The sequence below is a fragment of the unidentified bacterial endosymbiont genome (assembly GCF_918320885.1).
Taxonomy (GTDB): Bacteria; Pseudomonadota; Gammaproteobacteria; order Enterobacterales.
Genome location: NZ_OU907312.1, coordinates 1,207,441 through 1,322,783, shown reverse-complemented (window position 1 = coordinate 1,322,783; position 115,343 = coordinate 1,207,441). Strand labels below are relative to the sequence as shown.

General features: G+C 47.9%; 97 protein-coding genes, 2 tRNA genes and 7 pseudogenes (2 of these 106 only partly in view). 59 read left to right on the top strand and 47 right to left on the bottom strand.

What is annotated here, in order from left to right; genetic code table 11:
- Together NL324_RS06715 and NL324_RS06705 are read right to left on the bottom strand one after the other, a co-directional pair.
- Nucleotides 1-1,149: pseudogene (locus tag NL324_RS06715) on the bottom strand (IS3 family transposase); it reaches 17 nt to the left of the window's first position.
- Nucleotides 1,150-1,176: 27 nt separating this feature from the next.
- Nucleotides 1,177-1,863 carry a DRTGG domain-containing protein gene (locus tag NL324_RS06705; protein WP_253306849.1) on the bottom strand — a complete coding sequence of 229 codons (687 nt, stop codon included), beginning with the start codon at nucleotides 1,861-1,863 and terminating at the stop codon, nucleotides 1,177-1,179.
- 153 nt (nucleotides 1,864-2,016) lie between these two features.
- Here NL324_RS06705 and trfA point away from each other — a divergent pair, with 153 nt between their 5' ends.
- Entirely contained in the window at nucleotides 2,017-2,757 is a 741-nt protein-coding gene (gene trfA, locus NL324_RS06700) for a plasmid replication initiator TrfA (RefSeq protein ID WP_253306848.1), read from the top strand.
- Nucleotides 2,758-3,704: 947 nt separating this feature from the next.
- Here trfA and NL324_RS06695 read toward each other — a convergent pair.
- From NL324_RS06695 to NL324_RS06660, 9 genes and pseudogenes are all read right to left on the bottom strand, one after another.
- A complete protein-coding gene (locus NL324_RS06695; RefSeq protein WP_253306847.1) occupies nucleotides 3,705-4,091 on the bottom strand; it encodes a type II toxin-antitoxin system VapC family toxin in 387 nt (128 codons plus the stop codon).
- An 11-nt stretch (nucleotides 4,092-4,102) separates the two neighbouring features.
- On the bottom strand, nucleotides 4,103-4,363 hold the full coding sequence (locus tag NL324_RS06690) for an antitoxin (protein ID WP_253306846.1): 261 nt from the start codon (nucleotides 4,361-4,363) through the stop codon (nucleotides 4,103-4,105).
- 136 nt (nucleotides 4,364-4,499) lie between these two features.
- A complete protein-coding gene (locus NL324_RS06685; RefSeq protein WP_253306845.1) occupies nucleotides 4,500-4,637 on the bottom strand; it encodes a helix-turn-helix domain-containing protein in 138 nt (45 codons plus the stop codon).
- A gap of 14 nt (nucleotides 4,638-4,651) precedes the next feature.
- Nucleotides 4,652-5,035 (bottom strand): annotated as a pseudogene (locus NL324_RS08425) (IS66 family transposase); the annotation flags it as partial.
- 12 nt (nucleotides 5,036-5,047) lie between these two features.
- A pseudogene (locus NL324_RS08420) lies at nucleotides 5,048-5,260 on the bottom strand (transposase domain-containing protein); the annotation flags it as partial.
- A 124-nt stretch (nucleotides 5,261-5,384) separates the two neighbouring features.
- Nucleotides 5,385-5,732 carry an IS66 family insertion sequence element accessory protein TnpB gene (gene tnpB, locus NL324_RS06675; protein ID WP_253306843.1) on the bottom strand — a complete coding sequence of 116 codons (348 nt, stop codon included), beginning with the start codon at nucleotides 5,730-5,732 and terminating at the stop codon, nucleotides 5,385-5,387.
- Nucleotides 5,725-6,015: a hypothetical protein gene (locus tag NL324_RS06670; RefSeq protein ID WP_253306842.1), complete on the bottom strand. Its 291-nt coding sequence runs from the start codon at nucleotides 6,013-6,015 to the stop codon at nucleotides 5,725-5,727. Before NL324_RS06670 ends, tnpB begins: the two co-directional genes overlap by 8 nt.
- Before the next feature lie 245 nt (nucleotides 6,016-6,260).
- Nucleotides 6,261-9,452, bottom strand: a complete 3,192-nt coding sequence (locus NL324_RS08415) for a Ulp1 family isopeptidase (protein ID WP_253306841.1) — start codon at nucleotides 9,450-9,452, stop codon at nucleotides 6,261-6,263.
- 68 nt (nucleotides 9,453-9,520) lie between these two features.
- Entirely contained in the window at nucleotides 9,521-10,750 is a 1,230-nt protein-coding gene (locus NL324_RS06660; RefSeq protein ID WP_253306840.1) for a hypothetical protein, read from the bottom strand.
- A 577-nt stretch (nucleotides 10,751-11,327) separates the two neighbouring features.
- Between NL324_RS06660 and NL324_RS06655 the strand changes: the two are divergent.
- Together NL324_RS06655 and NL324_RS06650 are read left to right on the top strand one after the other, a co-directional pair.
- Nucleotides 11,328-11,452, top strand: a pseudogene (locus NL324_RS06655) (recombinase family protein); the annotation flags it as partial.
- A 242-nt stretch (nucleotides 11,453-11,694) separates the two neighbouring features.
- Nucleotides 11,695-12,654, top strand: a complete 960-nt coding sequence (locus NL324_RS06650) for an IS110 family RNA-guided transposase (RefSeq protein WP_253305882.1) — start codon at nucleotides 11,695-11,697, stop codon at nucleotides 12,652-12,654.
- Nucleotides 12,655-12,756: 102 nt separating this feature from the next.
- On the opposite strand, the gene NL324_RS06645 is transcribed toward NL324_RS06650, so the two are convergent.
- The 3 genes from NL324_RS06645 to NL324_RS08365 all read right to left on the bottom strand — a co-directional run bounded on the left by NL324_RS06645 (nucleotide 12,757) and on the right by NL324_RS08365 (nucleotide 15,055).
- The gene (locus tag NL324_RS06645) at nucleotides 12,757-13,461 is read right to left on the bottom strand and encodes a YecA/YgfB family protein (RefSeq protein WP_253306838.1); all 705 of its coding nucleotides are present in this window, start codon (nucleotides 13,459-13,461) and stop codon (nucleotides 12,757-12,759) included.
- A 367-nt stretch (nucleotides 13,462-13,828) separates the two neighbouring features.
- Nucleotides 13,829-14,395 (bottom strand): recombinase family protein, encoded by a 567-nt coding sequence (locus NL324_RS06640; RefSeq protein WP_253306837.1) that lies wholly within the window; start codon nucleotides 14,393-14,395, stop codon nucleotides 13,829-13,831.
- A gap of 405 nt (nucleotides 14,396-14,800) precedes the next feature.
- The gene (locus NL324_RS08365) at nucleotides 14,801-15,055 is read right to left on the bottom strand and encodes an ankyrin repeat domain-containing protein (RefSeq protein WP_366516347.1); all 255 of its coding nucleotides are present in this window, start codon (nucleotides 15,053-15,055) and stop codon (nucleotides 14,801-14,803) included.
- Nucleotides 15,056-15,137: 82 nt separating this feature from the next.
- Between NL324_RS08365 and NL324_RS06630 the strand changes: the two are divergent.
- Nucleotides 15,138-16,303: pseudogene (locus NL324_RS06630) on the top strand (IS3 family transposase).
- Here NL324_RS06630 and NL324_RS06625 read toward each other — a convergent pair.
- Entirely contained in the window at nucleotides 16,300-16,707 is a 408-nt protein-coding gene (locus NL324_RS06625) for an ankyrin repeat domain-containing protein (RefSeq protein ID WP_253306836.1), read from the bottom strand. The pseudogene NL324_RS06630 and the gene NL324_RS06625 overlap by 4 nt on opposite strands.
- 589 nt (nucleotides 16,708-17,296) lie before the next feature.
- On the opposite strand from NL324_RS06625, the gene NL324_RS06620 reads away from it, so the two are divergent.
- The 3 genes from NL324_RS06620 (at nucleotide 17,297) to NL324_RS06610 (ending at nucleotide 22,081) form a co-directional block, all read left to right on the top strand.
- Nucleotides 17,297-20,269 (top strand): Tn3 family transposase, encoded by a 2,973-nt coding sequence (locus tag NL324_RS06620; RefSeq protein ID WP_253306835.1) that lies wholly within the window; start codon nucleotides 17,297-17,299, stop codon nucleotides 20,267-20,269.
- Between the two features lie 10 nt (nucleotides 20,270-20,279).
- Entirely contained in the window at nucleotides 20,280-21,329 is a 1,050-nt protein-coding gene (locus tag NL324_RS06615; protein WP_253306834.1) for a PDDEXK nuclease domain-containing protein, read from the top strand.
- Nucleotides 21,330-21,493: 164 nt separating this feature from the next.
- Nucleotides 21,494-22,081 (top strand): recombinase family protein, encoded by a 588-nt coding sequence (locus NL324_RS06610; RefSeq protein WP_253306833.1) that lies wholly within the window; start codon nucleotides 21,494-21,496, stop codon nucleotides 22,079-22,081.
- A 37-nt stretch (nucleotides 22,082-22,118) separates the two neighbouring features.
- Here NL324_RS06610 and NL324_RS06605 read toward each other — a convergent pair whose 3' ends face one another.
- The gene (locus tag NL324_RS06605) at nucleotides 22,119-22,670 is read right to left on the bottom strand and encodes an AAA family ATPase (RefSeq protein ID WP_253306832.1); all 552 of its coding nucleotides are present in this window, start codon (nucleotides 22,668-22,670) and stop codon (nucleotides 22,119-22,121) included.
- Nucleotides 22,671-22,732: 62 nt separating this feature from the next.
- A complete protein-coding gene (locus tag NL324_RS06600; protein WP_253306831.1) occupies nucleotides 22,733-23,953 on the bottom strand; it encodes an acetate kinase in 1,221 nt (406 codons plus the stop codon).
- A gap of 368 nt (nucleotides 23,954-24,321) precedes the next feature.
- On the opposite strand from NL324_RS06600, the gene NL324_RS06595 reads away from it, so the two are divergent.
- The 3 genes from NL324_RS06595 (at nucleotide 24,322) to NL324_RS06585 (ending at nucleotide 27,688) form a co-directional block, all read left to right on the top strand.
- Nucleotides 24,322-25,857 carry a hypothetical protein gene (locus tag NL324_RS06595; RefSeq protein ID WP_253306830.1) on the top strand — a complete coding sequence of 512 codons (1,536 nt, stop codon included), beginning with the start codon at nucleotides 24,322-24,324 and terminating at the stop codon, nucleotides 25,855-25,857.
- Between the two features lie 821 nt (nucleotides 25,858-26,678).
- Complete coding sequence (locus NL324_RS06590) at nucleotides 26,679-27,197, top strand: helix-turn-helix domain-containing protein (RefSeq protein ID WP_253305868.1); 519 nt, start codon at nucleotides 26,679-26,681, stop codon at nucleotides 27,195-27,197.
- On the top strand, nucleotides 27,164-27,688 hold the full coding sequence (locus tag NL324_RS06585) for an IS630 family transposase (protein WP_301282740.1): 525 nt from the start codon (nucleotides 27,164-27,166) through the stop codon (nucleotides 27,686-27,688). The genes NL324_RS06590 and NL324_RS06585 overlap by 34 nt, the downstream gene beginning before the upstream one ends.
- Nucleotides 27,689-27,842: 154 nt before the next feature.
- Here NL324_RS06585 and pta read toward each other — a convergent pair whose 3' ends face one another.
- The 10 genes from pta to leuS all read right to left on the bottom strand — a co-directional run bounded on the left by pta (nucleotide 27,843) and on the right by leuS (nucleotide 42,082).
- Nucleotides 27,843-30,026 (bottom strand): phosphate acetyltransferase, encoded by a 2,184-nt coding sequence (gene pta / locus NL324_RS06580; protein ID WP_253306829.1) that lies wholly within the window; start codon nucleotides 30,024-30,026, stop codon nucleotides 27,843-27,845.
- Between the two features lie 41 nt (nucleotides 30,027-30,067).
- Nucleotides 30,068-31,288 carry an acetate kinase gene (locus NL324_RS06575; protein ID WP_253306828.1) on the bottom strand — a complete coding sequence of 407 codons (1,221 nt, stop codon included), beginning with the start codon at nucleotides 31,286-31,288 and terminating at the stop codon, nucleotides 30,068-30,070.
- A 269-nt stretch (nucleotides 31,289-31,557) separates the two neighbouring features.
- Nucleotides 31,558-32,709 carry a hypothetical protein gene (locus tag NL324_RS06570; RefSeq protein ID WP_253306827.1) on the bottom strand — a complete coding sequence of 384 codons (1,152 nt, stop codon included), beginning with the start codon at nucleotides 32,707-32,709 and terminating at the stop codon, nucleotides 31,558-31,560.
- Between the two features lie 581 nt (nucleotides 32,710-33,290).
- Nucleotides 33,291-33,863, bottom strand: a complete 573-nt coding sequence (locus tag NL324_RS06565) for a hypothetical protein (RefSeq protein ID WP_253306826.1) — start codon at nucleotides 33,861-33,863, stop codon at nucleotides 33,291-33,293.
- A 113-nt stretch (nucleotides 33,864-33,976) separates the two neighbouring features.
- Nucleotides 33,977-35,089 (bottom strand): rod shape-determining protein RodA, encoded by a 1,113-nt coding sequence (gene rodA, locus NL324_RS06560; protein ID WP_253306825.1) that lies wholly within the window; start codon nucleotides 35,087-35,089, stop codon nucleotides 33,977-33,979.
- A gap of 3 nt (nucleotides 35,090-35,092) precedes the next feature.
- Nucleotides 35,093-37,093 carry a penicillin-binding protein 2 gene (gene mrdA / locus NL324_RS06555; protein WP_253306824.1) on the bottom strand — a complete coding sequence of 667 codons (2,001 nt, stop codon included), beginning with the start codon at nucleotides 37,091-37,093 and terminating at the stop codon, nucleotides 35,093-35,095.
- A 101-nt stretch (nucleotides 37,094-37,194) separates the two neighbouring features.
- Entirely contained in the window at nucleotides 37,195-37,827 is a 633-nt protein-coding gene (gene nadD / locus NL324_RS06550) for a nicotinate-nucleotide adenylyltransferase (protein WP_253306823.1), read from the bottom strand.
- A gap of 4 nt (nucleotides 37,828-37,831) precedes the next feature.
- A complete protein-coding gene (gene holA / locus NL324_RS06545) occupies nucleotides 37,832-38,860 on the bottom strand; it encodes a DNA polymerase III subunit delta (RefSeq protein WP_253306822.1) in 1,029 nt (342 codons plus the stop codon).
- Nucleotides 38,841-39,500 (bottom strand): LPS-assembly lipoprotein LptE, encoded by a 660-nt coding sequence (locus tag NL324_RS06540; RefSeq protein ID WP_253306821.1) that lies wholly within the window; start codon nucleotides 39,498-39,500, stop codon nucleotides 38,841-38,843. The genes holA and NL324_RS06540 overlap by 20 nt, the downstream gene beginning before the upstream one ends.
- 2 nt (nucleotides 39,501-39,502) lie before the next feature.
- Nucleotides 39,503-42,082 carry a leucine--tRNA ligase gene (gene leuS, locus NL324_RS06535; RefSeq protein WP_253306820.1) on the bottom strand — a complete coding sequence of 860 codons (2,580 nt, stop codon included), beginning with the start codon at nucleotides 42,080-42,082 and terminating at the stop codon, nucleotides 39,503-39,505.
- Between the two features lie 606 nt (nucleotides 42,083-42,688).
- Between leuS and NL324_RS06530 the strand changes: the two are divergent.
- The 5 genes and pseudogenes from NL324_RS06530 (at nucleotide 42,689) to NL324_RS06510 (ending at nucleotide 47,281) form a co-directional block, all read left to right on the top strand.
- A pseudogene (locus tag NL324_RS06530) lies at nucleotides 42,689-44,287 on the top strand (TcdA/TcdB catalytic glycosyltransferase domain-containing protein).
- Nucleotides 44,288-44,334: 47 nt separating this feature from the next.
- Nucleotides 44,335-44,493: a hypothetical protein gene (locus tag NL324_RS06525; protein ID WP_253306819.1), complete on the top strand. Its 159-nt coding sequence runs from the start codon at nucleotides 44,335-44,337 to the stop codon at nucleotides 44,491-44,493.
- Between the two features lie 69 nt (nucleotides 44,494-44,562).
- On the top strand, nucleotides 44,563-45,105 hold the full coding sequence (locus NL324_RS06520; protein WP_253306818.1) for a hypothetical protein: 543 nt from the start codon (nucleotides 44,563-44,565) through the stop codon (nucleotides 45,103-45,105).
- The gene (locus NL324_RS06515) at nucleotides 45,102-45,638 is read left to right on the top strand and encodes a hypothetical protein (RefSeq protein WP_253306817.1); all 537 of its coding nucleotides are present in this window, start codon (nucleotides 45,102-45,104) and stop codon (nucleotides 45,636-45,638) included. Before NL324_RS06520 ends, NL324_RS06515 begins: the two co-directional genes overlap by 4 nt.
- 137 nt (nucleotides 45,639-45,775) lie before the next feature.
- Nucleotides 45,776-47,281 carry an inverse autotransporter beta domain-containing protein gene (locus NL324_RS06510; protein WP_253306816.1) on the top strand — a complete coding sequence of 502 codons (1,506 nt, stop codon included), beginning with the start codon at nucleotides 45,776-45,778 and terminating at the stop codon, nucleotides 47,279-47,281.
- Between the two features lie 281 nt (nucleotides 47,282-47,562).
- Here NL324_RS06510 and NL324_RS06505 read toward each other — a convergent pair whose 3' ends face one another.
- From NL324_RS06505 to NL324_RS06495, 3 genes are read right to left on the bottom strand one after another with little or no spacing between them, the layout of a single operon-like run.
- Nucleotides 47,563-48,414, bottom strand: coding sequence for an ABC transporter permease (locus NL324_RS06505; protein ID WP_253306815.1), 852 nt, complete (start codon nucleotides 48,412-48,414; stop codon nucleotides 47,563-47,565).
- Nucleotides 48,411-49,175, bottom strand: a complete 765-nt coding sequence (locus NL324_RS06500) for an ABC transporter ATP-binding protein (protein WP_253306814.1) — start codon at nucleotides 49,173-49,175, stop codon at nucleotides 48,411-48,413. The genes NL324_RS06505 and NL324_RS06500 overlap by 4 nt, the downstream gene beginning before the upstream one ends.
- Before the next feature lie 4 nt (nucleotides 49,176-49,179).
- The gene (locus NL324_RS06495) at nucleotides 49,180-50,172 is read right to left on the bottom strand and encodes an ABC transporter substrate-binding protein (RefSeq protein WP_253306813.1); all 993 of its coding nucleotides are present in this window, start codon (nucleotides 50,170-50,172) and stop codon (nucleotides 49,180-49,182) included.
- A gap of 313 nt (nucleotides 50,173-50,485) precedes the next feature.
- On the opposite strand from NL324_RS06495, the gene NL324_RS06490 reads away from it, so the two are divergent.
- Nucleotides 50,486-50,908 (top strand): PIN domain-containing protein, encoded by a 423-nt coding sequence (locus NL324_RS06490; protein WP_253306812.1) that lies wholly within the window; start codon nucleotides 50,486-50,488, stop codon nucleotides 50,906-50,908.
- Here NL324_RS06490 and NL324_RS06485 read toward each other — a convergent pair.
- A pseudogene (locus NL324_RS06485) lies at nucleotides 50,891-51,379 on the bottom strand (IS982 family transposase); the annotation flags it as partial. The gene NL324_RS06490 and the pseudogene NL324_RS06485 sit on opposite strands and share 18 nt — an antisense overlap.
- A gap of 497 nt (nucleotides 51,380-51,876) precedes the next feature.
- On the opposite strand from NL324_RS06485, the gene NL324_RS06480 reads away from it, so the two are divergent.
- The 10 genes from NL324_RS06480 to pilM all read left to right on the top strand — a co-directional run bounded on the left by NL324_RS06480 (nucleotide 51,877) and on the right by pilM (nucleotide 61,541).
- A complete protein-coding gene (locus tag NL324_RS06480; protein WP_253307154.1) occupies nucleotides 51,877-53,088 on the top strand; it encodes a lipoprotein-releasing ABC transporter permease subunit in 1,212 nt (403 codons plus the stop codon).
- Entirely contained in the window at nucleotides 53,078-53,770 is a 693-nt protein-coding gene (locus NL324_RS06475) for an ABC transporter ATP-binding protein (protein WP_253306811.1), read from the top strand. The genes NL324_RS06480 and NL324_RS06475 overlap by 11 nt, the downstream gene beginning before the upstream one ends.
- Nucleotides 53,767-55,038, top strand: coding sequence for a lipoprotein-releasing ABC transporter permease subunit LolE (lolE, locus tag NL324_RS06470; RefSeq protein WP_253306810.1), 1,272 nt, complete (start codon nucleotides 53,767-53,769; stop codon nucleotides 55,036-55,038). Before NL324_RS06475 ends, lolE begins: the two co-directional genes overlap by 4 nt.
- A gap of 8 nt (nucleotides 55,039-55,046) precedes the next feature.
- On the top strand, nucleotides 55,047-55,835 hold the full coding sequence (truA, locus tag NL324_RS06465; protein WP_253306809.1) for a tRNA pseudouridine(38-40) synthase TruA: 789 nt from the start codon (nucleotides 55,047-55,049) through the stop codon (nucleotides 55,833-55,835).
- A 44-nt stretch (nucleotides 55,836-55,879) separates the two neighbouring features.
- Nucleotides 55,880-56,569: a VTT domain-containing protein gene (locus tag NL324_RS06460; RefSeq protein WP_253306808.1), complete on the top strand. Its 690-nt coding sequence runs from the start codon at nucleotides 55,880-55,882 to the stop codon at nucleotides 56,567-56,569.
- A complete protein-coding gene (accD, locus tag NL324_RS06455; protein WP_253306807.1) occupies nucleotides 56,566-57,456 on the top strand; it encodes an acetyl-CoA carboxylase, carboxyltransferase subunit beta in 891 nt (296 codons plus the stop codon). The genes NL324_RS06460 and accD overlap by 4 nt, the downstream gene beginning before the upstream one ends.
- A complete protein-coding gene (folC, locus tag NL324_RS06450; protein WP_253306806.1) occupies nucleotides 57,453-58,757 on the top strand; it encodes a bifunctional tetrahydrofolate synthase/dihydrofolate synthase in 1,305 nt (434 codons plus the stop codon). The genes accD and folC overlap by 4 nt, the downstream gene beginning before the upstream one ends.
- 57 nt (nucleotides 58,758-58,814) lie before the next feature.
- Complete coding sequence (locus NL324_RS06445; protein WP_253306805.1) at nucleotides 58,815-59,309, top strand: CvpA family protein; 495 nt, start codon at nucleotides 58,815-58,817, stop codon at nucleotides 59,307-59,309.
- A gap of 40 nt (nucleotides 59,310-59,349) precedes the next feature.
- The gene (purF, locus tag NL324_RS06440; protein ID WP_436298246.1) at nucleotides 59,350-60,828 is read left to right on the top strand and encodes an amidophosphoribosyltransferase; all 1,479 of its coding nucleotides are present in this window, start codon (nucleotides 59,350-59,352) and stop codon (nucleotides 60,826-60,828) included.
- Nucleotides 60,829-61,043: 215 nt separating this feature from the next.
- On the top strand, nucleotides 61,044-61,541 hold the full coding sequence (gene pilM, locus NL324_RS06435) for a type IV pilus biogenesis protein PilM (RefSeq protein ID WP_253306804.1): 498 nt from the start codon (nucleotides 61,044-61,046) through the stop codon (nucleotides 61,539-61,541).
- Nucleotides 61,542-61,594: 53 nt separating this feature from the next.
- Here pilM and NL324_RS06430 read toward each other — a convergent pair whose 3' ends face one another.
- Nucleotides 61,595-62,296, bottom strand: a complete 702-nt coding sequence (locus tag NL324_RS06430) for a YciC family protein (RefSeq protein WP_253306803.1) — start codon at nucleotides 62,294-62,296, stop codon at nucleotides 61,595-61,597.
- Between the two features lie 382 nt (nucleotides 62,297-62,678).
- On the opposite strand from NL324_RS06430, the gene NL324_RS06425 reads away from it, so the two are divergent.
- Complete coding sequence (locus tag NL324_RS06425) at nucleotides 62,679-63,698, top strand: ankyrin repeat domain-containing protein (RefSeq protein ID WP_253306802.1); 1,020 nt, start codon at nucleotides 62,679-62,681, stop codon at nucleotides 63,696-63,698.
- Nucleotides 63,699-63,802: 104 nt separating this feature from the next.
- Nucleotides 63,803-64,561, top strand: coding sequence for an ankyrin repeat domain-containing protein (locus NL324_RS06420; protein WP_253306801.1), 759 nt, complete (start codon nucleotides 63,803-63,805; stop codon nucleotides 64,559-64,561).
- Nucleotides 64,562-64,588: 27 nt separating this feature from the next.
- Here the strand turns inward: NL324_RS06420 and mfd are convergent, their stop codons facing one another.
- Nucleotides 64,589-68,050, bottom strand: coding sequence for a transcription-repair coupling factor (mfd, locus tag NL324_RS06415; RefSeq protein ID WP_436298245.1), 3,462 nt, complete (start codon nucleotides 68,048-68,050; stop codon nucleotides 64,589-64,591).
- 132 nt (nucleotides 68,051-68,182) lie between these two features.
- Here mfd and NL324_RS06410 point away from each other — a divergent pair, with 132 nt between their 5' ends.
- The 3 genes from NL324_RS06410 to NL324_RS06400 all read left to right on the top strand — a co-directional run bounded on the left by NL324_RS06410 (nucleotide 68,183) and on the right by NL324_RS06400 (nucleotide 70,784).
- A complete protein-coding gene (locus NL324_RS06410; RefSeq protein WP_253306800.1) occupies nucleotides 68,183-69,037 on the top strand; it encodes a PHP domain-containing protein in 855 nt (284 codons plus the stop codon).
- 41 nt (nucleotides 69,038-69,078) lie between these two features.
- Entirely contained in the window at nucleotides 69,079-69,915 is an 837-nt protein-coding gene (gene rluB / locus NL324_RS06405; RefSeq protein ID WP_253306799.1) for a 23S rRNA pseudouridine(2605) synthase RluB, read from the top strand.
- Between the two features lie 509 nt (nucleotides 69,916-70,424).
- Nucleotides 70,425-70,784: a hypothetical protein gene (locus NL324_RS06400; RefSeq protein ID WP_253306798.1), complete on the top strand. Its 360-nt coding sequence runs from the start codon at nucleotides 70,425-70,427 to the stop codon at nucleotides 70,782-70,784.
- 655 nt (nucleotides 70,785-71,439) lie between these two features.
- Here NL324_RS06400 and lipA read toward each other — a convergent pair.
- The 6 genes from lipA to NL324_RS06370 all read right to left on the bottom strand — a co-directional run bounded on the left by lipA (nucleotide 71,440) and on the right by NL324_RS06370 (nucleotide 77,715).
- Nucleotides 71,440-72,405: a lipoyl synthase gene (gene lipA / locus NL324_RS06395; RefSeq protein ID WP_253306797.1), complete on the bottom strand. Its 966-nt coding sequence runs from the start codon at nucleotides 72,403-72,405 to the stop codon at nucleotides 71,440-71,442.
- Between the two features lie 6 nt (nucleotides 72,406-72,411).
- On the bottom strand, nucleotides 72,412-73,068 hold the full coding sequence (gene lipB, locus NL324_RS06390) for a lipoyl(octanoyl) transferase LipB (protein WP_253306796.1): 657 nt from the start codon (nucleotides 73,066-73,068) through the stop codon (nucleotides 72,412-72,414).
- Nucleotides 73,069-73,101: 33 nt separating this feature from the next.
- A complete protein-coding gene (locus NL324_RS06385) occupies nucleotides 73,102-74,280 on the bottom strand; it encodes a serine hydrolase (RefSeq protein WP_253306795.1) in 1,179 nt (392 codons plus the stop codon).
- 173 nt (nucleotides 74,281-74,453) lie between these two features.
- Entirely contained in the window at nucleotides 74,454-74,762 is a 309-nt protein-coding gene (locus NL324_RS06380) for a hypothetical protein (RefSeq protein WP_253306794.1), read from the bottom strand.
- Between the two features lie 342 nt (nucleotides 74,763-75,104).
- Nucleotides 75,105-76,025, bottom strand: coding sequence for a hypothetical protein (locus NL324_RS06375; RefSeq protein ID WP_253306793.1), 921 nt, complete (start codon nucleotides 76,023-76,025; stop codon nucleotides 75,105-75,107).
- A gap of 742 nt (nucleotides 76,026-76,767) precedes the next feature.
- Nucleotides 76,768-77,715 carry a hypothetical protein gene (locus tag NL324_RS06370; protein ID WP_253306792.1) on the bottom strand — a complete coding sequence of 316 codons (948 nt, stop codon included), beginning with the start codon at nucleotides 77,713-77,715 and terminating at the stop codon, nucleotides 76,768-76,770.
- 873 nt (nucleotides 77,716-78,588) lie between these two features.
- On the opposite strand from NL324_RS06370, the gene hemA reads away from it, so the two are divergent.
- The 4 genes from hemA to kdsA are packed head-to-tail and all read left to right on the top strand — an operon-like array spanning nucleotide 78,589 to nucleotide 82,745.
- Nucleotides 78,589-79,908: a glutamyl-tRNA reductase gene (gene hemA / locus NL324_RS06365; RefSeq protein WP_253306791.1), complete on the top strand. Its 1,320-nt coding sequence runs from the start codon at nucleotides 78,589-78,591 to the stop codon at nucleotides 79,906-79,908.
- Nucleotides 79,905-80,990: a peptide chain release factor 1 gene (prfA, locus tag NL324_RS06360; protein WP_253306790.1), complete on the top strand. Its 1,086-nt coding sequence runs from the start codon at nucleotides 79,905-79,907 to the stop codon at nucleotides 80,988-80,990. The genes hemA and prfA overlap by 4 nt, the downstream gene beginning before the upstream one ends.
- A complete protein-coding gene (prmC, locus tag NL324_RS06355; protein WP_253306789.1) occupies nucleotides 80,987-81,838 on the top strand; it encodes a peptide chain release factor N(5)-glutamine methyltransferase in 852 nt (283 codons plus the stop codon). The genes prfA and prmC overlap by 4 nt, the downstream gene beginning before the upstream one ends.
- A 31-nt stretch (nucleotides 81,839-81,869) precedes the next feature.
- The gene (gene kdsA / locus NL324_RS06350; RefSeq protein WP_253306788.1) at nucleotides 81,870-82,745 is read left to right on the top strand and encodes a 3-deoxy-8-phosphooctulonate synthase; all 876 of its coding nucleotides are present in this window, start codon (nucleotides 81,870-81,872) and stop codon (nucleotides 82,743-82,745) included.
- 41 nt (nucleotides 82,746-82,786) lie between these two features.
- On the opposite strand, the gene argS is transcribed toward kdsA, so the two are convergent.
- From argS to NL324_RS06330, 4 genes are all read right to left on the bottom strand, one after another.
- On the bottom strand, nucleotides 82,787-84,514 hold the full coding sequence (gene argS, locus NL324_RS06345) for an arginine--tRNA ligase (protein ID WP_253306787.1): 1,728 nt from the start codon (nucleotides 84,512-84,514) through the stop codon (nucleotides 82,787-82,789).
- Nucleotides 84,515-84,678: 164 nt separating this feature from the next.
- The gene (gene cmoB / locus NL324_RS06340; RefSeq protein WP_253306786.1) at nucleotides 84,679-85,695 is read right to left on the bottom strand and encodes a tRNA 5-methoxyuridine(34)/uridine 5-oxyacetic acid(34) synthase CmoB; all 1,017 of its coding nucleotides are present in this window, start codon (nucleotides 85,693-85,695) and stop codon (nucleotides 84,679-84,681) included.
- A gap of 6 nt (nucleotides 85,696-85,701) precedes the next feature.
- Complete coding sequence (gene cmoA / locus NL324_RS06335; protein WP_253306785.1) at nucleotides 85,702-86,439, bottom strand: carboxy-S-adenosyl-L-methionine synthase CmoA; 738 nt, start codon at nucleotides 86,437-86,439, stop codon at nucleotides 85,702-85,704.
- 126 nt (nucleotides 86,440-86,565) lie between these two features.
- Nucleotides 86,566-87,498, bottom strand: coding sequence for a hypothetical protein (locus NL324_RS06330; RefSeq protein WP_253306784.1), 933 nt, complete (start codon nucleotides 87,496-87,498; stop codon nucleotides 86,566-86,568).
- Nucleotides 87,499-87,846: 348 nt separating this feature from the next.
- On the opposite strand from NL324_RS06330, the gene aspS reads away from it, so the two are divergent.
- From aspS to NL324_RS06245, 17 genes are all read left to right on the top strand, one after another.
- Nucleotides 87,847-89,649, top strand: coding sequence for an aspartate--tRNA ligase (aspS, locus tag NL324_RS06325; RefSeq protein WP_253306783.1), 1,803 nt, complete (start codon nucleotides 87,847-87,849; stop codon nucleotides 89,647-89,649).
- 30 nt (nucleotides 89,650-89,679) lie between these two features.
- Complete coding sequence (locus tag NL324_RS06320) at nucleotides 89,680-90,429, top strand: YebC/PmpR family DNA-binding transcriptional regulator (RefSeq protein WP_253306782.1); 750 nt, start codon at nucleotides 89,680-89,682, stop codon at nucleotides 90,427-90,429.
- A complete protein-coding gene (gene ruvC / locus NL324_RS06315) occupies nucleotides 90,426-90,938 on the top strand; it encodes a crossover junction endodeoxyribonuclease RuvC (RefSeq protein ID WP_253306781.1) in 513 nt (170 codons plus the stop codon). Before NL324_RS06320 ends, ruvC begins: the two co-directional genes overlap by 4 nt.
- Entirely contained in the window at nucleotides 90,938-91,552 is a 615-nt protein-coding gene (ruvA, locus tag NL324_RS06310) for a Holliday junction branch migration protein RuvA (protein WP_253306780.1), read from the top strand. The genes ruvC and ruvA overlap by 1 nt, the downstream gene beginning before the upstream one ends.
- Nucleotides 91,553-91,628: 76 nt before the next feature.
- Complete coding sequence (ruvB, locus tag NL324_RS06305; protein WP_253306779.1) at nucleotides 91,629-92,648, top strand: Holliday junction branch migration DNA helicase RuvB; 1,020 nt, start codon at nucleotides 91,629-91,631, stop codon at nucleotides 92,646-92,648.
- A gap of 82 nt (nucleotides 92,649-92,730) precedes the next feature.
- On the top strand, nucleotides 92,731-94,296 hold the full coding sequence (locus NL324_RS06300) for a cytochrome ubiquinol oxidase subunit I (protein ID WP_253306778.1): 1,566 nt from the start codon (nucleotides 92,731-92,733) through the stop codon (nucleotides 94,294-94,296).
- 20 nt (nucleotides 94,297-94,316) lie between these two features.
- Nucleotides 94,317-95,456 (top strand): cytochrome d ubiquinol oxidase subunit II, encoded by a 1,140-nt coding sequence (cydB, locus tag NL324_RS06295; protein ID WP_253306777.1) that lies wholly within the window; start codon nucleotides 94,317-94,319, stop codon nucleotides 95,454-95,456.
- Nucleotides 95,457-95,467: 11 nt separating this feature from the next.
- Nucleotides 95,468-95,578 (top strand): cytochrome bd-I oxidase subunit CydX, encoded by a 111-nt coding sequence (gene cydX / locus NL324_RS06290; protein ID WP_253306776.1) that lies wholly within the window; start codon nucleotides 95,468-95,470, stop codon nucleotides 95,576-95,578.
- Nucleotides 95,579-95,753: 175 nt separating this feature from the next.
- Complete coding sequence (tolQ, locus tag NL324_RS06285; protein WP_253306775.1) at nucleotides 95,754-96,437, top strand: protein TolQ; 684 nt, start codon at nucleotides 95,754-95,756, stop codon at nucleotides 96,435-96,437.
- A gap of 12 nt (nucleotides 96,438-96,449) precedes the next feature.
- On the top strand, nucleotides 96,450-96,878 hold the full coding sequence (locus NL324_RS06280; protein WP_253306774.1) for a biopolymer transporter ExbD: 429 nt from the start codon (nucleotides 96,450-96,452) through the stop codon (nucleotides 96,876-96,878).
- A gap of 83 nt (nucleotides 96,879-96,961) precedes the next feature.
- Nucleotides 96,962-97,726, top strand: coding sequence for a cell envelope integrity protein TolA (tolA, locus tag NL324_RS06275; RefSeq protein WP_253306773.1), 765 nt, complete (start codon nucleotides 96,962-96,964; stop codon nucleotides 97,724-97,726).
- Between the two features lie 24 nt (nucleotides 97,727-97,750).
- Entirely contained in the window at nucleotides 97,751-99,070 is a 1,320-nt protein-coding gene (tolB, locus tag NL324_RS06270; RefSeq protein WP_253306772.1) for a Tol-Pal system beta propeller repeat protein TolB, read from the top strand.
- 28 nt (nucleotides 99,071-99,098) lie between these two features.
- Nucleotides 99,099-99,617, top strand: a complete 519-nt coding sequence (gene pal, locus NL324_RS06265; protein WP_253306771.1) for a peptidoglycan-associated lipoprotein Pal — start codon at nucleotides 99,099-99,101, stop codon at nucleotides 99,615-99,617.
- Nucleotides 99,618-99,629: 12 nt separating this feature from the next.
- Nucleotides 99,630-100,385 carry a tol-pal system protein YbgF gene (gene ybgF / locus NL324_RS06260; RefSeq protein ID WP_253306770.1) on the top strand — a complete coding sequence of 252 codons (756 nt, stop codon included), beginning with the start codon at nucleotides 99,630-99,632 and terminating at the stop codon, nucleotides 100,383-100,385.
- Nucleotides 100,386-100,549: 164 nt separating this feature from the next.
- Nucleotides 100,550-100,625: transfer RNA gene (locus tag NL324_RS06255), tRNA-Lys, on the top strand.
- Nucleotides 100,626-100,649: 24 nt separating this feature from the next.
- Nucleotides 100,650-100,725 (top strand) — tRNA-Lys (locus tag NL324_RS06250).
- Between the two features lie 21 nt (nucleotides 100,726-100,746).
- Entirely contained in the window at nucleotides 100,747-102,024 is a 1,278-nt protein-coding gene (locus NL324_RS06245) for a replication-associated recombination protein A (protein ID WP_253306769.1), read from the top strand.
- A 1,059-nt stretch (nucleotides 102,025-103,083) separates the two neighbouring features.
- On the opposite strand, the gene NL324_RS06240 is transcribed toward NL324_RS06245, so the two are convergent.
- From NL324_RS06240 to NL324_RS06225, 4 genes are all read right to left on the bottom strand, one after another.
- Nucleotides 103,084-104,652 carry a type II secretion system protein gene (locus NL324_RS06240; RefSeq protein WP_253306768.1) on the bottom strand — a complete coding sequence of 523 codons (1,569 nt, stop codon included), beginning with the start codon at nucleotides 104,650-104,652 and terminating at the stop codon, nucleotides 103,084-103,086.
- Between the two features lie 329 nt (nucleotides 104,653-104,981).
- Nucleotides 104,982-106,616: a phosphohexomutase domain-containing protein gene (locus NL324_RS06235; RefSeq protein ID WP_253306767.1), complete on the bottom strand. Its 1,635-nt coding sequence runs from the start codon at nucleotides 106,614-106,616 to the stop codon at nucleotides 104,982-104,984.
- Between the two features lie 90 nt (nucleotides 106,617-106,706).
- A complete protein-coding gene (locus tag NL324_RS06230) occupies nucleotides 106,707-107,210 on the bottom strand; it encodes a replication initiation negative regulator SeqA (protein ID WP_436298260.1) in 504 nt (167 codons plus the stop codon).
- Between the two features lie 132 nt (nucleotides 107,211-107,342).
- Nucleotides 107,343-107,900 (bottom strand): DUF2062 domain-containing protein, encoded by a 558-nt coding sequence (locus NL324_RS06225; protein ID WP_253306765.1) that lies wholly within the window; start codon nucleotides 107,898-107,900, stop codon nucleotides 107,343-107,345.
- Between the two features lie 124 nt (nucleotides 107,901-108,024).
- Here NL324_RS06225 and NL324_RS06220 point away from each other — a divergent pair, with 124 nt between their 5' ends.
- From NL324_RS06220 to guaB, 7 genes are all read left to right on the top strand, one after another.
- Complete coding sequence (locus NL324_RS06220; RefSeq protein ID WP_253306764.1) at nucleotides 108,025-110,211, top strand: DNA internalization-related competence protein ComEC/Rec2; 2,187 nt, start codon at nucleotides 108,025-108,027, stop codon at nucleotides 110,209-110,211.
- 109 nt (nucleotides 110,212-110,320) lie between these two features.
- Nucleotides 110,321-112,006, top strand: a complete 1,686-nt coding sequence (gene msbA / locus NL324_RS06215; protein WP_253307152.1) for a lipid A export permease/ATP-binding protein MsbA — start codon at nucleotides 110,321-110,323, stop codon at nucleotides 112,004-112,006.
- Nucleotides 112,007-112,092: 86 nt separating this feature from the next.
- Complete coding sequence (gene lpxK / locus NL324_RS06210) at nucleotides 112,093-113,055, top strand: tetraacyldisaccharide 4'-kinase (RefSeq protein WP_253307151.1); 963 nt, start codon at nucleotides 112,093-112,095, stop codon at nucleotides 113,053-113,055.
- Nucleotides 113,036-113,230, top strand: a complete 195-nt coding sequence (locus NL324_RS06205) for a Trm112 family protein (protein WP_253306763.1) — start codon at nucleotides 113,036-113,038, stop codon at nucleotides 113,228-113,230. The genes lpxK and NL324_RS06205 overlap by 20 nt, the downstream gene beginning before the upstream one ends.
- Entirely contained in the window at nucleotides 113,227-114,081 is an 855-nt protein-coding gene (kdsB, locus tag NL324_RS06200) for a 3-deoxy-manno-octulosonate cytidylyltransferase (protein WP_253306762.1), read from the top strand. Before NL324_RS06205 ends, kdsB begins: the two co-directional genes overlap by 4 nt.
- A 39-nt stretch (nucleotides 114,082-114,120) precedes the next feature.
- A complete protein-coding gene (folE, locus tag NL324_RS06195; RefSeq protein WP_253306761.1) occupies nucleotides 114,121-114,822 on the top strand; it encodes a GTP cyclohydrolase I FolE in 702 nt (233 codons plus the stop codon).
- A gap of 94 nt (nucleotides 114,823-114,916) precedes the next feature.
- A protein-coding gene (gene guaB, locus NL324_RS06190) for an IMP dehydrogenase (RefSeq protein WP_253306760.1) crosses the window boundary here: on the top strand, nucleotides 114,917-115,343 show its 5' portion. Its footprint extends 1,043 nt past the window's final position; the window shows 427 of its 1,470 coding nt (coding positions 1-427); it begins with the start codon at nucleotides 114,917-114,919; its stop codon lies beyond the right edge, outside the window.

The window sequence follows — 115,343 nt, the reverse complement described above, 5'->3', positions numbered from 1 at the left end:
ACCAATTTTTTTCAAAATTTACAGGAGACAGATAGCCTAGCGTTGAGTGCCGTCTCTGTCGGTTATAAAACACTTCTACGTATTCAAAAATGCTCAATTTGGCTTGTTCTCTGCTCTCAAAACGTTCAAAGTGGGTGTGCTCTGTTTTTAAGGTATGGAAAAAACTCTCTGCTACTGCATTGTCATAACAATTGCCCGTACTACTCATGCTAAGCGTTATCTGGTGATGCGCCGATACAGCCTTGAATCCTTTGCTGGTATACTGGCTGCCTCGGTCGGAGTGGTGGATGAGACCTGCAGCAGGCTTCCTCCGTGTTATTGCCTGGCGTAATGCTGCGGCTACTAACTCGGTGGTCATGTGAGCTTGCATATCCATCCCCACGATACTACGAGAGAACAGGTCCAGTACGATAGCAACATACAACCATCCCTCTTGGGTCGGAATATAGGTAATATCTGCTGCCCAGTATTGATCAGGGCGAGTGGCTGTGAACTTCTGCTTGAGTAAATTAGGCGCCACTGCGGCCTTTGGATCGACTATTGTGGTTACCTTAAATCGTTTTTTCATCTTAGCCGCAATATGGGCTGCTTTCATTAGCCGACAAACCCGTTTGCGTGAACAGCGCTCACCTCTAGCTCGTAACTCAGCATGGATACGTGGGCTACCGTAAATTTGGTTGCTTATGGTATAAACCTCTTTAATTTCAGATATTAAACGCTCATCCTCACAATAGCGCTTGGATGGCTCAGCCTTGATAAACTGATAATAGCCACTGCGGGATACACCTAACACGTTGGACATCCTCTCTACGCTGAATTCCCCAGCATGCTTTTGCATAAACTGGTATTTTACTTGCGGGCCACTGAGAAGATGCCCAAGGCTTTTTTTAGGATATCCCTCTCTTCGCGTGCTATCGCCAATTCTTTCCGCAATTGACTGAGCTCAGCATCAGACGCTTTCAGGTATCCTTTGCCCGGGAAAGCCTCTGCACCATCCTTGTTATGCTGATGGACCCACCCTGCCAATGTACTCTTGGGAACTCCCAATTCCTCGCTCAATTGACAGAGCGTTTTACCAGTGCTGTGATACAGCTTTACCGCATTCAGCTTGAATTCCTTATCATAGCTCCTTGATTCCCCTTGATTCATAACTTCACCTCAAAAAGTAACAAAAAATTATACGCTTTGTTCCTCTTCGTTGTGTCCGTTAAAGGGTAGCAAGATCACGAGTTCAGTTAAGCGATAGCGGAAGGCGGGCGGTGACAAGATGGGCGGACGGGTGAGGGCGGTGGTTAAGGTAGTGATCCACGCATTGTTCAGTTGATCAGCAATATGTTCCTGAATCGCCTCAATCCGTTGCGGATCGTCGATAGGGAGTTCCAAACTAAAACGCTGTAGCGCCATAGCAGTCTGCCAAGTATTGCTCTCAACAGAAAAAACGGGCAAGCCCGCTTCGAACGCTCGGGCACAGATCTGTTTTAAATGAGCATCCAGGGCATAACCGCCTGTTAGCAGCAAAGCACCAATAGCAATGCCATTTAAGGCAGCTAGTGAAGCTGCTAACACCACATCCGCTCGATCGGCGGAGGTGACCAGCAGGGCGCCTGGTTGAAAATAGCTCAGCATATGGGGAATGCTATGCGCACAAAAAATAATGGATTTCAGTCGGCGTTGCTGCATCTCTCCAGAATTAATGATGGTCACCTGCAGATGTCGTGCGATATCACTGGCTCGACAGGCCATCGCTTCGAGATCCCAGGGCACATCACCCAGTAGTGGATAGGGGTTATCTGTCAGCAGCTGCAGCATTGCGGGATCGCTTCCTTGCGGATCGTGGTTAAGATCAAAATGCTGAGCCAGCATGGGGTAGTATGCACATAGCTGCGAAAACGGCCATCTGGTTTTTGATGAGGCTAATCTTTGAGCACGGCTCTATTTTTTCACAAAAAATTTAGATCTACCAATATTGCCACTCTAATGATAGGATGATCGCGTGTTATAAGACCTACAGTAGTGATGCAGGAGAGCGTATTTGGGGCTGTTAAAAAAGGGAAAAAATTAGCGCTAGAACGCCATCCAATTGCGGCACCAGAAGGATTAAAAATACTTTATACAGGAACCAGACTTGATCAAGGAGATCTCGATGTATGGGAATCTGTATTACATATTACTCGATTTCATGAGATGGGACAGCAATATAGATTCACAGCTTACTCCATGCTAAAAGTCCTGGGAAAAACTGATACAGGAAAAAATCGAGAAATCCTACATCGAAGGTTGTTACGACTTCGTTCCGGAACTATTGAAATAATCCAGGATAAGTTCACCTATGTCGGCGGTTTAATTGAAGAAATTTACAAAGATGAAAAAACTGTAGAATATGTTGTTATTTTAAATAAAAAATTAAGACCGTTATTTGATGCCAACAGATTTACACAGATAGATTTAAATATACGAAACGCATTATCCGGAAAGCCGTTGGCACAATGGTTACATGGGTTTTATGCTAGTCACGCCAAACCTTATGCTTACAGCGTCGCAAAGCTACATGAACTTTGTGGAAGTGAAGCAACTAGGCTTGATAACTACAGACAAGACTTACGAAAAGCTCTCAATGCGATAATCGAAGCCAGCAGAGCTAATGGCCAAAAATTTAGCTATAGCATTCAAGAAGATCTTGTGCATATTGAAAAAAAACCGAGTGATTCGCAAAAACGTCACTTACATTACAAAAAAATCAAGAACTCTGACATGTAAAAAAAATAACCACTAAACCCTGGTGCTAGAACGGTATAGGTTGTTTTTTGATCAAAAGTACCGTTCTAGCACCAGGGAGATACCGTTCTAGCACCAGGGATAAGAAAATTTAAAACCCACTTCAAAGCCTTATACGAATTGGCATTTTTGGATTTGATAAAAATCCCCTAATCTGTTCTTTAATCTGTTTATAATAAAAAAAAGCGCGAGCGCACGGCTGCCCGATCCGTTACCTGTGCTTGTGGATAACTTCCACCTGCCTGAGTCTTAACTTGGATTATGTCAGGAGCAAGCTATCCAAACTGGCCTAGTCAGAAACTGTAATAAATCACCATACCCGACACAATGCCCAAATCAGAGGATTACTCACACCAGTAGAATGCCCGTAAAAGTCGATACAAGGGCCGTGGAGATACTTTAACGACACAGGTAATGGATTTGTATAGTTCAAGAGAAAAAACGCCTTAAATTGGTTTATATTAATTGAAAGCGAAGAAAGATCTCAAACCACGTCAAAAAAAACCTAACACAAGGGGTAGTATGCCCGTAGCTGCTTCCTTGTGGAACCACAATTTGGTAAAAAAAGACATGTCTTTCTTGTTTTGATTTTTGAGGCTTTGTGAGGGTGATTCGGGTGTTGCTTAGGAACGAGGTTTTGTAGAGCTCTGAAGAGAACCTGATGAACACAAATCAGGTTAAAAACTGCTATAATCCACTAGAAAAGATTTTTAGGTGTTGGGCAATAGGGTGGTGATATTGTGTAAAAATCTAACATTATAATCGATTACAAGGCTTTTAAAGGGTTCTCCGTTTTTAAAAGAGATTAAAAATCTCCATTTATTGCCTTGGAGAGTGAGAGCAAAGGCTGTGGGCAGTCTTCTTCCCTGGTGTCGCGCAGCGACATGTCCCCTCTCTCGAGCGACCTGTCTGTTGACTTAAAACATTAATCAAACAGTCCAATCTTCTAATTTTAAATTTGGAACTTGTATAAAAGCTTTATCATTAGAAACTAAAACATATTTTACACTTATTGCATGTGCGGCTATCAGCATATCAAGAGAAGAAAGTATACTTCCATTTTTTTCCATTTGAGCACGTACAGCTGCATAAGTTTTAGAAACAGCGCTACCCCAGGGTAATATATCTACACATCTCAAAAATTCTTGAACAGCTATAAAAAGTCGTTTCGCTTCTGGTCGTTTTTCTAATCCAAAACGTAACTCCCCTTCCGTAATAGCAGAAATAAAAACAGAGCTTGGTGGAATACTTACCATATGCTGTATAATAACTGGATGATTTCTAATAATAAAGCTTACTGTATTAGTATCCAACATGTACCTATGCACTACTCAACCCAACCCTTAAAAGGGTCTCTATTCTGTGGAATCTGATTACGTTCTTCTTGACTAAGAAAATCGCTATTTACTGCCAAAATTTTTAACTTTTCTAAGAAAAAATCCCAATTCATTGGCTTGCGAGAAAGAATCACGTCTCCAGTTTCTGGATTTTTAGATAAAAAAACCCGTTCTGTATCAAAACGATAAGCAACCGGGAGTCTCACCGCCTGGCTTCTGCCGTTTTTAAATAATTTAGCCATTTGACTCATCAAAAGTCTCCAAGCAACCTTGTCCTTTAGGGAAAAATTATGTGATATACTTTAGTGTATTCCATGCTAAACGAAAAAGCAATCCTTCATTACGGCCCAGTGTGGGCGACGCTACAATTTGAGGCCATTTGCAGGATCAGGCTGCCGCTTCCTGCACTGACTGACGGGCTGCAGGTAGATAACGGTACAAAGTAGATGAGCCAACCCCCAGACGCCGGGCTACGTCTTCGACTGTGATATCAGGATCGGTTAGTAAAGCACGGGCTTCTTTCAAATCTTTTTCTGACAGTACTCTCGGGCGCCCGCCTTTAGGGGGCTTAGCAACTCACTGACCGCAGCCACCCAACGACCTAGCGTACTGCGGCTCAATTCAACCCCTTGGCGTGCATAAATCTCTGACTGCCGATAGAGCGGCGTATGTTCTGCGAATTTGGATACCACTACTCTGGCGAGTAATCCTGGCCCAGCGATCCCACGGTCGATCGGACGACTGGGGGCTGGTGCTTGTACGATGCAATCACAACGACCACAGGCCCGTTTTTGCCGAACCCAGCGGATAACCTTGAAGGCACTCTTTATCAACTCGAGTTGCTCACTGCTCTGCTCACCCAATGGCTTTAATTCACCTCCGCACTCCGGGCAAGCCGTCTCTTGTGGGGCTAGCGTCTGTATTTCTCGGGCCAATTCGGCAGGTAACGGTCTTCGAGCAGGTGATTGTCGTAAAGCAGCAACAACACCTGGGTCAACGGGGGCCAGCTTTTGGATGCAATCCTCTTCTAATTCGAAGAGCTTTTCTTCAACCTGCTGAATTTGTCGTTTGACCTTCTCAGAGTGGCAGCCAAATTGCTGACGTTTCAAAACGGCTAGCTGGCTCTTTAGCTGCTCAATTTCTGCCAATTTATCCTGCAATTCACGTTGCAAAGCAGCAATGGTAGCCTGCTGGTCAAGTAGCAGTGCTTGTAGCGCGGCGGCGTCACTCGGAGCTGGTTCATCCCATAACGTTACACTGAGGTTAATGCTTTTACAATATCGATAGCGGTTTATGACAGCGTTTAGGCTGTTTCCATTCCAACCCCTCGAGTAACATGACCAATTGGGCCTGAGTCAAGAATATCTTCCCCTCACGGGTCACTGGCCAAACGAAAAAGCCCCGCTCTAACCGCTTGGACAATAGACACAACCCATCATTAGTCGCCCACAATACCTTGAGGAGGTTGCCCCGTCTGCCCCGAAACACAAACAACTGGCCTGATAGGGCAGCCTCTTTTAGCTTACTTTCTACTTGCGCCGCCAGTCCCTGAAAGCTTTTTCGCATATCAGTGACGCCCGCCACCAACCAGATGCGAGACCCGGTAGGTAAATTAATCATCCTGGCAGCTCTTTAGAACCAGTCGTAAGGTATCGCCATCCACCAAACCCTTGATTTGGACCCGTGCCCGCTGCAAGATGATTTCAATCATACCGAGTGGCCTACTAGCCTCCTCTCCAGTCGGCAATCCCTCTGCAATGGCCTTAACAGCAGCAGGGGCCATGCAAGAAGCTGTTTCTGTTTGTTGAATAGCAATGGGAATCAAGGTAGCCGGCTTTAGCTCATCACTGTAGCTGGCTCTCTTCGTTTGGCTCCTGATAACCCCTTTAGTTTTATAACTCATCATGTTCCCCAGCGTTAGTTTTCTGGGGAATACATTGACTCTTAAACCGCTTATCGTCCAGACGTCTATAATGGGTCGCTTACTAGCAATGTGTCTCCGTTACCCGACCTTTGACGGCATCACCCATAATTTTCTACACGGTACTGGTTTGTCGCTTACCTTTCATCAAAGGGGGTGGGATTTGCTAAACTGTAGCGGCTCCTTCTACCTAGCCGGTGGCATAGCAATATGTCTCCGTTACCCGACTAAAGATTTGATCTAGGTAAGTCAGGACGATAAAGCGGTTGATCGGGTATCTGAGTTTCAGAGCTTGTCAGTGCTAGTGGATCTGAGATCCCACTCGTCTGCTGAGTTATATTCCTAATATCTACAATCTTCATTACAGTCTCTATTTCTCGGAAGAGGTTTTGTCGCTCATTATCTTCAAACAATCGTCTGCTAAGCTCTTCTCGCTTTTCCTCAAAGTATTTTTCATTCATTTGTTGAGTTGGTTTTAGTCTATTTTTAATCCCGTTCAGATCTTGATTTTCTTGTAATGTTTGATTTATAGTAATCGCATTTTCTAATGCCCACAAACCACAATTATAGCCATCTGTTTGTTGACTAACACGAAGATCGAAAATGTTATTAATAGTTTGAGCTTGATCTAGAATCGAACGAATATTATTCGGCATTTCATGGCGTTCTTCTGTAGTGTATTTTTCACTATCATATAACGAATCAGCATAATACGCATTATTTTGATAAACAACCAAAGTAACCCAATGACCTCTATTATCTAGATTAATGATCATTGTCATTATATGCTGTACGTTTTGAAGCCGTTCTAATTGTATACTTAGCTGATCTAAAGAACCTATTATTTCAAAATTAGTAGGATTAAATTGAACATCGTTACCATCCCTGTATCCTATTCTTGCTATACGGGCTATATCGTGTTGTTGCAGCCAGTAATTATAATCTCCATTATCTGTAGCAGACTCCAAAAAATTTAAATCTTCTCCTTGTATGCGCATACCTTTGCGTTTGTTCTTTATATTTTCTAATCCTATCATATGTTTTTTCTTAGCGATCATATCAATAGAGCTATGAACCACTACAGCATTAGTAAAAGACCCACTAGTGAAAATTAAAGTATCGGGATTCTCAGCATTAACATTAAGCAAAACTCCCCCAATCATTGCTTTGTCACTATCTGTCATAGCTTTTATGCCGGCGCCTTGAGCATATCTATGCTTCTGTGCTTTCGTTAGTTTTTCTACTGCTTCTTTACCTTTAGAAATAATAAGATTTGTTTTTTCTAACTCTCCCAACTCTCTTTGTTGTTTTTTACTTAATCCTATAGAATGTTTCTTAAATTCTAAGCCTATAGGAATATATTCTTTAGTTCCTTGATCTGAAGGACCAATAGCCTGAATCAACATATCAATACGACCACCTGCACCTGTTTGAAATTCAGGTATAATTACAATCTTTGTGCTCGGATCAGGTGAATTATAAGATTCTTGCAGTTTTAAATCACAGTAACTATTGGTCAAACCATTTAAAAAAGCTTGCAACCGTGCTTCATTAGTAATAGATTCATTAATAGGATAAAGTATTTTCGCTATTTCACTAAATAATTTTTCATACTGTGAATGTAATAAATTAGAAGTAAATTCAGTTTCACGCTGTGAATTTATCGTTTGATCAAATGCTATTTTTAGTTGCTTAGAGTCTGGTATTTCAATAAATTTCCCTTTAAACATAGATAATTGGTTAACGCTATTTTTATTATATTTATTTATTTTTTCTACCTTAAAACGATCATCAAAAGACATACCTGTTTCATACTTTTTTAAACTCAGATAAATTTCTATTATTTCTTCCACATTTGGTATATTTACGATTGGAATTTTTTTATCAGGACAAAATTCTTTTGTATTAGACTCTCGTATATGGAAAATAAATGCTATTTTCCCCTTCTTATTACTACCTTTAATAAAAACCAAAGTAGTAACAGGACTTTCTGATAAAGAATATTTCCCCTCATAACCTTCCAACGGTCTTTCATCATAAGAAAATAAATATTTTTTTACATCATCTTGATCAATACTATTAAGTAAAATCGACTTACCTGATATATATCTGCTAAAATAATAATGATCTTTTGTTTCTTTGGTACCAGGAAAGGAATCATACTCGTATGACAAAGCTTCTTTAATTTGTTCTTCTAAAATAGCCTTGTTTTCTTGGTTTCCATCCCAGTCACTAATATTAGTAAATATTTGTTCTATTAAAGACATTTTCGGTTTTTCAAGGGTTAATATCTTAGTATCGAAAGTTGCAGAATCTCTAAAATCTAAATTCAGTCCTACATAAAGCACTTGATCTGAGATAGTCAAAACTCGTATAGGGCCAGTAGTATACTTTCTAGCTTGATTCAGTCCAACAGTAGGAGAATTTTCTTTTGCTTTAAGTTCAATAATTATACGAACAGCATTAACTCCATGATTAGGACCACGAAATATTACAAAAATATCCGCAAAACCCGGTCCAGAAAGTTGTTCTAAGTAGATTTTACCATGATAACGATATTTGAAATTGAGTAAAACTCCTGTGACAAATCCATGATGATTAGCTTCACGAAACTCTATTTTCAATCTATTTTTGTTAAATCCAGACCCATAAGATCTGTTAGAATGATTAATATGAACCTTTGTAATATAAGCTAGTAAATTTTTGAAATTTTCCTCAACTATATTTCCATTCGGATTATCAAGATTTTCTATACAATCTTCAAAATAAATAGGATTACCTGAAGAATTTTTTATTTCTTTTATTTCTTTAAATTCAAATCCAGGAGAGGCTGTACTACTTTCTATTTTTTTATTTTCTTCTACTTCAATTTCTATACCATTTTCCTTAATATCTTTAGTAATTTTTATTAACTTAATTTTTGGAGTAATATGCTCTATTTGTGCCGGTAAATTTATTTTAGATTTGATACTGTCCCATTCACTTTGATTAAAACTAGAAGCATGATTTGTAAATACACCTCTATCTCTTTCTGAAAATATAAAAATATTTGCTTGATCAGTTTTATTTAGATTAGATGGATCTCGACCTGAGATAGCTATTATTTTTAAAGTTTGCGCGTCCTCAAAGTGATAATAAAGTCTTTTTACATTCAGTGATTTTTCTCTATTAATCTTAGTATTTAACAAAGTAGAAAAAATTCCAAAAAAAAGATGAGTAAAAAATCCTGGCTTGTCGATTGAGTGTAAGTAAGATGGAATCTGATCAATGAACGATTGAAATCTTGTAGAGAAATCTTCTAATTGTGATTTTGATTCTGGATCTATTGATACAGTTGAATTAATAGGTATTTTCTTTTTAAAAAGCAACTCTATTAATTCAAAGTCTTTCGGTTTTTCTTGTTGATCATTATCTGACATAATGGCCTCATAAATTATTTATCTGAAATATTTTTTCTTAATTTAAAGATTCATATTACATCTTTACACTAAGCCATATCTCCCGCTCCATCCTTATATAAGGATGGATTAAAAAAATTAACAGGATTATTCCCTAAAATTGGAGTAACAGCGTTGCCTTGTATTTCCATAGCGGTAATATTTTGTTTCAAAAGATTGAATTTTTCATAACTTAATGGACTATCTTTATTAATATATTCCATTTGCTCTGGATTAAGAGAATTAATAATTTTTGACAATATTTTAGTAGCCTTACTTTCTATAATAAGGTCTGTCATTAAATCCCTAGATGCGGATACTAAGTTACTTATTTTACTTAAAAAAGATTGTTGATGCATACTGAAGATGGAATGCGTCCAAATAAAATCAAGAAAACTTTCAGCAGCCGTAATTAAATTTTTATCTGCTGCTGATTTAATATTACCTAGTACACTATAAATTAAAGATGAATATTCATCATAAGAAGTAAATTCCGTTAAGGATTCAAGTAATTTTTTAGCGCTATCAAAAAAGTATTCATTTTGCAATTTACACACGGTAGAATAATACCCATTACGTTCTAAATCTCTTTTTAAAAGTTCAGGGTATTTATCAGCTCTAATATTTCTGATACAAAAATCAACCATCTCAGCATTAGCACTAACATGAATTCTTTTATAAATGGCAGCTTGCATCAGTAGATCTTCTCGTTCCTCTAAAGGTATATTAGTTAATTCTTTAAAAAAGAACTCTAAAGCCTCTACAAATTTCTCTACTATTGCGCATTCAAAACCATACTTGTAAGAGTATTTGTTTTTATCTTCTTCACTGAGGTTATCCCTATTAATATAATGCGACCAAAAAATCATTAAAGCTCCTTTGTTAAGATTCCCTACTAAATTTTCTGATAATTCAGTATCTTGTTCTAGCTTAAACTCATCAAAAATGGTTTTAATTTCTTTTTCAAAGCAACACCAACAAGCAATCTTGTATTTATCAAAACTACTCAAAAAACTTTTTTTTCCATCCTCATCCTTCAATGCTAGCAACTTCCTACCGACAGTGTATCTATTAAGTTTCGGTTTATCTAAGTCATCCCCCCAATAATCTTTATCATCAAAAACTTTTTTTAAAAATAGCGCTTTTCTCTCACCAAAACTTTGAACTAATGGCCAATACGCTATTAACCAACGCTTGATTTGCAACTGTTTTAATGATTTATGAGAATCATTATCTTCAATCGAATCTAACAACTTATTTTCTATATTAGTATAATCCATAATTTACTCCAAATGTGATATAAATATACATAAACAGTGTTGAATGAATTTTTTGAGTAAGTTTGTAGGTAACTATTGATGAGACAAAAGCTGGTATTTGGGATGGTTTTTTGTTTTTTGAGCGCCGACTTCTCTTAATCCTCTTAGGTCTTGTTCTAAGACGGGAAAATCGTGGATGTTTTTTCTTCGCCATAAAGCCTCATGACTTGAAATTTTCGATTAAAAACATCAATTAAGTTTTGGTATGTAGAAATAACATACGCTTAAAGTCCTTTAAATATTAAGGATACACTTTTTTGAAAAAAAAGATAGACACCAAGTAGTTGATTTTTTAAATAATTTTCACTAAAAATATAGATTAAATATCAAAAATATTTTGTTTCCTACAATATCGTAAAACAGTTGTTTTGCGACACCCTCCCCCACCGTCCAGATTTTATCGAAAAAACCCCTAAAAAATAGATGTAAAACTATGTTGCAAATTGATAGTGTAGGGAAATACGAATTTTATGGTTTTCCGTCTATGTTGGTTGGTTACTTACGAGTCTCATGAGAGACTGATCGCCAAAACACTGCATTGCAACGTGATGCGCTACTCGAAGCTGGCATTGACCACCGTCATTTATTTGAAGACTGCGCATCCGGTGTTAAAGACGATCGTTCTGGATTGGCCAAAGTCATGGATTTGTGCAACCAGGTGAACCGGGTAAGTCTTATATCTTGATCCTTATCCTCTAAAGGTTAATGATCCCCAACTGATCATTGGGAGGTCACCGGTGAGTTTGTGGTAAGTCTTGGGCTTAAAGCTTGTTGAGTAGATTAAACCCCGGTGACCTATTTTTATTTATTGCCCTCAAGATCGAACGGTATCTTGTGCCTCTGAGCACGTATTGATAAGGCTGGTCCGGGTAATATCGACAATTTTCTGTTTTGGGAGAGTTCTTATGGGAAACATCGCAGTAGGTATTGATATTGCTAAGTTAAAATTCGATGTCGCTGTTTGGGTTGAAAGAAAAAAGTATAAAACGAAAGTATTCCCCAATACCCCCGCTGGTTTCACCCAATTGCTGAAATGGCTGAGTTGTTATGGTAACTGTCATATCTGTTTAGAAGCAACAGGAAGTTACAGTATTACTCTTGCTACTTTTCTAGCTGACAATGGCATTACTATCAGTGTGGAAAATCCTTCCCGTATTCATGCCTTTGGCCAGAGTGAACTGAGCCGCAACAAGACGGACCAGGGAGATGCCAAGATGATAGCACGCTATTGTGCGCTGCATACGCCAGCCCTATGGTCTCCGGAACCGCTGAGTGAACGTCAGTTAACTGCCCTGGTACGACACCTCAGTTCTTTAGAGGAGATGAAACGGATGCAGGAGAACCGGCAGCTAGTCGCTGATGAGGTCATCCAGTCCTCATTAACAGCTATTATTGCTTATCTAAAGCAGCAAATCAAAGAAACCAAACAAAAGATAAAAACTCATATTGATAACGACCATAACCTAAAGAAAAACAAGCAGTTACTAGAAAGTATTCCAGGTATTGGCGAAATAGTGAGCAGCAGCTTGTTAGCCTATGTCGGTGATATGTCGAAATTCAGCAGTAGCAAGGAAGTAGTGGCTTATGCAGGGCTTAACCCGAAACTATGTGAATCAGGTTTATTTAAGGGGCGAAGCCGGATATCCAAAACAGGCCATAGTGCCCTCAGGAAAGCGTTGTATATGCCAGCCCTGGCAGCAATATCCTGTAATGCGATAGTGAAAGCTCAATGGGAACGCTTAGTATCACGCCATAAAGGTGGCAAGATTGGCATCTGTGCTGCTATGCGTAAATTACTACAACTGGCCTATGGCGTACTGAAATCTGGGATGCCATTTGATGAAAAAATAGCGCTTGCATCGTGATGTGTAAGAAGGTATCTACTCAACCAAACCCCTACAACCCCAGTTAGTCATCCACTGTCGATATTGCCAACCATCGCATTATCGATAGAAGGTGAGTTTGAATCAATGAATCGTCTGGGCTTTGACAGTACAGCAATACTTATACTTGCTCCCGCTGCCACAAGGACAGGTCTCATTCCTGCCGACTTTATGCTGATCTCTTCGCCAAGGAACTTGGCCAATTTCCACTGTATACTGGCGGTGTGGCGCAAAATAGCGATAGATATGCGCCAAACCAGCAACCATATACTGAAGCAGCTCCTCACGTCTTTCCGGGACAATCGCCGATGGACGCAAGGTTGGATTTGGATCGTGCTCGTAATACAAGATCATAATCGGCAGGATTGCCCCACCAAACTCTTCACTGTTGATCAATTCATCCCAGCTATCAGGGTGTAGTTGAACACCGCGCATGAAGCCGTGTGCCCAATCATTACCGTAGGCAACGCCATTTTCATCTTCAAATAAAATAGGAAAGTAAATTCCATTTTTCTCCAGCGTTTTCAACAATGTTGATGCAATGGTGTTCCAGTGCCGCATGACTAACCCAGTAATCTCAACAGCCTGGTCATCACTATCAAAGGTAGAATCTTCTCCCAAAATTTCCGGTAAATACTCGCTTGGAAGCACCAGGTCTGGGCCACAAATCAGCGCTGAGAAGAACCCATCGAGCATTTCTAGGTTCATTGTCGGTGAACTGGCTTTTTCAAGAAAGTCCCCTAGTCGGTCACATTCCTCGTTATTCAACGGCTTATACTGATTATTCATATCAATTGAGTTACCTCCAAGCCCGAGCTCACTATATCTGGTTTAATAGAGCTTAAGTCATTTCGAGTAGTCAAGTATCTGTTCAACTTCGGCTGCTCTACACTCTAGAAAGGACTCTAGTCTTTGTTGATAGGGGTCGTTGTCCATTGGAGAATCGATAACGTATCGATTTGCTGGCTTTGCTAAGGACTGACTGTCAGATTATCATAACTTGAAAAACCTGCCTACTTTCTGCAGGCTAGCTTTTAATCTTTTGATAAGTTACCTACAATTAAGTATTTATAAACCAACTCATTTTTATCCAGCGATGTCTCAGTGGTCTGACCTCCAAGGGTACGGAAACCTGCGTTAATCCCCAGGATACGCATTAACTTATTGATTTAACGTCGTATATTTTTAAAATTTTATAAACAGTTGATCTACCAATATTGAGCTGCTTTGCTATAGAGGTGGCACCTGTCCCACCCTGATACAGTCCCCTGACTTTTTCATAGTTAATTGAAGGCTTACGACCAAACCGAATGCCCTTGGCTTTGGCTTCAATCCGCCCTTCATTGGTTTGCTCTAATATCCGCTGGCGTTCAGCTTGAGAGACTGCTGACAGGATGGTGACAACCATCCTTCCCATTGCTCCTTCAGTACTGATCCCGTCATCTAAAAATCGAATGGCTACACCCATATTATCAAACTCTTTAATTAGTTGGATCATATTAGCGGTATCTCTTCCCAGCCGATCTAATTTTTTAACCAGCACAAGGTCGCCTTCTTCAACCTTAACACGTAACAGCTGGAGACCTTCACGAGCAGCATGACTTCCTGAAGCCTTATCAGTGAAAATTCGATTACTTTTCACCCCTTCAGCTTTCAATGCCTTGATTTGAACATCCAAAGATTGTTGGCTGGTTGATACTCGAGCATAACCAAAGAGTCGCATGGCCCAAAGTGTCTCCTAAATCGTTTAACAGACAGTATGTCTATTAAATGCTATAAAATCGATTTTATAGACATTCTATTCAGGTTATTCTTTGGTGTCTACTAACTTATAACATAATAGACTGTTAAGTATTGGTTAAAAGCCATTAAAAAATAGGGGGTTGCTGCTCGATAGTCAAATCCACATGGCCACTTTCGCAGCTATGTGCCGACTAGGCCTAATAATGAAAATAAAATCGATTGCTAGAGTCTGAGGCTCCTCTAAAAATAGGAGCAGAGGAGTAAGCGCTCTAACACGCCCAGAGGCAATTTCTGCATCAGCAACCCGCCTCATCGCCATACCCCAGATGGTGATGAGCAGGCGCCGTAAATTACTGCATTGCTAAATACAATGTTGCTACTTGTACTAAAAGCTGTTTTGCAAAAAATTGTAGCAAAGTGGAGGATGCCGCAACAGGGTCTTTATCAATAGCGGCCTATTCGAGTACTTGGCAAAAAAGAAAGCCGTACGGCCCTGGTTGTCTTCCACAGTATCATCCACCCAGGAATAACGCAACAACTCCTCCACAACATCACTTTCATCGTACAATACTGCCAACATCAAGGCAGTCCGACCACGGTTATCCCGAAGGTTGACTTCAATACCTGTCTGCTGCAGCAATCGACTGATCTTGCTACCCTTTAACGGACACAACGAAGAGGAACAAAGCGTATAATTTTTTGTTACTTTTTGAGGTGAAGTTATGAATCAAGGGGAATCAAGGAGCTATGATAAGGAATTCAAGCTGAATGCGGTAAAGCTGTATCACAGCACTGGTAAAACGCTCTGTCAATTGAGCGAGGAATTGGGAGTTCCCAAGAGTACATTGGCAGGGTGGGTCCATCAGCATAACAAGGATGGTGCAGAGGCTTTCCCGGGCAAAGGATACCTGAAAGCGTCTGATGCTGAGCTCAGTCAATTGCGGAAAGAATTGGCGATAGCACGTGAAGAGAGGGATATCCTAAAAAAAGCCTTGGGCATCTTCTCAGTGGCCCGCAAGTAAAATACCAGTTTATGCAAAAGCATGCTGGGGAATTCAGCGTAGAGAGGATGTCCAACGTGTTAGGTGTATCCCGCAGTGGCTATTATCAGTTTATCAAGGCTGAGCCATCCAAGCGCTATTGTGAGGATGAGCGTTTAATATCTGAAATTAAAGAGGTTTATACCATAAGCAACCAAATTTACGGTAGCCCACGTATCCATGCTGAGTTACGAGCTAGAGGTGAGCGCTGTTCACGCAAACGGGTTTGTCGGCTAATGAAAGCAGCCCATATTGCGGCTAAGATGAAAAAACGATTTAAGGTAACCACAATAGTCGATCCAAAGGCCGCAGTGGCGCCTAATTTACTCAAGCAGAAGTTCACAGCCACTCGCCCTGATCAATACTGGGCAGCAGATATTACCTATATTCCGACCCAAGAGGGATGGTTGTATGTTGCTATCGTACTGGACCTGTTCTCTCGTAGTATCGTGGGGATGGATATGCAAGCTCACATGACCACCGAGTTAGTAGCCGCAGCATTACGCCAGGCAATAACACGGAGGAAGCCTGCTGCAGGTCTCATCCACCACTCCGACCGAGGCAGCCAGTATACCAGCAAAGGATTCAAGGCTGTATCGGCGCATCACCAGATAACGCTTAGCATGAGTAGTACGGGCAATTGTTATGACAATGCAGTAGCAGAGAGTTTTTTCCATACCTTAAAAACAGAGCACACCCACTTTGAACGTTTTGAGAGCAGAGAACAAGCCAAATTGAGCATTTTTGAATACGTAGAAGTGTTTTATAACCGACAGAGACGGCACTCAACGCTAGGCTATCTGTCTCCTGTAAATTTTGAAAAAAATTGGTTATCCCAGGTCGCTTAAGGTTTCTCTTCTCTGTGTCTAAAAAAAGGTGGCAAGATCAGACTGACAATCCGACAAAGCCCCAAAGCCGCTGCTAACATTAAAGCAGTGCTCCCACGGGAGTCTTGCTGGTTAACCGCTATTCGATTATCACCCAACAACTCTTCCAATATCGGTAAATGCGGACTGCTCATCGCATACATCAGTGCAGTTCTTCCATGGCTATCCGGCAGATTAACATCAATCCCCGCTTGTTCTAGCAAGGCTTGAACCAGAGCGTAATCGTTTTTTAACGTGGCAGAAATTAACAACGTCTGGCCCGTGGCATCTCGGGTATTAATCTCAATACCCTGCTCAAAAACAGACTGCAGTGAACTTGTGTGAGAAAGAATCTCTTTGAAAGAAAAAGTTGATGATTGTTGCATGACAGCAAACTCCTGATGGTTTACGACTGCTGCCGCCTTGAGGTATCAAGCTCAATATTGGTGGCAGCCCAAGCAGAGTTGATACTACCGGACCATCAGTTGCCGGTCACCTAGAAGGTGCCCCGCCTGAGCCACCATGAACTGGATGGCACAAAAAAACACACCGGGATAGTGCGTTTCGGCGCTGATGGTAAACTCGGAGTATCAAATCCGGCCATAGTTTTTTGCTATGGCAAAGAGACTATACGACCCCACTCAATAATCTGCAAGTGCTTGGTGCGTATTAACATGAAGAAGATCACCTAATATCATTGAAGGAGATCACTTTTCCTATGGCGGCCTGAAGCTCGATTTTGGCGACCCCGCAGCCGAGCATACCGACTGAGCAAAATAAGCGCTGGCTTACGTAAGCTCTCATTGGGGTAGTATGCACATAGCTGCGAAAACGGCCATCTGGTTTTTGATGAGGCTAATCTTTGAGCACGGCTCTATTTTTTCACAAAAAATTTAGATCTACCAATATTGCCACTCTAATGATAGGATGATCGCGTGTTATAAGACCTACAGTAGTGATGCAGGAGAGCGAACGGTGAAATGGCAATGGAGCGAAGATGAACTGCATGCGCAGTGGTTTTTGTCATCTGATGAACAAGCCTTAATCATCAACAAAAAAAAGCCCTGCCGCCTTGGTTTTATTACTCTCCTAAAATTTTTTCAAAATCAAACATACTTCCCTGATAAAAGGGCTGCTATCCCTGGTGTAGTAGTTGATTACCTGGCGCGCCAGATCGGGGTAACCCCAGAAAGCTTAGATGACTATGATTGGACTGGTCGTACAGGTAGACGAGATCGGGCTGAAATCCTTAATTTTCTTGGCATTCGACGAGCTCATCAGCAAGATAAAGACGCATTGGTAGCCTGGTTGAGAGCTGAAGTCCTTCCCGCTGCGCCACTTTTAGAATCTTTGCTAGAGCAGGCTCACGACTGGTTTGCCCGTCAGAAAATTGAACCACCGAGTAATGCTCAGCTACAGCGTTTGCTCAATTCAACCACTCATGTATTCGAAAGTGAACTAGTCGCACTTATTTCTGCTTTGCTAACTCCTGATACTAAGGCATCTATTGACGCGTTACTTGGCAGTCAAAGTGAACTAGGTGATGTTTGTACAGATCAAAAATCAACCTCTGACGTTGAATTACGTGGGTTGACATGGATAGGGCATGATCCTGGACGAGTAAGTCTTGATACGGCACAGCAAGAACTGGCCAAGCTTATTCGTATTCGCCAAGTAGCCTTACCGACAAAGGAATTTATAGCATTACCCCCTCTCTGGTTACAAAAATATTACCGACGAGCCAGCATTGAATCCATCTGGGAGTTACACCGTCACCCAGAGGATATTCGTTACGCGCTGGTAGCTGCATTTTGCTGGCAACGACAGCAATGTATTACTGATAACTTAGTCGATTTACTGATCCAGGCGGTTCATAAGATCAGCAATCGTGCTGAAAAGAAAGTAGAAAAGCAATTACTGGATAACCTGCGTCAAGTACGTGGAAAGCCTAACCTCCTGTTTAAACTGGCTGAAGCAGCTGTAGACCAACCGGATGGCGTCATTAAAGAGGTACTTTATCCACTAGTAGGACTGCAGACACTGAAAGATCTAGTAAAAGAATTTAAAACCAGCGGTAAGAGCTATCAGAACGTGGTCCATACTGTCATCCGTGCCTCTTATAGCAACCATTACCGGCGTATGCTGCCCCCTATTGTTGATGCATTGGCGTTTTTCAGTAATAACACGGTTCATCAACCAGTCATGAAGGCATTGGAGTTACTTAAAAGTTACCGTGATAGCGGTGTGCGATACTTTGCAGCTGACGATAATGTACCCATCGATGGGGTTATTAAGCCAAAATGGCGCGATATCGTAGTGGAACAGGATAGCGATGGTAAAGAGCGGATTAATCGTATCAACTACGAGATAAGTGTCCTACAAGCGCTACGTGATCGCTTACGCAGTAAGGAAATTTGGGTTGAGGGGTCTCACCGTTACCGCAATCCAGATGAAGACCTTCCCAAGGACTTCGAGGTCAATCGTGTTGCTTACTATGATGCTCTGAAATTACCAGCCGACCCTATGTCTTTTATCAACATTCTTAAGCAACAAATGGTGGATGCCCTGTCGATACTAAATCAGGGCCTTCCTAAAAATCCCCGGGTATTCCTCCGTGAACAAGGAAAAAAACGTATCTGTTTGACGCCATTAGAAGCTCAGCCAGAGCCGGAAAACCTCAAGCACATGAAGGCTGAACTTTTCAAGCGTTGGGCGTCGACCAGCTTACTTGATATTCTTAAAGAGACAGATCTTCGCGTTGATTTTACCCGTATCTTTCAGAGCTGTCGTCAGCGAGAGACCCTTACTCATGACAAACTACAACAGCGACTATTGTTATGTTTATATGCTCTAGGGACCAATGCTGGCATAAAGCGAGTGGCTGCCGGTGGTCATCATATTACTTACCAAGAATTGCTCTATGTTCGCCACGGTTTCTTGCAGAAAAACGCGTTACGCGAAGCGATTTCAAAAATAGCCAATGCTACTTTTGCGATCCGGGTGCCCGAAATTTGGGGTGAAGGAACGACCAGTTGTGCGTCAGATGCTAAAAAATTCGGCGCCTGGGACCAGAATTTATTAACTGAATGGCATGTGCGATACGGCGGCCGTGGGGTCACTATCTATTGGCATGTTGAGAACAAATCGGTATGCATTTATTCACAATTGAAGCGTTGCTCCTCATCTGAGGTCTCTTCCATGATCGAAGGCGTATTGCGTCATGCTACCGATGCAGATGTACAGAAACAATACACTGACAGCCATGGTCAAAGTGAAGTTGGTTTCGCTTTTTGCCATTTACTGGGTTTTGACCTTCTGCCACGATTAAAAGCGATAGCATCACAAAAACTGTCTCTACCAGCAGAGGGTTCATTTGCCGACTATCCCAACCTGCAATCTATCCTAAGCCGATCGATTAAATGGGAATTAATGATCCAGCAATATGATGAGATGGTTAAGTACACCACCGCCTTGCGTCTAGGAACAGCGGATGCTGAAGCCATTCTGCGCCGGTTTACTCGTGGCAATCTACAACATCCCACCTACAAAGCACTGGCAGAATTAGGCAAAGTAATAAAAACGATTTTCTTGTGCCGGTATTTGCACTCAGAAGCATTACGACGTGAGATCCATGAAGGATTGAACGTGGTTGAGAACTGGAATAGTGCCAACGGTTTTATCTTCTACGGTGATAGCGGTGAAGTAGCAACTAATCGGCTAGAAGCTCAGGAGCTTTCTGTGTTATCGCTACACTTGCTTCAACTTTGTTTGGTCTACGTGAATACATTGATGATCCAGCAAATTCTAGCTGAACCACCCTGGAAGAAACGTATGCATGTAGTCGATTTTAGAGCGCTGTCACCGCTTATTTACGCGCACGTTAATCCCTATGGCCGTTTTGAGCTGGATATGAACGCTCGATTATCGATTGAAGCCAAGGCGGCGTAAAGGTATCTAAATGGACTCACAAGCTGTAGTGGAGCTGTTATCTTCCAAGCTTATTAGTGACATCAGTCAATTGATCGATGAAGCCAAAACCGGACTAGCTGCTACTGTCAATTCGTCTTTAACCCTGCTTTATTGGCGAATCGGACAACGGATACAGGCTGAAGTTCTCAATGGTGAACGGGCTGAATATGGTGAGCAAATCGTTATAACGGTGGCTAAACGACTGGAAATCGAACAGGGACGGGGATTTAGCACAAAAAATTTGCGGCATATGCTGCGTTTTGCTGAGATGTTTAAGGATGAAGCAATTGTCTACGCACTGAGTAGACAATTGAGTTGGACTCATTTTCGCACTCTGATCTACATTGAGGATCCGCTTAAACGCGAATTTTATCTTGAGATGTGCCGCAGTGAAGGCTGGAGCACTCGTATCTTACAAGGGCGCCTTGACTCCATGTTATTCGAGCGCACTGCGCTTTCGCGTAAGCCTGATGAACTACTGATCACTGAGCTTGCGGCATTGCGGGATAAAGGCGCTCTGAGCCATAATCTTGTACTAAAAGATCCCTATCTTCTTGATTTTCTGGGTTTAAGGGATCGTTACCTAGAAAAAGACCTTGAAGACGCTATATTGCGTGAATTGGAAAATTTTCTTCTGGAGCTAGGTGCTGGCTTTAGTTTCGTCGCCCGTCAAAAACGACTACAAATCGATAATAATGATTTTTATATCGATCTCTTATTCTACAACCGTCGTCTGAAGCGACTCGTTGCCATTGAATTAAAGCTAGGTGAATTTAAGGCGGCTGACAAAGGCCAAATGGAACTCTATTTGCGCTGGCTTGCAAAGCATGAACGAGAGCAGGATGAGTTGCCTCCTTTAGGTATCATCTTGTGCACGGGTAAAAACCATGAACAGATTGAATTACTGGAACTGGATCAAAGCGGTATTCATGTTGCCGAATACTTGACGGGCTTACCTTACAGACAACTCCTTGAGCAAAAGCTCCATGAGGCAGTGAGCTTGTCAAAGGCACGGCTTGAAAATAGAAATGATAATTAAAAGCAATCTGAGAACGAAAAGTTAACTTCATAAAAATAGAAATCTATCAATAGAGCAAGCTTTAGTGATAGGTTATGACCAGGAGGGATTAATCAATCAATAGGTATGTTTTTTATTTTTGATAGTTTAATTCTCACAGTATCTAAACATCTAGTGATAGAAAAATGATAATTGGCTATGCCCGAACCTCGACGGTTGAACAAATTGCTGGTTTTGAAGCCCAGTTAGAGGAATTGAAAGTAGCAGGCTGTGAAAAGCTGTTTAGTGAGCAGGTCTCTTCAGTTTCTAACCGCACACAACTAGAAAATGCTCTAGATTTTGTACGGGAAGGCGATGTGTTTGTAGTAACCAAGCTCGATCGGCTGGCACGTTCAATCACGGATTTGATGAAAATCATAGCAAAGCTAGACAGTAAGCTGGTTGGCTTGCGGATTCTCAATTTAGGCATGGACACAGAAACCCCAACTGGGAAGCTGATGTTAACAGTCTTGGGCGCAGTCGCACAGTTCGAAAGGGAAATGATGTTAGAGCGCCAACGCGAGGGTGTGATCAAGGCAAAATCCGCTGGTAAGTACAAGGGACGAAAACCGATTGATAAAGAACGACACAAGAAAGTTCTTGAACTAGCCAGTGAAGGGATAACGAAAGCCAATATTGCCAGACAACTAAGCATTGGCGAAGCCACTATCTACCGTATTTTAGCCGCTGAAAAGGTTTTAACAGGCAAAAAACAGGGTAAGGCTGCTAACTAGTCAAAGCCAGATGGCCGTTTTCTCAGCTATGTGCATACTACCCCAGCATAGGCTGAAAGGGCGTAGCAGCGTGCAGGGGGGCATCAAGACGATTCACAATAATGCCGGCAATCGGTTGTTGTGTGCTCTTACCGAAATGAGCAGTGGCTACTTCTAACCGCTCTCGTAGCTTAGCCAGCGTTTCCTCTCCAGGAGCGACGACCAGCACAATGTCAGCATTGAGGGCTTGGGCAATACGACCATTGAGCTCATGGGTATAGGGATGCTCCTGGGTAGGCACTAACCCTTCAATCACGATCACAGTCGCTTCATAGGGGTAGGTCGTAAAACGGGCCACAATCTGTTCTAACAACTCATCCATTTTATGTTGACTGATGAGCTGTTCAGCAAAGTCTAGGCTAAAAGAGGGGGGAGACTCGATGGCTGCATAGGTCTGGATAATGTGCGAGGTGAGATCGAAAGCGCTATCATTGTCACTGCCTGCTTGGGCAATCGGTTTAAAAAAACCGAGGCGTATCCCTTGGCGGGCGAGTGCCCGCAGCACCCCCAGACTGATATTGGTTAAGCTGGCGCCAGTACTAATTGGCATCAACAAGATCACCCGTGCCACAGTGTACCTCTTATTATCTCATTGAATAGTTCATGGATAGGCTATTGTTGTGTTGAGAAACAGTTAATCAAACCGGCGGCATGAGTAGCAATCATGAGCGCCTCATTGGTGGGGATCACCCAGGCGGGTCGATGGCCTGGCAGACTAATGTTGCCGATTTTTCCAAAGCAGGTGGCCACATTGGCCGCGGCATCCAGTTTAAAGTCCAGCAATCCCAAACGTTCCAAGACCAGTTGACGGACTAAGGAGGAATTTTCGCCGATGCCGCCAGTAAAGACCAATAGATCCAACTGATCGCCCACCGCGGCGCTGTAGGCTCCGATGTATTTAGCCAATTGGTAGCAGAAACTCTGTAGCGCCCGGTGGGCTGCTGGATGTGTACTATACTGCTCTTCCAGTAGTCGGCAATCGCTAATGCCTTCGCTAAGCCCCAATAATCCTGATTCATGGATCAAGAGATGCTGAATAGCCTCTGGTGAGAGATCTAAGGTCTCCTGCAGATAAAAGGGGATAGCCGGGTCAATATCACCACAGCGGGTGCCCATCACCAAGCCGGATAGTGGGGTGAACCCCATGGAGGTATCGACCGAACGGCCCTGGCGGATAGCCGCCACCGAAGCGCCATTCCCTAGGTGACAGGTGATGGCATTCAGCGTCTCTAGCGGTTTCTCCAGAAATCTGGCCGCTTGTTGGGTGACAAACTGATGGCTGATGCCATGGAAACCATAGCGGCGGATTCTGTGTTGTTGGTACAAGCTATAAGGAAGCGCGTAGAGGTAGGCCTCTTCTGGCATCGTTTGGTGGAAAGCGGTATCGAATACCGCGACATTGTGTGCTATCAAGTGTGGAAAACTATTAAAAGCGGCTTGGATCCCGGCTAAGGCGGCCGGATTATGCAAGGGGGCAAAGCGCTGATTCGCTGCTATTTCCGCCAATACCGCTTGATCAATGACGACGGGTTGCGTTAATTGTTCACCGCCCTGCACAATGCGATGGCCGATGGCCATCAAGTTGGTCGCCAAGGTGGGGCTTTGTGGCAGAATGGTGTGCACTATATACTGCAACGCTTCACGGTGTGTGGCTGGTGCTGCAAGGGGCTGTTGCTGCTTTTTCCCATCCAATTTCCAATGAATACAGGCCTCGGCATGTTGCAAGCATTCGGCCAAGCCACTGAGCAGCTCCTGGCCGCTCTGGCTATCGATGATAGCGAATTTGAGCGAAGAGCTACCACAATTGAGCACTAACACTAACTGTCTGGACATCAATAGGCACCCTAATGGTTGTACTGGGGAGTGATGATTTTTGCAGCAGTGCTCACCACTGATTTTCAGCTAGTAGCGCGCGATGCTGTCGCTGGCCGCTCAGCAGCAACAGGCTTCAGCGTGATAGTATAAGCCATTTATCTGCTAAGACGCTTATAAAAAAAACAGCACAGCCGGTCAGCCTTTTATTTTCAGGGTTTACCCTGTCTATTGCTTGAGAAGCAGAAGTTTTTAGAATAACTTTCATTGGAGTCTGAGGAATTTTTGAATACCGACTATTCCCTCTAAAGAGCCTGCTGTCCATTAGACATTATTTAATGATTTTCAACTTGAATAAATATTTGTTTTCATATAAAAAAGGAGTCTTCATGAATATTCATTGTCCAACAAATAATCCAATGATGGGAAGTTTTGGGATTTCAAATTTTGAAAATTTCCCTATTAAAAATTTGTCATATCATCACGCTATGATGGGACCTTACAGAATTTCAAGTTTTGAAAATACTGACATTAATCCTTTAAGTAATCTAAAAAAAGAGGGTCGTCATTTTTCAGACTGTTCAAGTGATAGTGGCCATAGTTTTATCTCTGCAGACTCTTTTTCTAGTACAATCGATTCAAAAAAATCAGGGTTGAATAATATAAAACATTCATCCAGTGTTTTTATAAATACCAAAAAGAATCAGAACAACAAAATTCATCAGGTTGGTCCAACCGTTTATGCCAGTTTTCCTAAAAAAAATGAAGGCATTACGGCAATAGCAGGTAAAACCACCCAAGATCATGCTCCCTCACTCCAAGGTAATACCTATCGTCGAACAATGGGTAATGATTTTAATCAGCCCTATATGCGGATACCCCATGCCAGGCATTCAACGACGCCTACCGCTAGAGCAACAACAAATCCGCCCAAAAATAATCCTATAGGAAACAGTGCCGCAACTGCTCATCATTTTTTAAATAGTAAGATACGTCCAGAAAATATTGACTTGTTACGCTGCTCATCTTTTAAAGATAAGCGCGATCATACGGTAAGCAGACCAACTGTTAGCCAGAGTGATCAAATAATAGGCAATCAAGCTTATACTGTTCGTTGTATGAGTTCATTTATTATAGATGCCCATCAGTGTTTCGTTGGTAAAGTAGAGGCTGCTTGTTATTATGATCAACAGGGAAATCTTTGCAAAATTGAATCTAAAAACTGGCCTATTGTGGCAGTTGACCAGCCAACAGGCGTTAAAAGCTACTCCTTTAGGGAAAACAATTTTATTCTAAAAGAATTTAATAATGATGAAGAGGTCGCTGCTATACTGAAACAACATCAGCCAGAGCCTTCAGGGAAAAAAGTAAATTCAAACACGGCAAAGCAATCTAAGTCTTCTATAAAAAACCCTCTAGATTACTTTAGCTGCTATTCAGATAGCTATCGCTGTGAAAGGATAGGCGATCCTCAGACCGTTCATTATAATTTTACAGGAAAAGATCCGATAAGAAACTGCAAAAGTTCACAGTGGAATATCCTAGATCCTTATCAAGGTAAAATCGCCGAGGTAGAATTAGTCGTCCAGTATAACGATAAAACTAAACAAGAGGATTTGGTTTATTGTAATTTAAATACAGATTTAATAAAACCATTAGGATCTCATATAAAATTAAATAAAAATTTAAATCCACTAGACTATTTGAAACTTCGGCTACCTGGTAGGACAGTACATTCTTTACATGATCCACAATATATTATTTTTAAGAATAATCAAGCGACAGCAGTTAAAGCAATCCAATTTGACTGGGACATTAAAAGCTCGCAAAATCTATCTACCGGTAATATTAAAATGATATTTGGATGGGACGCACAGCAGAATCAGATAAAGTTACTAAAATGCCGCTATGAAGGATTACGATGAACGGCAATAAAACGGGATGGCTACCGACTGCTCTGCACAGGTAGCCATCATAGGCTAAGGCAGTACTGTTGAAAAATAGTAGCAAATATTAATTTTTTATCACCAGATTCAGTGACGAAAGAGGACACTATGGGAAACACTATCATGAGAGTTGCATCATTCAATCACAGCTCGGCAGCAGCAATGTCACGCAGTGAGGAGACCACCAGCGTAGCGGCTACCGTACAGCAGGGTAAAGCCCCCTTTCAGCGAATAAGCCCTAGTGGGCCATCGGTACCGAGAAGACCTAGAAAACCTAGCAGGGGTGTAGAAAATTATCAACAGATTACACTGGATCAAGTGAAGTCATCCTTGAAAATAGCTCAATATCAGCCTTTAATTTTTGTCAAGACAACACTAGCCACTATCCCAGAAGGATCTGAGGAGCCGGAGTCACCTCGCTAAAGGGGGGACTCTGCTCCAGAAATAATACGATAGATCCGACACTATCTGATGACGTTTGGAGTTGAACTAGCCCTCTCGAAGTTTTGTTTGAGCGCCTGTTTTTTCTTCAGGGCTAGCTCGGTGAGCACGATGGGGCATGAGCCCAATGCTGTGAGTGCGAATGTGCGATGATTGCTATAAAAAACCAGATGATGTTAACACAAGCAATGATCGCTCCAAGCTCTGCCCAGGATTGGTTTATATCCATTTTCGAAAACATCACTAAGAGTGCTACAATGCTCGGTAAAAGGCCTATATTTTTAATAAGTGCTCTATAAAAATGAAATGCAATGAATTATGCTAAAGATATGAATTTTCACTCTGCATGCTGTTGCCCAATGAAATTGTCCATAAAATTGACAGAAACTGAGCGCTTTACATTACAACAACTATCTTTAAACCATCATTATAGAGAGACCAGGATGCGAGGAGCTGGACTGTTACTACTAGCCAAGGGACTCAAACCGGTTGAAGTTTCCAAGGAGCTTTTGGTTAGTTTTCGAGCGGTGTATAACTGGATCCATAGGTGGCGCCGAGCAGGTATTTGTGGCCTGCTTTGTCAATATAACGGCGGCCGACCACGAGCGCTGTCGCCAGAAATGGTTGCCAGTGCTGTCGACGCTGCATGCTCGGAATCATTGAGTTTAGCAGGCATAGCCAAACGAGTGGAAGCTGAACATGGTGCCTTACCTTGCACGCTAGAAACACTCGCTTCGGCGCTTAAAGAGCAAGGGCTCTCCTATAAAAGATCACGTTATTCACTTAAAAAAAACGTGATGAAGCCTGTTACATTGCAAAATCAGCTGTACTCTCAAGGCTCAAATTGCTCTCCCGTGAAGACAACAAATATCGTTTGATCTATTTTGATGAAAGTGGTTTTTCCTCTACCCCTCCTGTTCAGAATGGTTGGGGACCTAGAGGGCAGCCGCATCGGGTAGAACCAAAACCACACTGCAGACGTTCGGTACTGGGGGCTTTAGATTTTTCAGCTAACACCTTGTCCCATAAGATTATTGAGCAAAATGTGACAAGAAAAGAGGTCGTTGACTTTTTAGAGGATATTGCCCAGAAGGGTGAGCAACGCTATACCTTTGTGGTATTAGATAATGCCAGTATTCATCATGGCATTGAGCAAGAGACATTGAAACGGTGGTTCGTGGAGAACAATATGGTACTTCTTTATCTTCCCGCTTATAGTCCAGAGCTTAATTTGATTGAGATAGTTTGGAAACAAGCTAAGTATCATTGGCGCCGCTTGGTAACCTGGAGTAAACAAACTATCAATACAGAAATTAACCGCTTGTTGAGCTCTTATGGCAATATTTTTGCAGTTAATTTTTCGCGATAACTTAACACCTACTGTCAGTAGCTGGTTGCTGTGATTATAGAGGTTCAACAGTCCCTAAAAACTATGATTAATAACAATATTAAAAAATAACTAATGAATAAAAATAATGTTTTATGCTTACTTGATCAGAAATTGCAATAAAATAGCACAGCCCCTAGGTTTGAGGATGATCACTACGCTGCTCTTGAATGGTGGGTTTAATTTGGGACGCTTGAATGGCGGTTAAGGCAATGGTGTAAACAATGTCATCCACTGAAGCGCCCCGCGAGAGATCATTCACTGGTTGACGTAACCCTTGTAACATCGGTCCAATGGAGAGTAGGTTAGCTGAGCGTTGAACTGCTTTATAGGTGGTGTTTCCGGTATTGAGATCAGGGAAGATAAAGACGGTCGCTCTGCCAGCGACTGGGGAATCTGGTGCCTTAGATTGAGCAACCTCTGCCATAATGGCGGCATCGTACTGTAGCGGCCCGTCGATGATCAGATCAGGACGGCGCCGCTGTGCAATTTGCGTGGCGGTCCGTACTTTATCGACATCACTGCCAGAGCCAGAACGACCAGTCGAGTAAGAGATCATCGCCACCCGGGGCTCAATCCCAAACGCTGCTGCAGAGTCGGCAGATTGGATAGCAATCGCCGCCAGCTGCTCTGCTGTGGGATCAGGATTGATGGCACAGTCGCCATAGACCAGTACTTGATCGGGGAGCAGCATAAAAAATAGCGATGAGACCAAAGGGCTTCCCGGTGCGGTTTTAATCAGTTGCAAGGCTGGGCGAATGGTGTTGGCGGTAGTGTGTACAGCCCCAGAGACTAAGCCATCAACCGCTGCTTGCTCTAGCATGAGCGTTCCTAATACCACAGTATCTTGTAGCCATTCACGAGCCAACCGTGTCGTCATCCCGCGTGGCTGTCGCAGTGCCATCAATCGTGGCAGATAGTGGTTTCTTAAGGGTTCTGGATCCAGAATTTCAACACTGGCTCCCAGAGTGATTCCTTCAGCTTCGACGGTGCGCCGGATCCGTGCTGGATCACCCAATAGAACGCAACGAGCGATTTGGCGTTCCCCACAAAGGGCGGCGGCGCGGATAGTCCGCGGTTCATCCCCTTCAGGTAATACAATGCGTTTATTCGCTTTGCGAGCGAGTTCAGTTAAGCGATAGCGGAAGGCGGGCGGTGACAAGATGGGCGGACGGGTGAGGGCGGTGGTTAAGGTAGTGATCCACGCATTGTTCAGCTGATCAGCAATATGTTCCTGAATCGCCTCAATCCGTTGCGGATCGTCGATAGGGAGTTCCAAACTAAAACGCTGTAGCGCCATAGCAGTCTGCCAAGTATTGCTCTCAACAGAAAAAACGGGCAAGCCCGCTTCGAACGCTCGGGCACAGATCTGTTTTAAATGAGCATCCAGGGCATAACCGCCTGTTAGCAGCAAAGCACCAATAGCAATGCCATTTAAGGCAGCTAGTGAAGCTGCTAACACCACATCCGCTCGATCGGCGGAGGTGACCAGCAGGGCGCCTGGTTGAAAATAGCTCAGCATATGGGGAATGCTATGCGCACAAAAAATAATGGATTTCAGTCGGCGTTGCTGCATCTCTCCAGAATTAATGATGGTCACCTGCAGATGTCGTGCGATATCACTGGCTCGACAGGCCATCGCTTCGAGATCCCAGGGCACATCACCCAGTAGTGGATAGGGGTTATCTGTCAGCAGCTGCAGCATTGCGGGATCGCTTCCTTGCGGATCGTGGTTAAGATCAAAATGCTGAGCCAGCATAGGCTGAAAGGGCGTAGCAGCGTGCAGGGGGGCATCAAGACGATTCACAATAATGCCGGCAATCGGTTGTTGTGTGCTCTTACCGAAATGAGCAGTGGCTACTTCTAACCGCTCTCGTAGCTTAGCCAGCGTTTCCTCTCCAGGAGCGACGACCAGCACAATGTCAGCATTGAGGGCTTGGGCAATACGACCATTGAGCTCATGGGTATAGGGATGCTCCTGGGTAGGCACTAACCCTTCAATCACGATCACAGTCGCTTCATAGGGGTAGGTCGTAAAACGGGCCACAATCTGTTCTAACAACTCATCCATTTTATGTTGACTGATGAGCTGTTCAGCAAAGTCTAGGCTAAAAGAGGGGGGAGACTCGATGGCTGCATAGGTCTGGATAATGTGCGAGGTGAGATCGAAAGCGCTATCATTGTCACTGCCTGCTTGGGCAATCGGTTTAAAAAAACCGAGGCGTATCCCTTGGCGGGCGAGTGCCCGCAGCACCCCCAGACTGATATTGGTTAAGCTGGCGCCAGTACTAATTGGCATTAACAAGATCACCCGTGCCACAGTGTACCTCTTATTATCTCATTGAATAGTTCATGGATAGGCTATTGTTGTGTTGAGAAACAGTTAATCAAACCGGCGGCATGAGTAGCAATCATGAGCGCCTCATTGGTGGGGATCACCCAGGCGGGTCGATGGCCTGGCAGACTAATATTGCCGATTTTTCCAAAGCAGGTGGCCACATTGGCCACGGCATCCAGTTTAAAGTCCAGCAATCCCAAACGTTCCAAGACCAGTTGACGGACTAAGGAGGAATTTTCGCCGATGCCGCCAGTAAAGACCAATAGATCCAACTGATCGCCCACCGCGGCGCTGTAGGCTCCGATGTATTTAGCCAATTGGTAGCAGAAACTCTGTAGCGCCCGGTGGGCTGCTGGGTGTGTGCTATACTGCTCTTCCAGTAGTCGGCAATCGCTAATGCCTTCGCTAAGCCCCAATAATCCTGATTCATGAATCAAGAGATGCTGAATAGCCTCTGGTGAGAGATCTAAGGTCTCCTGCAGATAAAAGGGGATAGCCGGGTCAATATCACCACAGCGGGTGCCCATCACCAAGCCGGATAGTGGGGTGAACCCCATGGAGGTATCGACCGAACGGCCCTGGCGGATAGCCGCTACCGAAGCGCCATTCCCTAGGTGACAGGTGATGGCATTCAGCGTCTCTAGCGGTTTCTCCAGAAGTCTGGCCGCTTGTTGGGTGACAAACTGATGGCTGATGCCATGAAAACCATAGCGGCGGATTCTGTGTTGTTGGTACAAGCTATAAGGAAGCGCGTAGAGGTAGGCCTCTTCTGGCATCGTTTGGTGGAAAGCGGTATCGAATACCGCGACATTGTGTGCTATCAAGTGTGGAAAACTATTAAAAGCGGCTTGGATCCCGGCTAAGGCGGCCGGATTATGCAAGGGGGCAAAGCGCTGATTCGCTGCTATTTCCGCCAATACCGCTTGATCAATGATGACGGGTTGTGTTAGTTGTTCACCGCCCTGCACAATGCGATGGCCGATGGCCATCAAGTTGGTCGCCAAGGTGGGGCTTTGTGGCAGAATGGTGTGCACCATAAACTGCAGTGCTTCATGGTGTGTGGCTGGTGCTGGTAGTGGCTGTCGCTGCTTTCGCCCCTCCAGCTTCCAATGAATGCAGGCCTCGGCATGTTGCAAGCATTCGGCCAAGCCACTGAGCAGCTCCTGGCCACTCTGGCTATCGATGATAGCGAATCTGAGCGAAGAGCTACCACAATTGAGCACTAACACTAACTGTCTGGACATCAATAGGCACCCTAATGGTTGTACTGGGGAGTGATGAGTTTTGTAGCGCTGATCACCACTGCTTTTCAGCTAGTCGAGAGCGGTGTTGTCGCTGGCCGGCCGCTCAGCAACGATGAGATTTTAGTGATCAGCACAGTAGTATAAGCCATGGTTCTGATCAAACGCCCATAAAAAGATGAAATCTCAACAGCCACTAGGCGTCGCCATCGTTCATTCAGACAGCTGGGCGTTTTATAGACAATTCAGCGTTCTGCCTAGCATCCTATGCCTTACAGCGCATTTCTACAATCCCCACGCCGCTGGGCATCAGCTAAGCACTGTTTTGCTAACCTCCGTTGTTCTTCTTGATGATTAATATAAACTACTAATGGCTTTCCTGGCGCGGCAACCATCAGTTCTATTGCTTTGGAAAAGTTACTTAAGGCTAGTGGATTAATACGGAGTGTTTCTTTAGCAATCTCTTGTGCAGATTTTGTTTTCTGGTAGGCCTGCTGTAGCAGGTTTTCATAGCTTTTTTTAATGCTAATTGAATTTTTCGGAGCTAGCGAGTCTAGTTTTTTAATTAAACAAATCGCCGATTGGTAATCCTCTTTTTTTATTTTTTCTAATAACTTATATTTTTTTCTTATCAGATCAAATGGTAAAGTATTATTGATCATTTGATAAGCTTCATTAGAAGATTGTAAGTATTTATCATTCAGTAAGTTTCTAATGGCTTCTCTGTCCAACCGGGGCGCTGCTGGGTTGCAGCAACGACCTTCACCTTGGAATAGAACAAAATCACTTTTTTTATCCGAGACTATCTTACCCTCTTGAAGCTTATATATCCCTGTTTTTTTACTCTCAATCGGTTTAGCTTTCTGGTTATTTTCAGATAGCTTTTGAGGTGATGTCGCATTCAAGTATAAATTTTGAGCTTGTAGTGGGTGTTTATCATTCCATAAGTCTCTAATGGCTTCCTTTTCCAACCGGGGCGCTGCTGGGTTGCAGCAATGACCTTTATCTTGAAATGGAACAAAATAACTCTTTTTATCCGAGACTATCTTGCCCTCTTGAAGCCAATGTATCCCTGTTTTTTTACTCTCAATTGGTTTAGCTTTCTGGTCATTTTTCGATGCTCTTTGATTGATTATCACCGGCAAGCGAAACCCGCTCTCTTGAAAGGGAGCAGCTGCATGTTTTTTAACTAATGGGCATACAGAATGATTTGGATAAATAGATACTCTGGCGTGAGATGGCGAATTATTCGGATTCCGCACAATGCTAATTGTTCGTTCCCAAGTCATTCCTGAATCGGTTTTTTTAGGTGTAAACCCGTCTCTTTTAATTTTTTCATTAAATTCTTTAGGAGAATATATTTTATTATCTAATATATAGTATACGGTGGAAGTATTATTATAAAAGTTTGTTTTACTGATCATATTATGTTCACTCCTTAAAGAATATTTTGTTAATAAGTAGTATACAAAATATAAAGTTTTATATAACTCAATTAGTTAACAGCCCCACCTATTTTTACAAGCTAGTCATAAGGCATTGATTGTTCGAAGTGGAGCACATTCTATCTATCCACGGGAGAGACAGGTCAAAGGAAAGTCAAGTACCAAATCGCCTACCCTTTAAAAAAGTTATTTACAAAACTAATTCTACAGATAAAAAATGAGCGTTGACCCTAGAAGAATACCTGATTCAATCATGACATTTTAGAGTAGCTGTTTTCCAAATAACCGATTCCCGCTGGGCATTTTTTAAAATTATCCAGTCTATAGTTGCAAAATAAAAACTATCCCACTGCCAGAGGGGAAGACTCCTTTTTTCAGTAGTTCATAACTGGTTAGCTGTTTGGCATTGAACTAACCCTCTCGAAGTTTTGTTTGAGCGCCTGTTTTTTTTTCAAGGCCAGCTCGGTGAGCGCGATGGCATGAGACCAATGCCTGGAGTGACGAAGCATGATCGTTGACCACACTATTAGAACTACACAAATAATCATAATCGAATCATTTCAGGGCGCTTGAATCTCTAGTTTAAAAATCGTTGTGAATTGTGTAATAATAGTAATAAAAGCCACTATGAAACTAATTGGGTTAATTAACAAATAATTTTTATTAAGCTTGGGATATTCATTTTTAAATTCAATAAGGCCTATTTCTAGAGATTGATCTGAAAGTTTCATCAGCTTCGTCAGGCAAAGGTTACTGTTTCTTGAAGAGATGTTGATAGTTATTTTAAATGAGGGAGAAAAAGGAGAAGTAAAAAAATTCTTTATTTTTATTCGATCATGCCATAGATTCAGGAAGACAAATGTTTGACCTAAAATATATAATAATAGTAAATCTATTAAAGCTAGCACACCAAGCCAATTGGAAGGACCAAAAAACTTTTTTATTAAAAGACAGAACGCTATTAAAATAACACAACCCGACATGCCATACTGTTGTATAATAAGCATTAATTTTCCCCAGCGGGTTGAATGTTTTTGAGATTGAGATTGTAGAGCATCTTCTAACTGCTCTTTTTTTGTTTGTGCCATCTCGATGATAATGTTCAAATACTCACTGTTCTTACTGTCCTGCATAGGGTGACCAGCCTTATCTATTCAACTGAGTGAATGGTCATTATAATTCAAAAAATTAATTTATAAAATAGATCATATGAGTTATAAGCGATCCAAAGTAACCATGGCTAGATTTAAATACTTTTTGATAAAAGATGACGGTGAGAATGCAGGGAGAGCATGATGCCAAAATTCGCCATTAAAATGATCTGTGAGGTGCCGCCATAGCTGATCAACGGTAGCGGCACACCGACCACTGGCAGCAGGCCACTGACCATACCAATATTGATCAAAACATAAAAAAAGAAGAGTAGGGTATAGCCGCCAATCACTAGATGACCAAAGGCGCTCTGTGCCCGGGTGGCTAAGATCAAGCCTCGCAGGATAACGGCCAAATAGAGGGCTAGCAGTAGCGTGACCCCTATCAGCCCTTGCTCCTCTGCGATCACGGAAAAGATAAAGTCAGTATGACGCTCGGGTAAAAATTCTAATTGTGATTGTGTCCCTTTGAGCCACCCTTTCCCCCATAATCCGCCCGATCCAATCGCAATTTTTGATTGAATAATGTGGTAGCCACTCCCTAAAGGATCACGCTCTGGATTCAATAAAGTGACCAGGCGGCTGCGCTGATACGGCTGTAAGCCAAAAAACCACAGCACTGGAATAAGTGAAGCCACCAGTAGCAGCAGGCCTCCAAGTAGTCGCCAACTCAAGCCGGCGAGGAACAGAATCAATAGCCCAGAGCTGGCAATTAAAATGGCGGTGCCTAAATCGGGTTGCCAGGCTACTAATAGGGTTGGGAATAGAATCAGTAGCAGTGCGTAGAAGGTGGTGCACAGCGTCGGTGGACAGGGTTTGTAGCTGATCAGGCTAGCGACCATTAACGGCACGGCTAATTTAGCCAATTCTGAGGGTTGAAAGCGTATGATTCCTAGATTTAACCAGCGTTGGGCGCCTTTCGTGAGATCCCCAAAGCAGAGTACTGATAGCAGGAGTAGCAAACAGGCCATATAAAGGTAGGGTGCCCAGATTTGATAGAAACGGGGCGGTGCTTGGGCCAGTATGAACAGTATGGATAATCCCAATAGTACATGTATCAGCTTATGCTGGATCAGGCTAAGATGATGGCTACTGGCGCTGTAGAGAATGAGTAGACCGTAAATCAGCAGTGCACTTAGAAAGAGTAGTAAAGGGCCATCCAGCGCTCTGAGCGATAAACGCCCTTTTTTAAAGAAACAGTGATTCATCAATTAGGGGGCTTTATACTGGGCAGTCAGTGATTGCAATCTTGGCTTAGAATGGGGTGGTAGCAGCACATAGTCAAATATTTGGCGGACCAGCGGTGCCGCTTGGCTAGCGCCGCTGCCGGCATTCTCCATAACAATGGCTAAAGCAATCTCAGGCTGTTGGTAGGGGGCAAAGGCGATTAATTGTGCATGATCATGGAGCTGTTTCGATAATTTATCAGGCCGGTAGCACGCATCTTTTAAACTAAACAGCTGGGCAGTGCCTGATTTGACGCCTACTTTATAAGGTGCCCCAGCAAAAGCCCGTTTAGCAGTGCCATTGGGTCCATGAGCAACCTCGTACATCCCCTCTTTCGCTAATTGCCAGAAGGCGGGATTATGAAGTTCGATCGGGGTGTGATCAGCAGTTCCCTGCTGCGCTGAGGGCTCTACCGGTAGCAGATGGGGTATTTTGATCTGCCCCTGGTTGAGCAGGGTGGTGAGTGCTTTGACCATTTGGATGGGGGTGGCACTCCAGTAGCCTTGACCAATGCCAACTGGAATGGTATCCCCCTGATACCAGGGTTCGTGATAGCGTTGCATTTTCCATTCACGCGTTGGCATGAGACCCATCTGCTCTTCTGCTAAGTCAATCCCACTATACTCCCCATAGCCAAACCGCCGCATCCACAGCGCTAAGCGGTCTATTCCTAGATCATAAGCCATTTGATAAAAAAAGGTATCTGAGGAGGCTTCTATCGATCGCAGCAGATTGATTTGTCCATGACGCTGGCGTTTATAGTTCCAGTAGCGTTTGGTTGAGCCTGGAAGCTGCCACCAACCGGGATCAAATCGTGAACTCTCCCGGGTGACAACGCCCTCTTCTAAAGCGGCAATAGAGATAAACGGTTTGACGGTGGAGGCCGGAGGATAGATCCCTTGGGTCGCGCGATTGACTAAGGGGCGATCGGGATCCTCTAGCAAGCGCTGATACGCCTGATGAGCAATCCCCTCGGCAAACAAGTTAGGATCATAACTGGGTGTAGAGAGCAGCGCCAAGATAGCGCCGTCATTGGGATCCAGGGCGACCACGGCCCCCCGCTGGCCCTGCATTAATTTTTCAATATGGCATTGGAGCTTAACATCCAGGGTCAGTGTCAGGTTAGAGCCAGCTTGTGGTGGTAGTTCATACAACCGTCGGATTAACTGGCCACGACGATTGATTTCAACTGCTTCATAGCCCAACTTACCCCGTAACAGTGATTCGTAGTAGCGTTCAATCCCTAACTTGCCAATGTCGGGGGCTACTGAATAATTGCCACTTTGGCCAGTTGCTTTTAGCCACTGTTTATCTTTTTCATTGACCTTTGCCAGATAGCCTAAGACATGCGTTAGCGCGGTGCCATAAGGGTAGTAGCGGCGCTGATAACTGTTCAGTTCAAGGCCAGGAAAGTGATGTTGATTCACCGCAAAGCGGGCCATTTGCTGTTCGGTCAGCTCCCTTTTTAAAGGGATGGGCGTTAAGCGATTTAACTGGGAACTGTTTTTTTCAAACTGAGTCACTTCTGCTTCCGTAAGATCGACTATGGGGCGTAAGCGTTGGAGTACACTGGGGATATTAGGCACTCGATCAGGGTGAAGCAGCAGTTGGTAGTAGGTGCGATTATCAGCGAGTAAAACGCCATGGCGATCGTAGATTAAGCCACGGGCTGGGACAATGGGCAGGAGTTTAATACAGTTATCGTTAGAGCGGGTCTGATATTTTTGATGTTGACACACCTGTAGTTGATAGAGATTGTACAGGAGCAGTAGGGTACTGAGCAGCACCCCTAGCAAGGTCAAGAGCGTGCGGTGCATGAATAAAATGGATTCTGCTGAATGGTTACGGAGGAGTAATTCAGTAGATTGTGTGGGAGGCTTCAGCAGCCCGGACAGTAGTCTATAGGCCGGCTGCAGATCAGTGATAAGCTGCTGATGCCGGGTTATTTGCGCACTCCCTTGCGGTTGTTGATGCCTATGCTGCATGCCTACGGGGTTCAGTGAATGGGGATGCTATGTACTGATAATAGAACGGCTTACTGTCCTGGTAAAGGGCTGGGTGGAGATAATGAAGTAACTTTTAGGGTTTAGCGGTAAAGTCCTTGTTGCTGAATATAGGCTTGTACAGAGGCGGGTAGCAGCTGGCAACAGGATTCATTCCGCTGTAGCCTTTGACGGATCAAAGTGGCTGAGATAGGGCTGGGTGGGAGTGAGGCGAAGTAGAGGTAGCCCTGTGGTGCTTGGTGGAGCCGTTGCGGCTCCATGACTTGCCGTGCTGCCCAGTAGGATTGTAGGGGAGGCGGCCAGTGGTCGCTAGAATAGCCGGGACGGCTACCGACTAGTAGGTGACTGTAGTGTAGTAGTTGTTGCCACTGATGCCAGTGAGGTAAGGTCAAGAAGGCATCTTGTCCCAGGATAAAGGCTAGCGGTTGTTGCACTCCTAACTCATCGCGGATTGCCTGTAGCGAATCTAGAGTATAGGAGGGCGTTGGTCTTCGGAGCTCTCGATCATCAATTGTAAAGAGAGGCTCTTCTTGGATGGCCAACTGAATCATCGTCAGCCGCTGTTCAATGGTCGCTAGGGGTGGTGTGCGGTAGTGGGGTTGGCGGTTAGGGAGTAGTGTGATCCGCTGTAATCCGACTAATTGCGCCAGCGCTTGACCGAGTTGCAGATGGCCATGATGGATGGGATCAAATGTTCCGCCGAAGAGCGCCCGCATGCGCTTACCCCTCAAGAAATGCTGGTAGCACAGGGATGCCACAGAGCAGCAAGCTGAGGAGGCGCAACGCCTGCCAGATAGGGTGTGCTTCACTTTTGAAGCGCAGTTCTAATTGGGTTAATAGATAGAGTGCTTGACGGAGTTGCGAGGTGGAGAGGCGTTGTAGGGCAGAGGTCAATGCTTGGCGTCGCACCTGCCAAATAGCCTCACGATCAAATAGCTCCCGTAAGGGGGTCGTGTTTGCTTGACGCTTAAAGTTAATTAATAGCAGTAAATCCCCTTGCAGCGTGCGCAGTAATCGCAAAGGTTCAACGGCGGAGTCTTGCAGCTGCTGTAAACTGTGTAAGGCTCGCTGGGTTTGCCCTAACAGTAGGGCATTTAACCACTGCTGTGGCGTGAACTGGGCCACATCCTGTAGGCTAGGATTGATTCGTGGCAGGGTGAGTTGGCCGTCTGGGTAACAGAGCGCCAGCTGCTCTAAAAGCTGTACCAAAGCCAGTAAGTTGCCCTCATAGTAAAAGCAGAGCTGTTCGATTACCGCCGCATCTGGTTGTAATCCCAGTGCCTGTGCCCGTCGCCGCACCCATGCAGGCCACTGCTGTCGCAGGGGGGGGTGACAAGCAATACAGATTGCCTGGGGGCTGTAGGCTTTAAACCAAGGGGCCTGTTCCTGGCTTTTTTTAAGCTGAGGCAGGACTAAAATCAACACGGTGCTACTGTCCAACAGGCTGGGTAGTTGCATTAACTGTTGGCTTTGTAGCGGATTAGGCAGTGAAGCCTGGAGAGTCAGTTGCAACAAACGGCGAGCGGCAAACAGTGGGAGCGCTTGAAAGGCTTGTTCAACAACCCGCCACTCAGTGGTCGACTCCATGAGTAGGGGGGGGCAAGCGGTGAACCCTTGGGCCAGTGCCGCTTGGCGGATTAATTGCTGGCTCTCTTGTTGTAAGTATAGATCTGGGCCACAGAGCAGGTAGCAGCCTGCTAGAGAGTGTTGCAGTTGCGCCGGCAGCTGCTCAGGAATCAGGTGTCGCATGGCCGGTCAGCGGAGCAGCGTCAACTTTCTCTGATAACAGCAACAGCAGCTGCAGGGTCAGTTGGTCGGCCGCCTGTTGGCAGAGCTGCTGCTGAACGATCTCCTGCTCAACACTTTTCGCTAAAGCGGCCTGTGGATTATCAAAAAACGACTGGGCGACGGCAGTGGCTAACGGAATACGTTGCACGGAATTTGATGGCGTGGTTCGCGTCGTTGATAGCGTTTTGGCTGGCGGATTGCTCCAGTGCAGTTGAGCGGTGACTCGGTAAATCAGCTGATACTGAGCGCCTCTCCCATCGGAAAACAGCGAACGCAGCGTCCGCTCTTCACTCGCGTTAAGCAGGTGTAGTTGTAGGCTGGGGTGATCGGAGTGCTCCACGAGGATAAAACCGTGACGACGTAACTGAGTGTGCAGCGCGCGCGCCAGGGGGCCATAGGGATCGTGGCTGTGCAGTGCGATGGATCGTAAAGGCTGTGGAAGCTGTGCGGCGCTGCGGGGTTGGAAACCACAGTGAGTGACGCTTAAGCACACTACCCCTAGGAGCAGCGCCTTGATTCGCCCTCCTCCGCGTCGAAGGAGGCTCTGCAGATGCTCTCCGACTATCCTCTTTGGAGAGTGCAGTGCACGCCTCACAGACACAGTTAGCCTACGACCAGATTGAGCAGTCTGCCTGAACGGTAAATAACACGCTGTATCGCCCCTTGCTGTAGATATTTCTGTAGCGCCGGATGCTGCTGTGCCAAGGTGATTGCGGTGGTTTCATCGATAGTCGCCTCAACGGTTATCGTCGCTCGGAGCTTACCATTAATCTGTACTGCCAGGGTAACTGGGGCGTTGAGTAGTGCACCGTGATCAACAGCAGGCCAGGTAGCACTATCTAGGTCACCCTGCCCACCCAGGAGTGGCCAGAGGGTAAAGCTAATATGGGGGGTGATAGGATAGAGCATCACCACCACGGCCAACAGCGCCTCTTGTAGCAGCGCCTGATCTTGGGCAGTGGCCGTTGGGGCAGCCATCAAGCTTTTAACCAACGTCATCATCGCTGCAATGGCGGTGTTAAAGCTCTGTCGTCTTCCGATATCATCGGTTACCCGTAAGATGGTCTGGTGCAGCAGTCGGCGTAACTGCTTTTGTGGTTCAGTAAGTGTCGCACAATCTAAAGGAGCCAGGGGTTTGTGGCTACGTCGTTCGTAGGCCAGCTTCCACAGCCGTTTTAAAAAACGGTGAGCCCCTTCAACACCGGACTCTTGCCACTCTAAAGTCAGTTCCGGTGGTGCGGCAAAGAGCATAAATAGACGGACAGTATCAGCACCATAGCGTTCTACCATCTGTTGCGGATCAATGCCATTATTCTTTGATTTAGACATCTTGCTCATCCCCGCAGGGATTAAAAGCTGCCCACTGCAGTCGATTGCCTGGGTGATTGCGCCTGACTGATCTCTTTGAACAGTCACTTCAGAGGGGGAGATCCAGTGACGTTTTCCTGTGGAATCGACGTAGTAGAACGCCTCTGCCAAGACCATCCCTTGGCAGAGTAGACGCTTAACAGGTTCGTCGGTGTGTACCAATCCCAGATCACGCAGCACTTTATGTAGGAAACGAAAATAGATAAGATGCATGGTGGCATGTTCAATGCCCCCAATATAGTGATCAACCGGCAACCAATAAGCGGTTGATTGGGGATCCAGCATGCGGTCTGTGGCTTGTGGGCAGGTATAACGAGCATAGTACCAGGAGGATTGTAGGAAGGTATCAAAGGTATCGCTCTCACTTTGAGCAGGGAGACCGTCTACTAGCGTGTTGATCCAAGCTGGCTGTTTTAAGGGGTTATTGTGCTCATCCAAACGGCTGATGCTGGGTAGGCAGAGCGGCAGCTGCTCCAAGGGCAGCGGCCTGGTGTTTCCGGTCGCGTCGGTCACCATCGGGATAGGGGTTCCCCAATAGCGCTGACGGGAGACCCCCCAGTCACGGAGACGATAGTGTACGGTCGGGCGTCCCTGACGACTCTGTTGCAGCTGTTCAGTGATCGCTTGGCAGGCTTGCTCAAAGTTCAAGCCATTCAAGGCCCCGGCATGACAGAGCAGCCCTTTTTCCAGGTAAGGCAATACCGGTGGCGCTGTCAGATCACCTGTTAATGGCCGAATGACGCATTGGATAGGCAGTTGATAGTTTACAGCAAATTGGTAGTCACGTTGATCGTGTGCTGGAACCGCCATGACCGCACCACTGCCGTAATCACTGATCACAAAGTTGGTGATCCAGATAGGGATCAAGGCACCACTTAATGGATGAATGGCGTGTAACCCGCTATTGACACCCTGTTTTTCCAGTGTTGCGAGTGTCGCTTCAGCGGTTTTAAGCTGCTGACATTGTTGGACAAAGGCGGCAATCGTGGGATTAGTGTTGGCGAGTGGTGCCACCAGGGGATGAGCAGCGGCTATGGCTAAGTAAGTGACACCCGGGAGGGTATCTGGGCGCGTGGTGTAGACGGTCAGCTGTTCGGAGTGATCATGAACTTTAAAATCGATCTCCAAACCTACTGAGCGGCCGATCCAGTGGCGTTGCATGCTTTTAACCTGCTCAGGCCACCCTGTCAGGGTTTCTAGATCGTCCAGTAGTTGATCAGCATACGCGGTAATTTTAATAAACCATTGGGAAAGTGCTTTTTGCACGACTGGCGTGTCACAGCGCCAGCAGCAGCCCTCAACCACCTGTTCATTAGCCAATACCGTTTGATCTTGTGGACACCAGTTCACTTGAGACATTTTTTTATAGGCCAGCCCTTGTTGATAGAGTTGAATGAATAACCACTGCTCCCACTGGGTATAGCCAGGATCACAGGTGGTGATTTCCCGATCCCAGTCATAGCTAAACCCCAGTAATTTCAGCTGAGTCTTCATGCTAGCGATATTGGCAGCGGTCCAGGTGGCTGGATCGGTGCGGTGTTGGATGGCCGCATTTTCCGCAGGCAAGCCAAAGGCATCCCACCCCATTGGATACAGTACATTTTTTCCTTGTAGACGCTGATAGCGCGCGATCGCATCACCCAAGGTGTAGTTACGGACATGTCCCATATGCAGCTGCCCAGAAGGATAGGGGAACATCGCTAGGCAGTAGAATTTTTCTTTATCAGCCTGTTCTGTCACCTTAAAAGTATCCTGCTGTTCCCAGTGTTGCTGTACGGCAGGTTCGATTTCATGGGGGAGGTAGTGTGGCTGCATGGCGATAATGACTCATTGTTGAACAATTCAGCGTCCCTTCAGGACCAGTGCCTAGCATAACCTACAATGGTCAGAAAACAGAAGCCAGAAAAGAGCAGTCAGATAAAAAGTAGGTTTTTGTTTGCTTGAGTGTTATTGGAAAATTTGTTTAGTTAATAGACAATAAGCAATGTGATCAAAACTTTAATTTTTGAATTAAAATGTTTTTTTTACTTTTTAGTTAATATATTTGCTGTAGAGGATGTTTTTTAATTTCTTTGTACTCGGATAAACGACAAGAGGTTGCTAATGAGTGAATCAGCTAAGCGTACATCGCCCAAGGATTTAGATTAAATTACTGATATTGTAGGGAAGTTAGTGGGGAAAATGGTTAATCAGCTTGCTCCATCGCTCAATAAAAAACAGCTGATAGCTACTCTACTCGGATAGCGGGATCTATTGAGTGATAGGCCACAGTGCTTGTTGACGAAGATGACGACCACTGACCATAAATCCTGGATAAAACCGACGGTGCGATACACTACACCGTCAGTCATTATAAGCTCTCACTGGGGCTGGATAAGCTTTAGTGTTTAGTCTCTGAATAGTCAAAAAGGCACTAACAAGATGCTGACTGACCAGAAGAGGGAGAGTATGGCTACTGCTCATACCAAGAGAGTTTTGCCACTCAATGAAGAGGCTGAGCTGCTGCGACTGGAGTGTTTTATACAACAGACAGCCACGCTCACTAAAAAAAAGGAGTACCCAGCCCTTCAACAAGCACTGATTAATTATCATCACGTCAGGACGTTATCGGAATGCTCAAAGCAAGTGGCACTCCTCCAGCAGCAGCTTGCAGTGATGATCCATCGTTATCCCCGCAAAAGCAGTGACTACTTACGGCGTGTGCGTAACCATTTAAATAATGTACAAAGGGCCGTTGAACACTATGAGGCTGAACCCATCGAGCGGTTGCCTGCACAGTTACATTTTGTCTGCATTGGCCAGCCGCTCACTCAGTCACAGCAACAACACTTAGCCCTCTGGCAAGCAGTACAAGGAGCGGTCGGGATCTCTCTCATTTTATGGTATGACAGTGATGCGCTGTGGGTTGAGACCCTGAATCACTGTATGCTGGAGGCGGCGCTCAAGCAGAGCTTCCAGCAACAGCCTAATAGCAGTACCCGGGCTTTCTTAAAGCAACTTAGCCAAAACTTATCGGTGTTAAGAGAGACAGCCTATTATGAGATTCAGCAAGCGCTAGCGGCCGATCAGTCAGCAGATGCCGCCCGGCAGCAGCTTCTGCTGACACGGTATCAACAATCGGAAACGCACCTAACCGCACGTCTTAATGAACATCAAGCGCTACTCAAATAACTGACTGATAGCGGCACCACGGTTCATGATATTCAGAGCACGCTGACTAGCTGGCCATTGGCACACCCTTACCAACGCGAGTTGAATCAACGTGGTCATCTGACAGTCGCGAGCCAAATTGCTATCTTACAACTCCTGGCGCAAGCGGGTGGGATCTATAGCCCACCCAACGCACTACCGCCGCTCTCAGAATCTTTCTGGCGCGGCGTGGCACAGCACACTCTGCAACAGCAAGGGCTCACCGATGTTGATGATCCTCAGCAGCTAGAAAAGAGTGCTGCTACTTTACGGCAGGCATGGCTAGCGGATGCCAAAACACAGGCGATGACTTGGCAGCAATTAGAGCAACATAACCCGGCGTGGATACCTATGAGCCCCGAAGCTGATCAAGCGTTCTCTGAGCACAAAACACTGGAATGGCCGGCACTGCTAAGGGCTATTGATAGCTATGCTCGGAGCAATCCCCCGCTCAACAGCGTATTCCAGCCTATTGAGCCACTCGCGATGCGGCGCCATCAATGGCTAATGGTCGAAAGTGCTGTAAGCCACCATAATCCGCTGTTGCTCGCGACACACCCTAATAGCAATCTACTGCAGGCAGCGATTCAGCAAGTACAGACTCATTACCAATTATTAGAACAACTGGAAAAAACGCTCTGCAAACAAGGTAAGTCGTTGCAGGCTAGAGAAAGCCGTCTTAAGGTGGTTAAAGGCCTAGCCTTATCCCCTAGAGTAGCATCTGCTTTAGTGGATTATCCGGTTGAAGGGTTCAGTATCGGTGCTGATGCCACTCAGGAGCTCTGTGGTATCGGAGCGCTTCAACAGGGGGTAAAACGCTATAGGGGGTAAAACGCTATAATGCAACCCAATTACTGCCCTCCAAACTGCTCAAAACGGTGCAGAATGTACACCCCTTAGTACCTGTGAACCATTGGGTTAACCATCAGGGTTCACCGCCCTTTAGTGAGCCCTTGGGGAGTGAGCAGACAGCACAGCGCTGGTATCAGCAAAGCAGAGCGCGCTGGCTTCAACAAGCCAAAGTTGACGGTGAGTAGCCGCCTATCAGGGTACTAGATTTAATCAGTAATCACCCTACAAAACCGAACCTCCCAAAAGTTGCTGTGATGAGTGATGGTCAGCACTGCAGAAAACAGAGTAAAAAGTTAATCAGTTGGTTGGACAAGCTTGATGACTATTTAACAACCAAAGGTAATGAAATCGGTCTAGCAGTACTCAGTTGTGAACTAGTACAAGCCTTGTTGAAACGAGTGATTAGATCCATTCAGATGAAAAAGGAGATGAGTGGCTATACAGCGATCACCTGCTTACAAAAACTCTCTGTCATAGCAAGAACTCTCCTAGGGATGAAAATTTCTCAGGAACTGATCGATAACGTGCGACAGGAACAACTGAATCATTTCAACGCCTGTACGAGAACTATCAATCGACGATTACTGGAAGGAGTGCTCAGCAATGCAGTAGATACCATTGTCTATAACGAAGTTATGCTGCAGCTGGAGACTACTGGTGGAATATGGCGTCTGGTGAACCATCCGCAAAATCTGGACGTTTCGACGGGAATTAATGAAGTGACGCTTCCTGATGGTAACCTCATGCGTCTGCTGCCCCTAGTATCATTCACCTGCCCGTTGCTCATCACCAATTGACGGCGTGGCGGCTGATTGATAATGATCTCATCGTCGGGTTAGGCCAGCAAGCACAGAGCTGTCAATTGATTTTAAAAGCGGTCTATCAAACGGTTAATCATCAACGCTGCTTAGTGCGGAACCAATGGCGCTTGTTTACTGATGACGGGCTACAGTTACTGCCACAGTGGCCAGAGGTCGTACCAATAGGAAGTTCGCCAGCGATCACTTTTACAGCCTACTACGCCAAACTCTGGGATCAGCGCACTGCAGCGCCCGCAGTGACCAGCACCACTGCTGGGTATCAACTCCAACCCACGCCGCCAAAATATTTAATAACGCCAGAATCAGCCATGAACGGACGGTTCATTGAAGATCTCAGTGCGCTGTCTGATGAAGCAAAGGATCAGGGATGCCTACTGGATCGAAGCTGTACAGTCAACCCCACCGTGTGCAAACGCAATCCACCCCACCTTATCTTCCCACCTAACGCTGTATCCCCCTATTTTTTATTAACTAACTTAACATATTTATTTATATTACAAACTTTATAATTTATAAACAAATCATTAATTTTTTTTTATAACAATATACAAATTTATTTATTTTAAATACAATTTAAATCTGTTTTATAACTTATTTTTAAATTTTTAAATGATTCAATCCATTTACTTAACGAGGCCATTGCCCTATGAATTATTCATTAAAAACCCCGCTCTCCTGTTTTCTAGCGCTCAGTGCTACGGCGGCCATGGCTGCTGCGGGGACGGAAAATTCCTTGGCGACCCTGGATGAGCCCTTAGCAGTGCAGACGGCGCTCCCTGCCATTCATGTAGATGTCGGCGGGCAGCAGAAGCAGCTGAGTGAGCGGGTGTCGCTTGAGGGGTTCTGGCCCTTGATGCAGCAGGAGGAGCAGCTCCTGTTCCTACAAGGCGGCTGGCTGCGCCAGCAGCAGCGCAACCTCTTGAGTGCTGGCCTGGGATGGCGCTACTTCCCAGAAATCGATTGGGGGGTGGGTTCGAATTTATTTTATGACCAAGATATTACCCGGCAGCATCGTCGTATCAGCTTGGGTGCTGAGGCGTGGTGGCAGTCGTTAACCCTCTCCGCCAATGGCTATCTCCCCGCCAGCAGCTGGCGGATAGCCAGTGATTTGAAACAGTATCGGGAGCGCCCGGCGAAGGGGTATGATGTCACCTTAAAAGGCTATCTCCCGACGCTACCGCACCTGGGGGCCTCTGTACGCTACGCCCACTATAGGGGTGATGAAGTGGCTTTGAGTGACCGTAAACACCGACAGCGGTATCCCAAACAGTGGCGCTGGGGGCTGGATGTCACGCCGATTCCGCTCTTGACCTTGGCCTACCATCAGCAACCGGGTCTCAGTGGCGACGCGAAACATCAGTTCAGTGCGGTGCTGACCTACCGCTTTGCTCTCCCCTTATCGCAACAGTTAGATCCCACTCAGGTCACGGTATTGCATTCAGCCGAGGGACAACGGTTGGCTCGGGTGCAGCGTGAACGGCTGATGGTGTTGCAGTATGCCAAGATAGCTCCCCAAACGCCGCCTAAGGTTGTGCCTAAGCCGCCTAAGGTTGTGCCCGAAACGCTGACCCTAGAAGAGATTAAACAGGCGATAGCAAAATTTGCAGCGGCCATGAGTGACACTCTAGAAAATATGATAAAAGGTGACGCCCTAGGTGAATTATCGAAACAAGAGGATGTTGATAAATTCAAATTTAAAGATATTTTGAAGAAACTAGAGATATGGAATAAAATGACGAAAGAACTGTTGAAAACAGTTGCTAAAGAAAAGGAGCGTTTTAGTGATGACAATTTTAATGATGACAATTTTAATGATGACAATTTTAATGATGACAATTTTAATGATAAGCTGCCACCGGTACTATCCGAGATCATAGCAATCTCTCGGAAAAAGGAGGTGTTGGATAAACGGAGCCTGATTACGAAGCCAGAGGAGTTAAAAAAGACAGAGCAGTGGTACAAAGGTATAGATAAGTTGCAAAATAATTTGAGTTACTATCTTGCTGTGAAGAATGCCCGTGACCAGTGGGCAGCGATGGAGGCGGCGTGGACTGCTGGGGGGGCCAAATCAGCAGCGCTAGAGACGGCGCGTCAAGAGGCCTTGAATGCTGAGAAGGTAGTAGTTGATCTTAAGAGTCAGCTGGATCTGTAAACTACTCTGTGTAAAAATTGTATTAGTCACGATTTAATCTAACAGAAAGGCTTGAAAGATGGAGCGTTACCGGTTTTGACAGCGGATCTTGAGACTGTCTTTTAAAACACCCGGTAATGCTCATCCTGACTGGTTAACAATCTCTTCTCAAACACCCCGTCACCCTATTCAACCGCGCCGAAGCAGGCCACACCCTTCTAAAAATCCGCCAGTAGGCGAGGTTTTCCTAAAAACCCTTTGGTTGAGGTAGGGATTGGCTGTAGTCGCCAAGAGCGCTCCCACTACAGCAGCGGGCGGCGTTCAGGATGGCTCCGCAACGCCAGCACCAAGAGAACCAGGCTGCCGGTCAGTAGTTTGAGATCAGAGGGCGGGAGCCCTAGGGAGAGGACCAGGCCCTGAATTTGTTGATAGATCAAGGCTCCCACCAGCGGCGCCAGCAGTTGTCGGCGTAACGTCTGCTGACCCACTAACGCCTCACCCACCATTAAGGCCGCCAGGGCATGAATCACAATGCCGACCCCCATGCCGATATCCATATAGCGTTGACAATCCACTGTTAAGGCGCCAGCCAAGGCACTGAAGCTGCCGGCGAGCAGAAATCCAAAGCGGCGATAGCTGGCGACCGAGATCGCTTGACGCTGGGCAAACTCGGGATTCAAGCCCACCGCGCGTAGGCGCAAGCCCCACTCCGTCTGTAAAAATAGCAGCAGTGGTAGCGTGCAGCCTACCACAATGAGCAGGATCCAGCCAAAGTGATAGAGGGTGGGTCCGGATAGCAGTGTAGGGCGATCAAAAAGTGCTAGATTGGGTTGCCCCATCAGGCGTAGATTGACACTGTAGATCATGGTACTCAGCAGAATACCCGCTAGCAGGCTATTCATCTGCCAGCGCCCATGGAGCCAGCTGGTCGCTAACCCCAGCAGAGCTCCCCCAATCAGGCCAGTGAGGAGCGCCCATAGCGGTGGCAGGCCAAGAAGCAGCACCCCCGCATAGAGCGCGCCGCCGAAGGGGTAAGCGCCCTCGGCGGTTAAATCGGGTAGATCCAGCAGGCGGAAAGGGATCATCAGTGCGGTGGCCAGCAACGCCAAGACGGTGCCCTGCAGTAGGCCGCTCGATAGCAGATCAATGGTCATAGCAGTCTCCCGCTCCTCTTCTGTTCACTCAGGGTGTGGAGGAATCGCTGCAGTAATGCTTGACGGGTTAAAGCGGCTTTGGCCGCCCCGGCAATCTCATAAGCGATGCGCCCCTGCTGTAGTAAAATGAGGCGGTTGCCATACTGAATGGCATCTTCCAGATTATGGGTGATCATCACGGTCGTCAGTTGGGACTCGGCCACACAGTGGGCAGTATGGTGCATCACCCGCTGGGCACTATGCGGATCGAGCGCCGCCGTATGCTCATCCAGCAACAGCAGTTGTGGCTGGGCAGTGAGCGCCATCAGCAGCGCGACCATTTGTCGCTGGCCGCCCGATAGTGTGGCCAGGGGGGCGTGCAGATGGCGATCTAACCCCTGGCCTAATGTCTGCAAGATCTGCCGGATGGTGCTCTCCGCACGTTGATAAAAAGCGAGCCGCGGTCTCCGCCCTCGCCGTTGGCTTAAAACCATATTTTCTAGAATGGTTAATTCGGGCAGCGTGCCTTGATCTACCGCCTGCACTAGATGAGAGACCAGCAGACGTCGTTGTTCGGCAGAAGCGATCGCACCTTTAAACCTGATTTGACCGCTATCGGGAGCGAGTGCCCCGGCGATGATCTGCATTAAGGTGGATTTACCTGAGCCGTTAGCCCCAATGATCACACAAAAATCGCCCCTCGCCAGCTGTAGATTGAAGTCGTTAAGCACTGGCTCCAGTGCGCCTGCAAAGGTGTAGGTGATCTGCTGTAACTGCAACATGGCGTCACTCCACCAGGGTGAGGTATGGTTGGGGGGGCGGCAGCGGAATACCGAAGGCGGCGGCCTGTTGACGACTGATAAAGCCCTGGTGATCAGCACTCTTAGGATAGCGGGGGGTGAGTTGTGCCGGATCAGCTCCCTGGAGTAGTGCTGCGACCAACTGGCCAGTATTCACACCGACGGTGGTATAGTTCACGCCAAAGCTGGCGAGCACTAGCCCCTGTTTAACAGCGCTCTCATCGACAGTCAACACCGGGATCCCCATTTTTTGACTCTCGAGTGCGATCACCGGCAGGCTCGGTTGTATGGGCCCACTGGTGCCGACATAGATAACATCAACCTGGCCGCGGAACTGCTGCAGGCGTAACGGCACCTCACGGGCGTGATTCACTGGCAGTGCCAGCACAGACATATTCTGCTGTGCGGCGGCGGCCTGTAGCTGCCGCACCAGCGCTTGGTCATTGCTTTCGGCGGTGGCATACAGCAGACCCACCCGCTTAGCATGCGGGAGGAGTTGTTGTGCAAAGGCCAGCAGTCGCTGTAAATCTTGTTGTTCCGAGCTACCTGTCATCGTGCTTTCGGCTTGCTCCGGCGTTTTAATCAATCCAGCGGCTACCGGATCGGTGATAGCGCTGTAGACCAACGGGCACGCTTTGATGGCTCCCTTGGCAAATTGCGCCACCGGGGTGGTCATCACCACCATCACAGTAGGGTTTAACTGCTTTAATTGGGTGACCATCTGGGGGATCAGCGCCGCATCGAAGCCAACATCACTGATGGCATAACGAACGGTTTTCTGGTCAATCCAGCCCTGCCGGGCCAGCTCCTGTTGAATCCCCTCAATGGTCGCCGACAATGAGGCGTGGGGGCCGTAGTTGGCAATGGCGACCAGCGGCAGCGCTGAGGAGTGGCGACGTGAAGAGAGCACCAGCAGCACGAGTAGTAAGAGCCCCAAGCCGAGGCCGAGTAATCGTTGATTGTTTATCGGGCTATTCATTTTGATCTCATAAGCACAGCGTAAAACGGGCCAACTGCTCAGCAGTCGCCGATAATTAGGGGGGGGTAGGAACTAGTTAGTGGCCCACAGGCCAGAGGGGGTGGGAATCAGCAAGCGATTGCGCCAGGAGTGCTAACAGCAGCAGGGATCTAAGAGTAAAGCAAGTAGTGCGATGTAACATGGGCGAGCTATCCAATCAACAGTGATCAACCAAAGGGCGATTAGGGATTATTTTTTACCTAACGCCACGAAGCGATTGTCAACGGTTTAAGAAGGCGGCGCATTGGGAACACAGGGGTGCCTCGAAGCTCAAGTGGAAACTCACTATAATCAGTCGCTCTACCCGTTGTCAAGCGCGTTGAGCAATCTGGCTGCTGGTGACTCGCCATTCGCAGTACTGCTGAGAGCACTAGAGCGGGTGTCGTTTGATAGGACGGCAGCGGCTCTATTCGGTCAACTATCACAGCAGTTTCCTCAGCGCAAAAGCAGTTTTGACCGGATGATTGCCGCCCATGCCCTGGCTTTGAAGGTGGTGCTCGTCACCAATCACGTGGCGGACTTTGAGCGGTATAGCGCCAATGCCTTACAGATTGAAAGATTGGTTAACCAGTGGGTTAACGTCAAAAAGTCATTAATCGCTCCGCACAACCCTATCACCTCTCTCAAACGCTCCTCACTTGATTTTTTTTCTAGTTTAACCTCAGCTCGGGATAAGGGCTCATATAACGGTCAGTAAATCAGAGGATTGAAGGGAGATTGCGGGTTTTTTAGGCATAAGGCAATAGGCAACAATTCCGCTAATGAGATTAACGATAAAATTGGCAGGAGAGCGATGTCGAGTATGTTCTATTTGGCACAGATTTTTTAGTTGATCGAACACTGTTTCAACCAATGAACGCTTACTCAGTAAGGCTTTATCAAAAGCTAAATGAGCAATTGGTTCCATGTTTTTTCTGACTTTAGTCACTAAATCTACGCCTAGCACCTTCAAGGCTTCTGTTAAAGATGTGGAGAGATAGCCTTTGTCAGCATAAAGCTTGCCCACGATGCCCTGAAGCAACCTGGGTAATGGTTTACGATCATTCACATTGCCTGGAGTAAGACGACCGTTAAGGAGCTCTCCCAGGTGATTGATAACGACGTGTAACTTGAAACCGAAACACCACCCTGTCGAAGAGTTACCTCGTTCGGCCAGACCGTGGAAAACGGTGGTGGGTCCAACTGAATGATGGGGAAAAATGCAGGGCTCATGTAGAATTCCGAAACCAAGCATAAATCTTAGATAAAATTAATAAGGAAAATCTTCCTGCTGCATTCTGAGCGGGCAAATGGTCTGGATAACAATGATCAATGGTTATTTTTTTGATCTCTGCTTTATGGGTTATTAAGGGTGTGCAATAATCTGAATGCATTTCCAGTAAGACAGATATATAAGTGACTCTGTTGGCTATTTTGAGCAAGCACAAATAATTTACCATCCTCCTCTGAAAAAGTTCCTGGGCGACTCCAGCCCAGTACCCCTATCCGCTAGATTTTTTTAGAAATTTCATCGATTTTGTAGCGCATTGCCGTAAAATCCTGCAATGGGAGGACGACAGCGACCGATCTAGCTTCAGCTGCCTGCACCAGGCTACTATTGACCCCTAGGGCTAGGGAGCTTAAAGAAGCTTTCAGATCCTACCGTTGCGGGAGAGCACAGTGTTTTTGATACAGCCAGTCGTTCTATTGATCAGTGTTCGCTATCTGCGTTACGGGACCCGAGAAGGTTTTAGCCAGGTGGTCTCTTGGTTTGCTGCCCTCGGCATTCTGTTGGGAGTGATGTCGTTGATTGTTGTGTTATCCGTGATGAATGGCTTTGAGCAGCAATTGACTACCCGGATTTTACGGGTCGTGCCACAAGCCGTCGTGACCACCCCAACGGGCCAATTAATACGGTCACAGTATCCACTATCCCTGCTTCAAACCCTGGCCATTCCCGATCTGCAAGCGGTGGCGCCCTTAACGACGGCTGAGGTGGTGTTACAAAGTGCCCAGGGGATGACTGTGGGAACGCTACTGGGTATTGATCCAGCGGCACCTGAGCCGTTAGCGGGCCGGCTAGTACAAGGCAGGTTCAGCGCACTGCAACCTCAACGCTGGCAGATCATTATCGGCGTTACCTTGGCTCGGCAATTAGGGGTGCAGGTCGGGGATCAGCTGCGGTTAATCGCTACCAACACACGACAATTCACACCGCTTGGTTCATGGCCTAGTCAGCGCTTATTTACCGTGGCCGGGCTATTTGCCGTAGGCAGTCAGGTGGATAGTACCCAGGTACTGGTACACCAGGAGGATGCCGGGCGCTTATTACACTACTCCCCAGGGGTGATCAGCGGTTGGCGGCTATTTTTTGATCAACCACTACGAACTGCTTTAGTTCCCCCGCGATTGCCAGCCGGCTTGTGCTGGTATGATTGGCGACAATCCCATGGTCCGCTGTTTCAAGCGGTTAACCTGGAAAAGAGGATGATGGGTTTGTTACTGATCTTGATCATTGCCGTGGGGGGCTTTAACATCATCACCGCTTTAGGCATGCAGATTTTAGAACGTGCTGCTGAAGTGGCGATTTTGCAAACCATCGGATTAACCCGGGGAGCCATTGTGCTGTTATTTATGATACAGGGGGCTAGTCGTGCGTTGGTGGGGTGCCTTTTGGGCACCGTCGCTGGCCTCGGGCTCTCCAGCCACTTGACTGAGATCAGCCACCTACTAGGGCTCCCTGGCCTTTTGGGCACGGCACTTCCGGTGGACATCCGCCCCGCTCAGATCCTGCTCATACTGCTGGCCACCACCGGGGTGACGCTGTTAGCAACCCTCTATCCCGCTTGGCAAGCGGCCGTTTTAGAGCCCAGCGAGATCTTGCAACATGCCGGATAAACCGCTGTTACGGTGTCATCAGCTCTGTCATGCCTATCAAGAAGCTGGTGGGACTACCCCCGTATTGCAAGGGATCACGCTGCAGCTGCAACCGGCCGCTTTAGTGGCGGTAGTGGGCAGTTCCGGATCGGGCAAAAGCACTTTATTACATCTGTTAGGGGGCTTGCTCCAGCCCACTTCAGGTGAAATTTTTTTCCAGGAGCAGCCGCTACATCAGCTCTCCTCAACGGCCAAAGCTCGATTACGCAATCGCTCCTTAGGGTTTATCTATCAGTTTCACCATTTGCTTCCCGATTTTAACGCTTGGGAGAATGTGGCGATGCCGCTGTTGATTGCCGGGATAGGGAGATCGGTCGCTCACGCCCGCGCGCTGGAGCTGCTAGCGCAAGTGGGTCTACAGCAGCGCTCCCAGCATCGGCCGGCCGCGCTATCGGGGGGGGAGCGGCAACGCGTAGCGATTGCCCGTGCTTTAATCAATCGGCCAGCCTTGGTACTGGCTGATGAACCCACCGGGGCCCTAGATCGCCACCATGCCCAGCAGCTATTAGCGTTGATGCTACAATTCAACGCCAGCTTCGGCACCGCCTTTTTGGTGGCGACGCATGATATCCCTTTGGCCGAGCAGCTGCAGCAGCAGTGGCAGTTGTGTGATGGGGTATTACAAGAGCCCTCCGCAGAATGAAGCGAACGCTCTTCTTCATGAGACGCTACAGTCTGCTTTTGTGGATGGCCTGGCGCTACCGCACTTCAGTACACCGGGGACTGCGCTGGTTTATCAACAAAGTCGCCACCGTAGGGTTAGCCTTGGGGGTGGCTGCCTTAATCATTGGCCTAAGTGCCATGAATGGGTTTGAAGTCGCCCTGCAGCAGCGGGTTTTGGCGCTAGTCCCCCACGGTGAGGTGGTCGCGATCAACGGTCGATTAGCGGCCTGGCAGGCGTTGGCAGAACAGTTGCGACGCTGCCCAGGGATTATCGCGGTCAACCCCACTGTGCAATCGGTGGCGTTGGCAGAGAAGGGCACCGCCTTTAAGGCAATACAGATCCGGGGGATTGACCCCACTCAGGCGGCACAGGGCTCCCTGCTTTCGCAGTATACGATGCCCACCACGGCTTGGCAGGCTTTTAGCCAGGGGGGAGCACAGCTGTTGTTAGGGCAGGGCATTGCTGATCGCTTGGGTGTATCAGTGGGTGAGTGGATCACGGTGAGTTTGCCCAATCCAGCAGCACAGCAGGGCTGGCGGCAGCCTAAACGGCTGCGGCTCCAAGTGATTGGCCTGGTGAAGGTAGGCAGCCAGCTTGATCACACTATCGCTTTGGTGCCGTTGGCGCTACTACAATCTCAACTTGGCTTGGGTGATCAGATCAGTGGTTTAGCACTGCAGGTGTCGTCAATATTCCAAGCAGAGAGCGTGGTGCAACAAGCGGCACTCCGTCATCCGCATCGTCTTGATGTGCGATTTCAAAGCTGGACGACACAGTATGGTCATCTCTATCGGGATATTCAGATGGTCCGGGGGATGATCGATTTAGCCATGCTACTGGTGATTGGCATTGCTTGCTGCAATATTACCACAACGCTGCTATTGACCTTAAAACAGCGGCAGGGCGATTTGGCCATCTTGGCGACGTTAGGGGCAGCACCGAACTGCTTAAGCCAACTATTTATTGGCTATGGATTGTTAAATGGTGTGGTGGGTGGTCTTTTGGGTGTCGGGATTGGCGTCGGGGTATCGCTGCAGCTGACACCCCTAGTCCGAGGCCTAGAGTGGCTGTTTAACCACCACTTTTTGCCGAGTGAGCTCTATTTTGTTGATTTTTTGCCAACCCAGGTGCGCTGGCAAGATAGCTTACAAGTGTTTAGCGTCGCCGTGCTACTGAGCCTAGTGGCTAGTTGGTATCCAGCCTACTATGCTGGCCAGCGCGATCCAGTACTGCTTTTAAGAGGATAGTCTCTAATATGCGCATCGCTTTGGGGGTTGAGTATGATGGCAGTGGCTATCGAGGCTGGCAGCGCCAAGCAGGCTATCCCACCCTACAGGCTGATCTCGAAGCGGCGCTGGCGCGGATCGCTAATGCCCCAGTAGCCCTAGTGTGTGCCGGGCGTACTGACGCCGGAGTGCATGCCACGGGGCAGGTAGTTCACTTTGAGTCCCCGATACCCCGTCCGCTCACGGCCTGGAGCCACGGGGTCAATCGCTACTTACCACCAGCCATTAAGGTCCGCTGGGCTCAAGCAGTCCCTGCACATTTTCATGCCCGTTTTTGTGCCCTGGCACGCCAATACCGCTATCTCATTGATAACAGCCCCTGGCGCCCGGCACTATGGCACCAGGGCGTTACGGCTATCGCGCAGCCTTTGGATGCGGCATTGATGCATCAGGCGGCACAGGCATTGGTGGGAGAGCATGATTTTAGCTCGTTTCGGGCACGTCACTGTCAGTCGAACTCCCCTTGGCGCAACCTCATGCAGTTGTCGGTCACACGTCAAGGAAATTATGTTATCGTACAGGTGAAAGCTAACGCTTTTGTACACCATATGGTGCGTAATCTGGTTGGTGCTCTGTTACAGGTGGGGAGCAGCCAACAACCCCCTTCATGGATAGGCCATCTGTTAGCCTTGCGTGATCGCACCCAAGCGGCAGAGACTGCTAAGCCTCAGGGTCTCTATCTGGTACGTGTGGAGTATCCGTCGGCTTTCAATCTACCCACGACACCGTTAGGCCCCTGGGTTCTAAGCGATGAATAAGTCAACAGGATAAGGAGTGTAATAAAAATAGTATGATGAGTGGCATGGAGGTTACCCCGTGGTGGCAGACGCTGATAGCGTTAGTGATGCACAGTGATCAGCTGCTGCTTCACCTGGCAACGAATCAGAGTCACTGGATCTATGTGGTCGTGTTTCTAATCCTTTTTTGTGAAACTGGGGTCATTATTGCTGCTTTTCTTCCGGGAGATTCACTACTGTTTTTCGTGGGAGCACTGGCGGCCCAGGGAGAGCTTGATCTCTCGTTAATGCTGTTGCTGATGTTCACCGCGGCTGTGCTTGGCGGTGTGCTGAACTATCAGGTGGGCCACTGGAGTAGCCAAAGATGGCTGCACGGACGAGCTTCCCGCTGGATTAGCCAGGAGGCTCTGCAATCTGCTCAACGTTTTTATGCGCACCACGGAGGAAAATCACTGGTTTTAGCGCGTTTTGCCCCTATTTTACGCACTTTTGCACCTTTTGTGGCTGGGTTAAGTCACATGCCTTACCTCCTATTTACCTATTACAATGTGCTGGGTGCACTCTTATGGATCAGCAGCCTCACTTATTTAGGCTACTTTTTTGGTAATTTGCCGGTAGTCAAAAACAATCTACACTATCTGCTATTAGCCATTATCGGGCTACTGTTAGCCATTGTCGGGCTTTCGCTGTTGTTGCCGCTTGTGAAGTGGTGGCGGCGACGGCGCGCAGCTAACCTTCAGGACCATAAACCATGAGTTGGATTGAGCGTATCCTCAACAAAAACACTATTCTCTCAGCGCAGCGTGCCACTATCCCGGAAGGGGTATGGACCAAATGTAGTGCCTGCGAGGCGGTGTTATACCGGGAAGAGTTAACCCGAAACTTGGAGGTCTGCCCCCGCTGTGATCACCATATGCAGTGGCCAGCGCGCAGGCGGTTGCTGCAGTTTCTCGATCAGGAGGGAGTTCAAGAGTTAGCCAGCGATCAGCTGGCTCAGGATCGGTTGAAATTTCGTGATATTAAAAAATATAGAGATCGGTTGAGCAGTGCTCAAAAGGCGACCGGTGAACCAGAGGCGCTACTGGTCCAGCAGGGCACCCTCTACGGCATGCCACTGGTGGCGGCAGCCTTTGAATTTGCCTTTATTGCTGGCTCGATGTCTGTTGCCGTCGGCTCCCGATTTGTCTACGGGGTAGAGCAGGCCTTGAGGCTGCGTTGCCCCTTAGTCTGTTTTTCTGCTAGCGGCGGTGCGCGGATGCAAGAGGCGCTGTTTGCCTTGATGCAAATGGCCAGGACGAGCGCCGCATTATCTAAATTAAGGCAACAGCGCCTACCCTATATTTCTGTACTAACCAATCCGACCATGGGTGGAGTCTCTGCTAGTTTAGCGATGTTAGGGGATATTAATATTGCCGAGCCCAAAGCGCTTATTGGCTTTGCCGGCCCCCGGGTGATCCAGCAGACGGTTCGCGAGATCTTACCGCCGGGATTTCAACGTAGTGAATTCTTATTAGAGAAAGGGGCCATTGATAACATTGTGCCGCGTTCACAGCTCCGCCCATACCTTGCTAGAGTGCTGGCTAAGTTAACCCACCAGCCAGCACCTCCCAGTGAGTGTCTGAAAGACGGATTCTCCTCATGAAGCCCCAGATACCTGATGCCTCAGCTTCTTTAGAGATCTGGTTTAACTATCTTGATCAGCACTACCACCAGCGGATTGAGTTGGGGCTAGAGCGAATCACTCAAGTTGCCCGCGAGCTCTCTTTAGACCAACCGCTAGCGTCTCAGGTCTTTACCGTGGCGGGAACCAATGGCAAAGGAACGACCTGCTGTACGCTAGAGGCAATATTATTGGCGGCCGGTTATCGTGTTGGTGTCTACAGTTCACCTCATCTGCTGTGCTTTACAGAACGTGTGCGGATCCAAGGGGCCGAGCCGGCTGAATCTGCTTATACTGCGGCCTTTTCTCTCATTGAACACACCAGAGTGCGGATGGGAGTGGCCCTCACTTTTTTCGAATACACCACTTTAGTGGCGCTACAGCTATTCCGACAAGCCGCGCTAGAGGCAGTTATTTTAGAGGTTGGGCTCGGGGGGCGTTTAGATGCCGTCAATCTGGTGGATGCTGATATTGCTGTCATCACCACCATTGCGTTAGATCATACCGACTGGCTGGGGCCTGATCGGGAGTCCATTGGGTATGAGAAAGCCGGTATTTTTCGTCCTCAGAGGCCAGCAGTGATTGGTGAATTAGCGCCTCCTCACTCTATGATCACTCGCGCTAAGCAGCTGCAAGCCCCGCTATTTCAAAGGGGGATTGATTGGTTTTTTGAGATCCAGGCGGACGTTTGGCATTGGCATGATCACCAGGGATGCTTATCTGAACTGCCACTACCTCAGGTTCCCCTAGAGAATGCCGCGACCGCTTTGGCGGCACTACGCTGTTCACCGTTGGTGGTTGATAGGGCAGCCGTGGTTCGCGGGTTACAGCAAGCCTGGCTTCCGGGACGCTTTCAGATCCTTCAGCGTACCCCACACTATCTGATTGTCGATATCGCCCATAATCCACAAGCGGTTGCTTACTTAGCCGACCAGCTGTTGGCACTGCGTCAACGTCAGCCACAGCTTGGAAAACTGCATGCGGTCGTCGGGATGTTGTCGGATAAAGATATTCCTGGATCACTGGCTGCCATAAAACTGCAGGTTGATCAATGGTATTGTGCCCCGATAGCGGGCGAAGGCGAGCGTCAAGGGACGGTGCAATGCCTGCTTGAATGGTTACCGCCGACGGCGCAGGCTTTTGAGGGTGTGCTGGCAGCTTGGCAGCAAGCTATGCAGTCTGCCCAGCAGAACGAGATAGTCGTGGTTTTTGGTTCTTTTCATACCGTAGCGCCGGTGTTGCAAGCTTTAGAAGCTGAGGGATTGGATAAGCATAGCGCTTAACGGCCGCTGATAGTCAGTACAGCGGCGCAAGTGTTTGTTAAACTGGTAGGAGAGGGGATGGTAAAGCCTGAGATGTTGTGGATTGATTACACGCTGTTAGCGCTACTGGCGGGCTCGGCCGTGCTGGGTTGTCTGCGGGGGTTTGTACGAGAAGTGCTGGCGCTAATGGTGTGGGTGGCCGCTTGTTGCGCGGCGAGTTATGGCTACACCTATTTATCGCCTTATTTAAGCTTTGTTCCACAGCCCATCATGCGCCAAGGCGTTGCGCGGGTCGTGCTATTGCTGGGTACCTTAGCGGTGGGTGGGGTGGTTACTGCGCTCTTGGGCAGAGTCCTAGCTAGCCTGGGGTTATCGGCCACCGATCGGCTGTTAGGATTTTGCTTCGGTCTGTTACGCGGGATCCTCATCGTTTGTGCGCTGCTATTTTTTTGGGACTACTTCTTAGCGGGTTCCCGGCATCCTGTGTGGCGGCACTCCCAGTTAGTGCCTTATGGTGACTCCCTGCTGCAATGGGTATTAGCCATTTTTAGAAATTCTGCAGTGGTTATCTAACATGAACTATTACGCTTAATGACTCATAAGGATTAACGCTATGTGTGGTGTGGTTGGCATTGTGGGCAGTCAGCCGGTGAATCAGCTCCTCTACGACGCCCTGTTGATGCTGCAGCATCGTGGACAAGATGCGGCTGGTATGGCCACCCTGGATGCTCAACAGACCTTTCGGTTGAGAAAAGGCCAAGGGCTGGTGGCTGAGGTGTTTGATAGTGGGGATCTCGCCTATCTGCAGGGCACCATCGGCATCGGCCATGTGCGTTACCCCACCTCAGGAACTGCTGCCAGCGCCGCCGAGGCACAGCCGCTTTACGTCAATTCGCCTTATGGCGTGGTATTAGCCCATAATGGCAATTTGACCAATGCCGCTGAAGTCACCACTCAGCTAGTCCAGCAAGCTTACCGACACCTGAATACCGCTTCAGACTCCGAAGTGTTACTGAATAGCTTTGCCGAGGCCTTATATCACTGTCGGGGTGCGGCCACGAAGGTAGAGGCTATTTTTTCAGCGATCCGCCGGGTACATCGACAGGTACGCGGTGGGTATGCTTGTACCGCGGTGGTGAGTGGGCAGGGATTGATCGCGTTCCGTGATCCCCATGGCATCCGCCCTTTGGTCTTAGGTCAACGTGAGCAGTACGATGGGCGGATGGCCTATATGGTCGCTTCAGAGAGTGTGGCCTTGCGTGCGGTTGGTTTCGAATTGGTACGTGATGTAGCCCCTGGTGAAGCGATTGTGGTGACGCAACAGGGTGAGCTATTCAGCCAGCAGTGTGCCGAGTGGCCGCGCCACGCGCCTTGCCTGTTTGAATTTGTCTACTTTGCACGTCCAGACTCCTTCATGGACGGCATCTCCGTCTACCAGGCACGGATAAATATGGGGCATCGCCTGGCGGCTAAGATAGCGCGGACTTGGCCCACCTTATCCATCGATGTGGTGATCCCCGTGCCAGAGACCGCCTGTGATCCGGCGATCGTGATGGCTGAGGTACTGAAACGACCTTATCGCCAAGGCTTTGTTAAAAATCGTTACATTGGTCGCACTTTTATTATGGCTGATCAGGCCGCGCGCCAGCAGTCGGTGCGGCGTAAATTAAATACGATCGCCGAGGTATTTCGTGGTAAAACAGTCTTATTAGTGGATGACTCCATTGTTCGGGGCACCACGTCACAGCAGATTATCGCACTGGCACGAGAAGCGGGTGCTCGGCGGGTCTATTTTGCCTCGTTAGCGCCGCAGGTACAATTTCCTAATGTGTATGGTATTGATATTCCGGGGATCAAAGCCTTAGTCGCCCATAGCCGTGATGTTGACAGCATTAATCGCCTATTAGGAGCTGATGGGTTAGTTTTTCAAGATTTAGCCGATTTGGTGGCCGCGGTGCGCCAGGAAAATGCAACCATCCAAGGCTTTGAAGCCTCCCTGTTTAATGGTGAATACATTACCGGTGATGTCGATAGTGCTTACTTAACCAAGCTCGATCAGCAACGCCAAGAGCTAACCCTTTATGAGGTTTGAGGGGAAAGGGTATCAGCAGCCATCACGGCTATCCAGCAGAGCCTCTGTTCAGTTTCCCTAAAGGAATCGCCTACCCTATACTAGAAGCTGATAGGCTATCAAGGCTATTCTGCCTCAGGTAGTGAGTGTCAGTAATGGCTAAAACCAGCCGCTTCGGGTGCCTAACGTTCAGTGTCGTTGGCTAGGTAACGCCACACTATTGAGGGAGATCAGGGATGCTGTATGCAATGTTATTGGCACTGTTTTTGCCCTTAGGTCTGATGTTTAGCCACTTTGATCAGCAGCAGCAAGATCTAGAGCAGGGTGCACTCCAGAGTATGCTGTTTTATGTGGATCAACTGCGGGTAGCCTTGCCCACCTACCGGGATACTCATTCAAGCACGGAGGGAGAGGTTCCATTCGAAGATCTATCCTTTCCACTGAAGCTGGCAGATCGGAGGAGTGTGGTGAAGCAGTATGTCGATAAACAGGGCTTCTACATTGTTTGGGAGCAGCCACCCAGGGGGTTAGCACAGGCGTTGTTCAAACACTATAGTCGTGCTAGTGGCGAAGCCGCTCACCTGATTTTTTATCATATCGGTTTTGCTAAAAATAGCTGTTTGGTGCCCAGCCGCCACTATCAAAATCCCAGCACAAGCCAGTACCCCTGGCCGTTACCCAAGGAGATTATAGAGGGTGCTTTGGTGCTCACTGATCGTGAACCCATTCACTAGCCCTGCGGGCCAGCGGGTAAAGCTGCTTGGGCACAGCTATTCGAAGATGCTGTCTACCGGCTAGTAGCCGATAGTTGCATCGTCAGTCGAAAGCAGTAGATCAACAGCAACCCCTGCGTTAAATTCAGTAGTGTTTGCACAATCAGTGCCCAGGACCAGAGATCGGCCGGCAGGAACCGGCTAACAGTGGCCTGCAGTGCCAGCAGTGACAGGCGAATAGCCAACACCAGTAAATAACCCACCAATACCGCTGACCAGCAGGTGGCGGTACGCCGCCAACTCTCCTCTAGACTCCCCCAAAGTGATCGCTGTTCACGCACCAGAATGCAGGGTGCTAATGCCCAGCGGATAGTGATGAATAGACCCGGTAGTAGGAATACAACTAAACCGCCGGCGATCACGGTACTGGTAACACCATCCAGCAGCAATAGTGCCGGATAGGTGGCCAATCCCTCCCTTAAGGCTTGTGGAGCGGTGATGGCATGGCCGCACGAACGTTGTTGCAGGAGTCTTAACAGGGCAGCGTCGAGTAATGGAGAGCTGAAGCCGTGGAGCAGCAGTTGGATGAACCAAGTGGCGGTGAGCTGCTGCATCTCTGTCAAGCTATCGATCGGCAGAAACTTTTTTAGAATCGACGCGAATAAAACCGACAACAAAGCCACCGAAAAGGCGAGATAGAACAGTTCGCGGCTTTGATGACGTATAAAATAGCCGCTATCACGCCATAAGGAGTGGATGGTCACGGTTTTTGTCAAACTCCTAAACAGGCAAGGCGTCAGCGTAAAGAGCAGCACTGTACCGCGATAGGGTGGTGTGATCAAGCCCTCGCAGTGTTCAAAGGCCCGCCACAGACTCTGGGTGATGAATAACACCATGATTTGATCAGGAATGATGAATACGATAGCGCAGTAATTGTTAATTAATAGTACTATTATTGACCGCTGTTTAATTTTGCCTAGCCCTACTCTCAGTAGTCAGTCGTGATAGCCATTGGTTTCAGGGACAGTCAAGGATTCTGTGGACAAAATAGTGATGAAAAATAGTGATAATTTCTTCTTGAAACCCTTCGGTTTTTACACTAAAAATAATGCTACGTAAGAACGTTTTTGAGCACAGGCTGCTTCTCAAGGTAGAGAGATGAGTGAGATAAGGGAAGATAGCAAGATAACGACAGCCTCTTACAAAGAGAGTTCGAGATCTGCCTATACTAGGGGTGGAGAGAGTGCGCAGCCTAGAAGCGATCAGGGTAAAAAAGCGAAGAAGAAAAAGCGAGAAAAAAATAGCTGGAGAAATGGTGGGTTAGGAGCAGTTAACCCCAAGCTAACTCGTGGATTTTTTAAGACGATTCAACCCAGCAACCTCACAGGCAAGCGGATAAAAATCCAAGAAATTCCGTTTGTTAGAGACGCTGCTCAGCGGCTGCCAGCAGTCCATAAAAAAAGCTTAAAGGCCGCGCCGCGGCCTACTGCTAAAAACCCGCTACTAACCCCCTGTACTGTTGAGCCAACATCGTATGAAACTGATCGCGGAAAGCCGGCAATACTAACTCCCGTGAAGGCCAAAAAAGCGTCTAGTGTTCAGGGTTTACCAATTCCCCGCTTAGAGCCTGAGTCGGCTGTGGCACACCCCGGTGTGCCACAGCTCCCCCACACCTGTTCCCTAGTGACTCAGCCAATCGTGACCTCCTCAGCAGACGCTCATCCCGTTTCACGGCCACAGCCACTGGAATACCCTGCTGCAATCCCACCGCTGATTACCGCTGTACTGCAAGGTGATTATCGAGCTCTGGAGCGGTTGTTAAAAGATCCCAGAGTGAATGTGAATGCTCAAGATACGGATGGCTGCACTGCGCTGCACCATGCGGTTAGAAGTAACAATATGAGACTGGTACGGCTGTTGATGAGTTATTCTGAGATAGACTTCAACATTCAAAATTGTATGGGCTATGTGCCTTTAGCGGAAGCATTCCAGAGTAAAAATAGTGAAATAGTAAAAGAGTTGATAGCTGACTCCAGAGTTGATCTAACCGTATTGAGACAACCACTTTTGTTAAAACAAACGATGAGTCTATCTTACCCAGAAGAAAGGAGTTCTGTCATTCTAAAAGGCTTGGAGTTACCCTGTAGTATTTATGAAAAATCCATGGTTGTTAGATAAAAATTTAAAATATTTTCATAATTTTTTAAAAGTAAATAAATTTTGAACAGAATGCTTTTTCTGGATAGTTGACTATTATTATAACTGAAATGAGTGTTAAGAACATGATTGACGAGATAAGAGATTCGATAACTGAAAATAAGTTGCATGACCTACAACAAACGATAGATCTTTATCCAAAGCATCTCACTAAACCTAAAACTAATCCGCTTGGTTTAAGCGAGCAAACTGTAAGAATAAAATTTATTAATATACAAGATAGTGATAATGGTAATACTATGCTACACCATGCCATAATCGAAAAGAAAATGTCAATTCTAAACTATTTGGTTACATTAGATGGAATTAATGGAAATTTACCTAACAAGTCAGAAGAAACTCCACTCATGCTTGCTGTACGAAACAACTATGTAGACGCAGCAAGAAGTTTATTCACAATTGATAACCTGAATGTTAATTTACGTGATAATGATGCTCAGACACCATTATTAAGGGCTGCAAGTAACGGTTCTATAGAGCTGTGCAATTTGTTATTTGAACATGCCGCAACAAAAATTCACTTAAAAGATAGAAGCGGCAAAAGTGCTTTAGATTACCTCTTCGAAAGAAAGCAGTTAGATAGCCTGTCTGATGCTAGCATTGCCAGGATCAAAAGTGCTTACCCGAATTTTGGGCAGAACACACCAGAATCATGGATACATTCACCTGATGAGAAAAATGGGAAACTGATAGCCATTTTTCAGTTGCCTACAGATTTCCAGTTGCCTACAGGTACCACTCTTTGTTCATTCTTAAATTGTGATATTGATAAAATTGGTCATGATCTAAGTAAGTTCTTCACTTCATCGCACGTGCAAGTATGACTTTCTGAAGATTTTTTTGGAAATGGGCTAACCTACTGCCGTCAACAATGATTGATTAAGTATTTCTAGCAATGCTTGGACAAATTGCAACCGCTCTGCGGGCTCGGGGAGCGGCTTAGTGAACTGCAAGCGGGTCGGCCCCTTCAGGCGAAAGGTGTGTGGTTCACGTTGCAGTAGAGTGATTAATCTCTGTGGATCGAGTGGCGTGGTCTCCTGAAAGATCAGGCTGCCGCCCGCGGCGTGCCCCTCAATCCGTTTTAGGCCCAGCGGCTGAGCTAACAGCCGTAGCTGTGTCAACTGCAGCAGCTGATCAGCCGGCAGCGGCAAGGGGCCAAAGCGATCGATTAACTCACTGCGTAGTGCTTGCACTGTACGCTGATCATCCGCACTCGCCAGCCGTTTATAGAACGACAGCCGAAGGTTCACATTAGCAATATACTGCTCCGGCAGTAAGGCTGATAGCCTCAATTCAATCTCTGTTTGTTGGCTAGTGAGCTGTGCCAAGGTCGGCTCCTGGCCCTTTTTAAGCGCCTTCACCGCCTGATCTAACAGCTCTTGATAGAGCGTAAAACCGACGGCACTCATCTGACCACTCTGCTCAGCCCCTAATAGCTCCCCAGCCCCACGAATATCGAGATCGTGGCTAGCCAACGCAAAGCCTGCCCCCAACTCGCCTAAAGATTCAATCGCCTCTAACCGCTTACGGGCATCTGGGGGTAGCTGTTTAAGCGGTGGTGTCAGTAGATAGGCGTAGGCTTGATGGTGTGAGCGGCCTACCCGTCCGCGCAGTTGATGCAGCTGGGCCAAACCAAAGCGATCAGCACGGTCAATAATCATGGTGTTGGCGGTCGGAATATCAATTCCAGTTTCAATAATGGTACTACAGACCAAGACATTAAAGCGTTGGTGATAAAAATCGGACATCAGCCGCTCTAACGCCCGTTCACCCAGCTGTCCATGACCAATGCCAATGCGTGCCTCGGGTAGCAGCTGTTGCAGCTTAGCCGCCGCCTGCTCAATGGTTTTTACCTCGTTATGCAGATAGTAGATCTGCCCACCGCGCAAGATCTCCCGTTGCAATGCCTCCCGCACCATGGCGGCATCATACTCCCGGACAAAGGTTTTTACCGCCAGCCGGCGGATCGGCGGGGTGGCGATGATGGAGAGATCACGCATCCCCTGTAGCGCCATATTTAAGGTGCGTGGTATCGGTGTGGCGGTCAGGGAGAGTAGATCAATATGGGCCCGCAGCGCTTTGATCTGCTCTTTTTGCTGCACACCGAAGCGGTGCTCTTCATCAATAATCAATAACCCCAAGTTTTTCAGCTTTAATGAACCGTGTAGTAACTTATGGGTGCCGATCACCATATCAATGCTGCCTGTAGCCAGTTGGGAGAGGACCTGCTGTTGTGCTTTAGCGGTGCGGAAGCGGGAGAGCACCTCAATGCGGATCGGCCAGTTGGCAAAACGGTCACGGAAGGTCTCTGCATGTTGCTCCGCCAGTAGCGTGGTGGGAACCAGTAGCAGCACCTGTTGATGGTTGCTGATAGCCACAAAGGCAGCCCGTAGGGCCACCTCGGTTTTTCCAAAACCGACATCCCCACACACTAACCGATCCATCGGAGCGGGTTGTTGCATATCCTGCAGGACTGCCTGAATGGCGGTCGCTTGATCCGGGGTCTCATCAAAGGGAAACCCTTGACAGAAGCGCTGATACTCTGCTGGATCAAGCTGGTAGGCAAGGCCAGGCTTTGCCGCCCGTTGCGCATAAATCTCCAGCAGCTCTGCAGCCACATCCCGTGCTTTTTCTAGCGCTTTCTGCCGCGCTTGCGTCCAGTGATCACTGCCCAGTTTGTGTAAGGGTGCTGATGCGTCTGAGGCGCCACTATAACGGCTGATCACCTGCAGTGAGGTGACTGGCACATAGAGCGTTGCTTCATCAGCATACTGCAGTACCAGGTACTCCGCTGCGATCCCCTGGGTCTCTAAGGTGGCTAAACCACGGTAGCGACCGATACCATGTTGTAGATGGACCACCGCCTGATCAGGCGTCAGCTCGGCCAAATGGCGTACCCAGGAGTCGAGCTGCGACGTTTTTTTCCGAGAAGGGGTGGGTGAGTGGTGTACCCGCTCACCTAAGAGATCGGCTTCGGTGATCAAAGCCCACTGTTCACCCACTATCACCCCTTGCTGACAGGGGGTGATGAGAATAAAGGGCCCTCGACCCTGAGCCTCGGAGAGCTGCTGAATCGGCTGTAGCCTGAGATTTAGCGGCTGTAGCAGCTCACTGAGTACCTCACGGCGGCCAGCGCTGTCGACCGAAAAGAGCAGGGTGCCTGGAAAATGCTCTGCAAACTGCCGTAACGCACTAAAAGGGCTCTTGGGCTGGCTTGCGAGCTGTAGATCAGGCAGGGGTTGCAGTGGGGGCGCTGCTGCTTGAGCATGATTCAGTGCAGCGTGTTGCAGATGCAACCGAGGGTAGCGCTTAAACTCCGTAAACAGCTGATCAACACGACACCACAACTCATCAGGCGGTAGCAGCGGTCGTAGGGGATCACAGCCGCGGCTGGCAAAGCGCTGCTCAATGGATTTCCAGAACTGTTGTGCCGTGGGTTCGAGATCTTCACCCAGGGTTACCAACAGCGTGGTGGCGGGTAGGTAAGCAAACAGCGTCGGCAGCGGCTTTTCAAAAAACAGCGGCTGCCAGTACTCAATTCCAGGAGGGAAAATTGCCCGGCTCACCTGCTGGTAGAGCTGTTCTGCCTCGCGAAGGACAGCAAAGCGTTCACGCCATTGACGTCGAAAGCACTCAATACTGTTAGCATCGGTTCCAAATTCATGAGCAGGGAGCAGCTGGATACGCTGAATGGGTTGAGGGTGTGATCGTTGACTGTCGATGTCAAAGGTGCGAATAGACTCTAAGGTTACGCCGAAAAAGTCCAACCGATAGGGCTTTTGAGATCCCATCGGAAAGAGATCGATCAACGAGCCCCGCAGTGCGAATTCGCCATGTCTCAGCACTTGATCCACCAGTTGATAACCCGCCTGCAGCAGCTGTTCACGCAGTACCTCACGGGAGAGTGGTTGATCAAGCGCTATGAGTAACGCCTGATTGGTCAAAAACTGGCGAGGGAGTAGTCGCTGCATTAAGGTGTGCAGCGGGACGATGAGACAGCCTTGGTTAAGATTGGGCAACTGATAGAGCGTCGTCAGACGCTCCGAAATTCTATCGGCATCTGGAGAGAAGCTATCATACGGCAGCGTCTCCCAGTCGGGGAGTAGGATCACCGGCTGTTGGGTAAAGTGGGGCAGCTCCAGCTGTAGCCGCCGTGCAGTCGCATAATCAGCGACGACTAACAGCACCAGCCCAGGGTGCTGGTGGATGATTTGTGCGGTGATCAGCGACGAGGCGGCGCCAGGGAACGTTTGATAACGCTGGAGTGCTCCAGCGACATGGGGCAGTGGAAGGGAAAAATCAGAAAATATCAAGACCGTTTATCCGTTGGGGGTGCACCGGTTTAGAATCAGGAGTCACCAGCACTCATTAAACCTAGGCCATGCATGGTATTCTCAGAGCGTATCAGAGTACAATAGCTGCCGGTAAATTTAGCTGATTGATGAATGATTGTATACGATTTACATACCCACACGACAGCCTCTGATGGTGTGTTAACCCCCACCGAGCTGGTGCAGCGAGCGGTAGAGCAGGGGGTTCACATCTTGGCGATTACCGATCATGACACTACCGTGGGATTCGCGGAAGCTGCTCGTGCGATTGTAGCACAGCAGTCACCACTGCAATTAATTGCAGGCGTTGAAATCACTAGCCGCTGGGGCTACCAGGATATCCATGTGGTGGGGTTACAGATCAGCACCACTCATGATCAGCTACACGCCCTATTAACCCAACAGTGCCAGCAGCGTTATCACCGGGCGCAAGCGATTGCTGACTATTTAGCACAGCAAGGGATCCCGGGGATTTGGTCAACATTAACAACGGAGTATCGCGACACCACGGCGCTAACGCGCTATCATATCGCTCAAGTTTTAGTACGGCAGCAGATCTGTCGAGATACTCAAACTGCCTTTCGTCGCTACTTAACGGCCCCTGATCTAAACGCTTTAGCAGCCCCCTGGTGCACAGTAGCGCAAGCAGTGCAAGTGATTCACGCAGCTGGTGGCCAAGCAGTATTAGCGCATCCTGGCCGTTATGGTTTGGGGAGTCTACGGTTACAGCAATTAATCGCTGACTTTTGTGCTGCTGGCGGCGACGCGCTAGAGGTGGCACATTGTCGACAGTCATCGGCCCAACGGCAATTATTGGCTAGTTACGCTCAGCGTCATCAATTACTAGCTTCACAGGGCTCAGATTTTCATTATCCTGGCGGACACTATGAATTGGGACGGGATCTGCTGTTGCCGATCATCTGTACGCCGATAGGGCACTCCTGGGTGACTCAGAGAGCGACTGGTTAGCCCCTGCCTTTTGATAACCCAAATTAAAGAGTAGTAGCGTGATGCAAGAAAAATTACATAAAGTATTGGCACGGGCGGGCCATGGCTCACGTCGTCAACTAGAGCGCTGGATTGCTGAGGGGCGGATTAGCATCAACGGTTGTGTCGCCAAAACTGGCGAACGGATTGATGCCAGGCAACCGCCTCTCTTAACCCTGGATCAGCGGCCGTTGATATTATCTCATCAACCCCTAACCCCCTGTCGTGTGCTCTGTTACTACAAGCCTGAGGGTGAACTCTGTACTCGTCAGGATCCACAGGATCGGCCGACGATTTTTAGTCGGTTACCCCGATTATCGACTGGGCGGTGGATCACCATCGGGCGTCTTGATCTGAATAGCAGTGGCCTATTACTCTTGACCAATGATGGGGAGCTAGCCAACCGACTGATGCATCCCCGCTACCAGGTGCAGCGGGAATATGCCGTTCGTGTATTTGGTACTGTCACTGCAGAGCAGCTACAGCGCTTGCGCCAGGGGGTCCGCTTGGAAGATGGTATCGCCCGCTTTGATACCCTGATCCCTCAAGGCGGGCAGGGGAGCAACCAGTGGTTTAAGGTGATCTTACGGGAAGGACGGACCCGAGAGATCCGTCGGCTGTGGCAGTCCCAAGGGGTGCAGGTCAGTCGTTTGATCCGCATCCGTTATGCTGACGTTGATCTACCCAAGCAGTTAAGCCGTGGATGCTGCCAGGAGCTGCCAGCGGTGGAACTCGATCGACTACGGCGACAGGTGGGGTTACTGCCCGTTCAAGAAGAGCCCACTATCTCTCATCTAGTCACTCATTCTAAAAAAACTAAGATCCACCAGCGGTCACGTCGGCGCCCTCGAGGCCATTAAGATGCATGAGTGGCCTAGTGAACCTAATCACCCCCTGGTTAGCCGCTGCTTGCTCCACTGCCGAAAGTGACCTTTTTAAAAAATATCATATAAAATCAATCACTAAACACTATGAAAGTTATTTTTTGTTAAAAATTTATTGTCTAATTAAGAATTTTAAGTTAAATTTGTAAGCGTTGATTTTATTTAATGATAGTCATAACAGGATGCTATAACTCTATAACTTACATAGGCGTAAAATGGTATAATAACCCAGACTGCCGCTATCAGTAAAAAGCAGTGACTGGCTGTGCTTAGTGTATTTTTTCGTTATCAGCGTACAAAATTTTTAGAAGCTATCGAGTTTTTTAAACAACTTACTGTTCTATAAGAAAAACCTCTTAACATGACTTGATAAGTTTAATAAAAAAATTTTAAAAACACTTCTGGCTATTAGTATGAATTATTAATAGTTTCTGGAAGTATGTATTTGTTTAAAACTAAGTTAGTCGTTCATTGGAGAATTTATCGTGTCTGAGTATTATTGTACTATTGCGGACCAGGCCTATGGTGCTGCTTTAAAGATCGTACAATTAAATCTATGTAATGGTACTTGCCATAAAGTTTTTGCGGAAGTCATAGAATCAGGTGGATCGACGATCGAAGCAAGTTTCAAGAGTCTTAATAATTTAGTATCCAATAAATTTTATGATGATATAACCTTTAGTAACTTAGTGGAAAGCTTATGTGGTTCATTGGATAGTGATAATGATGGTAGCTATTTTTTCTTATCGGTAGGCGCTGTTTTGGGAATTGGCCTCAGTTTTTGTGCTTATTCATTTTGCACCAGAGTGGTCGATCAAAATAATTATGTAAAAACCCAAGTTTAAAGTCTGTTATTTAATTTTATTAATACCTATCAAAGCACTACCTATTAACGGAAACCTTGGAAGTATCCTACTTAGACGGTCTGCTCATCAGCGCTGATCCCGTTTGAAATAAGCGCACCTTCAGACACTGTGAGTAGCCCTCACAGCGATCATCGTTTTATCGACTATGCTTGTTAGTAGAGGGCGATAGTGGTAGTGCGCGCAGCTCGGTAGGTAGCCGCGTTCACTGGGCGATCGCCTGTTTGATCAACTACAAGGAGTCCATGATGGATCTGCATGAGCTGATTGAGTATACCGTACAATTTAGGCGATTGGCTCTCCTACTGGCTGCGGTATCACTGTAGTCAGGCGATTAGCCACCGCTGGCCCTGGAGGAAATAACCTAAACTCAGATCTGGCAGTGTCGCTTTTTTCCAACCTCGAGGCGTTAGCGGGGTGTTTATTGGCCGATTTTTTGGCCCCTTACGGGCATTAGTCCCTTTTGCTGCCTGGATCTGTCGTATGCAGCCGTGTGCGTTCCAGCTGGCCAATATCACTTCCGGTTGTTTGTGGGCTTGGGTTACTCCTAGCACCGGGTGCGTTTGGGATCCCCTGGCTTGAACGCTATTTTCCACAGTGGTTTAACTAACGCCCAGCTGCCAACAGAACCTGTTAGTTATTTGATTTCAATCCCCTGAGCTTGTTGATCAGCATGATAAGAGGAGCGTACCAGTGGCCCACAAGCCGCCTGAGTAAACTGTAAATCAAGCGCTGCCTGTCTGAACTGTGTAAATTCCAGAGGTGAAACATAGCGAGCGACCGCCAAGTGGTGACGACTGGGCTGTAAATATTGTCCGACCGTTAACATGCTCACCTGATGCTCCCGGAGATCTCGCATCACTTGGATAATTTCTTCATTACTCTCCCCCAAGCCGACCATTAATCCCGATTTGGTAGGAATGCTGGGGTTAGCCGATTGAAAACGTTGTAACAGCTTCAGTGAGGCTCGGTAATTGGCACCCGGACGGACCTGGCGGTAAAGACGCGGTACGCTTTCGATATTATGGTTAAAGACATCTGGTGGCGTAGCACTGAGAATAGCCACTGCTGGATCCAGCCGCCCACGAAAATCTGGAACTAAAATTTCAATTTTAATGTGTGGGCTTTCAGCTCGGATGGCCTGAATACAGGCAGCAAAGTGTTGTGCTCCACCATCAGGTAGATCATCACGATCCACTGAAGTGATGACGACATACTGCAACTGCATTTCACGGATAGCCAACGCTAACTGGCGGGGCTCCTGCGGATCAGGAGCCAATGGTCGACCATGAGCAACATCACAAAAGGGGCAGCGGCGGGTGCAAATCGCCCCTAAAATCATAAAAGTAGCCGTCCCCTGGTTAAAGCACTCTGAGAGATTAGGGCACGCCGCCTCTTCACAGACGGAGTGCAGACCATGCCGGCGTAACGCCCCCTTAATCTTTTGAATACGCTGGCTATCGACTGGTAATTTAATTTTCATCCAGGGGGGCTTGGGTAGCGGAGCCTGCTCGGTGACGGGTAGATTTCTGAGCGCAATACGACCGATTTTATCGGCATCCCGATATTGAATGCCGGGCTGTTTAGGAGACGTTTTAGCCATCCAATCTCAATGCTCTTTAAAAGGGGCTACAGGGGAGCGATCACCAAAGCGATCACCCAGTTGATAACGTGCATGATGTAACATCACTGCTTGTACATCAGCAAGCTTTATAGCAGGGATCCAATCTGCCATCTGGCACAGCTGTAAATGGGGATCACCACAGGGGTGAATCCCCGCAAAGGGGCGCAAATCCATATTGACATTCAATGCGAACCCATGCAGAGAGCAACCGTGACTGATGCGCAATCCCAGTGAGCCAATTTTAAGCGCTCCGACATAAACCCCCGGGGCTCCTGCACAGGTGCGGGCGGTGATTCCAAAGTGGGCAAGCGTATCCAGGGCACTTTGCTCTAGCGCTTGGATAAGTTGGCGTACCGACAGTTGACGACGCGGTAAATCAATGAGCCAGTAGGTAATCAGTTGACCAGGACCATGATAGGTGATCTGGCCACCGCGATCACTCTGGACTACCGGGATGCTTCCCGCATCGATCAGGTGCTGCGCTTTACCGGATCGTCCTTGGGTAAAAACAGGATCATGTTCTAACAACCATAACTGATCAGGTGTGCTGGCAGTTCGCTCTGCAGTAAAGGTTTGCATCTGCTGCCAAACCACTTGGTAGGGCTGCTGTGCTAACTGCAAGATCTGTAGCTTGTGAGGCAACGGTTCATTCACCACGGACGATCTCAGAATAGATTAAGGCTTATCATGCCACCGTAGTGTGAGGGTATCTCTACAACGAGTCAGCCATGAACCACGCGCCACTGGCTCCAGCACCTGTAAAGGCCGCTCTGCGAGTAACTTTCCTGCTAATTCAAAGCGCACAAGACCGACGATCTGATGTTGCCGTAAGGGTGCTTTCAGCACGCCATCCAGCTGATAATGGGTGGTGACGGCTTGGCTTCGACCGCGCGGTAAGGTGAGGGAGAGGGGCTCCACTACCCCCAAGGGGACCTCTGGCTGTACCCCGAACCAGACCCGCCCTTTAGTGACAACGTCACCAGCAGCTACTATAGTGCGGCGCTCGAAAAACCGAAACCCCCACTGCAACCATTTTTTGCCTTCAGCAGCCCGAGCGGCTGCGGTAGGAGCCCCCAACACTACCGCGATCAACCGTCTATCACCGTCGGTCGCTGAAGCGACTAAGTTAAAACCGGCTTGACTGGTGCCACCGGTTTTGACCCCGTCAGTTTGCAGGCTGCTATCCCATAATAGGGTATTGCGGTTAGCCTGTGTAATTCCATTGTAGGTAAAGGTTTTTTGTTGGTAGTGTTGGTATTCCTCGGGTAGCTCTCTAATCAATGCACTGGCCAAACGGGCCATATCTCGAGCAGTAGTATATTGATCAGGGTGGTCAAGCCCATGCACATTGATAAAGCGCGTGTTAGCCAGCTGCAGCGCCTGAGCATAGTGGTTCATCAGAGTGACCAGTGCTGATTCACTACCGGCGATATGCTCAGCCATGGCGACACAGGCATCATTGCCAGACTGAATAATAATGCCCTTTTGCAGATCGGCAACTGGCACACGTTGGCCAAGTTTAAGAAACATTTTGGAGGAATCGGCAAACTTAATTCTGTCTGAAGCCTCTTGAGAGACGACGACTTGATCTGACAACTGAATGGTTCCCGTCTTCAACGCCTGACCCACCACATAGCTCATCATTATTTTGACTAAGCTAGCGGGGTAATGTTGAAGATCGGCTTGTTGCTCAGCTAAGACTTGCCCAGAGTGATAATCCAGTAAGATGGCGCCAGTAGCCTGGATAGTCGGGGCGGGTGTCAGAGGCAATGTCGCCGTAGCATCAGTGGTTAGGAGGCATAAGAGTAACCCAGTGCTCAGAAGCTTTAAGGGGTTACTGTGGCGAAAACGCATCGTTATCATCAGCTGTAACAATCTAGTTTGGTCAAGACGGTACTATAACAAATTTTTCTTTACCGCACACGAACGCTCATGCCCCATACCAAGGCACGGGCCCTATAAAGCATGAACGCTTATAGTGACCTGGTAACTTTAAAGAGTAATATTATTCCTCTTTAATATTATGTTTATTTATTAATCTTTAAAGGGTTTTTAGGCAACTGCTGTTCGAAGCTTTTGAACTCTTTCCCAGCTAAACGAGGCCGCAGTGTGCATTGATGAGTGGGTTTCTGAATCATGCGCTGCTGCAAATTATGGTTGTTAGGACTCAAGCGAACTCCTGAAGGAGGAGCGACTGCGACTAAGCCCGGCTGAGCCGCGCTAGCGACTTTAATCCTGTATTCTCCTAACTTCCGCGGAACGTTGCTACCCTCTTTGGAGAGGGAGTCTGCAGAGAGAGGGGCAGTAGTGGTGGGTAATTGTGTTTTCATCGGCATAGTGGCCTCCTGGATAACTCTCTGATAGCAGTACTCATTCATTGAACTAGAGTATAGTCTACTGGATTATACGCTCTGTAGAGTAGTCGGGTTTACACCTTAAAATGATAGGGTGCTTCAGAGAACGGTCCAGTGGGAGTCGGGCAAGATAGGCTAAAATAGCTCCTGCTCATAAGACAATTAATCAATGATAGGAGGGTAATCAGCATCGGATTTTGACCAGAGATTTAGAGTTTTTCCTGGCGAAATTTGAAGAGATAGGAGTTATTAACAGCCTCACGGTTGGAGTGGTCAGCTGCCTCTCAGTGGTCGTCATCAGCATTACCTCCCCTTCACTGATAACTACCCCGGCAGATTCAATGGCTTGCGACGGCAGGCAGCAGCCGCTAATTGGTGAGCATGCTTGAGTTGTTGATAGGATTCACGTAGGTTTTTCAGAGCTGCCACAATAGGTCTGGGGAGGAGTTGATGCTGCCATTGGCTGATGAGCGTCTCCAGCAGTTTCAGGAGTTCCTCCATCTGTTTTTCCGCTATGCAGGGATCCCGCTTTTTTTTCTCCCAATTCAACAGCTCAGTCACGGCCAGGTCAACGCTATCTAATTGCTTTTGCAAAGCCTGCTTGGTGGCGAATTCACCTTTAGAGCTCTGCTCTGCTAGTTTTTGTTTAACGCTGGTATCTAACGGTGGTTTAATTTTATTCAGTTGATCAATCATCTCGTTTAAAGGTGCTAAAAATAGCGCCCTCGAAATAGCCCGCTCGCTGGCTAATAAGGGTTTACTACCTTCGGTGAGGGTTTGAAAGCTACGACTGGCAATGGAGAAATCGGTGGCAACTGGCGGCAGGGAGTGATACACAAGAGGTTGTTGGTTACTAGTACTATGCTGCACTATAGTGGTTTCGGTGCTAATTTTCGGTTTACGCTCACTTTGAAAAGCTGTGGTATTATTAGGGTTGTTTTTAGTGATCTCAGTTTTTTGGGCGGCGGCCCTCGTCAAGTTGGCCCCTGGTCCGGAGATCCGCATTAAATATATAAAAGGATTGTCACTATCTTTAGAAAAACCCTGACGCATAGCTTGAGAAAGGGTAGATTGTTCGGGAAGGGAAGCTGTTTTCTGCAGGGCTTGCCGTCTCTCCCAGGAGATCTGGTGAGCCCCCAGGCGTTTGCCACTGAGTGCCACACCGGCTAGTCGATGATGTTGATTCGCATCCAACCGCGCGGCCGCTTTAGTCAGTAAAGCTATCTCATTGACTAGTCTACTCATAGCTCTATAGTTAGAGAATGAAATTCTCGATTGCTGCTGGTTACTATGATCAGTTACAAGAGAACAGGGTGTGTCCGCTGCGGCATTGGATGCACTAGTCAAATAATTACGATGAGCTGACGGTGTTGGAGCAGCTGTATCCGTTAGTGGTTTTTCTGCTACACCATGCTCTCCTATATTTCCAGCGGCTGCTGTGGTAGATGACGTTTTTTCACCGCCTTGATCTTCTATTTTTTTGTGAATTATTTCCAACAAACACCAAAGAACATTTTCTTCTGCTACAGAATTGTTTATATCCATACTATTCTCCACAGAATCAAGAGATTCCTTAAGCATTTCTATAATAGCCAGTAAATGTGATCGAAGCTCCGGATTTTCTATGATGTCTTCTATCTCTGCTAGTGAATGCGGAATTTTATAGGCATTTTCTCCATTCAATAATTTTAACGGCGGTTCTTGGAGGGCAGTAGACAGGAGGTTTCGAATTCCATTAATATCTTTTATTGGATTGGGGCCGTTAGCCAGCCTGTAAGTTCGACCACTACCACCAGGAGATGGCCCTGAGTAAGTGGGTTGATTCTGTGTCGTAGGAGCACTAATGATAGTAGCAGGCGGCTCGCCAGGGGGGAGCGTAGAGTTTGACATAACCGCCTGCCTCACACTTTACTAAATGATTAGCAAAGTCTACTAACGCTTGCACAATAATTGCAAGTTATTACATTAACAACAACCCCGTAACTTATCAAATCAACTCTAACGGGATAGCTTTCAACGCTTTTAAAATATTGTCTATCTCTGAATCTGATTTATCTAGTATTATGCGATTAGTTCCTAAAACTTTAGCAATCTCCCAGGAGTCAACAGGACGAACTTTGGGGGCAACTGTTTCTAAAATAGCTCGGCGTTCTGGATGATCCATATTACGCAACCCAACTTCCACATTGTGAATAGTCTGTTCAATCAGTTTTAAAAAATCTCTGTCTACTGTTCCCGCTTTTTTGACTTTTTCAAACTCCTGCTTCACTGTAGGTAATTGTCTCCTGACAACACCACTGGCGGCGTAAGGGCGACATAAATCACGTAAAACTACTCTTGGTTCGTCGTTTATGGTACCAGTCAGCAATCTTTGACAATCATGATTAAATTCTAATATTTCTTGTGGGCAGAATTTTTTATAATCAATAAAATACCTTGATTCTGACTGATAAACTAGTTTTTTGATTTTTTGTGGATTATTGACCAGTTTTTTTATGACTTCTATAGTTTCATAGTTTTCTGCGATCAGCGGATGGCTCTTGTCAGTGTTTTTTGTTTCTTTTAGATAGGCTGTAATAAATTGGTTTTTTATGCCCACAGCTTCTGTCAGTCTAGAGTCAAACTGTTTAAGCTTCTCAGTATCAGTCTGCTCCCTAACAGCAAATCTACGCAATAGATTGAGGGTGTTACCCTTTGCTAGATAGGAGTAATGAAGCAAATTGTATTGCTGAGGAGTCAGGTGTAGTTTGTTTGATAAATAGCATTCACTTTGAAGTGGAACTTTAGTATGCTGAACGGTTCGAGGATTTGAGGTAGAACGCTCCCCTAAGTCATTAAGAGTAGCAGTATTGCCATGATTTCGGTTAACACCTGGCGGTGAGTTAACAGTGCTCTCACGAACGCTGTTAGTTTTCATACAATTGAATAGACGCATAGTACGGTTCTCCATAGTGATGAGTATAACTCATACTCACAAGGTTTTATCGTAGCAGCCTCGTCACCTAAAGCACTATTAGGGATTTTGCTTAATTTATTTTCAACGCTTTTAAAATATTGTCTATCACGGTTATTTTTAGAAATATCTGTGTTTTTTTGAATGGTATGTAATACGGCTGCATATTCTGCAAAATGATTGTTAGATGAAACCCCTAGGGCAGTGTTATTGGGCAGCCTGTTATTCTCTTTATGGCGTGACCAGGGAGGAGGATGCTGCTGGTGCGCATACTATTCTGATATGTAAAACAACACAATAGGGTCATGGACACTTCCTACCGGGATGAAATTTGAACTTATCCTGCCATTTTAGCTGATTCGTGAAGCGATCACTAGCACTATTAAAAGTTTAATCTCTGTTACAGTTATAATAGAAAAATTGTTTATTTGCTATCTTTTATCACTATTAATTAACTTTTAAAGATTTAGAGAAAGCACCTAAATTTCATAGCCTATCTGTAAGGGAAATTATTATTCCCTTTGGTGGTCAAAGACAATGAATATCTCATTTTTCATTAGTTCATGACAGCGTGCATCACCCGTAGAATAGATTGCCGGGTTATCTTGAATTCGCACGCCCATAGATAGCCGCCTCTACTACACGCTTGCAAGCTGCTGCACTGTTAATGAGCGTGGACGACCGAACCGTTTGTCGGCGTCTTTGGCGCGAAGGATCCTGGACTGAGTCCGCTCAATGAACAATCAGCGCACTTTTATTGTACTCAACCATCCAGTACACTAGTCTCTTTCAATGATGAACGATTCCCACAGAGTCGTTCAAGCCATTTAACCGTTATCGGATCGACGTTGCTGTATGACCCTGTTGGTGCTCGGTATTAATGATAAAAGGTCGCCACTGGTGCTCCGTGAGCAGCTGCTATTCCTACCATCACAACGGGCTGCTGTCTATACCGCTCTGCTACAACAACCGTCGATTCAAGGCGTGCTGTTACTCTCAACCTGTAATCGGAGTGAGATTTATCTCCAATCGACACTGGCCTCACCAGCTGCTTTAGAAGAACAGGTGCAGCAGCTTCTCGATTGGTGGAGCCATTATCATGCGGTTCCTCTTGCAGTATTAAAGGAACAGCTTTATTGGCACACTGATCAGGCTGCCATTACCCATTTAATGCGAGTTGCCGTAGGTTTAGATTCAGTCATTGTCGGCGAATCGCAGATCTTAGGACAGGTGAAACAGGCCTATCATCAGGCACAACAGCAGCAAGCGCTGACCCCTATTTTGATACGGCTGTTTCAACAGGTTTTCTATACGGCTAAACAGACGCGTCGGGAGACAGGGCTAGGAAACAATGCACCGTCAGTAGCAACCATCGCGTGCCGGTTAGCTCGTCAGCAGATCAGCACCTGGTCCACCGCTTCGGCACTGCTGATAGGTGCTGGAGAGGCCATGACTTTGGTGGCCCACCAGCTCTATAAACAATCGGTTGGTCAACTAATCCTGGCAGCTCGTCACTGTGAACGGGCCACCTCCTTAGCCTGCAGTGTCAAAGCAACTCTGATTACACTACACTCATTACCACAGTGGTTGCCGACTGTAGATATCGTGATCAGCGCGACTAGCAGCCCGGAACCCATCCTCAATAGCGCCTTAGTCGATCAAGCGCTGCAACAGCGGGCTGCCACTAAGGCCCCTTTACTACTGCTGGATCTGGCAGTACCTCGGGATATGGCAGCAGAGATTGCTCAATTATCAGGGATTCGGTTGTATACTATCGATGATGTCCAGGCAACACTGTACTCCCAGCAGGCTCAACAGCAAATAGCTATCGTGCAAGCTGAAGCGATGGTGAGCCGAGCCGTAGTTGCGTTTATGGGGTGGTTAGCCAGCACCTCGCGAACGGTAGTCATTCGCCAGTTTCGGGAGCAGGCCCATCAACGGCGACAGCAGTTAGAACAGCAAGCTTTGGCTGCTTTACAACAGGGGATAGCAGCGGAGCAGGTGGTGCAGCAATTGGCGTATCAATTGACCAACCAGCTGCTCCATCAGCCGACTAAACTACTCCAATGGCTGATCCAACAGCCCAGCGAGCTGCTAGGGAAACCGCTGCAGCAGGCGTCAGATAACCCCATACCCTTAGAAAAAACCCGAGCAGACAGGATATTGGACTCATGAAGGCATCATTGGTTGCTAAATTGCAGGGATTGCACCAGCGTTATCAAGAGTTGGCTGCACTGTTGAGTGATAGCGCGGTCATCGCTGATCAAACCCAGTTTTGTGCCCTGTCCCGTGAATATGCCCAGTTGACCGAGATCATGGCGTGCTTTACCCAGTGGCAGCAGGCACAAATCGATTTAGAAACCGCCCAAGCACTGCTAGATGATCCCGAATGGCAGGAGTTGGCACAAGCAGAGATCCAGCAGAGTAGTGAACAGCTGGCCACCTTGGAACAATCATTACAGGGTCACTTAATTCCCTGTGATCCCCAGGATGAGTGCTCCTGTTTTTTAGAGATCCGCGCAGCTACAGGGGGCGATGAAGCGGCGATCTTTGCCGGTGATCTGTTTCGTATGTATAGCCGTTATGTTGAGACTCAGCGCTGGGGGATCAGTATCCTCAGCAGCAATACCGGAGATCAAGGTGGTTTTAAAGAGCTGATCGTAAAAATCAGCGGTAGAGGTGCCTATGGTCTCCTCAAATTTGAATCTGGGGGCCATCGCGTGCAGCGGGTCCCTAGCACGGAGTCGCAAGGTCGGGTGCACACCTCCGCCTGCACAGTTGCCGTGATGCCGGAGGTTGCAGCAGCAGAGGTGCAACAAATCAGTCCAGCTGATCTGAGAATCGATACCTTTCGCTCCTCGGGTGCCGGTGGCCAGCACGTCAATACCACCGATTCCGCCATTCGCATTACCCATCTGCCCAGTGGACTGGTCGTCGAGTGTCAGGATGAGCGCTCACAGCATAAAAACAAGGCCAAGGCGATGTCAGTATTAGCGGCACGACTTCGCGCCGCTGAGCAACGGGCACGGCAGCAGGAGACCGAAACATTACGCCGTAACTTATTGGGCAGTGGTGATCGCTCTGATCGTATCCGTACCTATAATTTTGCGCAAAACCGCGTGACGGATCACCGGATTAATTTGACCCGTTACTGCTTAAGTGAACTACTGGAAGGGCAGCTTGATTTGCTCATCCAGCCACTACAGCAAGAGCATCAAGCGGATCAACTAGCTAATCTAGCTGATCAACTAGCATGACTTACCAGCAGTGGTTACAACAGGCCATCGCGCTGCTGTCGCCTGGGACCTCAACTCCCCGCTGTGAGGCTGAAGTGCTGCTCTCCTGGGTGAGTGGCCAATCCCGTACTTGGTTGTTGGCTTATGGGGAGACCCCCTTAACGCCTTCCCTCCTGCAACAGTTGGCAGTGTTGGTTCAGCGGCGCCAGCGGGGGGAACCCATCGCTTATTTGGTAGGGCAACGAGAGTTTTGGTCGTTGCCCTTACAGGTGACCTCGGCGACCCTGATTCCGCGGCCAGAAACCGAGCACTTAGTCGAAGAGACCTTAGCACGGCTTCCTAAGTCTCCCTGTGAGATCCTGGAGTTGGGAACAGGCTGCGGTGCCGTCGCCTTAGCGTTGGCCCAAGAGCGGCCTGATTGCCAGATCACGGCCATTGATTGCTGCCCGCAGGCTGTCGCAGTCGCACAATGCAATGCTCAGCGGTTAGCACGACAGAATGTCACCTTTCTCATTGGAGAGTGGTTTACACCGGTATTGCAGCGTCAATTTAGCGCTATCGTGAGTAATCCCCCCTACTTGGAGGCTGCCGATCCTCATCTACAATCGGGTGATCTGCGCTTTGAGCCCCGAAAGGCTTTGGTCGCTGCAGAGGGCGGATTGGCGGCTTTACAGCACATTATCCAACAGGCTGGAAACCATCTACTCCCTGGTGGCTGGTTACTGGTAGAGCATGGTTGGCAGCAAGGCCCCGCGGTTTTTGAACGGCTACTAGCGGCCGGGTATGGGCAGGTAGCTACCTTAGACGATTTAGCCCAACAGCCACGACTAGGTATTGGGCAAGCTGCCACAGGCTTATTATCCCATTGATAGCGGCATCACTTTGTTCGGAGAACACCCCATGAGTGCAACTTCACCATCCCTACAAAAAACAGTTCATATTGGCACGATGCCGGTGGCTAACCACCTGCCGTTTGTACTGTTTGGTGGCATGAATGTATTAGAGTCGCAGGATCTAGCTTTTAGAATTTGTGAGCACTATGTTCAAATCACCGACCAATTAGCCATTCCTTATGTATTTAAAGCCTCCTTTGATAAAGCTAATCGCTCTTCGGTACAGAGCTATCGTGGCCCAGGATTAGAGAGTGGCCTAAAAATTTTGCAGGCCCTTAAAGAGACCTTTGGGGTGAAACTGATGACGGATGTGCACCAGCCACAGCAAGCTAAAGCGGTAGCTGAGGTCGTGGATGTCTTACAACTACCAGCCTTTTTAGCCCGCCAAACCGATCTCATAGAGGCGCTAGCCCGCACTGGAGCAGTGATTAACATCAAGAAGCCACAATTTATTAGCCCACAGCAGATGATTCATATTGTTAAAAAATTTCGCGCATTTGGTAACCAACGCTTATTATTATGTGAACGTGGCAGCTGTTTTGGTTATGATAATCTGGTAGTGGATATGTTGGGTTTTAAAGTGATGCAGCAGGTGACCGGCGGTTATCCGCTGTTATTTGATGTGACGCATGCATTGCAGTGTCGTGATCCCTTAGCAGGGGCCTCAGATGGGCGTAGCGCCCAGCTGGCCGAGCTAGCGCGCGCGGGCCTGGCAGTGGGATTAGCAGGTCTATTTCTAGAGGCGCATCCCGATCCGAGCCGCGCACAGTGTGATGGCCCATCAGCACTGCCTCTGTCGCAGTTGCAGCCTCTGCTACTACAGTTGAAAGCGATTGATGAGTTAGTTAAATCCTTTTCAACGTTAGAGGAGTGCAGTAGCTAGCGAGGCGGCTAGCGTTATTGTTTAACACAGTTTGGTACTCTCTACATTCGATCCAAGGTTTCAATCCCCAACGTGGCTAATCCTTGTTGCAGCGTCTTGGCAGTTAAGGCTGCCAACTTGAGCCGGCTCTGACGTTCAGCCGGTTGACTCGCCTTAAGGATAGGACACTGCTCATAAAAACTCGAGAAGAGACCGGCTAACGCATATAAGTAGTGGCACATCAGATGGGGCAATCCCTCTGCAGCCACTTGATAGAGGGTCTCTTCAAATCGCAGCAGTTGAACAGCCAGGCGCTGCTCAGCGGGTTGAGAGAGGCGGAGCGTTCCAGATAACTGATCGGGGGCACACTGTGCTCGCTTAAAGAGTGAGATAATACGGCTATAGGCATAGAGCAGATAGGGGGCTGTGTTACCTTCTAAGCTCAACAGGCGCTCCCAGTCGAAGCAGTAATCGGTCGCACGATGCTTGGCGAGATCAGCATATTTCAGTGAACCCATGGCGATCACCTCGACTGCCTTCTGATGCTGTTCAGGGGTCAAGTCTGGGTTTTTCATCGTGATTAATCGCTCGGCTCGCTCTAGGGCTTCATCCAGCAGATCAGCCAGTTTGATGGTGTCACCGCTGCGGGTTTTAAAGGGTTTACCATCGGCACCCAGCATCATACCAAAAGCGTGATGTTCTAACGTCGTCTGAGGCGGGAGATAGCCCGCTTGCCGCACAATAGCCCAGGCCTGTTGCAGGTGCTGCTGTTGCCGGGAATCAACATAGTAGAGTAGCCGATCAGCGGCATAGGTGTCATAGCGATATTTGGCACAGGCGATATCGGTCGTAGTGTAGAGAAAGCCACCATCACTTTTCTGGACAATCACTCCCATTGGTTCGCCGTTTTTGTTAGTGAACTGTGGCAAATAGACCACCCAAGCCCCTTCACTGGACACTGCCAAGCCTTGGGCCTTGAGATCAGCAATGAGAGGGGGCAGGTGCGGGTTATACAGACTCTCTCCCATGACATCGTCAGGGGTCAGCAGGATTTTAAGACGCTCGTAGAGCCTTTGATTTTGCTGCATGCTGATCTCCACCATCTGGCGCCACTGCGCCAAGTGGTGTGGGTCCCCCTGTTGCAGTTGTACTACCGCCAGGCGTGATCGCTCAGCAAAAGCGGGATCACTATCGTAGCGCTGTTTGGCTTGACGGTAACCCTGTTCCAAGGCTTGAAGGGTCAATGATGCGATCGGTTGTGAGTGCTCTGTCAGATGGGCGAGTAGCATGCCAAATTGCGTTCCCCAATCCCCGATATGGTTGGCGCGGATCACCCGGTGCCCTAGGCGTATCAAGGTGCGTACCATCGCATCGCCAATTACCGTTGAGCGGATGTGATGGACCGCCATCTCCTTAGCGACATTGGGTCCTGAATAGTCGACTACAATGGTCTGTGGTACAGCGGGGGTGACCGCCAACAGGGGATTCTGCAAAGCACACTCAGCTTGTTGGGCTAACCAATCAGGAGAGAGAAAAATATTGATAAAACCAGGACCGGCAATCTCGATGCGTTGTGCGATCGTTTGAAGATCTAAGTGGGCCATAACCTGCTCAGCTAGCTTTCTAGGAGCGCAGCCTAGTGGTTTAGCTGCGGCTAATAGTCCATTGACTTGATAGTCGCCAAACTGCGGTTGTGTGGCTGGACGGACTTGGGGATCCAAGGTGTCGGGTAGTTGGGCCGCCGCCAGCGCTTCCCTTACTTTTTGAGTAATCAACTGTTGCAGATGCACTCGGTTGCCTTTTTAGTGGTTGTCAATTTTTGGTTTATCAGGGCGTGTGGCACCCTAAGCTTTGTCTTCGCTCTAGGCCATTATCATACCGTGTCCACTCATGGTTGAAAATAGCGGCCATTCGGTTGTCAGGGGTGCTAGAAAGCACCATCGCCCAAGGGAAATTAAGGGCCGTTGGCCACGACTACCCCCCGTAGTGGGGCTGGGTAGCCCTCAATGGTTTTGTTGGGATCCTGGGGACTTAGCCAATGGAGCAGTGACTGTTGACCGCTCCAGTCGGTGCAGCGTTGCTCAGCGACCGTAGTGTGTGTTCGGTCTACTAGGCGTGGGTTGTTGAAACCGCAGCACTCTAGCCAAGTCAACAAGGTAGTTGCTGAGGGAATAGCGTAGACATTCCGCATCTGAGCATAACGCTGTTTAGGGAGCAGTAGGGGTACTGTCTCATCTGGTAACAGCAAGGTTTCTAGCACCAGTTCACCCCCCGGTCGTAGCTGCTGCTTGAGCTGTTGTAGGTGTTCAAGGGGATCACGACGGTGGTAGAGCACACCCATGGAGAAGACGCTATCAAAAGTCATCAGCGGCGGCAGTTGCTCTAAGGTATAGGGGAGCTGAACGACCGGAAGATCGCCCCCTAACAGCCGTTGCACAGCGGTGAACTGGGCTAAAAAACGCCCCATGGGATCGATTCCAAGGGCGCATCGAGCGCCCGCTCCGACCATCCGCCATAAGTAATAGCCATTGGCGCTGCCGACATCCAGAACTAAACGGCCCTTCAAGGGGGTGATATGTGGCAGCAATCGCTGCCACTTCCAGTCCGCTCGCCATTCACTGTCAATAGAGATGCCGTAGAGATTAAAAGGGCCCTTACGCCAGGGCGCCAGCTGGTGCAGTAATTCTGCCAACTGCCGTTGCCAAGGGCAGGGGGGCTCAGTGTTGGAGAGAGTCATTGAGTACGCTACCGCTGTTTCAGCTAAAAACTGGCCGTGTACTGTGACACTATTCTGGAGATCACGGGCTGTTGGAAGCACCGGGGGGAATTGCTGTACGATAGGCCACCCCTGCATAAAGAGGGTATACTGTGGGCTCTGCTGCCACATCGCCAACTGTGCAGGAAGATGCATGAGCCAGTGCTGCCAGCGTCGGCTGTTGGAGGCCTGATAGAGTGGTTCAATAGTCAGCATGGGGGGTTAAACTGAGTTTTTTAGCGCCAGGAGGGATCCAAAATTAAGGTATTGAAACCAGAGCGTGATCTGCTTAAAACCGGCACGCCTAAGACGAGCCTGGTGAGTTTCCAGGGTATCGATCCGCATCACCTGTTCTAAAGCGGTGCGTTTCTGGCTGATAGCCAACTCACTGTAGCCTTGAGCCCGTTTAAAATCAAGGTGCAACTCATCCAGCAGTTGATGCTGACTGGGATCAGTAAACGCCAGTTTTTCTGAGAGCATCAGCAAGCCCCCAGGTTGTAAACCTTGGTAGATCCGCTGCAGTATCCCCAAACGCTGTTCAGGTGCCATAAATTGCAGCGTAAAATTGAGCACTACCAGGGCGGCACCATCAATCGTAATCTCATTGAGATCCGCGTGAATGACTTGGATAGTGTGCTGCGCCCCCAAGGCGACTACTTGTCGTTGACAACCAGCCACCATCGCAGCAGAGCTGTCAATGGCGATAATTTGGCAGCCAGGGAGCGATAGGTGGTGATAGATAGCCAGGCTAGCCGCGCCCAATGAGCATCCGAGATCATAGGCACGGCTGTGAGGCCGCATAAAGCGCTTGGTCAGTTGACCAAGCGTATGAATAATGGTGTGGTAGCCTGGAATGGAGCGTTGCACCATATCCGGAAACACGGCAGCAACCGCGGTGTCGAATGTGAAATCTTCCAGAGTCGATCGTGGCGTGTCAAATAGCCTATCTCGGTTTGGCATGGTGTTTTTAGGCGGTTTATCTTAAAGATATAAGAGTCGATAGTATAATGGATGGCAGGGTTTTGTCCTACAGAAAATGCGTAGATGGTGACCTATCGCCTAAGCGCCAGGTCACCTGATGATCAGTTAAAATTTAAAAATAGAACCTGGATCATAAGGAGGATCAGAGATTAAAGGGCTTGGGTCGTTAACTGTAGTGCTTGGGGCGTTAACTGTAGTGCTTGCATTGATTTGTTCTATCAAATTTTGATCCTGCCCTACCGGAGGTTCTGGATTTTTTTTTGAATCAGTCTGATTTTTATTTATACATTTGTTAGCATAAGCAAGGTAACGGCTGCTAGATTGATTACAATCTATTAAATTATCCCACACACCGTTAGATTTAAATGCATTCAATATTTCACAATAATCGGTTAATGCTTTTTTAATAACAGTATCGCTGTCTGGCAATATTGCTATTAGTTTATCAATGTTTTCTTTGAAATCTTGTTCTTTTTTATTAAAAAAATCTGTGATTTTTATTGCTTCAGATTCTACACACTTGATGGTTAATCGTTCAAAATCACTACTGATAGCCTTTAGATTTTCTTTTATAGTCTTTATATTTTCTTTACTACATTTAGTTATATATTTTTCTATTCTTGTTAATAACGTTTTGTTGATTGCTTTTAGGAGCTCATCTTGTACTTTTTTTAGTTCATCTAACTTTTTACAAATTTCAAATTTACCATTTTTAAAAATGATAATACGGGTTAATTGGTTTTGGCTGTCTTTTATAAGACACTCTGCTTTACTTTTATCATTCTTACCGATGCTAGCTCTTGATGCTAGCTCTTTTTGTACACTCGTTTCTATTTTAAGTTCTCGGTTGAGCAGCTTTGACTCTAGGGTTTCTGTTATACTATCTATTTCTTTTATATTTTCTATATCTTTTTTAGTTTTTACAAAATAATCAATGCTATTATCAATAATTCGTATGGTTGCATTTTTATCTGTTTCATGTATTTGTATATTACTTGGAGAGACATTTGATGAGCTAGAAGCTTTTGTATGTGACATGATTAGTATTATCCTAAATTTTATAAATAAATATTAGTCTGTGCTTAAATAATATCATAACAATCATTAGGTTACTAATCTGTATTGCTATTGTCAATTATTTGATAGAAAAATTGTGAGATTGGGGAATCAATCACTGACTAGGCGACGTTACCACAGGATAAACGGGCTATAGTGATCAGCTAAGCCTCCCGCCTGGCCTGCTTGCTGAACCGCGCTGCCTACAGTGATTCGTTGACGATAGCTATTCAAACTTTTTGTTTATTGATACTATTCAAACGAGTAGCCCAGGTGGCCTAAGATCGCTGCTAGTAGCGGCGTGGCCCTATTTGCCAAAAGGATAGTTCTATGATGCGCACCCACTATTGTGGAGAGATCACTCGTCAGCAGCTCGGTGCTGAGATCACCTTATGTGGTTGGGTTCAGCGACAGCGTGATCTGGGTGGCCTAGTCTTTATTGAGTTACGTGATCGAGCGGGGAGTCTTCAGGTGCGCTGTGATCCCCAATACCCAGCCGCTTTTCAGACCGCGCTAACCCTGAGGCAGGCCGCCTGTTTACAAGTGACCGGGGTAGTGGCGCTGCGTCCTTCGGCACAGATTAAACAGGAGCAGTCCGGGGGGGAGATAGAAGTGATCGCCCAGACGTTGCATCTATTCAATGCGGCAGCCCCATTACCCGTGGATTTCAACCAATCCTGCAGTGAAGAGCAGCGCCTGAGATATCGCTACCTGGATCTACGCCGACCAGAGCAAGCTCAGGGGATTATCTTGCGGTCACAGATCACCGCTCAGGTACGCCGCTTTCTGCAAGATCGGGGATTTTTAGACATTGAAACACCGATGTTAACCCGGGCAACGCCTGAAGGCGCACGGGACTATTTGGTGCCGAGCCGAGTACATCACGGGAAATTCTACGCCCTACCACAATCGCCACAGCTGTTTAAACAGTTATTGATGATTGCCGGCTTTGATCGTTACTATCAAATTGTTAAATGCTTTCGTGATGAAGATTTACGGGCCGATCGCCAACCCGAATTTACGCAGATCGATCTGGAGCTCTCCTTCGTAGACTCTTCCACTGTGCGCGAGATAGTCGAGGCATTGGTCCGTTATTTATGGCTTGAATTTCAAGGGCAGACCCTGCCGGTTTTTCCGGTGATGACCTATCAGGAGGCGATGCGGCGCTTTGGGTCGGATAAGCCCGATTGTCGTAATCCTTTGGAGCTCATCGATATAGCCGATCTGCTGAAAACCATCTCTTTTACACCGTTGGCAACGGCCGCACAAGATCCCCGAGGCAGAGTGGCGCTACTCTGTGTCCCTCAAGGACTCCACTGTAGTCGTAAGCAGTTGGAAAGCTATAGCACATTAGTGACGCGTTATGGTCTTACAGGATTGGCTTGGCTTAAGGTACAGGCAATAGCGGTTGATAAACCTAGCACTGTCCAAGGTCCGCTGGCTAAATATTTTGATGAAGTGAGGTTATCAGCCTTGCTGGAGCGGGCCCAGGCACAACCGGGTGATCTACTACTGTTCGCGGCCGGTGATCAATCAGTGGTGTCACAGGCGCTGGGGGCCTTGCGCTTGCAGTTGGGTCAGGAGTTTCACTTGGTTGATCAGCAGCGCCCTGCTGCACTCTGGGTGGTTAACTTTCCGCTATTTGAAGTGTCGGAAACTGGCGATTTAGCATCCATGCACCACCCCTTTACCAAGCCACGGGCGGTCACCGCAGAACAATTAAGGGCTGATCCGCTTACTGCTGAAGCTGATGCCTATGATTTAGTGATCAATGGATATGAGATCGGCGGCGGCTCGGTACGGATTGATAACCCAGCCCTGCAGCAAGTGGTCTTTGATCTCCTGGGCATTGATAGCAGTGCCCAGCAGGAAAAATTTGGCTTTTTTCTGGAGGCGTTAAGCTATGGGACCCCACCCCACGCTGGGTTTGCTTTTGGGCTGGATCGGTTAGTGATGTTGTTGAATGGCAGCGAGTCGATTCGTGAGGTCATTGCTTTTCCAAAAACGACCTCGGCGACCTGTTTGCTAACACAGGCACCTAGTCGGGTTGAGCCTGAAGCCCTGCAGATTTTAGGGGTACAGTTGACATCCCCTGAACCTGCAGTCACCCAAACCAGTGTATCACTGTCATAGACGTTAAAGTAGACCAAGAGGAGTGATACCATGGCCGGTCATAGCAAATGGGCCAATATTAAGCACCGCAAAGCTGGACAAGATACCAAGCGAGGTAAACTATTTACCAAATTGATTCGAGAGCTGGCGGTAGCTGCCAAGCTAGGGGGCGGTGAAGTAGCCAGCAATCCACGCCTACGCACGGCAGTCGATAAAGCACTCACCTATAATATGACCCGGGAGACGATTAACCGAGCGATTCAACGGGGTGTTGGCGGGGAAGAGGGCAGCGATATGGAGAGTTTATTGTATGAGGGATATGGTCCTGCTGGGACAGCGCTGCTGATCGCCTGTTTAACCGATAACCGTAATCGAACAGCGGGCGAGGTACGGTATGCCTTTGATAAGTGCGGTGGTAATCTGGGTATCGAGGGCTCAGTCGCTTATCTATTTGCTAAAAAAGGGGTGCTTCATCTCTCTGGTGTGGAGGATGAAGAGGCACTGTTCACCCTCGTGTTAGAAGCCGGTGCTGATGATCTACACTGTAATGCCGATCACACCAGCGTGGTTTTAACACCGCCCGAACAGTTCATGGCGGTACAGCAGGCTTTAGAACAAAGCCAGTACAGAACAGAGCAGGCGGAGTTGATCTGGATAGCCCAGAGCCAACTGCCACTAACCGCCACAGAGGCTGATCGATTACAGGGTTTACTCGATCGATTAGAGGATTTAGACGATGTTCAAACGGTTTATCATAATGGACTGCTCCCGGATGAGTGGACTGAAGATCACCGGGCATGAGGGTAATTTTAGGTCTAGATCCCGGCTCTAGGATCACCGGTTACGGTGTTATCCAACAGCAAGGAGAGCGCCTACACTATCTCGGCAGTGGTGCTATTCGCAGTGCTACTGCCCAAGATTTTGCCGGACGTTTGTCGATCATTTATGCCGGGGTAGAGAGCATTGTTCAGCAGTTCTCACCCCATATTGTCGCCGTTGAGCAGGTGTTCATGGCGCAGAATGTCGATTCTGCGCTAAAATTGGGGCAGGCTCGTGGTGCCGCAATTGTCGCCGCCATGAACGCGCAGCTCGCCTTCTTCGAGTATAGCGCCCGGCGCATTAAGCAGACGGTGACCGGCACCGGCTCAGCGACTAAAGAGCAGGTACAACAGATGGTGCGCTATTTATTAAGTTTGCCAGCGCTGCCGCAGGCAGATGCCGCAGATGCCTTAGCAGCGGCTATCACCTATTGTCACAGCCAGATCGAGATGACGAGAGCGTACGATCGACCACCAGTGAGCAGACGGTGATGCTCAGTCGTTTAACGGGGGTCGTGATTGAAAAGCAGCCTCCTTACTTAGTCTTGGAGGTGCAGGGGGTGGGCTATGAACTGCAGATGCCCATGAACTGCTTTTATCAGCTGCCAGCGCTAGGAGAAGCGACGGTGCTGTTTACCCACCATTGGATCCGTGAAGATGCCCAGCTGCTCTATGGTTTTAAGGATCGATCGGCGCGTACACTCTTTCGATCATTGATTAAAGTCAATGGTGTTGGGCCTAAATTGGCCTTAGCGATTCTCTCGGGGCTGTCAGTACCCCAATTTATTTTTGCGGTAGAGCGCAATGATCCCACTCTCTTGATAAAGTTACCCGGAGTCGGTAAAAAAACGGCAGAGCGCTTAATCATAGAGATGCGGGACCGTTGCCAAGATTTGGCGGTTGAGCCACTAGAATACGCGCCATCCTTTAAGGGATCAGCAGTCACTGCACACCTGCGTGATTCAGAGGCGGAACACGCTGCAGTGGCCGCCTTGATCACCTTGGGTTATAAAGCAGTCGAAGCGCAGCGGTTGATCCGACAAGTTATGCAGCCCGAGATGGATTGTGAGACACTGATCCGCCAGGCACTACGCAGCCTGGGGTAATCGAGAAAAAAGAGATGAGTATGCGCTATCCTAAGGGGCTCTCCTGGAGCCTGCCAAGCAGAGAGTTCCCGCTACGATGATAGAGCCTGATCGTTTGTTGACTACCACGCAACAAGCGCTTGATGAACCCTTTGATCGCGCCTTGCGTCCGCGGTTGCTACAAGATTATGTTGGACAACCCACCGTACAGTGTCAGATGGCGATTTTTATTCAAGCGGCTCGACAACGGGAAGAAGCGCTGGATCATGTGCTTATTTTTGGACCGCCGGGTCTAGGAAAGACCACTTTGGCTAACATTATAGCGAATGAGCTCTCCGTGAACTTACGCGCTACTTCAGGTCCGGTATTAGAGAAAACCGGTGATCTGGCGGCTATTTTAACCAACCTAGCCCCACACGATGTGCTGTTTATCGATGAGATCCATCGCCTTTCGCCAGTAATTGAGGAGATGCTCTACCCAGCGATGGAAGATCAGCAACTCGATATTATGATTGGAGAGGGGCCGGCAGCCCGCTCCATCAAGCTGGCCTTGCCCCCTTTTACCTTAATTGGTGCCACCACCCGGGCCGGATCCTTGACCGCTCCGTTACGTGACCGCTTTGGAATTGTGCAACGGTTAGAGTTTTATTCAGTGGCTGATCTACAACAGATCATTGGACGCAATGCTCAATTACTGCAATTAACGCTGTCTGACTGTGGTGCCCATGAGATTGCTCGGCGCTCACGGGGGACCCCGCGGGTGGCTAATCGGTTATTACGCCGTATTCGGGATTATAGCGAGGTCTGTGGTCATGGCACCATCGATGTATCCATTGCTTCACAGGCTTTGACGCTATTAGCGGTAGATGCTGAAGGTTTTGATCTGATGGATCGCAAACTACTCTCCGCCATTATTGATAAATTTATGGGAGGACCGGTGGGTCTGGAGAGTATTGCCGCCGCGATTGGCGAGTCTCCTAGTACGATTGAAGAGGTCTTTGAGCCCTATTTGATTCAGCAGGGATTTTTACAACGTACCCCGAGAGGCCGGATCGCCACCGCGCGGGCTTATGAGCATTTCGGGCTATCCAAGGATACTGAAGCGTCCTTACAATAGCCATCAACGATTAACTGTTCGGTTGCCGCAGTGAGATAAGCGTGAAGCGGGATTACCATCAATGATGCGTTCAGGAGTGACTATGTTAGAGGTCGTTGAGCTGTCGCGATTACAGTTTGCGTTAACAGGGATGTACCACTTTTTATTTGTCCCTTTGACGCTAGGCCTGGCTTTTCTATTAGCCATTATGGAGTCAATCTATGTGATCACTGGTCAAGTGATCTACCAGGATATGACAAAATTTTGGGGCAAGCTGTTTGGTATTAATTTTGCTTTAGGGATTGCCACCGGACTCACCATGGAGTTTGAATTTGGCACCAATTGGTCCTACTACTCACACTACGTTGGGGATGTTTTTGGTGTTCCCTTAGCGATAGAAGGCTTGCTCGCTTTTTTCTTAGAATCGACGTTTGTTGGCCTCTTTTTCTTTGGCTGGGATCGTTTAAGCCGTTGGCAACACCTGATGGTCACTTGGTTGGTGGCTTTAGGATCTTCCTTGTCAGCATTATGGATTTTAATTGCCAATGCCTGGATGCAATACCCTGTAGGATCCCAGTTTAATCCGGTTACCTTGCGGATGGAGCTGGTGAGCCTAATCGATATGCTGTTCAGTCCAGTAGCGCAGGTCAAATTTGTCCATACCGTTGCGGCAGGGTACACCACCGGTGCGCTGTTTATGCTGGGGATCAGTGCCTACTATCTATTAAAAGGGCGCGATCTACCGTTTGCAAGACGCTCTTTTGCGATAGCAGCCACCTTTGGTTTGGCTGCGGTGTTATCGGTCATTATTTTAGGAGATGAATCAGGCTATAACTTGGGCGATGCGCAAAAGATTAAACTGGCGGCTATCGAAGCCGAATGGGAGACTGAGACACCGCCAGCGTTTTTTACAATCTTCGGAATACCTAATCAGCAGACGCTACAGACTGACTACGCCCTCAAAGTTCCTTATGCGCTAGGCCTCATTGCAACCCGCTCCTTAGATAAACCGGTGATGGGGCTCAAGGCGTTAATGCAATTGAATGAACGCCGTATTCGCAACGGTATCACCGCGTATGGCTTGTTAACCCAGCTGCGTACTGGTGATCAAAATCCTCGACTACAGCAACAATTTGATAGCCTAAAAGAGGATTTAGGGTATGGTCTGCTTCTCCATCGCTACACCCCGCAGATCACCGATGCCACCGAAACCCAGATCCAGCAAGCGGTGCAGAGCTCAATCCCCAGCGTGCTCCCCCTATTTTTTACTTTTCGCATTATGGTCGGGTGTGGTCTGCTCATGTTACTCATTTTTACAGTGGCTTTTTATCAAACGCTACGGCAAAAAATGAGTGAAAAAAAGTGGCTATTAAGGCTGGCACTCTATGGCATTCCTTTACCGTGGATTGCGAGTGAGTGTGGTTGGTTTGTCTCTGAGTATGGTCGTCAACCTTGGGCCATTGATGGGATCTTACCGACGGCGATTGCACATTCAGACTTAACACGTGGTCAATTATGGTGCTCGCTAGGGGTGATCGGCGTCTTATATTCGATCTTTTTAGTGATTGAGTTCTACTTAATGTTTAAGTTTGCCCGCCTGGGCCCGAGTAGCCTGCATACCGGTAGTTACCACTTTGAACACCCAAGCACCGAAGCGATCTCAGCCTAAACCGTGACAAGGGGTATCTAATGTTGAACTACGAAACGTTGCGTTTTATCTGGTGGCTGATCATCGGTCTACTGCTGATAGGATTTGCCGTGACTGATGGTTTCGATATGGGTGTAGGCATGTTGTTATGCGTGCTGGGCAAAAATGACCATGAACGGCGTATTATGATTAACAGTATTGCACCGCACTGGGATGGCAATCAAGTCTGGTTAATACTCTTTGGTGGGGCAGTATTCGCTGCTTGGCCGATGGTCTATGCCGCCGCTTTTTCCGGTTTTTATGGCGCAATGCTGCTGCTACTAGCCGCCCTCTATTTTCGTCCCATCGGCTTTGATTATCGGCAAAAGATCGCGCATCCCTATTGGCGGGGTAGCTGGGATCTATTAATCACCGTCGGCAGTGGCGTGCCGGCACTGATCTTTGGTGTGGCCTTTGGTAATTTGCTACAGGGTATTCCCTTTCAACTAGATAGTCATTCACGGCTCTCTTATCACGGAACCTTTATCGAGCTACTGAATCCTTTTGCTTTACTCTGTGGCTTGCTGAGCCTCTCACTGCTGCTGCTCCAAGGCAGTGTCTGGCTGCGGTTGAGAACCCAGGGTGAACTGCACAAACGTGCGGGCAGGGTCACGTGCTGGATGGCTTGCAGTATACTCCTCTGCTTCAGTATCGCGGGTATCTGTATCTACCAGGGGATTCATGGTTACCAGGTCACCTCTGTCCTCGATCACTTAGCCGAGTCTAACCCCTTGAACAAAGTCGTTATTCGACCACTCGGCGGCTGGTTAGCCAATTTTAGAAACACTCCCTGGTTAGTCTGCTTTCCGATAGCAGGCTTACTGCTGCCACTTTGTACCCTGGTAGCCTCGTGGAACAAGCGAGAAGGATTAACCTTTTTCTGTAGTACGGCTACGATTGCTTGTATCATCATCACCGCTGGTGTTGCGATGTTCCCGTTCGTGCTACCCTCCAGCTTGATCCCTGCTCACAGCTTGACGCTATGGGATGCCACTTCCAGCCAGAAAACCTTACAGTTAATGTTGTGGATTGTGGGGCTATTTCTACCACTGGTGTTGGCTTATACCCTATGGTGCTACTACAAGCTCTGGGGTCGGTTAGATGAAGCCATGATTGAAAAAAATCAACATTCGCTTTATTAAGGAGCCGCGTGATGTGGTATCTCACTTGGATTTTAGGACTGCTGTTTGCGTGTGCCTTAACGGTCATCATGGTGCTCTGGTTGGAAAATCATGAAGATAAACCCTTAGATCCGCCCCAATAATTTTAGTATGCTGAACTCAAATTTTAACGTGGCCGGTGATTTAACTGGCCATAATCTATTGTTTATCCTCAATCATTTGCCTATTATGGTGGTTAAAGGTGGATCAAGGAGAGGATTCAATGCCCATTCATCCCAGGAGTAAACACTCCGTGCAATGCCTCATGGAGTTGACCGAGTGACTGAGCTACGCTTTATTGATATTTTTATAAACGCCTCCCTGTTAGTTCAAGGGGTCATCGTATTATTGCTGGGATTTTCCGTCACCTCATGGGCCATTATTATTCAGCAAGCCTGCCGACTCAATAAAGCTAATCGCCACGTTATCCTATTTGAAAATAAATTTTGGTCAGGTATCAATCTAAACCATCTCTACCAAGAGATCGTAGGACAAGGCCAAGCGTTGACTGGTAGTGAACAGATTTTCTGCGCCGGATTTAAAGAATTTTCACGGCTACATGCCATCAATAACTGCGCGCCGACGGCACTGTTAGAGGGTGCTGCCCGCGCGATGCGAATTGCTTTTCATCGTTATCAAGAGACCTTGGAAGGGTATGGCTCATTCTTGGCAACGGTAGGATCCGTTAGCCCGTACATTGGATTGTTAGGAACCGTCTGGGGGATCTTGCAAGCGTTTATTGCCCTAGGGAGTGTCCAGCAGGCAACGTTACAGATGGTGGCACCTAGCCTGGCAGAATCGCTGATTACTACCGCAATCGGCCTATGTGTCGCCATTCCTGCCGTTATCGCTTATAATCGCTCTAATACGCAACTGAGTCAGCTCGAGCAGCGTTACGCCAATTTTATGGAGGAGTTTATAATCATTCTTCATCGGCAGGCGATTGCCCGTCCATCCAGCTAGATGGGCCCCTCGATGATACGTCTGCAACGTCCCCGATCAGCTTTAAAGGCTGACATGAATGTCATTCCCTTTCTTGATATATTGTTGGTGCTATTATTGGTTTTGATGGTGGCCACCCCAGTGATCCAACAAGCGGTGCAAGTGGAGTTACCCCAGGCTCACCAATCCAAAACAGCGTACAAACCAGCCATCCCCAATCAGATTATTTTAGAAATTTCCGGAGCTGGCTGTTATACCTTGATTGTCCAAGGGGCTCGCTTAGAGAATTTGCCCCCTCAGCAGATCGTCATGCACACTAAAAAAATAGTAGAAAAAGATGTGGGGAGTCAGTTTTTAATTGGGGGTTCAGCCAGCGTTGCTTATGAAGAGATCCTCAAGGGGTTAAGCCTACTACACCAGTCTGGGGTGACTGCAGTAGGCTTAATGACTAAACCTTTATAGCACACTGCATGTTTCGACAGGGTCGATCCTGGAGCCCATTGTCCCGCGGTATATTGGTTTCCATAGTACTGCATGGGGGCATTGTGATACTATTGAGCTTAAAACCTCGGGTGGTCACGCTGACCATCGGGCCGGAAAGCGGTCTAATGCAGGCCACGCTAATAGCTGTCCCTACGAATCAATTATCAACCGGTCGACCGCTCAGTGCTCCAAAAGCGTCTCAGCAATCGGCTGAACAGCCCCCACGCCGGGTTGAACAACTGCCACGCCCGGCAGAGAAACCTCCTTTAAAAAGGGCTAAGGCAGAAAAAAATAGTCCTACTATAGAGTCTTCTAAGGATAGCACGACAGGTCAGCTAGTGAAGGCTGCCCAAGCGCCCCCCCCCCCATTGAAACAAGCAGCGACTCCTACCCCAAAAAAGGTCAAGGGGACGCCGGTTGAGGGGAGTGCCAGCACTACTAGCAAAAGCGATGGGAAAACAGCCTCTGCGATGACTTCTCCGACGTCAGCTGACTTAGACCATTTTTTTGGCCATTTAGCGGCGAGTACCAGAACAGGAACTGCTCAGTTGCCGAGTACCCAACAATGCAGCCATTATGCCAGCCAAATTAAAAGTGCTATCCAAGCCAATTTGATTAAAGAGCCGGGATACCAAGGAAGAAGTTGTGAAATCGCATTACAATTGGCGGCTGATGGCACCATTGTACGGGCTGAGGCCCGCCAAGGTGATAGGTTGGTGTGCGCCGCCGCCCTGCGGGCAGTTGGCATCACGGAGCGCGTCCCTAAACCTCCTGATCCAGCGCTGTATGAACGGTTTAAAGCGATGGTCATCAGCTTTGAATTTTAAACCAGATCTCAACAGGACACTGCTATGAAAGCGCTTGGCCCCCTTGTGAAGGCCCTCTGTTTATTCACAGGTCTACTGCTGTATGCCCCGTTACTGCAAGCCGAGGTACGGATTGTTATCACCGAAGGCACTGAATCCGCTAGACCCATTGCGATAGTGCCCTTTAAGTGGCAGGGAGTTGGAGAGGTGCCGCAAGATATCAGCGCCATTATCGCGGCTGATTTGCGCCACAGTGGCACCTTTAATCCGCTAGCGATGGAGCAATTACCGCAGCGGCCAACGACGGTATCTGCCCTTGATCCAGCTTGTTGGCGAGCACTAGGCATTGACGCGGTCATCATTGGGCAGATACAACCAGGAAAAGCTGACCATTTTCTCATTTCTTATCAGCTTATTGATGTCACCAATTTGAATAGTGCCACTGGTTCGGTGTTAGAGCAGAACCAGTGTCAAGTCACCGCCGAGTGGCTACGTTATGCTGCCCACCGGATCAGCGATAGTATTTTTGAAAAACTCACCGGTCTTAAGGGAGCCTTTAATACCCGGATCGCTTATGTGGTTCAGACTAATCAGGGACGCCACCCCTATGAACTACGGCTGTCTGATTATGATGGTCATCACCAAAAAACGATTTATCGTTCGTCGGCACCTATGATGTCATTGGCTTGGTCACCCGATGGTCGACAACTGGCTTACGTGACCTTTGAAAACCAACGTTCTGAACTGATTTTACACGATCTAGCCTCAAAAAAGCGCAAGCAGTTAGCGGCGTTCCCTCGGCATAATGGGGCACCCGCTTTTTCCTTTGATGGAACCAAGTTAGCCTTAGCACTCTCTAAAGGGGGCAGTCTAAAAATTTATCTCCTTGATTTGAAAAGCGGGCAGATGATCCGTCTGACTGAGGGCAGCAGCAACGACACTGAACCAGCCTGGCATCCCGATGGCCGTTCGCTTATTTTTACATCTGATCGCGGAGGACACCCGGAGATTTATCAGATCCAGTTAGCGGATAGTCAGATACAACGCCTGACCTGGGAAGGGTTACAAAATCAGGGAGGGGAAATTTCTCCCGATGGCCGCTCTCTCATTATGGTCAATCGGGGGAGTGACGGGTACCATATTGCTAAACAAGATTTAGAAACGGGCAGGGTACAGGTACTGACCTCTACTTTTTTAGATCAAACACCTAGTATTGCCCCTAATGGTACGATGATTGTTTACAGCTCTACTGAGTCGCTTGGAAAAGTACTACAATTAGTGTCAATGGATGGTCGTTTTAAGGCACGACTTCTAGCAACGGATGGCCAAGTGAAATTTCCTGCTTGGTCACCCTATCTACAATGAAAAATGGTTATCCCAAAAGGAGTCTACGATGCTATTAAAACCCACTCTGAAAGCAGTGCTATTGACGTTGCCGATCATCGCTGCCACCAGTTGTTGCAAAAAGCCGGTTGAGCAGTGCGAAGAGGTGCTCCCTACAGCGCCTATGACGACGCTTGAAGTCCCGGTCGAAGTAGAGAATCAACTGTATGCAGACGATCAAGCACGGCAGTTGGAAGAGTTAAAAAAGAGTAATTTAATTTACTTCGGCTTTGATAAATATGACATCACCTCGGAGTTTGCCCAAATCTTAGATGAACACGCTGATTTACTACGGAATAACCCGAGCTACCGGGTGCTGATTGAAGGTCATGCGGATGAACGAGGAACTCCTGAATACAATATTGCCTTAGGGGAACGTCGGGCTAATGCAGTGGCTATGTACCTTCAAGGCAATGGCGTCTCTGAGCAGCAGATCACCATTGTCTCTTATGGCCAAGAGCGTCCTGAAGATCCTGGCCATCAAGAAGCGGCTTATGCCAAAAATCGGCGTGCCGTTTTGGTTTATTAAACACGTTAGTGCATGAGTCGGCCTCAAGTTTACCTAATAGCTAGAATAGTATTAGCCCTCCTAGCGGCTAATACTGCACTGGCGAAGAGTATACCAGTCCATGAGGTCACGGTTGCTGGCATGGAAGCCCGCATCGTGCGTCTGGAACGACTGCTGAATCCAGGTCATCAGCTGCAGCTCTATCAACAGCTGACCACCTTACAACAAGAATTAGAGGGGCTGCGAGGCAGCGTAGAGCGTAGCCAACATCGGCTACAACAGCTGGAACAGCAGTTAAAATCCCTCGCTGCCGCGCCTCAGCCAGGTAAGGGTAATGGTGTTGCGGCGAATCAACCCTCGATCGTGGATCCCCCAGCGCGTAGCGACAAGCTACCGCCTCAAAGAGAGCTCTCAGAGCGTACAGCCTATGAACAGGCTTTGCAGGCAGTCAACGCGTCACCAGCACCAGCACCTGAAGCCTTACAGCGGCTTGAGCAATTTATCAAAGATTATCCTAAGTCAAGCTATCTGCCAAACGCCTACTATTGGCTGGGCCAGTTGCTGTTTAAGCAAAACGAGTTTTCACGTGCCTCGCACTATTTTGCGAGGGTGCTGCAAGCCTTCCCGAAATCGGCTAAATGTAGTGACGCCATGTTAAAAATAGGCTTCATTACCCAGAAACAGGGTGATACGGCTAAAGCCAAGGCTATTTATCAACGGGTGGTGCAACAGTATCCTAGCTCATCCTCTGCAGAGCAGGCAAAAGCACGTTTATCCAAGCTAAAATAGGTCCAGATGGCCAGCTAATCAGGCGATATTGGTCGTTTTATCAGCAATCACACGGCTAAGAGCTCACTGGCTATTGCATTGCTTGATAAAATGGGTAATATAGGCGGCCATTACTACCGTAACAGCGCTAGAGCGCTGCTTTAGTAGTGTAGAAGCAAGATTTGGGGTCGTTAGCTCAGGTGGTAGAGCATCGGACTTTTAATCCGTTGGTCGAAGGTTCGAGTCCTTCACGACCCACCATATCACCCGGTTGACAAATCAATTGGGTCGTTAGCTCAGTTGGTAGAGCAGCGGACTCTTAATCCGTAGGTCGAAGGTTCGAGCCCTTCACGACCCACCATAGGATACCCTATTAGCTGCCATGAACGCATCCCCGCTGGCAGTACAGCTACGCCCAAAAACCCTGGATAGGGTCGTCGGCCAGCCGCACTTGATTGGGCCGGGCAAACCTCTGTCTGGTATAGTCGATAGCGGACAGTTGCCCTCTCTTATTTTGTGGGGTCCCCCAGGCTCTGGCAAAACAACCCTAGCTCACATCCTCGCCAACAGTTGCAAAATACCTTTTGTTGCACTCTCTGCTTTGTCCTCAGGCGTGGGAGAGCTACGAAAAATTTTCGAAGGAGCCCAGGCCATTTTTAGTGCTGGAAGGGGATCGACCATCCTTTTTGTGGATGAAATTCATCGTTTTAATCGGGCACAGCAAGATAGCTTTTTACCTTACGTAGAGAATGGCAGCCTGACGCTGATTGGAGCCACTACAGAAAATCCCTCCTTTGAACTCAATAACGCACTGCTCTCTCGATGTCAGATCTTCACGCTGAATCGCCTGGATCAAGCGGCCTTGAGGAGCCTGTATACTCAGGCAGCAATCACCTTAAAACGCGTGCTGCCGCTGACGCTGGAGGCGCAAAACTGCTTACTGGAAATGGCTGACGGTGACGGCAGAGCCCTGCTGAATCTCATAGAGAGGCTACTCTCCTCTGCTTCTGCTGATCGCTTAGATCCTCAAGCACTGTCTACCTTGCTTAGCAAACGAGCGCCGCTGTATGATAAAGCGGAAGAGGGCCATTATAATCTGATCAGTGCCCTGCACAAATCCTTACGAGGCTCCGATCCAGATGCTGCACTGTACTGGTTTGCACGAATGTTGGCGGGGGGTGAGGATCCGCTGTATATCGGCAGGCGCTTGATTCGCTTTGCATCAGAAGATATCGGAATGGCCGATCCTCAGGCCCTGCTCCAAGCCCTTGCCGGGATCCAAGCCTATGAACGTTTGGGGTCGCCAGAAGGTGAGCTGGCCTTGGTGCAAGCCCTGGTCTATTTGGCCACCGCTCCAAAATCCAACGCGCTTTATCGGGCTTACCCCAAGGCGCAGCAAGCCGCGCGACAGTCAGGCTCACTACCGCCGCCTAAAGCTATCCTCAATGCACCGACCCGGTTGATGCAGCAAGCAGGTTATGGTGCAGGATACCAATACGATCATGACACACCAGAAGGTTTTTCAGGGCAAACCTATTTCCCAGAGAGCATGAAGCGGCAAATTTTTTATACTCCCGTAGAACGCGGCTTTGAGCGTGAAATCCAAAAACGGCTGTCCTACTGGCAGAAGTTGCGACAAGCAAAAGATCGAACAGGCTAGTGAGCAGTGGTTGGGGGCTGGGTTTGGTTAAGATGAAGAGAGAGGCACTACCCAAAAGTGGCTTTTTTCCACTTTTGGGCTCATTTCCTGTCAGAAACAACCACTCCTTCAGACTCATTTCATATTGGATAAGACTCTATTTAGAAAATAGTGGTTATTGACGTAAAGATGAGGATGAGGATGAGGATGAGGATGAGGAGTTATGACTACCGCCAATGCTTGCATACGATGCATTAGAGTGACGTCTTCCATAATGAGAACTATCAGCCGATCTCCTAGAGGTTCCTCTTTCTCCAGAAGATACACTAGGTATTTGTTGAATTAACGCTCTTATATCGTTGACTGTAGTGATATCTTCCTCACTGATTGAGTTGCCCACGTGATGATTTTGTTGTGAGCCACATTCTTTGCAAAGCATTGAGTTTCCAGTTAACTCACCCTTGACCATCGTTCGCGTGACCGTGATGCTCTCTCCTTCACTCACTGATTGCTGAAAATGGCATCTCTCGCACTCCAAAGTTGGTTCTTTTTCTTTAAACCTAAGGTCAGAGTAGACATTTGTTGGAAGTTTTTCTCGCAGAGGTTCAGAGAGAGTGGGCGGCAAATGAGCTTTTGATTGAAGAATCTCACCGAGTTGCTTCGCCAGGTTTCGAACTCCGCTGCTTACTTGACGGTGGTACTGGTCTAGGCTGTAACGTAGTCTAATCTCTTTAACTGATTTACCATCGTTGTTTGACGCTTTACTGTCCATAATAACCGATCATCCTAAGTAAATTAACAATATTTTTTGACTTTATTATTATAAAATAAGCTTACAAAATACTACTGGACAATAAAATAAGGTAAATTCATCAGATTAGCAACAAAAATATTAGATTAGTAACTTTTAGAAAGGTAGCGATATCCTGGTGAGCGGTGCCAGAAACAGTGCGCACCAAGCGGCAGATGTTCCAATGTCTGCTGAGTTCAAGATCTAACGGTCATTTTATTGTTTCCCAAAGTAAACGAATAATTAATTAAAGTTAATAAAATGTTAATTTTATTAACAGTGTCTATCTATCACCATGGATTTTCCGTTAGCTTACGCTCATATTCAAATTTACATTTAAAGTCATCCCCCTTACCTGCTTCATCAGCCATCGTGTTTAGCATTTCCAGTATTTCAACTCCACCCTCAGAGAGATCCTTATAATCACCATTTTTTATTGCTAATTCCATTAACTGTAAAATACTGATTATTCTATTTGGAAGCGTTCCATTATTGTAGGCATTACTATATTCCTCTTTATCTTTTTCTGAACTGCCAACTAAATTACTAAACTCATTACTAATGTTACGCCAATAATCATTTTCCTCAAATAATTTATCAAACGGTGGCATCGACATCATAAAACATGAAGAGGGAGTTTTACCAAAAAAACGCAGATTTATTAAAAAATCCTTCTTAGGAAAATTAAAACTGGTTAATAGTCTTGCACTGTCAATGTTTCTAACATCATACTTCCTACCCACTCGGGAAATTAAATAGGCACGCGCTTTTAATTTTTCTGTATGGTCAGGGTGATATAAATCCTCTTGACCAAATCCATCCCTCTCCGCTGATGGGGTACTACAGATAAATAACCCAGCCTCCTCGCTACTCTTTTTTCTGCCGATTAAAAACAGCCGCCCCTGCGGGAAATCTTGCGCATGCCTTTTATGACAGCGCTCATCGGCAAATTTCCAGATACTGCCCGTATCATCTTGAGCTCGCTCATAAAAGGGCACTTGATTCCAGTTAGCATCCACTTTCGAGGGCATCATCCAGGATGCCGTTTTTCTAGCAGGCTCAGACTCAAACTCTATCCCACCAAAGGACAACTGATTGCTGTTCAAATCCGCCGTGCGAGCACGGTTTTTGAGTCGAATTTGCGGGCCTTGGAGCAGTGACACCTCAAGGGATTGCTCCTCCTGGTTAAACAGCAATTGGTTACTGCTCAGTTTTCCAGTAAATAGACCATTTTCATACTCAATACTGTGATCTTGCATGTGCAAATTGGTCTCCATCATATTGTACTCTGGATGCCCCTCAATTTTTTTACGCCGCAAAAACCCGTTAGCATCAATGATATCGTGGGGGTTGACCCAAGTGACACTGGCGAGGTGACCAGGGGAGATCAACAGCTCCTTCCCCTCCATTTCCCACCCCCCTTGGGTGCCGGTAATTTTATCTGGAAAGAGTACGGACATATAACCGGCCTGTCCACCCACTAAGGTGCTAATTTTACGCAGAGCATCCTCAGAAATAGCTTGACCTTCCTGGGTAGTAATCACCACTTGTAATAATGAGATCTCCTCCTGTTGTTTCGGAAAAAGCTGTATTTTATAATGCTGTTGGTAGTTGTTTTTTTCAAGAAAATCAGGCGGCAGATAACCCGCTTTTCTTAAGATCACCATCTCCAATTCGCTGGGTTCAGCGGAGAAGTCGCTGTAGTGCTCTTGAATATAGCGTGTGGTCGCCTGATCGACCTGTTTAAGATGCCGTGCAACCGCTTGATGAATATGACTGTCAAGATTATTTTGGAGATAACGTGAGCCTAAGCTCATGAGACTGATGAGCACTGTGAGTACAACGATGGTTTCAATCACAGTAAACCCACGCGCCCTGGTTGTATCGTCTGCCCTAAAGCGATAGTGATAAGCTGCTGGGTAGGAGAGGATGAGGATCTTAACGATACCACTGACGTTGAAGCCCATAACCTGCTCCTAGAGAGATGAGTTTCAGTGCTCCTTCATTGTGAGTTTTCTGCTGGGGAGCTTCAAGTCTGCCCCCAAATTTTTTTTCAGTGCGTTACGCATGATAAGGGATATAACCGTGATCGGTCACCCATTACAGCGTGGCTGACACTCCATCGTCCCCAGAAAACTGGATCAGGATCACCGTAGATTACACTATTGACACGGTTAGGTCAGATCGTTCACCCTAATGGATCTTTCAACACCGTAGCGATGAGTTCCAGCGCTACGGTCTCAATCTCTCGTCGATGCTCAGGGCCAATAAAACTTTCGCAGTGAATTTTACACAGCGGTTCGGTCCCTGAGGGGCGGATAGCCAACCACCCCCGCTCGCTGATCACTTTTAAACCGCCGATCGAGGCTCCCGTATGGGGGAGGGTGGTATAACCAGCAGTAATGAGATCACCCGCCAAATCAAGCAAAGGGGGTTGTTTGGTCAAAGCTGCCATCAGCCTTGTCCTTTGAGAAGCGGTCAGTGGACATTGCAAACGGTGATAACTGATGGGTCCTAACTGTTGCTCTAAGCGTTGATAGTACACCTGCGGATCATCACCGGTGACCGCCATTATCTCAGCAGCCAATAGACAGAGCAGGATCCCATCTTTATCAGTGGTCCAGGGACTGCCATTAAAGCGTAAAAAAGTGGCCCCAGCACTCTCTTCACCAGCAAAACCCAATGAGCCTTCGTAGAGCCCGGGCACAAAGCCTTTAAAACCGACCGGTAGCTCCTGCACTGGATGGTTTAATTGACTAGCCACCCGATCAATCAGGCTACTCGAGACGATGGTTTTACCCACAGCGACCTGGCGAGGCCAGTGTGGCCGGTGCCTCAATAAGTAGTCGATAGCCACACTCAGATAGTGGTTGGCATTCATCAATCCGGCCGGCGTGATAATCCCGTGGCGATCGTGATCAGTATCGTTGGCTAGACAGAGATCAAACTGAGTGCGTTGCGCCAGTAGCGGTTGCATCACATCCTCGGAGGCACAATCCATACGAATCAGGCCATCACTATCTAAACACATAAAAGAGAACGTGGGATCTAGCAGTGGATTGGTTATCGTTAAGTTGAGTTGATACTGCTCAGCAATCCGCTGCCAATAGGCCAGGCCAGCGCCTCCTAAAGGATCCACCGCTAAGATCAGCGATGCCCGTTGAATAGCCGGCAAATCAACGACATTCACTAAATCATTCACATAAGCTTGCAGTAGATCCTGTGATTGGATCAAGCCACGTTGTTTAGCTTGAGATAAACTTTGACGTTTGATCCCTGGCAATCCCCTGTTTAATAGGGCATTAGCTCGCTGTTCAATAGCGCGGGTGATCCGGTGATCGGCTGGCCCCCCCTGGGGCGTGTTATATTTCAGACCGCCATCTTGTGGCGGATTATGTGACGGTGTAATCACAATACCATCAGCGAGCGTTGGGCTGGCTTGATTATGGCTTAAAATAGCATGGGATATTGCAGGTGTTGGCGTAAAGCCCCCATCGCTTGGAAGAATGACCGTGATACCATGAGCAGTTAGGACCTCTAGTACGGTATTCAAGGCGGGCTCTGACAGCGCATGGGTATCTCTGCCGATAAAGCAGCAACCGGTGATGCCATTCAGGGCTCTCAGTTCGGCAATTGCCTGAGCGATGGCCAGTAGGTGTGGCTCGTTAAAACTGCCAAGCGCTGCACTACCCCGATGACCCGAGGTCCCAAAAGAGACGGCTTGCAGGCTATCAGCGTGCTGATGGTATTGCTGTAGCAACTGCGGTACATCAATACAGTCGGAAGGCTGTGCAGGTTGTCCAGCCCGTGGGTGTTTCATCATCACTGATCTCTCTCTAGTGGCCATCAGTTTACCGTTTGACGGCAAGTATTCATCCAATTTCTGCCAGTAGCGACGCTTCGACTAGATCTGTTACAAACTGTCACATAGTGACTCAATCAGTGGTTTAGGGATCTGCATCGTTGTCAGCATAGCGTGCAAAATAGCGCGTTTACGGGCCGCATTAGTGTTGGTGATCACCCAATAAGGGGTTTTGGGAATTTGCTGGGGCTTAGTCTGTAGACCACCGAGCTCTAAGGTGTGCTGATCACCGGCAAAATAGCGCCGTGTTCGCCCCTGAGTCATCGCCGCTGCCTGCGCAAAAGCGCTGGCATCTACTGCGTAAAGGGTTGATAACACCAACATCAATCGTCCGATGGATGTTGGTTCATGACGGTACCTCGAAGCCGTTAACAACTGTTTCAGGGCTTGCTGCAGATCAGCAGTGGGCGGTACCGAGGGAAGCGGGGCTGTGGAGGAGTCCTCCAAGGGTAGCTTTAATAAGCGCCGCAAAATCGCTGAGGCACTCTCTCCAATATGCTGAGTTTGACGGGCAATATAGTCGTAAAGTTCAGCATCAATCTGTAACACCTTCATTTTCATCGAAACAACAACGCTCTTAACTAGGAATTATAAGGGTTCTAGGCTAATCAGTGAATAGCCAACGGTAAACCCATCAGGTATTGGTGATTGGTTGTGGCACTTCCTTGTTCAGGGGGCCTTAAAAAATTATAGTTTTCTTCTAGCTTGCCGTCGTTGCCACTGCCGACTGACCGAGTAACGCCAAAATAGTCTGATCCCCCAATAGCCTAAGCAGGCCAAACCAGCCCCACATAATAGATTACCCAATAGAAAAGCCTCCAGATGCTCACTGATCTCCCGCCAATGGAGGCCAATCCATTGCCAATTCAGCAGGTAATTTTTTATCCAGGGCCAAGAGAAATGTTGGCCATTCATTAGGGGAGCTGGTTGTATTATCCAGGCGCCTAAGTGATAGGTGGCATAAAAAACGAAAGGCATAGTGAGCGGATTCGTCAACCACACTAAAGCAACCGAGAGCGGCAGATTGACCTGAAATAGAATGGCGCCAGCCGCTGCTAAAGCCATTTGACAGGGGAGTGGAATAAAGGCTATCAATAGCCCTACCGCAAAAGCACCCGAGGCCGATCGACGATTTAAATGCCATAAATTGCTGTGATGCAACCAACGGTTAACAATACCCAGACCTTTTTGTGCCTGAATAGTTTCCATACTGGGAATAAAACGTTTGATCAGTTTTTTAGCCATTGGCGATCGATCCTGGCAAATCAGAAGCTCTTTAGACGTAGCAGCTGTTGCTGTGTTACTCGGTATGTTACCACTATTGTTTCTACCGAGACTACCATCCCTTCCATTACTACTAGGATTGGTTTTGGGGATACTGTTGTTATTAGCTATCCCACTGGCGGGTTGCCGTCTGCTGGCGCTGATCACGGGTAGTTTTCTCTGGGCTGTGTTATCGGCTAAACAGTGTCTATACCCCTTACGCTATGCAAGCGGCACGCCAGTTCAGGCCGTTATCCAAGTGGTTAGCATTAATATTGGCCAGAGAGCGTCTGGATATTCGGTACGGATCATGGCATTAGCTGGTCGTTCACTACCCCATTGGCAGCGTTTTTTAATCAAAGCTTACTGGCCGAAGCGGGCACCGCTGATCCAGGCTGGACAACAATGGCAAGTGACTTTGATCTTGCGTCCTGTGCATGCGCAACTCAATGAAGGGGGATGGGATAGTCAACGTTGGGCCGTAGTGCAACGACAGCTATTCACGGCTCATCTCCGTCAGGCGACCTTATTGACGGACCAACCCACCTCTCGACAACAGTTGATCACTGCGTGGCGACCTCGTCTCGAAGGATTTGCCTCTACTGATCTGCTGTTAGCGCTGCTATTCGGTGAACGCAGTCGTTTAAGCTCCGAACATCGCCACTGGTTACAATGGAGTGGCATCGCTCATTTGCTGGCTATTTCAGGATTACATATTTCATTAGTAGCCGGTTTAGGCTGGGGCTGTGGACGCCTACTGCAGTGGCTAATCCCGTGGAGTCGCCTGCAACTGCTGATGCCGCTGGGGCTTGGATGGTTGTTAGCCACGCTCTATACCGCGATAGCAGGCGCCAATCCTCCCGCATTACGCGCCTGGTTGGCATTGAGTATCCTCCTATGGCTACGGTTACGGGGCTATTATTGGCTGCCTAGCCAGCTGCTATTACGGGTGGTAGCGCTGCTACTTCTGTATGATCCTTTAATGGTGCTCTCGAGTAGTTTTTGGCTCTCGATCACCGCTGTTTCAGGGTTACTATTCTGGTCTCATTGGGTTCCCTGGCCGCAGCGCTGCGCCTCGCGCAGCTGGCGGTGGCTGTTGTCTGGGTTATATCTCCAATGCGGACTGTTATTACTGCTGCTTCCTTTACAGGTTGGGCTATTCCAGGGCGTGACCCTGTGGGCGCTCCCGGTGAATCTTTTAGCAGTACCTTGGGTGTCGCTCTGCACGATGCCGTTGCTGTTCGGGGCGATTCTTAGCAGTGCTTGGCCTCTGCTCTCTCAGCTCTTATGTCAATATGCTGATCACTCCTTAGTGCTGTTAGGTAAACTCACGCTGTTTGAACGCTTTGCCACGGTAGCCCATCAGGGGTGGTTGAACTGGCCCGCAGCGGCTCATGGTGTCAGTTACTTAGGGTGGTTTGTTGTCATCACAGGACGTTTAAGATTGTGGCGCACCCATTATGGGACCTTGGGGGTGCTATCACTGATCAGCCTTGCTCCGCTATTAGGTAGCCGTCAGGAGTGGCGTGTAGACTTGTTAGATGTTGGCCATGGATTAGCCGTGGTCATCAGCCGCCAGGGACGGGCGATTCTTTATGATGTTGGCACTGCTTGGCCGGGGGGTTCGGTGGCAGAGCGATCCATTATTCCTCACTTACAGTGGCGGGGATTAGCACTGGAGGGGGTGATCCTTAGCCATCAAGATCGGGATCATGCCGGCGGTTGGCCAGTGATACAGCAGCACTATCCTCCGATCTGGTTACGCAGTGCAGCGACCCAGGCAGGTGCTTTGCCCTGCCGAGCTGGCGAGCATTGGAGGTGGCAAGGACTCTATTTTGAGGTATTATGGCCCCCGAAGCTGGTGCCGCGGGCTTATAATCGTGACTCTTGTACACTGCGAGTGAGTGATGGTCAGCATCAGGTGCTGTTGACTGGTGATTTGGAGCGATCGGCCGAGTGGCGGCTAGTACGAGAACGACCAGAACAACTGGCCGCTACGGTCCTGTTGATCCCGCACCATGGCAGTCGGACCTCCTCATCGGAGGCATTACTATCGGCCGTAAAACCGCAGGCTGCTATCGTCTCAGCGGCGCGTTATAATCCCTGGCGCTTACCGGCAGCGGTCATCCGAAATCGTTATCAGCAGCAGGGAATAGCCTGGTTTAGCACCGCACAAGTTGGGCAAATCACCCTGCGTTTTACTCCATCAGGTTGGCAACTATTAACCTACCGGCATCATTTAGCGCCACGCTGGTATCATCCGTGGTGGGGTGTGGCGTCGACTACAGGATAGTCGCTAGCCCGTCAGTGGCTGTTAAGGCAGAAAGAGACCTCCATAAGGAGCATATCACTTGAAAAATAATGATTTAAAGACTTGGCAAACCTTTCGACAACTCTGGCCGATGATTGCTCCTTTTAAGCTTAGCCTAGTATTGGCCGCACTCGCTTTAATTGGCAATGCAGCAATCGATCTAAAAATGATATGGTTGAGCAAACTGCTGTTAGATGAAGGGTTTGGGCAGACTGATCCGCAGGTGTTGCGCTGGATGCCATTGACCGTTCTGCTACTCGTGTTGCTGCGTGGCTTAAGCCAATTTGTAGCCAGTTATGGCTTGGCTTGGGTCTCTGGACAGGTAGTAATGACGTTACGACGTCGCTTATTTGACCATTTGATGAGCCTACCGGTCCCTTTTTTTGATCGCCAATCGACAGGTAGTTTGCTGTCACGTATCACCTATGATTGTGAGCAAGTAGCCAATAGCAGCGCTGAAATTTTAGTCACCCTAGTTCGTGACAGCGCCTTTGTGATCGGGGCACTGTGCATAATGTGTTATCAGAGCTGGCAACTCTCTTCTATCATTATACTGGTAGCTCCCGTGGTATCCTTCACCATTAATCGTGTTTCTAAACGATTTCGTATGTTGAGTAAACGCCTGCAGGAGTCCATGGGGGTGATGACCGTACGTGCCGAGCAGATGCTTAAAGGACACCGCGAGGTGTTGCTGTTCGGTGCTCAAGCAACCGAATCGCAACGTTTTGCTAGGGTAAGTAACCAGATGCGCCAGCAAAAAATGAAAATCGTAGCGACCTCGGCACTGACTGAACCCTTCATCCAGTTGATCGCTTCCACTGCTTTAGCCTTCATCCTGTATGCAGCGACTCTACCCAGCATTAAACATGCTCTCTCTGCCGGGACATTGACAGCACTTTTCAGCACCATGCTATCCCTAATGAGACCACTGAAATCGCTGACCAATGTCAACACGCCATTTCAGCAAGGAATGGCAGCGTGTCAAACTCTGTTTGACTTGTTAGCGATCCCTACCGAGCAAGATAACGGATTGGAATCGCTACCCGCCGTCAGCCCAGAGATCACCTGGAGTCAGGTGACCTTTCGTTATCCCACCAAGCAACAACCCACCTTAAAAAAGATCACGATGACTATTCTTGCTGGCAGTCGAGTGGCCATCGTGGGACGTTCAGGGGCGGGTAAAAGTACGCTGGTCTCTCTATTAACCCGTTTTTACGAGCTCCAAGAGGGAAGTATTCAGCTGCATGGTCGTGATATTAGAGAGTATGGCTTAACCTCACTGCGTCGCCAAATTTCGGTAGTCTCTCAACAGGTCCATCTATTTGATGATACTATTGCCAATAATATTGCTTATGGCTGTGACCTGCCAATCTGTGAGTCAGCTATTGAAGAAGCCGCCTGCCAGGCCTCTGTGACGGAATTTAGCGAATCGCTGCCACTCGGATTGCAGACTCCCATTGGTGAAAATGGTCTCTTACTCTCTGGTGGGCAACGTCAGCGTATCGCCATTGCCCGTGCCTTACTCCGAAACAGTCCGCTCCTGATTCTTGATGAAGCGACCTCAGCACTGGACACTGTTTCAGAGAAGCTGATTCAGGCTGCCTTGCAGCGACTGCAAAAAAATCGTACGGTGTTAATCATCGCCCATCGGTTATCCACCATTGAACAGGCTGATCATATCGTCGTTCTCGAGGGGGGAGAGATCGTTGAAACCGGGAGCCACCAGGAACTATTAGCTCATGCAGGGCGCTATGCAGCGTGGTATGGTTTACAGTAGTGGCGGACTACCTGCTGAAAAAATCTATCGTCTTAGGACGATTGGCCCTTAAAGCCATTGATAAGCTTTGGTTTGGCAAGCGGCGAATGGCCTGCCTGCTACTGCCCTTGTCGGTGCTCTATGCCCTGGTGGTGACGTTACGTCGCTACACCTATCAGATCGGTTTACTGCCGCGGTGGCAAGCACCACTGCCGGTGATAGTGGTGGGTAACTTGACCGTTGGCGGTACGGGTAAGACCCCCTTAGTCATCTGGTTAGTGCAACAACTGCAAGCACGCGGATTGCAGGTCGGTGTCGTGGCCCGCGGTTATGGCGGACAGATCGGTCGGGGTGTACAGGAGATCTATCCAGCGTGTTCAGCGACTCTAGTCGGCGATGAACCGCTGCTGATTGCTCAGCGGACTGGCGCGCCCGTGGTGGTAGCAGCGAAACGGGCACGGGCGGTGGCACTGCTGTGTCAACGTTACCACTTGGATGCTATCATAGCGGACGATGGGCTCCAGCACTATGGGCTTCAGCGCGATCTGGAGTTCGTGGTCATAGAGGGTCAGCGCCGTTTTGGCAATGGCTATTGGTTACCGGCAGGTCCGTTGCGGGAGGGGATCGGGCGCTTGCAGTCCGTCGATGCCCTGATTGTTCATGGTGGCACACCAGAGCCTGGGGAGTTGCCCATGCAGCTCCGTTTATTGAATGCCGTGAATCTGTTGACCGGAGAGCAGTGTCCGGTGACTCAACTGCCACCAGCCGTGGCGATGGCTGGTATTGCTCATCCTGAGCATTTTTTTACGCTGTTAAAACAACAGGGCGTCTCTTTGCAAGGCACCACGGTTTTTCGAGATCACCAGCCCTATCGACTCGCGATGCTCCAGAGCTTAACCCTGGATCGGCAGCCCTTGCTGATGACAGAAAAAGATGCGGTGAAGTGTCGTCTATTTGCCCAGACGAACTGGTGGTTTTTACCGGTGGAAGCTGTTCTACCAAACTGGGCTGAAGAGGCGTTAATCCAGCGTATCATGAAGAAGATTCCCCATGGATCCACAACTACTTGAAAGCTTAGTGTGTCCCCGCTGTCAGGCTGCTTTGCTGCTTGAAGCATCACTAGCTAATCAACCGCCACAGGCGTTGATTTGTGCTACTGATCAGCTGCGTTACCCGATTGAGGCGGGCATTCCGCTACTCCTGCTGGCGCAAGCAAGCACTGATTCCAGTGAGGCTCTATTATGAAGGTGCCACCTAAAGCGATGGCGGCAGTAGAGTTTGTAGCGGTGATTCCAGCGCGTTATGCAGCCACCAGACTGCCGGGTAAACCCTTAGTGGATCTCTGTGGTCAACCGATGATCCTGCGAGTATTATCAGCGGTACGCCGCTCAGGTGCTCGCCAAATTATTGTGGCGACTGATCATCCTCAGGTCGCTGAGGTAGTGACCGCGGCAGGGGGTGAAGTCTGCATGACCCGATTAGATCACCCGTCAGGGACTGCCCGTTTAGCGGAAGTGGTCGCCCACTATCAGTGGGCCGATGAGACGATTATAGTGAACGTGCAAGGGGATGAGCCGCTGATGCCACCAGTCTTGATCCAACAGGTTGCAAATCAGTTGGCGCCGAGCAGTGCCGCGGTGGCGACGCTGGCGGCACCACTACAGTCGGTGTCAGCACTCTGGGATCCTAATGTGGTGAAAGTGGTGACTGATCGGCAGGGTTATGCACTCTATTTTTCACGCGCCGCGATCCCCTGGGATCGTCAGCGGTTTAACACGCTGTCACCGCCAGCACTGCAGGCGTTTACGGTGCATCACACCATTGACGCTGATCAAGCGCCGGCGATCTTAGCTCACCCCTGTTATCAACGGCATATCGGGATCTACGCTTATCAGGCGGCTTTTATCCGTCGTTACAGTCACTGGACGGAGAGCCCCTTAGAACAGCTCGAGCTATTAGAACAGCTGCGGATCCTTTGGCAGGGTGAAAAAATCAAGGTGGCCACAGCACAGGTTCCTGCCTCCCAGGGGGTGGATACTCCAGCGGATCTCTTCAGGGTGCGACAGCAACTGGCCGAAGCGTTATCTGTTGGATAATTCAATTGTTAGTATTGGGTATTATGGAGAAGTAGCAACATGTTATCATGCCGGTTAATTTCAGAAGCGGTCAAAGGGTGCACCTTTAGTCCAGAGGCCATTAAAGTGCGCAACGCCCTACGGGCACGTGGCTTGGAAACACCGCTGCAAGCCTTGCAGCACCTGGACTCAGAGCAGCGCAAACAGCAATTAGAAGGCCATCTGCGGGCTATTTTGCAGCTGTTGGGGCTTGATCTCAGCGACGACAGTTTGCTGGAAACTCCCCGTCGAGTCGCCAAGATGTACCTAGAAGAGCTCTTTATTGGGTTAGATTACGCGCATTTCCCTGACATCACGGTGATCGCGAATAGCATGCAGCTGGATGAGATGATTACCGTACGGGATATTACTCTAATCACGACCTGTGAACATCACCTGGTGACCATCGATGGTTTGGCTAAAGTGGCTTATATCCCAAACCAGCAGATCATTGGCTTATCTAAGATCAATCGCATTGTACAATTTTTCGCTCGTCGTCCCCAGGTACAGGAGCGTTTAACCCAACAAATTTTGCTAGCATTACAAACACTACTCGAAACCGACAACGTCGCAGTAGCCATTGATGCTGTGCACTACTGTGTTAAAGCACGTGGCGTACGAGATACCCACAGTGCTACTACAACCAGCGCCCTGGGCGGTGTGTTTAAGCGCTGCCCCATGACCCGCCAGGCCTTCTTATTCACTCAGCCCATGGGTTGTTGATCTTCAGAAAAATCTAGGATTTGGTGTGTAATTGCTGTATAGTTCCGCTGCAATGTTTTACCTCACCATGACCCGATAACGGTAGGATGTTGCAATGATCCGTGTCACGCCAACCGCACTAACCTTTGATGATGTACTGCTGCAGCCAGCCTATTCAACGGTGCTGCCCACCCAAGCTGATCTCAGCACCCGCCTAACGGCCACCATTCCGCTCAATATTCCCTTGCTATCGGCTGCTATGGATACGGTCACCGAAGCGGCCTTAGCCATCGCTATTGCACAAGAGGGGGGTCTCGGTTTTATCCATAAGAATATGAGTATTGCACAGCAGGCACAAGCGGTGCGATCGGTTAAAAAACATGAGAGCGGGATTGTCTCTGATCCGGTGACTGTTCAGCCAGAAACCTCTATTAGTCAAGTGCTTACCCTCACCAAAAAAAATGGCTTTGCCGGTTATCCCGTTGTCACTGCGGCGCATGAATTGGTAGGGATTATTACCGGCCGTGATGTGCGTTTTGTCT

Bases quoted from the DNA above. Each gene is read 5' to 3' on its own strand.
- NL324_RS06705 (WP_253306849.1), bottom strand. From the start codon at position 1,863: ATGCTGGCTCAGCATTTTGATCTTAACCACGATCCGCAAGGAAGCGAT.
- trfA (WP_253306848.1), top strand. From the start codon at position 2,017: ATGCAGGAGAGCGTATTTGGGGCTGTTAAAAAAGGGAAAAAATTAGCG.
- NL324_RS06695 (WP_253306847.1), bottom strand. From the start codon at position 4,091: ATGTTGGATACTAATACAGTAAGCTTTATTATTAGAAATCATCCAGTT.
- NL324_RS06690 (WP_253306846.1), bottom strand. From the start codon at position 4,363: ATGAGTCAAATGGCTAAATTATTTAAAAACGGCAGAAGCCAGGCGGTG.
- tnpB (WP_253306843.1), bottom strand. From the start codon at position 5,732: ATGATTAATTTACCTACCGGGTCTCGCATCTGGTTGGTGGCGGGCGTC.
- NL324_RS06670 (WP_253306842.1), bottom strand. From the start codon at position 6,015: ATGAGTTATAAAACTAAAGGGGTTATCAGGAGCCAAACGAAGAGAGCC.
- NL324_RS08415 (WP_253306841.1), bottom strand. From the start codon at position 9,452: ATGTCAGATAATGATCAACAAGAAAAACCGAAAGACTTTGAATTAATA.
- NL324_RS06660 (WP_253306840.1), bottom strand. From the start codon at position 10,750: ATGGATTATACTAATATAGAAAATAAGTTGTTAGATTCGATTGAAGAT.
- NL324_RS06650 (WP_253305882.1), top strand. From the start codon at position 11,695: ATGGGAAACATCGCAGTAGGTATTGATATTGCTAAGTTAAAATTCGAT.
- NL324_RS06645 (WP_253306838.1), bottom strand. From the start codon at position 13,461: ATGAATAATCAGTATAAGCCGTTGAATAACGAGGAATGTGACCGACTA.
- NL324_RS06640 (WP_253306837.1), bottom strand. From the start codon at position 14,395: ATGCGACTCTTTGGTTATGCTCGAGTATCAACCAGCCAACAATCTTTG.
- NL324_RS06625 (WP_253306836.1), bottom strand. From the start codon at position 16,707: ATGCAACAATCATCAACTTTTTCTTTCAAAGAGATTCTTTCTCACACA.
- NL324_RS06615 (WP_253306834.1), top strand. From the start codon at position 20,280: ATGGACTCACAAGCTGTAGTGGAGCTGTTATCTTCCAAGCTTATTAGT.
- NL324_RS06610 (WP_253306833.1), top strand. From the start codon at position 21,494: ATGATAATTGGCTATGCCCGAACCTCGACGGTTGAACAAATTGCTGGT.
- NL324_RS06605 (WP_253306832.1), bottom strand. From the start codon at position 22,670: ATGCCAATTAGTACTGGCGCCAGCTTAACCAATATCAGTCTGGGGGTG.
- NL324_RS06600 (WP_253306831.1), bottom strand. From the start codon at position 23,953: ATGTCCAGACAGTTAGTGTTAGTGCTCAATTGTGGTAGCTCTTCGCTC.
- NL324_RS06595 (WP_253306830.1), top strand. From the start codon at position 24,322: ATGAATATTCATTGTCCAACAAATAATCCAATGATGGGAAGTTTTGGG.
- NL324_RS06590 (WP_253305868.1), top strand. From the start codon at position 26,679: ATGAAATTGTCCATAAAATTGACAGAAACTGAGCGCTTTACATTACAA.
- NL324_RS06575 (WP_253306828.1), bottom strand. From the start codon at position 31,288: ATGTCCAGACAGTTAGTGTTAGTGCTCAATTGTGGTAGCTCTTCGCTC.
- NL324_RS06570 (WP_253306827.1), bottom strand. From the start codon at position 32,709: ATGATCAGTAAAACAAACTTTTATAATAATACTTCCACCGTATACTAT.
- NL324_RS06565 (WP_253306826.1), bottom strand. From the start codon at position 33,863: ATGCAGGACAGTAAGAACAGTGAGTATTTGAACATTATCATCGAGATG.
- rodA (WP_253306825.1), bottom strand. From the start codon at position 35,089: ATGAATCACTGTTTCTTTAAAAAAGGGCGTTTATCGCTCAGAGCGCTG.
- mrdA (WP_253306824.1), bottom strand. From the start codon at position 37,093: ATGCAGCATAGGCATCAACAACCGCAAGGGAGTGCGCAAATAACCCGG.
- nadD (WP_253306823.1), bottom strand. From the start codon at position 37,827: ATGCGGGCGCTCTTCGGCGGAACATTTGATCCCATCCATCATGGCCAT.
- holA (WP_253306822.1), bottom strand. From the start codon at position 38,860: ATGCGACACCTGATTCCTGAGCAGCTGCCGGCGCAACTGCAACACTCT.
- leuS (WP_253306820.1), bottom strand. From the start codon at position 42,082: ATGCAGCCACACTACCTCCCCCATGAAATCGAACCTGCCGTACAGCAA.
- NL324_RS06520 (WP_253306818.1), top strand. From the start codon at position 44,563: ATGAGTGATGGTCAGCACTGCAGAAAACAGAGTAAAAAGTTAATCAGT.
- NL324_RS06510 (WP_253306816.1), top strand. From the start codon at position 45,776: ATGAATTATTCATTAAAAACCCCGCTCTCCTGTTTTCTAGCGCTCAGT.
- NL324_RS06505 (WP_253306815.1), bottom strand. From the start codon at position 48,414: ATGACCATTGATCTGCTATCGAGCGGCCTACTGCAGGGCACCGTCTTG.
- NL324_RS06500 (WP_253306814.1), bottom strand. From the start codon at position 49,175: ATGTTGCAGTTACAGCAGATCACCTACACCTTTGCAGGCGCACTGGAG.
- NL324_RS06495 (WP_253306813.1), bottom strand. From the start codon at position 50,172: ATGAATAGCCCGATAAACAATCAACGATTACTCGGCCTCGGCTTGGGG.
- NL324_RS06475 (WP_253306811.1), top strand. From the start codon at position 53,078: ATGCCGGATAAACCGCTGTTACGGTGTCATCAGCTCTGTCATGCCTAT.
- lolE (WP_253306810.1), top strand. From the start codon at position 53,767: ATGAAGCGAACGCTCTTCTTCATGAGACGCTACAGTCTGCTTTTGTGG.
- truA (WP_253306809.1), top strand. From the start codon at position 55,047: ATGCGCATCGCTTTGGGGGTTGAGTATGATGGCAGTGGCTATCGAGGC.
- NL324_RS06460 (WP_253306808.1), top strand. From the start codon at position 55,880: ATGGAGGTTACCCCGTGGTGGCAGACGCTGATAGCGTTAGTGATGCAC.
- accD (WP_253306807.1), top strand. From the start codon at position 56,566: ATGAGTTGGATTGAGCGTATCCTCAACAAAAACACTATTCTCTCAGCG.
- folC (WP_253306806.1), top strand. From the start codon at position 57,453: ATGAAGCCCCAGATACCTGATGCCTCAGCTTCTTTAGAGATCTGGTTT.
- NL324_RS06445 (WP_253306805.1), top strand. From the start codon at position 58,815: ATGGTAAAGCCTGAGATGTTGTGGATTGATTACACGCTGTTAGCGCTA.
- purF (WP_436298246.1), top strand. From the start codon at position 59,350: ATGTGTGGTGTGGTTGGCATTGTGGGCAGTCAGCCGGTGAATCAGCTC.
- pilM (WP_253306804.1), top strand. From the start codon at position 61,044: ATGCTGTATGCAATGTTATTGGCACTGTTTTTGCCCTTAGGTCTGATG.
- NL324_RS06425 (WP_253306802.1), top strand. From the start codon at position 62,679: ATGAGTGAGATAAGGGAAGATAGCAAGATAACGACAGCCTCTTACAAA.
- NL324_RS06420 (WP_253306801.1), top strand. From the start codon at position 63,803: ATGATTGACGAGATAAGAGATTCGATAACTGAAAATAAGTTGCATGAC.
- NL324_RS06410 (WP_253306800.1), top strand. From the start codon at position 68,183: ATGATTGTATACGATTTACATACCCACACGACAGCCTCTGATGGTGTG.
- rluB (WP_253306799.1), top strand. From the start codon at position 69,079: ATGCAAGAAAAATTACATAAAGTATTGGCACGGGCGGGCCATGGCTCA.
- lipA (WP_253306797.1), bottom strand. From the start codon at position 72,405: ATGGCTAAAACGTCTCCTAAACAGCCCGGCATTCAATATCGGGATGCC.
- NL324_RS06385 (WP_253306795.1), bottom strand. From the start codon at position 74,280: ATGCGTTTTCGCCACAGTAACCCCTTAAAGCTTCTGAGCACTGGGTTA.
- NL324_RS06380 (WP_253306794.1), bottom strand. From the start codon at position 74,762: ATGCCGATGAAAACACAATTACCCACCACTACTGCCCCTCTCTCTGCA.
- NL324_RS06375 (WP_253306793.1), bottom strand. From the start codon at position 76,025: ATGAGTAGACTAGTCAATGAGATAGCTTTACTGACTAAAGCGGCCGCG.
- NL324_RS06370 (WP_253306792.1), bottom strand. From the start codon at position 77,715: ATGCGTCTATTCAATTGTATGAAAACTAACAGCGTTCGTGAGAGCACT.
- hemA (WP_253306791.1), top strand. From the start codon at position 78,589: ATGACCCTGTTGGTGCTCGGTATTAATGATAAAAGGTCGCCACTGGTG.
- prfA (WP_253306790.1), top strand. From the start codon at position 79,905: ATGAAGGCATCATTGGTTGCTAAATTGCAGGGATTGCACCAGCGTTAT.
- prmC (WP_253306789.1), top strand. From the start codon at position 80,987: ATGACTTACCAGCAGTGGTTACAACAGGCCATCGCGCTGCTGTCGCCT.
- kdsA (WP_253306788.1), top strand. From the start codon at position 81,870: ATGAGTGCAACTTCACCATCCCTACAAAAAACAGTTCATATTGGCACG.
- cmoB (WP_253306786.1), bottom strand. From the start codon at position 85,695: ATGCTGACTATTGAACCACTCTATCAGGCCTCCAACAGCCGACGCTGG.
- cmoA (WP_253306785.1), bottom strand. From the start codon at position 86,439: ATGCCAAACCGAGATAGGCTATTTGACACGCCACGATCGACTCTGGAA.
- NL324_RS06330 (WP_253306784.1), bottom strand. From the start codon at position 87,498: ATGTCACATACAAAAGCTTCTAGCTCATCAAATGTCTCTCCAAGTAAT.
- aspS (WP_253306783.1), top strand. From the start codon at position 87,847: ATGATGCGCACCCACTATTGTGGAGAGATCACTCGTCAGCAGCTCGGT.
- NL324_RS06320 (WP_253306782.1), top strand. From the start codon at position 89,680: ATGGCCGGTCATAGCAAATGGGCCAATATTAAGCACCGCAAAGCTGGA.
- ruvC (WP_253306781.1), top strand. From the start codon at position 90,426: ATGAGGGTAATTTTAGGTCTAGATCCCGGCTCTAGGATCACCGGTTAC.
- ruvA (WP_253306780.1), top strand. From the start codon at position 90,938: ATGCTCAGTCGTTTAACGGGGGTCGTGATTGAAAAGCAGCCTCCTTAC.
- ruvB (WP_253306779.1), top strand. From the start codon at position 91,629: ATGATAGAGCCTGATCGTTTGTTGACTACCACGCAACAAGCGCTTGAT.
- NL324_RS06300 (WP_253306778.1), top strand. From the start codon at position 92,731: ATGTTAGAGGTCGTTGAGCTGTCGCGATTACAGTTTGCGTTAACAGGG.
- cydB (WP_253306777.1), top strand. From the start codon at position 94,317: ATGTTGAACTACGAAACGTTGCGTTTTATCTGGTGGCTGATCATCGGT.
- cydX (WP_253306776.1), top strand. From the start codon at position 95,468: ATGTGGTATCTCACTTGGATTTTAGGACTGCTGTTTGCGTGTGCCTTA.
- NL324_RS06280 (WP_253306774.1), top strand. From the start codon at position 96,450: ATGATACGTCTGCAACGTCCCCGATCAGCTTTAAAGGCTGACATGAAT.
- tolB (WP_253306772.1), top strand. From the start codon at position 97,751: ATGAAAGCGCTTGGCCCCCTTGTGAAGGCCCTCTGTTTATTCACAGGT.
- pal (WP_253306771.1), top strand. From the start codon at position 99,099: ATGCTATTAAAACCCACTCTGAAAGCAGTGCTATTGACGTTGCCGATC.
- ybgF (WP_253306770.1), top strand. From the start codon at position 99,630: ATGAGTCGGCCTCAAGTTTACCTAATAGCTAGAATAGTATTAGCCCTC.
- NL324_RS06245 (WP_253306769.1), top strand. From the start codon at position 100,747: ATGAACGCATCCCCGCTGGCAGTACAGCTACGCCCAAAAACCCTGGAT.
- NL324_RS06235 (WP_253306767.1), bottom strand. From the start codon at position 106,616: ATGATGAAACACCCACGGGCTGGACAACCTGCACAGCCTTCCGACTGT.
- NL324_RS06230 (WP_436298260.1), bottom strand. From the start codon at position 107,210: ATGAAGGTGTTACAGATTGATGCTGAACTTTACGACTATATTGCCCGT.
- NL324_RS06225 (WP_253306765.1), bottom strand. From the start codon at position 107,900: ATGGCTAAAAAACTGATCAAACGTTTTATTCCCAGTATGGAAACTATT.
- msbA (WP_253307152.1), top strand. From the start codon at position 110,321: ATGATTGCTCCTTTTAAGCTTAGCCTAGTATTGGCCGCACTCGCTTTA.
- lpxK (WP_253307151.1), top strand. From the start codon at position 112,093: ATGGCCTGCCTGCTACTGCCCTTGTCGGTGCTCTATGCCCTGGTGGTG.
- NL324_RS06205 (WP_253306763.1), top strand. From the start codon at position 113,036: ATGGATCCACAACTACTTGAAAGCTTAGTGTGTCCCCGCTGTCAGGCT.
- kdsB (WP_253306762.1), top strand. From the start codon at position 113,227: ATGAAGGTGCCACCTAAAGCGATGGCGGCAGTAGAGTTTGTAGCGGTG.
- folE (WP_253306761.1), top strand. From the start codon at position 114,121: ATGTTATCATGCCGGTTAATTTCAGAAGCGGTCAAAGGGTGCACCTTT.